The organism is Blautia hansenii DSM 20583 (assembly GCF_002222595.2).
GTDB lineage: Bacteria > Bacillota > Clostridia > Lachnospirales > Lachnospiraceae > Blautia > Blautia hansenii.
In genome coordinates, this window is sequence record NZ_CP022413.2 from 1,046,641 (window position 1) to 1,161,983 (window position 115,343).

Genomic DNA, 115,343 nt, shown 5'->3' on the forward strand with positions numbered 1-115,343 from the left:
TTTACAGGAGCTTTGGTAAAGGTTACAGGCAAAGGAAAGCTTACGGTAACGGGAGACGGCATTACAGCACAGGATGTGGACGTTTCAACGGCAGAAAGCGGAAAAGGGGCATTTGTTGCCGCAAAAATTCCTCAGGTGGTGATGCCTGCACAGATTACCCTGAACAATCTGGCAGAGTGGAATACTTGTAGTTTTCCTCTTTTGGGATTTACGGGAGAAGGTGCTTTTACATGGGGAACACAGGTACCTCCGTCTTCTTACGAAACAGAGATGAAGGTGGTGTTTACACCGAAGGATACAGAAAACTATGACTACTCACAGGTTTCCGGTTGGGATAATCAGAGTAAAACAGTAACCAGAACCATAAAAGTATTTATTGAAGCATTAAAACCTCAGGTGGAGGAGCCGGCAAAGCCAATGGCAGAGGTTCAAATTCCTTCTGAATTAAAATTTGCTACTAAGGAAGAATTTAAAAATCTGGATTTTGCAAATGCCGGATTTAAAGGAGAAGGGGTGTTTGCGTGGGAAGCACAGACAGAACCGTCTTCTTATGAAACAAAGATGAATGTAGTTTTTACTCCTTCTGATATAGAGAAGTACGACTATACACAGACTGCCGGATGGAACGGGGAAAGTAAGAAAATTGTTCGGGAAGTGAAGGTGTTTATTGAGGAATTAAAGGAAAATACGACAGAGCCTGAGACACCACAGCCGGAGGTTCCTGAAACAGAAGTACCGGAGACTGAAAAACCTGAGACCGAAACGCCGGAGACAACTCCTCCGACAGAGCCGGAAAATCCTGACACACAGGAGCCGGAAGTACCACAGACAGAAGCTCCTGAAGCAGAAGTACCGGAGACTGAAAAACCGGAAAATGGCGGTGTGGAAATTGAATACGTAAATCCTGATGAGGTTGTACAGCCGGAAGAGGAAACACAGCCGGAGGTTACTTATCAGGCAGAGGCAGGTCAAAACGGAGAGATTGCACAGGAGGCTCCGGAAGCGCTCCCTGTTGGAAGCTTGATTGACGAAACAGGCGTACAGGTGTCCGGTGACTTTATTCCTTATTATGTGGATTTGCAGGTTACTTATAATGAAGCAGTCAATGAGCTTCCGGATGCGGGAATTGGCGAAATCCTTTCTGCTTATGAATTGAAGCTCTGGGATTTAAAAGAGGATAAGGAATATCAAATCCCGGAAGGAAGAAAAGTAAAAGTGCTTATTCCTTTGCCGGAAAATGCAAATTGTTTTTCAGATTTATCCATTGCACATTATCTGGGCAATAACCGGTATGAATACTTTGTATTTTCCAAGGATGGAAAAACAGGGAATATGACAGTGGAAGAGAAGGACGGAGCAGAATATCTGGCTTTTGAGACGGCTTCTTTCAGTCCCTTCAATGTAGGCGGTCATCAGATTGTAGGTCCGGGTGTAAACAGTGACAATCATAAACCTTCAACAGGAACGTCACAGTCAACGACACAGACAAAGCCGAATACTTCCGCATCAAATTCTTCTGCGCAGAGTACCGTAAAACCGAATACACAGAAAAAACCTGCACAGAATAATACAACACCGGTTGTTCAAATTGTGAAAACAGGAGATGAGTCAAAAACCGTACTTTATGTACTGATTGGTTTCGGTGCTCTCATTATTGCAGGACTTGCTGTCTTTTTTGGAAAAAAGAAAAAATAGAAAAAAGTTATGAGTTACAAATCCCTCCCATATATTGATTATAGGAGGGATTTTTTATGGAAAAAAGAGTTTCAAAAAATGCAAAGCCAATGCTGATGATAAAAGCGCTTTTGCTTGCCTATGCAACCACCGGAATTTTACTTCTTATTCTGGCATTTTTGCTGTATAAGATGGGACTTGGCGAGAGTCAGATAAACATAGGAATTATGGTTACATACATTGTATCCTGCCTCTTTGGCGGATTTTATATGGGAAAAAAGATAAAAGTCAGACGGTTTGCATGGGGTATGGGAGTCGGTACGGGATATGCCGTTCTTCTTATGGCAGTTACCTTTCTGACAGTGCATCAGATAAGCGGAGATTTTAAGGAAATGCTCATGATGTTTTTCCTGTGCTTTTTCGGAGGTACTCTGGGAGGAATTTTAGCGTGAATTTCTACTTGCTAGGCGGTTGCAGCTATGCTATAATACCGCTAGATGTTATATCTTAAAATTATCATACATGGGAGGATTATGTTATGGAACATATCAAAACATTAAATACAAAAAGCTTACAGAATACAGTAAAAAAAGGCGGATGCGGTGAATGTCAGACATCTTGTCAGTCTGCATGTAAAACATCCTGCACAGTAGGAAACCAGAGCTGCGAACACAAATAAAATAACACAGTGCGTTTTTTTCTGGGCACATGGCTGAACAGCAGCGGTGTAAAAGCCGCTGCTTAATTATTGCATGGGAGACTTAGTCTCCCATGCAATAATTAACGCTCCGCGAGGAGCGCACTGCGGCAGAAAGGAATTATAGAAAATTGTGTTACAGAGAATTGCGCTGGGTAGATACAAACAGAAAGGAGAAATACGGTGATACATCGTTATAAAAATAATGGCTATAACATTGTGCTGGACGTAAACAGTGGTTCCGTACATGTAGTCGATGAATTGGTTTATGATGTAATCGGACTTCTGGATGAAGGGCAGGAAGAAGTTGTTGTTTATGAGAAGTTAAAGGATACATATAAAAAAGACGATATCCAGACAGCATTGAAGGAAATACAGGAATTAAAAGATGCGGAAATGCTGTTTACTGAGGATATTTATCGAAATGCCATTGAGCATTTTAAAGAAAGAGAAACAGTGGTAAAGGCATTGTGTCTGCATATTGCCCATGACTGTAATCTGGCATGCAGATATTGTTTTGCGGAAGAAGGAGAATATCACGGAAGACGAGCTTTGATGTCCTATGAAGTAGGAAAACAGGCTCTGGACTTTTTAATTGCAAATTCCGGCAACAGAAAGAATTTAGAGGTAGACTTCTTCGGCGGCGAGCCTTTGATGAACTGGCAGGTTGTTAAGGATTTAGTTGCTTACGGAAGAGAGCAGGAGAAAATTCACAATAAAAATTTCCGCTTTACGTTAACCACAAACGGTGTGCTTTTAGATGACGAAATCATGGAATTTGCCAATAAAGAAATGGCAAATGTAGTATTAAGTATTGACGGAAGAAAAGAAGTGCATGACTTTATGCGTCCGTTTAGAAAAGGAGCGGGAAGTTATGACTTGGTAGTGCCGAAGTTCCAGAAATTTGCAAAGAGCAGAGGAGAAAAGAGCTACTATGCAAGAGGTACTTTTACACGTCATAATTTAGACTTTTCCGAAGACGTACTGCATCTGGCTGATTTGGGCTTTGATCAGATTTCCGTAGAGCCGGTAGTAGCAGATGAAAAAGAGGAATACGCACTGAAATGGGAAGATGTTCCGAAAATCTGTGAAGAGTATGACAAGCTTGCAAAGGAAATGATAAAGCGTAAAAAAGAAGGAAAAGGATTTAATTTCTTCCACTTTATGATTGATTTGACAGGCGGTCCTTGCGTATATAAACGTTTGTCAGGCTGCGGTTCAGGTACGGAGTATCTGGCTGTGACTCCGTGGGGTGATTTATATCCATGTCACCAGTTTGTAGGTGAAGAAAAATATCTCATGGGAAATGTGTGGGATGGTGTAAAACGTACAGATTTATGCAAAGAATTTAAAAATTGCAATGTATATGCAAAAGAAAAATGTCAGAACTGCTTTGCGAAATTCTATTGCAGCGGTGGTTGTGCGGCAAATTCCTATAATTTCCATGGCTCTATCAACGATGTTTATGAATTGGGATGTGAGCTTCAGAGAAAACGTGTAGAATGTGCCATTATGTTAAAGGCGGCCGAGGCGGCAGAAGAACAAGAAAATTAAGCAAAGAAGGGAAAGACAATGAAGAAAAACAGAGGGATACTTGTACTGGTTTTAACAGCAATCATTACAGGGTTTCTGATTTTTACCACCGCAGTAGGATTTGGTCCTACCAGTACAGGTGCTGCAAAAAATATTAAGACAGGTCTGGATTTGTCCGGCGGTGTAAGTATTACATACGAAGCATCCAAAGAGTCACCGACAGAAGATGAAATGGCAGATACCATTTATAAGCTTCAAAAACGTGTGGAAAATTATAGTACAGAAGCACAGGTTTATAAAGAAGGGGAAAATCGTATTATCGTAGAAATCCCCGGAGCAAAAGATGCAAATAAAATCTTAGAAGAACTGGGAAAACCGGGTTCTCTGTATTTTATTAAACATAAAGACTCTGCCGGTGGAGAAAACTATACTTTGAATACAGAAACCGGCGAATATGAGCTTGCAAAAACCATTGAAGAAATCGAAGCGGACGGCGGTATTGTTCTGACAGGAACAGATATCAAGGATGCAAAAGCTGCGGTAGCGCAGGATGATTTGAAAAACAATGTAAACGTAGTAAGCTTATCCTTTACAAAAGAAGGAACAGGCAAATTTGCCGCTGCCACAAAAGAAGCAGTGGAAGCCGGTAATGATACCATCGGTATTTATTATGACGGAGCTTTTGTCAGTGTTCCAAGTGTAAGACAGGAAATCAAAGACGGACAGGCACAGATTGACGGTATGAAAGATGCAGCAGAGGCAGAAAATCTGGCATCTACCATTCGTATCGGAGGTTTGAAACTGGAATTAAGCGAACTTCGTTCCAGTGTAGTTGCGGCGCAGTTAGGTGAAAAAGCAATTTCAACCAGTTTGGTAGCAGCGGCTATCGGACTTGCGCTGATTATCTTATTTATGATTTTTGTATATCGTATTCCGGGACTGGTATCCGGTATTGCGTTGATTATTTATGTATGTCTTGATTTGATTGCGTTAAATGCCTTTGATTTGACTTTAACCTTACAGGGTATTGCCGGTATTATTCTGTCAATCGGTATGGCGGTAGATGCCAATGTTATTATTTATGCCCGTATTCAGGAAGAAATTGCTTCCGGAAAGAGTGTCAGAACGGCACTTCAGAACGGATTTAAAAAAGCATTTTCTGCAATTTTTGACGGTAACATTACAACTTTAATTGCAGCCTTTGTATTGAATTGGCTTGGTTCAGGAACAGTAAAAGGATTTGCACAGACTCTGGCGCTTGGTATTGTACTGTCTATGTTTACCGCATTAGTGGTATCAAAATATCTGATGTATGCAGTATATGCCGTTGGCGTGAGAAATGAGAAATTCTACGGAAAGAGAAAAGAAAGAAAACCAATTCCTTTCTTACAGAAGAGAAAAGTATTCTTTGCCGTGTCTCTTATTCTGATTTTATGCGCTCCTGTTTCTATGCTGATTTTCAAGGGAACAACAGGAGAGTCCCTGAAATACAGTCTGGAATTTAAAGGCGGTACTTCCACAAATGTAGAATTTGACAAGGACATGAGTATTGCGGAAATTGATGAAAAACTTACACCTTTAGTAGAAGAAGTTACAGGTGATAAGAACGTTCAGGCAACAAAAGTAGTAGGCAATAATCAGGTTATTATTAAAACCAGAACTTTGAATGTAGAGCAGAGAGAAAAGCTGGAAACAGCTTTAATAGATAATTTTGGCGTAGCACAGGAAGATATTACATCAGAAAGTATTTCTTCTACGGTCAGCAACGAAATGCGTGCAGATGCAGTAAAAGCTGTAATCGTAGCTACGGTACTGATGCTCTTATACATCTGGTTCAGATTTAAGGATATCCGTTTTGCAAGCAGTGCGGTTATTGCGCTTCTGCACGACGTACTGGTTGTTCTGGCATTCTATGCTGTTGCAAGGGTTTCTGTGGGAAATACCTTCATCGCATGTATGCTGACGATTGTAGGTTACTCTATTAATGCTACGATTGTTATTTTTGACCGTATCAGAGAAAATCTGGCAAGTGCGGGCAAGAAGACAGATTTGGAAACACTGGTAAATGCCAGCATTACACAGACACTTACAAGAAGTATTTACACTTCCTTGACAACCTTTATTATGGTATTCCTGTTATTCATTATGGGAGTTTCCTCTATTCGTGAATTTGCACTGCCTCTTATGGTAGGTATTGTATGCGGCGGATACTCTTCTGTATGTATTACAGGCGCTCTTTGGTATGTCATGAAGAAAAAATTTAAAAAACAGAATTAAACTCAGAAAAAAGGAGTTGTTACATTAAAGTGACAGCTCCTTTTGGAATTATAAGGTGATAATATGGAAAAATGGGTAGTTGCTGCCAAGAAGGCAGATTTTCAGGGGATTAGCAATCGCTTCGGAGTAGATCCTGTGATTGCAAGACTCATTCGAAATCGAGAACAGATTACCGATGAAGAAATTGATACCTATCTTCACGGAAAGCTCAGAAATTTACATCCGTGGAAAGCGTTAAAAGGAATTGATGAATTATTAAATATTTTGATTGAAAAAATACAGCAAAAGAAAAAAATCAGAATTATCGGGGATTATGATATTGACGGTGTATGCTCTACATATATTCTTTTTCAAGGCTTGAAAAAAGCCAATGCTTTGGCAGACGTAGATATACCGGACAGAATGAAAGATGGATACGGTATCAGCAAGGAGCTGATTGAGCGGGCGTATGAAAAAGAAATTGATACTATCATTACCTGTGACAACGGTATCAGCGCCATAGAGCAGATTGCTTATGCAAAAGAGAAAAATATGACAGTTTTGGTAACAGACCATCATGAAATCCCCTATGAGGAGAAGGAAGACGGAAGCATAGAGCGGTTTTTGCCAAATGCAGATGCCATTGTAAATCCAAAGCAGGAGGGCTGCGCCTATCCTTTTAAAGAAATCTGCGGAGCAATGGTTGCATTTAAGGTAGTATGGGGGCTGTTTGAAAAGCGTAACATTCCTCTTTCGGAGATTGAGGAACTTATTCCTATTGCTGCCATTGCTACCGTGGGAGATGTTATGGATTTAGTAGATGAGAACAGGATTTTGGTAAAGGAAGGGCTGAAACGCATCCAGAATACAAATAATGAAGGTTTAAAAGCGCTTATTCGTGTCAACAATCTGGAAAACAGAGAAATTACCGCATATCATATCGGATTTGTATTAGGTCCGTGTATCAATGCCAGCGGAAGATTAAGCACTGCAAAAAGAGCTCTGGAATTACTGCTTTCGAAAGATACCAAGGAAGCCTCTGTGCTGGCAGAGGATTTGAAAGAATTAAACGACAGCCGTAAGGATATGACCGTAAAAGGTGTAGAAAGAGCAGTAGAAATAATTGAAAATACAGAGCTGAAAAATGACCGGGTACTGGTAGTATATCTTCCCGAATGTCATGAAAGTCTGGCGGGAATTATTGCCGGACGTATCAGGGAAAGGTATACAAAGCCTGTCTTTGTGCTTACAAAGGGAGAAGAAGGCGTGAAGGGCTCAGGTCGTTCTATTGAGGCTTATCATATGTTTCAGGAAATGGTAAAATGCAGGGAGCTGCTGACAAAATTCGGTGGGCATCCCATGGCAGCAGGGCTTTCTATGGAAGAAGAAAATATTGAGAAATTTCGAAGAAAATTAAATGAAAACTGTACGCTGACAGAAGAAGACATGGTAGAAAAAATTGTGATTGATGTTCCTATGCCAATGTCTTATGTTACCATTCCTCTTATTCGCCAGTTAGGGCAATTAGAACCCTTTGGAAAAGGAAATACAAAACCGATTTTTGCACAAAAAGATATTCGATTTTCAAACTGCAAGGTTTTCGGAAAAAACAGAAATGTAGTAAAAATGAAAGCGCAGGATAGTTTTGGATTTGGGGCAGAATGTATTTGGTTTGGAGACGGAGACGAGTTTTTGGAACGCTTAAAAGAGAAGGATGTGTGGGATGTAATTTATTATCCTTCTGTTAATTCTTTTCAGGGAAGAGAGAGCATTGAGATGATTATTCAAAATATCCGTTGAGCAAAAATAAAATTTGCGTCTGCAAAGAAAAGATGATATACTAAACCACATAAAAAACACAAAAAAATCACAAAAGTGACATAATTTGATATAAAGGGCAGGGAAACGCAATGGAAGATTGTAAAAAGAAAAAAATTGAAGACTATGTCAGAAGCATTCCTGATTTTCCGCAGGAGGGAATTATCTTTCGGGATGTTACCAGTATTTTAGAAGATGCAGACGGATTTGCACTGGCAGTTGACTCTATGCAGAAGCTTTTGGAAGGCGTGGATGTTGACGTTATCGTAGGAACAGAGTCCAGAGGATTTATTTTCGGAGCGCCGATTGCGTATAATTTACATAAACCGCTTGTATTGGTAAGGAAAAAAGGGAAGCTGCCATGTGAAACCGTAGAGCAGAGCTATGATTTAGAATACGGAAGCGCTGTTATCGAAATGCACAAGGACTCCATTAAACCGGGACAAAAAGTTGTTATCGTTGATGATTTAATTGCAACAGGCGGAACCGTAGAGGCAGCGGCAAAGCTCATTGAAGGTCTTGGAGGAGAAGTTGTGAAATTGGTCTTCCTCATGGAGCTGGCAGGATTAAAAGGAAGAGAAAAATTAGAGAAATATGACGTTCAATCTGTAATTTGTTATGAAGGAAAATAAAATCGGTTGATGGATAAGAGGTGACGTTTTTTATGGAAGAAAAAAGAGAAGCTGCCTTAAAAGCAGAAGAAATTGAAAAAATTAAAAAGGCAGATGCCAATGTGAAGACCATGGAGGATTTCACCAGTCCGGAGGTACTTTATCAGGAGCTGATAACCAGTGTTCGGAAATACCATCCATCTACTGATATTTCCATGATTGATAAGGCATTTCAGATTGCCAATAATGCTCATAAAGGACAGGTGAGAAAGTCCGGCGAGCCTTATATCATTCATCCGCTTTGTGTGGCAATTATTTTAGCTGATTTAGAGCTTGATAAGGAAACCATTGTAGCCGGGCTTCTTCATGATGTGGTAGAAGATACGGTTATGACCTCTGAGGAAATTCGGGAAGAATTTAATGCAGAGGTAGAGCTTTTGGTAGACGGTGTAACAAAGCTGGGACAGTTGAATTATTCCGCAGATAAGGTGGAGGTGCAGGCAGAGAATTTAAGAAAAATGTTTCTGGCAATGGCAAAGGACATCCGTGTTATTTTGATTAAGCTGGCAGACCGTCTGCATAATATGCGAACCTTAAAATACATGCCGCCCCATAAGCAGAAGGAAAAAGCCAGAGAGACGATGGATATCTATGCTCCCATTGCTCAGCGTCTGGGTATTTCCAAAGTAAAAATCGAGCTGGATGATTTGTCTTTGAAATATTTGAAACCGGAAGTTTACTATGATTTAGTAGAGAAAATAAATCTGAAAAAGAGCGAGCGTCAGGCGTTTATTGACCAGATTGTAGGAGATGTACGTGCGCACATTGAAAAAGCGTCCATCAACGCTCAGATAGACGGAAGAATTAAGCATTTCTTCAGTATTTATAAGAAAATGGTAAATCAGGATAAAACCATTGACCAGATTTATGATTTGTTTGCTGTACGAATTATTGTAGATACTGTGCGTGACTGTTATGCGGCGCTTGGTATTATTCATGAAATGTATAAGCCCATTCCGGGGCGGTTTAAGGACTACATTGCTATGCCGAAGCCGAATATGTATCAGTCTTTGCATACTACGCTTATCGGGCCAAGCGGACAGCCCTTTGAAATTCAGATAAGAACCTTCGAAATGCACAGAACAGCAGAGTATGGTATTGCTGCCCATTGGAAATACAAAGAGGTTTCCAACAATGGAAAAGTCAGCGTTACACAATCAGAAGAAGAGAAGATGAGCTGGCTGCGTCAGATTTTGGAATGGCAGCGGGATATGTCTGACAATAAAGAGTTTTTAAGCCTTTTAAAAAGTGATTTGGATTTGTTTTCCGAAAGCGTGTACTGCTTTACTCCCGCAGGAGATGTAAAGACACTGCCAAACGGTTCTACACCGATTGATTTTGCTTATAATGTCCACAGTGCAGTGGGAAATAAAATGGTAGGGGCAAGAGTAAACGGAAAGCTGGTTCCCATTGAATATGTGATTAAAAACGGAGACCGTGTAGAAATTATTACTTCTCAAAATTCCAAAGGTCCCAGCCGTGACTGGTTAAAAGTAGTAAAGAGCACGCAGGCAAAAAATAAGATTAATCAGTGGTTTAAGCAGGAATTAAAAGAGGATAATATTTTAAAGGGTAAGGAAATGCTTATCCAATATGCTAAAGTAAAGGCAATTTCTCTCGGGGGAATCCAGAAGCCAAAATATCAGGAAGCAGTTATGAAAAAATACGGCTTCCGAGATTGGGACTCTGTTTTGGCTGCGCTGGGACACGGAGGCTTAAAAGAGGGACAGATTATCAATAAGCTTCTTGAAACCTATAATAAAGACCACAAGGCAGAGCTGACAGATGAGAAGGTTTTGGAGGCAACAGCGGAGCATAAGGATAAGCTTCATATCGGCAAATCCAAAGGCGGCATTGTGGTAAAAGGAATTCACGATGTGGCAGTGCGTTTCTCCAAATGCTGCAATCCAATTCCGGGAGACGAAATCGTGGGATATGTAACACGAGGCAGAGGCGTTACCATTCATCGTACAGACTGCATCAATGTGATGAACATGTCCGCAGAAGACAGAAATCGTTTGATTGATGCGGAGTGGCAGGTACCTGCCCATGAAAGCTGTGAACGCTACATGGCGGATATCAATGTGTTTGCTTATAACCGTACCGGCTTGATTGTTGATATTTCTAAGATTTTTACAGAGAGAAAAATCGATATTCTTGCTTTAAATACAAGAATAAGCAAACAGGGAACAGCAACCATTAATATTTGCTTTGAGGTAAGAAGCAAGGAAGAATTAAACAGTATGGTTGAAAAAATCAGACAGATTGAAAGCGTGAAAGACATTGAGCGTACTGCCGGTTAAGGAGAAAAGATGAAAAAATTGATGCTGAGAGGAATTGTGGTAGGTCCTGTACAGACCAACTGTTATTTTTTAAAAAATGAAGAAACACAGGAAATTTTAATCGTAGACCCGGGGGCGGAGCAGGAAAGAATTATTTATGCTTTGGATAAATTACAGGGAAAACCTGTGGGGATTTTATTGACACACGGACATTACGACCATGTGTGTGCGGTTAATGAGCTGAGAGAACATTATAAAATTCCGGTATATGCGGCAAAGGAGGAGGAACCGCTCCTTGCCGACAGTCAGCAGAACCTTTCTGCTGCATGGTCAGGAGTTCCGTATAAAGTAAAAGCAGACGCTTTACTGGAGGATGAAGAAGAAATTCAGGCAGCGGGCTTTGAGATTACGACTATTCTTACACCGGGGCATACAAGTGGCTCTTGTTGCTATTGGATTAAGGATGAGGAAGTCTGCTTTAGCGGAGACACGGTATTTTACGGAAGCTGTGGCAGATGCGACCTTCCTACCGGAAGTATGAGTGAAATGAAAAAGAGCTTAAACAAAATTTTTGCCATGCTGCCGGATAAAACGGTGATTTATCCGGGACACGGAGAAGCCACAGACGCAGAGTTTGAAAAGAAAAATAATCCTTACTTATAAGAATAATATAGAAAGAGGAAGAGCCCATGATAGGAATTTCCTTTAATAAAAAAGAATTTGAATATGATGCCTACACCTTGGTAAAGGCTTTTTATCCGAAAGAGGACATCGAAATGTATTATACAGAGGAAATACAGGAGGAAAAAAGCTATGACAGGCTGATTTCCATTCTTTACGGAGAAAAGGTACTTATCCGACTGTGCTTTGATGGGAAAGTGCGTGAGGGAGAACAGGCATTTGACGAAGCAGAAGACAGAAAAATCAGAAAAAATAAATTAAAACAAGTGCTGTATCAGCTGTTGGCGGAGGAAACCGGTCATACACTTCCTTGGGGCAATCTGACCGGTATTCGTCCTACGAAAATTGCCATGGGACTTATCGAGTCCGGTATGAGCAATGCAGAAGCAGCGGATTATATGCGAAAAACATACTATACCAGTAATGAAAAGACAGCGCTTGCCATTACCATAGCTAACAGGGAAAGAGAAATTTTAAAGAATATTGATTATGAGAATGGATACAGCTTATATGTGGGAATTCCATTTTGCCCCAGTATATGTCTGTATTGTTCTTTTAGCTCTTCACCTTTAGAAAGATGGCGTGATAAAGTTGACAGCTATTTAGATGCACTGCTAAAAGAGCTGGATTTTATTGCAGAAACCATGAAAGATAAAACCTTAGATACCATATATATAGGTGGAGGAACTCCTACAACCTTGGAGCCGCAGCAGCTTCATCGCCTGCTGGGACATATACAGAAGCGTTTTCCGATGGAACAGGTAAAGGAATATACCATAGAAGCAGGAAGACCGGACAGCATTACAAAAGAAAAATTACAGGCAATTCGGGAATATCCTGTTACCAGAATTTCTGTAAACCCTCAGACCATGAATGCAGAGACCTTAAAGATTATCGGAAGAAATCATACGGTGGAGGATACACGACACGCCTTCGCTTTGGCGAGGGAATGTGGATTTGATAATATCAATATGGATTTAATCGTAGGTCTTCCGGGGGAGCATAAGGATGATGTGGAGCATACATTAAAGGAAATTCAGGCGCTTGACCCTGACAGTCTTACCATACATTCTTTAGCAGTAAAAAGAGCTGCAAGACTTCGGATGTTTAAAGACCAATACGAAGAAATGGGATTTGAGAACAATCAGGAAATCATGGAAATGGCGATGAATTATGCCCGAAGCTGTCAGATGGGGCCGTATTATCTGTACAGACAGAAAAATATGTGCGGAAATCTGGAAAATGTAGGCTATGCAAAAGTTGACAAAGCAGGAATTTACAATATACTTATAATGGAAGAAAAACAGACCATTATTGCAGCAGGGGCAGGAGCATCCACGAAGCTTGTGTCTGACCACGGACAGAAGATTGAGCGTATTGAAAATGTAAAGGATGTTACCAATTACATTACCCGTATTGATGAAATGATTGAGAGAAAAAGAGACGGAATTGTATTGTAAAAAAGATAGGAGACGATAAGTATGAGTTTAAAGAAAAAACCGGTAACCGGTATGAAAGATATTTTACCTCAGGAAATGGAAATCCGTGATTATGTAATCGGCTTAATCAAGGATACTTATAAACAGTTTGGATTTACTTCCATGGAAGCACCTTGTGTAGAGCACATTGAGAACCTTACCAGTAAGCAGGGCGGTGACAATGAAAAGCTGATTTTCCGTATTTTAAAAAGAGGCGAGAAGCTGAAAATTGAGGAAGCAAAGGAAGAAAATGATTTGGTAGACAGTGGTCTGCGTTATGACTTAACCGTACCTCTTTGCCGTTTTTATTCCAATAATGCAAATGAGCTGCCGCAGCCGTTTAAGGCGCTTCACATTGGAAATGTATTTCGTGCAGACCGTCCTCAGAGAGGTCGTTTCCGTCAGTTTATGCAGTGTGATATCGACATTTTAGGTGACCCGACATTTTTAGCGGAAATTGACGTTATTCTGGCAACGTCTACTTTAGTGGGAAAATTGGACTTTGACAGCTTTACTATTCGTATCAACGACAGAAGAATTTTAAAGGCAATGGCAGCGTACAGCGGATTTCCGGAAGACTCCTTTACACAGGTGTTTATTATTCTGGATAAAATGGATAAAATCGGCATGGACGGCGTTGCAAAAGAATTGGAAGAGTCTGGTTTTGCAAAAGAGAGCGTAGAAAAATACATGGATTTATTCAAAGCCATGGGAAATGGTATCGACGGTGTTGCTTATTGCAAAGAAAAGCTGGAGGGCTTTTTAGATGCGAAGGTTGCAGATGATTTGACAACCATTATCGAAAGCGTTATGCAGGCAAAAACAGCAAACTTCAATCTGGAATTTGACCCGACACTGGTTCGTGGAATGTCTTATTATACAGGACCGATTTTTGAGATTTCCATTGACGGTTTTGCAGGAAGCGTAGGCGGCGGCGGTCGTTACGATGAAATGATTGGTAAATTTACAGGAACACCTACACCTGCAACAGGATTTTCCATTGGATTTGAACGTATTGTCATGCTGCTTATGGAAAGAGGATTTAAAGTTCCGGGAGCAAAAGAAAAGAAGGTATACCTTCTGGATAAGAAGCTTTCCAATGAAAAACTTCTGGAAGTAATGAAAAAAGCAGCAGAAGAACGAAAAGCAGGACAGAGCATTAACATTGCTTACGCAAAGAAAAATAAAAAATTCCAAAAAGAACAGTTGGAAAAAGAAGGATATGCTGTCATTACGGAAGTTTATAATGACACTGTTTTATAAGAAGGAGAATTTATATCATGGCAGAATCAATGAAGGGGCTTAAGAGAAGCCACAGATGTACAGAAGTGACAAAGGCAGAGATTGGAAGTACCGTAACGTTAATGGGTTGGGTACAGAAAAGCCGTAATAAAGGCGGAATTGTATTCGTGGATTTACGTGACCGTTCCGGTATTATGCAGATTATTTTTGAAAATGGGGATATTGACGAGCAGGGCTTTGAAAAAGCAGGACGTTTAAGAAGTGAATTTGTAATTGCTGTTAAAGGTCGTGTGGAGGCACGTTCCGGTGCGGTAAATCCAAATCTTCCTACCGGTGAAATCGAGGTAAGAGCAATAGAACTGCGTATTTTATCCGAGGCAGAAACACCTCCGTTCCCAATCGAAGAAAACAGCAAAACAAGAGATGAGGTTCGTCTGAAATATCGTTATCTGGATTTAAGAAGACCGGATTTACAGAAAAATATGATGCTTCGCTCACAGGTCTCTACATTGGTGCGCCAGTTCCTTGCAAAGGAAGGATTTCTTGAAATCGAAACACCGACTTTGATTAAGAGTACACCGGAAGGTGCGAGAGATTATCTTGTACCAAGCCGTGTGCATCCGGGAAGCTTTTATGCCCTTCCGCAGTCACCGCAGATTTTTAAACAGCTTTTAATGTGCTCCGGATATGACCGCTATTTCCAGATTGCAAGATGTTATCGAGATGAGGACTTACGTGCAGACCGTCAGCCGGAATTTACACAGATTGATATGGAATTATCCTTTGTAGATGTGGAAGACGTATTAGATGTAAATGAAAGAATGTTGGCATTTCTGTTTAAGGAAGTATTAGGTGTAGAGGTACAGCTTCCTATTGAGAGAATGACATGGATTGACGCTATGAACCGTTTTGGTTCTGACAAACCGGATTTACGTTTTGGAATGGAGCTTACAGACGTTTCCGAAGTGGTAAAAGACTGTGAATTTGCCGTGTTTAAAGGCGCTTTGGAAAACGGCGGCAGTGTGCGTGGTATCAATGCAAAAGGACAGGGCGCTATGCCACGTAAGAAAATCGACAAGCTGGTAGAGTTTGCAAAAGGCTATGGTGCAAAAGGTCTTGCTTACATTGCTATCGGAGAAGACGGAACAGTGAAATCTTCTTTTGCCAAATTTATGAAGGAAGAAGAAATGCAGGCTTTAATTCAGGCAATGAAAGGGGAAAACGGAGACTTATTGCTCTTGGCGGCAGATAAGACAAAGCTTGTCTGGGATGTGCTTGGAGCGCTTCGTCTGGAACTGGCAAAACAGATGGATTTACTGGATAAAAACGAATATCGTTTTGTATGGATTACAGAATTCCCTCTTTTAGAGTGGTCTGAAGAAGATGAAAGATTTACGGCTATGCACCATCCGTTTACTATGCCAATGGAAGAAGATTTACAGTACATTGACACAGAGCCGGGCAGGGTTCGTGCAAAAGCTTATGATATTGTATTAAACGGAAATGAAATCGGCGGAGGTTCTGTACGAATTTTCCAAGATGACGTGCAGGAAAAAATGTTTGAAGCTTTAGGCTTTACAAAAGAAGAAGCACAGAAACAGTTTGGTTTCCTTTTAGATGCTTTCAAATACGGTGTACCGCCTCACGCAGGTCTTGCTTACGGCTTGGACCGTCTGGTTATGCTCATGGCAAAGGTAGACTCTATCCGTGACGTAATTGCCTTTCCAAAGGTAAAAGACGCTTCCTGTCTTATGTCAGAAGCGCCTGATATCGTAGACGAAAAACAGTTGGAAGAACTGGGAATTGCCATTGTGGCACAAAAAGAAGAAACAACAGAAGAATAGATAAACTATAAAAGTTAGAGTTGTTGTAGAAAACATCATTCAGAATATTTATACACTTTTAGCGAATTTGTCGAGCACGCTTTGAGATTACAAGCTCAAAGTGAGCGCAGACTGAGTGCAAAAGGTATAAATATTCTGGAGATGTATTTAATACAACAACTCTTCTTGTACGTTTCCGAAGATAGCTTCGGAAATTTTCTCATTCATTTGTATTTTCCAGTTGACGCCGTCATTTATCAGATGAATTTCTACATCATGGGAAATGGTGTTGTGATTATTTTCAATACAGGATAAGAGCATTTCCTGTTCTTTTTGTCTTCTGCCTTCTGAGCCAACAGCCAGAGACTCGGAGGTTTCCAGCCATTTTGACAATTCTTCTTTGTATGTTTCCATAATACTGTGAAAATTTACGCTTACAATCGATGCAGTTACGGTTGCCTCGGTATCTTCTTTTTTTTCGCCTAAAATTTTAAAATCAAAGCACTCACTGATTTGTGACGCAACAGCATGAGCAACGGAGCTGTTATAAGTATCCTCTGTCTCAAAAAGAGTGTCCAGAGCAAGATAAATTTTCATCTGTTCAGCATCAAATTGCTTAATACTGCTAAAATGTGTTTTTACAATTTCTTTTGGACTTAATAAATTACAGTCCGTGACATAAGATAAAAAGTTTCCGGTCAAAGCCTCCTGAAGAGAAGGATTGTGAAGAACCTTCCAGCTTTCCTTTTCCTTTACAAGAGAAAGCTTTGCAGTAATGTTTTTGGTTTTATAATGGTTCTTTTGCAAAAGCTTTTCTAACAGCAGATAAGAGTCGTGGATGGAAAATTCTACTCCGGTAGGCGCAGCATCCTGCTCAATATGCTTTTTTAAGGAAGTCTTGCTGAAATCTTTTGCCAGCTTTTTGGCGTCAATGACAGAAAAGGTTACTTTTGCAGAAGCCTCGTTTTCTCTTTCGGAAATTTTTTCTATTTTGTAATTGAAATCCTTGTAAAATAGAGTAAAGATAGAAGCAACATCTTCTTCCAGCTCCTCTGTGTCCCCATAGTATGGGAGAAGTTCTTCGGCTGCAATGCAATTTTGAATAGTTTGCATATCATCACTTTTTATTTGATTAAATTCTTTTTCAATAGCATGCTTTACAGCCTTTTCTTCCTTGCTCAGACAGGCAGACAGAAGAAAATAAAAAAGGCATAGAGAAAGAAGCAGAAATAATTTTTTTGTCCGTTTATTCATGATTATCTCCAATTTTATTCTATATACTGAAGGTAGTTTAACAAAGTCAGAGGCAAGTTGCAACATAATCTGTAACATCTTGCAATGAAATTGCAAGAAAAATGTAAAGAAAATCGTAAAAATTAAGAAAAAACAAGGGGACAGGCAGTGGATTTTTTGATATACTGATTTCATACAATAGACTAAGAGGGTGGCAGGAAAATAAAATTTGAAGAAGGGAAAGAGTAGGGTATGCAGAAAAAACAAAAAATAATCATCGGAGCCTGTACTGTACTGTGTATAGGAGTAATTGGAGCAGGGATTTTCTTTGTACAGCATAAGGATAAAGGAAATAAAGAGGAGCTTGCTTATGTCATGAGTGTTTCGTCCATGAATGATATGGCAGGCACGCAGAAGCTGGCAGGTGTAGTCGAGTCTCAGAAAACCTTAGATATTCAAAAAGACGCAGAACGAGAAGTAAAAGAAATTTTGGTGAAAACAGGAGATGAGGTGGATGTAGGGACACCTTTATTTACTTATGACACAGAAAAACTAGAAGCAGATTTACAGCAGGCAAATCTGGATTTGGAAAGAGCAGATAATGATATGAAAAATCAGAAGGACCAGATTGCCCAGCTGGAGAAAGAGAAGAAAAAAGCACCGGAAAAGGAGCAGCTTTCTTATACCACCCAGATACAGTCTGCTCAAATGGATTTAAAGAAAAGTGAGTATGAGAAGAAGGCAAAAGAAGTAGAGATTAATCGTATAAAAAGTCAGATTGAAAATTCTACGGTTACCAGTGAAATGAAGGGCGTGGTAAAATCTGTGAATAATTCTCAAAACGGAGAAAGTATCAATCCTTATGACGGTTCTTCACAGGCATTTATGACGATTTTGGCAACAGGAGAATACCGTATTAAAGGAAAAGTAAATGAGCAGAATATTACGCAGATTGTAGAGGGAGCTCCGGCAATTATTCGTTCCAGAGTAGATGAAAATGCCGTATGGAAGGGAACTTATACGGCAGTAGATACAAAAAATCCAAACAATAATACCGAGAATATGATGTATGGTGGCAATGAGGACCGGCAGATGACCTCCACTTCCTATCCTTTTTATGTGGAACTGGAGTCTTCGGAAGGATTGCTGTTAGGGCAGCACGTATATATTGAACAGGATACGGGATTAGAAGAAAGAGAAGAGGGAATTTGGCTGGATGAGGCATTTATCGCAGATGTGGATAAAAAACCTTATGTATGGGTAGAGTCGAAAAAAGGTACGCTGGAGAAAAGGACAGTGGTACTCGGAATACATGATGAAAATATGCTTCAGTATAAAATCGAAAGCGGATTAAAATCTTCCGACTATGTGGCTTACCCTCAGGAGTTCTTTAAAGAAGGCGTAAAGACTACGCATGAAATGGTGGAGGACATAATGGGAATGCCGGAAGACGACGGAGCAATGCCGGAAGGCGAAATGATGCCGGAGGGAGAAGCCGTTCCTGAGGAAGAGATGATACCGGAGGAAGAAACCATACCAGAAGAAGGTGAAGGAGAAGCTGTGACACCGGAAGGAGCAGTGCCGGAAGGTGAAATAACTGTGGAGTAAAGGAGGCGGGACAATGCGAATAACGAAAAAAACAGCAAAAATTGCCGCAGTCAGTACAGCAGGTGTGCTTCTTCTTGGCGGAGGTATCTGGTTTGCGGCAGGAAAATTAAAAAAGCCGGAGATAAAAGTCTACTCCATGGAAGAATTGTCTCAGCAGATGTGGGGAGAAACCAACAGTCTGGAGGGCGCAGTTTCCTCCAACGTATCGCAGGAGGTACGTCTGATGGAGAAACAGTTAGTTTCTCAGGTTCACGTACAGGAGGGGCAGGAGGTAAAAGAAGGAGACCCCTTGCTGACCTATGACATGACTTTGGTAAATATTGATCTGGAAATGGAAAAACTGAACAGAGAGCAGCTAAAAGTCAAGAAAAAAGGTCTGGAGAATGAACTGAAAAACCTAAAGGATGATAAAAAGAATATGGCAGTAGGCAGGGTCTATAAGGTTGAATTTCTCAGCAATATAGAAGAAAATCCGGAGATAAAACCGGAGGAACCCAAACCGGAACAGCCGGAGACGCCGCAGGAGCAGGCAAGACCTTCCGGTGTTTACAAAAGACTGTATCGTGACATTACCATTGATAACACAGAATTTCCAAATGATGATGCCATTATAGAAAATGCCATTCCTTATTCGGGAAAGGGCACAAAAGAGGAGCCTTATGTGTATGTATGCCAGAAGGGCGTTCTGATACAGGGTGAATTTTTAAACCAGTTAGCAGGATTTGATGTTTCCGGAAACAGAGTGCGTGAGCCATATTATTGTAAATTAGAAGTGCGAAGTGACAACAGCTTTGACGGAACCTTACAGGCTGCTATGATTTTGGACGGAAGCGCAATAGAAAGCGCCGTGGAACCAAGTGCATGGTTCCGTACCAGATTAGGGAAAAATGAATGGGAAGAAATGCTGCCTGAGGAAGATGTTCCGCAGGGGGAAGTGCTTCCTGAGCTGCCGGACGGAACCGGAAATGAAATTCCGGAGGAGGAGATTGTAGGCGGATATTCTAAAGAGGAATTAGAAAAAGCCATTAAAGAAAAGGAAAAAGAAATCAAGACCACGGAACTGGATATAAAAGAAGCAGATTTGAAAATTAAAAAGGTAGAACAGGAGCTTCAAAGCGAGACAGTAACCAGTACGGTAAACGGTACTGTGAAAAAAGTGGGAGACCCTGCCAAGGGAGAGATAGACGGCGACCCTTTTATTATTGTTGAAAGCAGCGGAGGTGTTTACATTAAAGGCGTAGTAAGCGAAGCTTTACTGGAAAAAGTACAGCCGGGACAGCTTGTAACCGGTATGGCTTATGAGTCAGGCACATTTTTTGAAGCAGAGGTAAAAGAAGTTTCTCCTTATCCTGCCAGCGGTTATCAAAGCTATGACGGCAGAGAACTTACCTATTATCCTTTTACCGCATACATTGCAGACAGCACAGGATTAAAGGATAATGAAATGGTGAGTATGGATTTGCCCGCAGACGAAGGCGGAATGTCAGGCTTATTTATCGGTAAAGAATATATTCGAAGCAAAAACGGAGAAGACTTTGTTTATAAAGAAGGGAAAAACGGAAAGCTGGAAAAGCAGCCAATACGTACAGGACAGACCTTTTACGGTTCGATAGTAGAAGTGAAAGACGGCTTGACTATGGAAGACCATATTGCATTTCCTTATGGCAAAAAGGTAAAAGAAGGAGCAAAGGTAAAACGTGCTTCTTTGATGGAAGAAAATATATTTTAAGAAAGGAAAGCAGCACAATGATTGAAAATATTAGATTGTCTTTTCAGGGGATTTGGGCACATAAAATGCGTTCCTTTTTGACCATGCTGGGAATTATTATCGGTATCGCATCTTTAATATCTATTGTGTCTACAATCAAAGGAACAAATGAACAGATTAAGAAAAACCTCATTGGCGAAGGAGATAATGTGGTAGATGTTTATCTCGGTCAGGGAGGAAGTGAATATGAGATGGAATATCAGGGTGTGCCGGAGGGTGTGCCTGTGATAACAAAAGAGCAGAAAGAAAAAATAGCAGATTTGGATGAAGTCACGAATGTAACCTGTTATCAGGTGAGAAAATATGCAGACAGTGTATTTTATCAGAATAAAACCATGAATGGCGGCGCTGTGTTTGGGATTGATACAGATTATCTGGATACCTGCGGATATCAGATTATCAGAGGAAGAGGTTTTTCCAAAAGCGATTATGGAAAATTTCAGAAGGTAGTCTTGATTGATGAAACTGCTTCCAGCAACTTTTTTGAAAAGGGAGAGGAAATCGGAAAGGTTATAGAAATCAAAGGAGAACCTTTTACAGTAGTGGGTGTGATAAAAAAGACAGAGGAATTTGAGCCTGTTATTAACAGCAGAGAAGAATATTACACTTATTACAATGAAAGCAGCGGTATGGTTTTAGTACCCGACAGTACATGGCCGATTATTTATCGGTATGATGAACCGCAGCTGGTGTCCGTGAAAGCCACTTCTCCGGAAAGCATGAGTGCGGCAGGGAAAAAAACAGCAGAAATTTTAAATGAAAGCATTGTTTCTGCAACCGGCGATATTAAATATAAAGCCAGAGATATGATGGAAAAGGCAAAAGACTTGCAGCAGATTAGTGAAAGCACCAATCGCCAGCTTTTGTGGATTGCCAGTATTTCTCTCCTTGTAGGCGGCATCGGCGTTATGAATATTATGCTGGTGTCTGTGACAGAAAGAACAGGGGAAATTGGTCTGAAAAAGGCGATAGGGGCAAACAAGAGAAGAATTTTGGGGCAGTTTCTTACAGAGGCAGCCGTGCTTACCAGTATCGGTGGAATTTTAGGTGTTTTTGCAGGCGTTATTTTATCGGCTGTAATTGCCAAAATGTCAGGTGCACCGATGGTAATCAGTGTACCGGCGGCTGTATTGGCAGTTGTTTTTTCAACGGTAATTGGTTTGATTTTTGGTTTATTGCCATCTGTGAAAGCGGCAAATCTCAGTCCGATTGAAGCTTTAAGAAGAATGTAAAGGAAAAACAGAGCTGTTGTTTTATAAAACGACAGCTCTGTTTTTGAAGAAAAATGATTGTATTTGAAGGTACTGTATGGTATCATTAAAAACAATGACCTAAAATTAGGAAAGGGAGCTGAGAATGATGGGGAAAAAGAAAATCGCAATTATTACAGACAGCAATAGCGGTATCACTCAGAAAGAAGCACAGCAGTTAGGTATTACCGTACTGGCAATGCCATTTTATATTGATGAACAGTTGTTTTTAGAAGATATTACTTTGACGCAGGAAGAATTTTATAAACGGTTGGCAGAAGATGCAAATATTTCAACTTCTCAGCCTTCACCTGCGGATGTTATGGAAACATGGGAAACACTTTTGGAGGAATATGATGAGCTTGTACACATTCCCATGTCAAGCGGATTAAGTAACTCCTGTCAGACTGCCATGGTGCTGGCAAAGGAGTTTCATGACAGAGTACAGGTAGTGGATAATCAGCGCATCTCCGTTACCCAGCGTCAGTCGGTTTTAGATGCTATGGAACTGGCAAGGGCAGGTAAGGATGCAGCCGAGATAAAAGAAATTCTGGAGAAGGAAGCAGGAGAGTCCAGTATTTATATTACGTTGGAAACCTTAAAATACCTGAAGAAAGGCGGAAGAATTACACCGGCAGCAGCAGCTCTTGGTACTGTATTAAACTTAAAACCGGTTCTGCAAATTCAGGGAGATAAGTTAGATGCTTTTTCAAAAGCAAGAGGAAAGAAGCAGGCAAAACGTACCATGCTTCAGGCGATGAAAGCAGATTTGGAAGGCAGATTTAAAGAGTACGCAGACAGAGATTTAATTTGCTTACAGGCGGCTTATGCAGGCAATGAAGAAGAAGCTATGGAATGGAAAAAAGAGCTGGAAGGTCAGTTTCCGGGTATGCCGGTATATATGGCGCCGCTGTCTCTGAGTGTGGCATGCCATATCGGACAGGGAGCTTTAGCCGTAGCAGCATCAAAAAAAGTGGAAGTGGAGTAACAGGCAGATGAAGAAAATTATAGAAAAAATTGAGGAAGCAGTAAAAGAAGCATTTGCAGCTTCAGAGTATGACGAAAAATTTGCAAAAGTGACAGTGTCAAATCGTCCTGATTTATGTGAATATCAGTGTAACGGTGCTATGGCGGCAGCAAAGACTTATAAGAAAGCGCCGATTATGATTGCAAACAGCGTAGTGGAAAAATTGCAGGATAATGAAATATTTGAAAGTGCAGAGGCAGTTAATCCTGGTTTTATCAATCTTAAATTAAACAAAGAATTTCTGTCAGGATACTTAAACGATATGTTGGCAGACGAAAAGCTTTCCGTAGAGGAAGCCAAAAATCCAAAAACAATCGTCATTGACTACGGCGGACCGAACGTTGCGAAGCCTCTCCATGTAGGACATTTACGTTCTGCAATTATTGGAGAAAGCATTAAGAGAATGGGACGCTTCTTAGGGCATAAAGTGATTGGCGATGTGCACTTGGGTGACTGGGGACTTCAGATGGGCTTGATTATTACAGAACTCTCCAAAAGACAGCCGGATTTAGTGTACTTTGATGAGAATTATGAAGGCGAGTATCCAAAAGAAGCTCCGTTTACCGTAAGTGAATTGGAAGAAATTTATCCTACTGCCAGCGGTAAATCAAAAGAAGATGAAGCATATAAAAATGAAGCCTTGGAGGCAACTCTTCAGCTTCAGAAGGGAAGAAGAGGTTACCGTGCTTTATGGCAGCATATTATGGAGGTCTCTGTCACAGACTTAAAGAAAAACTATGCCAAATTAAAAGTAGATTTTGATTTATGGAAAGGTGAAGCGGATGCAGACGCCTACATTCCTGCTATGGTGGATTATTTAAAAGAGAACGGTTACGCCTATCTGGATCAGGGTGCTCTTGTAGTGGATGTAAAAGAAGAAACCGATACAAAAGAAATTCCGCCGTGTATGATTTTGAAATCAGATGGGGCTTCTCTGTATAATACAACTGATTTGGCAACCATTGTACAGCGTATGGAAGATTACAAGCCTGATGAGATTATTTATGTGGTTGACAAACGTCAGGAGTTGCACTTTGTTCAGGTGTTCCGTTGTGCAAAGAAAGCAAAACTGGTAGATGAAAATACACAGTTATCCTTTGTCGGTTTTGGTACCATGAACGGAAAAGACGGAAAACCGTTTAAGACAAGAGAAGGCGGTGTTATGCGATTAGAACGTCTGATTGCAGAAATCAATGAGGAAATGTTCAAGAAAATCACAGAAAACCGCAGTGTAAAAGACGAAAACGCAGAAAAGACAGCACAGATGGTTGGATTATCTGCAATTAAATACGGCGATTTATCCAATCAGGCATCTAAGGATTATGTATTTGATATTGAACGCTTTACTTCCTTTGAAGGGAATACAGGTCCGTATATTTTATACACCATTGTTCGTATTAAATCTATTTTAAGCCGTTATGCAGAAAGCGGAAAAAATATAGACAAAAAAGCAATGAAAGCTGCTGTAAATGACAGTGAAAAGGCGCTGATGTTAGAATTGTCTCGCTTTAATTCTATTATTGCACCTGCATTTGAGGAAAAAGCACCTCATAGAATTTGTTCTTATATTTATGACTTGGCAAATGCTTTTAACAGCTTTTATCATGAAACAAAGATTTTATCAGAAGAAGATGAAGATAAGAAAGCATCTTGGATTTGTTTGTTAACATTGACAGAAAAAGTATTAGAAACCTGTATTGATTTACTGGGATTTGATGCACCGGATAGAATGTAAAAAGACTCTCTGCAAAGGAAAAGAAGAACCTTTGCAGAGAGTCTTTTTCGTTATTTTGAATAAGCGTTATAAGGGATTTGTCCGATTGTTTTAAAAATGTGCACATAAGAGGAAAAATAGGAGAAAATAATTGCAAAATATAACAATGAATAGTATTATTAAGAAAAATGTTTGTGCAGAATGCATGAGCGTTAAAAAGAAAGGAGAACGTTATGAAAAAAAGAAACATGAAAGTATTCAGTTTGCTTTTGGCAGCAAGTATGACTGTTCCGCAGTTAGCCGACTATTCACAGCTTTCCGGACTTACCGTAGTACATGCGGCAGTCAATGAACAGTCATCAGAAAAAGCAGTAACTGAAGTATGGCGTCACTTTACATCAGGTGCGACAAATGACAATGCAAAGAAACCGGCAGTATTGAAGAACACTAATGAAAATGCCATTGATCCTGCTGGAGGAGAAATCAGTCTTGTATTAAAAACTTCACAGAATTCTGCATTAAACAGAATTCAGATTTGCCCGTACTGGGTAGATGGAGGCAACTTCATCAATGCAGCAGGATTTGATGCAAGCAGTAAATGGTTCTTCGAATATAAAGCTGATGGTTTAAGTGGTAATTGGCCGGGACTTGGTGTTTCTGAATGGAATGCAAATGAAGAAGTTCCAATTGTGATTTCTTGGAAAGAAAATGTTTATACTGTCACAATTAAAGGACAAAAATGCGCAGAACAGACAGTGCCTGCTACGTTCATAGAAGCATTAAAAGGCGGAAGCTTTGCGATTAAAGCAGGTACTTGGGGCGAGGAAATAACAGATATCTACTTTAAAGATGTTCAGATTAAGAACAGCAAGGGCGAAGTTGTTGTAGAAAAAGGCGCTGATACATGGGAAGTTTCCACTGGAAATGGTGAAGCTTTTGAAGCCGGTAAAGAAGTTACAACAGTATCTTTAACAGGTAAGGTCGTTGATAAAGAGAAAAATCCAGTTGCAGGAGCTACGGTAACTGTTGGTGATAAGAGCGCAACAACAGGAGAAGATGGTAGTTGGGCACTGGAGGGTGTTGAACCAGGTGAAGTTGAAATTGTAGTAACAAAAGAAGGTTATAAGAGCACAACAACAAGAGCAACCATTGAAAAAGAAGACAAAGTCATTGATGATATTACTTTATCCACAGGTGATGCAGTAGATTTCGAAGATGCAGCAGACGAAAGTATTTCTTCTGATGAAATGAAGGTGGCGATTGACAGTAAGTTCCCACGAGTAGCAGGCTACGAAATCTTAAAGGGCAATGGTGCAGGCAAGAAAATGTATGGTCAGACAGAAAAATTGGACACAATCGTGCTCAATCAGACAAAGGCTGACGATAAAACCGGTATTGCAGTAAAACCGGAAGTTACCTCTGAAAAAAATAAAGAAGGCAATAAAATGGTTTACACCATGAAGGTTGACGATAAAGAAAACAACATTCATGCAACCATCAAGGCAGAACTGGTAGCAGAGAAAAATACACTTGCTTTCAACATTACATCTGTAGAAAGAGAAAAAGGTTCTGAATTAGTAAAAACTATTAATATTCCAAACCATAATCTGGTATCTGTAAGAACTTCTCAGGCAGGTGCAAGATTTGACGGTGCGAATATGTCAAACAATACAAAGCAAAGTGGAGATACACATCAGGATGTTGCTTCCATGGCAGCAGGCAAAACAGGTTATATGTATGCATTTGTATCTGATGCTGATTTAAGTGCAGGTCTTTGGAGTAATTCTGAAAATAATGTAAATCGTGACTGGCAGCGTGTTGTAGCTAATGCAGCTGAAAAAGACGGATATCGTGAAACTGGTTTAAGCAGTAACTACTGGACATGGCAGAAAGGCGAAGATTATAGAGAAGAAAGTAAAGATTACGAACTTCCTTCCACAAAGATTGCCATTACAGCAGATGAAAATAACGATGCAAAAGTAGATTGGCAGGACGGTGCGATTGCATATCGTGATATTATGAACAATCCAAAGGGAAGTGAATTAGTTCCTGACAGAACTGCAATTCGTATTGCAATGAACTTCTCCAGTCAGGCACAGAACCCATTCCTGATGACATTGGATAATGTTAAAAAAGTATACTTAAATACAGACGGTCTTGGACAGAGCGTTCTGTTAAAGGGTTACGGAAGTGAAGGACATGACTCCGGACACTTGAATTACGCTGACATTGGTACTCGAATTGGTGGCGCAGAAGATATGACCACTCTTATGAAAGAGGGTGCAAAATACGGAGCTACCTTTGGTATTCATGTAAATGCCAGTGAAACATATCCAGAATCTATTTACTTCGAAGAAGATAGATTGATGAAAGGTTCCAATGGAAAATATTCCTATGGTTGGAACTGGCTGGATCAGGGTATTAACATCAATGCAGATTACGATTTAAAACATGGTCGTGAACAGCGTTTCTTAGATTTAAAAGAAAAACTGGATAAAGCAGATCCGGACGGAAAGAATGACCTTGACTTCATTTATGTAGACGTATGGGGCAATGGTCAGTCCGGTGATAATGGTACATGGGCAAGCCGTCAGCTGGCAAAAGAAATCACAGAAACATGTGATTGGCGATTAGCAGGTGAATGGGGACATGCAAATGAGTATGACTCTACATTCCAGCACTGGGCAGCAGACCTTACTTATGGTGGAGCAGCAAATAAAGGTATCAACAGTGCTATTACAAGATTTATTCGTAACCACCAGAAAGACTCATGGGTTGGTGATTACCCAAGCTACGGAGGAGCAGCTGTAAATCCACTTCTTGGTGGATATGATATGAAAGACTTCGAAGGCTGGCAGGGAAGAAATGATTATAAAGGATATATTGAAAATCTCTTTGATGATGATGTATCTACTAAATTCCTTCAGCATTACGAAGTGATGCAGTGGGTAGATGGAAATCCTACTACTGTTGCAGATTCTACATGGACTCCTGAAATGAAGGTTGTACTTCAGGATAAGGAAAGAAAACAGACGATTACAGTAGAAAGACAGTCTAACAACGGAAGTGATGCAGGTTATAGCTTGAGAACCATGAAGTTTGATGACGGAAATGGTGAAAGAGTTATCATGGATGGTGAAAAATACTTAATTCCATGGTACTGGGATGCAAACGGTGAATCTTTAGGAGATAACTATAAACTCTATCACTGGAATCAGGCTGGCGGAACTTCTACATGGACACTTCCGGCAGGATGGGAAAATGCAAAAGTTTACGAGCTTACAGAAAACGGTAAGAAAGAAGTAACAAATGCAACAGTATCCGGTGGTCAGATTACAATTGATGCAACAGCAAAAACACCTTATGTTCTTTATAAAACAGAAGCTAAGAACCCAACAAATGAAGAGTTGAAATGGAGTGAAGGAACTCACCTTGTTGATACAGGATTTAACAGTGCTTCTTTAGAACAGTGGAAGATTTCAGGTGAAGCAGAAGCTGCTCAGATTATCCACAGTGCAGGATTTAACCCAATGTTGCGTTTGAACAACCAGACAGATGAAGTAGTACTGGAGCAGAAAGCCAAAGGTCTTGAAAAAGGAAAACAGTATGTGGCTATGGTTGCAGTAGATAACAGAAGTGATGCAAAAGCTTATCTGGAAGTTACATCCGGTGATAAAACAACATCTAACTACACAACAAAATCTATTGCGAAAAACTACAGTCAGGCAGATGCTCATAATACAAATGCAAGTAATGCGACAATTCAAGGTCAGGGAAGTTACTTCCAGAATATGTATGTATTCTTTACAGCAGGTGAAGACGGAACAGCAACTATCAAACTGAAACGTGACAAAGGTGAAGGCGAAGTTTACTTTGATGATTTAAGAATTGTTCAGAATAATTCTAAAAACTTCGTATCTGACAATAAATTTGTACAGAACTTTGAAACAGTTCCACAGGGCTTATGGCCATTCGTAGTTGGTGGAGCAGAAGGCGTTACAGATAACCGTACTCATTTATCTGAAAAGAATAAAAAAGATTCAAAATATACATCAGCAGGCTGGTTTACAAAGAAGTTGGACGATGTATTGGAAGGTGACTGGTCCTTAAAGACAAATGGTCTGACACAGAGAGGAAACTTGATTTATCAGACAATTCCACAGAACTTCCGTTTTGAAGAAGGTGTTACATATAATGTAAGCTTTGATTATCAGTGTGGTTCTGAAGGAACTTATGCATTAGCAGTTGGTAACGGAGAGGTAGAAGACGGAAATGTAGAATATACACCGTTAGAGTCTTCTATTCCAAAGGGACAGAAAGCAGAAACAAAACACTACAAATTCCGTATTACAGGTTCAGAAGGCGGACAGAGCTGGTTTGGTATTCAGTCTACAACAAAAGGTCCGGATCTTCAGAATACAAGTGGCGGAGATGCTGACTTTGGTGGATACAAGGATTTTGTTTTAGATAATCTTGTAATTGAAAAATCCAAAGCACAGAAAGTAAAGCTGGAAACTTTAGTAGCTGAAAATCAAGGTCGTTACGAAGTAAATTACAGTGCTAAAACATGGAAAACATTTACAGAAGCTATGAAAAATGCAAATGAAGCATTAGATAACTTTGATGCAGATCAGGCAACTGTAGATAAAGCATATGAAAAATTAGATAAGGCAATCAAAGGTCTGGAAGTAATCGGTGCAACAATGTCCGGTACAGTTACAGATACAGAAGGAAATCCAATCGAAAATATCACAGTAAGCGTGAAAATGAAGGATAAAACAATCAAGACTGTTACAGACAGTAACGGACAGTATGTCCTTCCGGGTGTTTTATTCGGCGATTGGAAAGTAACAGCAGACAGTCCTATTTGGGCAAAAGCAACAGCTGATATTAAGTCCACAAAAGATAATCTTGAATTTACACAGGACTTCCAGTTGAAGGATACACAGTCTTCATTAGAAGGACATGTAACAGCCGTTGGTAAAAATGTAGAAGATGCAACAGTATCTCTTACAGGTAAGAGTGAAGTAGAAGCAATTAAGACAGATGCAAAGGGTGCATATAAGTTTGATAAGCTTTTAGCAGGAAATTATACCTTAAAAGTAGAAAAAGAAGGATATGATACCTTTACACAGGAAATCACTGTAACAAAAGAAAAAGGCTTTGTTCAGAATGTTATGTTACAGCCGGCTTCTACCGTAGATTATGAAAATGATTACAGCAACGGCAAAAAGACATGGGATAATCTTGCGGGAAATGGAAGCAGTACTACTATCAGTGTAGAAAATGAGGCAACTAAGATTAAATTCCCAGGTGGCGGACATGCTAATGTTTATGAAACAGCAGCACCAACATTTAAAAATGGTGTAGTTGAAATGGATGTTACACCTGAAAAGAGCGGTATTCGTTTAGGTGTTCTTCTTCGTGCAAACAATATGAACGATCGTGTATACATTGGTGTAGGCGATGCAGATAATCAATGGTTTGCAGAATACTGGGGCAGTGACGGATCAAACTCATGGTCCAGCATGCACTCCGGTCCAAAAGCAACAGCAGGCAAAAAATTACACTTAAAAGCTGAGATTATTGAGACAACTGTTTCCTTATGGGTAGACGGTGAATTAGTAATTAATAAGCTGAATATGGGTGGAATGCCAACAAAAGCAGGTGCAGTTGGTATGAACACTAGAAATTCCAATACCGTTACAGTGGATAATGTAAAAGTAACTTCTTATGATTTACCGGTAGGTGAAGTCGAAACTGTTGCTGGTCATGTGTCTGATAAAGACGGAAATGTATTAGAGGGTGTTTCCGTAAACATTAAGAGTGCAGAAGGTGCAGCAGAAGTAGTTGATAAAACAGCTAAGACAGATGCTCTTGGAAACTACAAGTTTAAAAACATTCCTTTAGGAAAATATAAAGTAACAGCAACAAATGATAAAGAAACAAAAACTGTAGATGTTACTGTAAAAGCAACAGATGACTATATTGTAGCTCCGGAAATTTGCTTTGGAGTAACAACAGACGGCTGGAAGGAAACAACAGACGGATGGGAATACTATGAAGATGGTAAAAAAGTAACCGGTTGGAAAGAAATTTCTAAACATTGGTATTACTTTGAGTCAAACGGAATTATGACAACCGGTTGGACAGAAGTAGGCGAACACTGGTACTACATGGATCAGTGGGGAGCAATGATGACTGGTTGGGTATCCGTAGATGGACATTGGTATTACATGGATCAGTGGGGAGCAATGACAACCGGCTGGGTATATGTAAACGGACATTATTACTACATGGATCGGTGGGGAGCAATGCAGACCGGCTGGGTATCCGTAGACGGACATTGGTACTATCTGAATGCAGACGGAGCAATGGCAACCGGCTGGGTATATGTAAACGGACATTACTACTACATGGATCAGTGGGGAGCAATGCAGACCGGCTGGGTATCCGTAGGCGGACATTGGTATTATCTGAATGCAGACGGAGCAATGGCAACCGGCTGGGTATATGTAGGTGGCTATTGGTATTATCTGGATCAGTGGGGAGCAATGACGACCGGCTGGGTGCAGGTAGGTAACGATTGGTACTACATGAACTCTGATGGAACAATGGCAACTAATCAGTGGATTGGGGGCTACTATGTAGGTGCATCTGGCAAGATGGAATAAAGCATAGTGTAGAAAATTTAATAAGTATTAAATTTTAGCTAAAAAGGAGCTGTTGCTTCTACGATGAAAAATCGTGGAGCAATAGCTTCCTTTTTTTTTGTTTTATGTTAGAATAAAGGTATCGGAAACAAGATTGGGGATTAAAAGGAAAGTGTATGAGGGAAAAAGTAATGGAGAAGATGAAATTAAAGTATCTGGAAAAAATGGCAGAGCTGTACCCCACAATGGCAGAGGCATCTACGGAGATTATTAATTTACAATCAATTTTAAATTTACCCAAGGGAACGGAGCATTTTATTACAGATATACATGGAGAATATGAAGCGTTTTCTCATGTGTTAAAAAATGGTTCAGGTTCCATTCGAAGAAAAATTGATACTGTTTTTGGGCATACCATGAATAAACAGGAAAAGAAAAGTCTTGCTACTTTAATTTATTATCCAAAAGAAAAGATAGGGCTGATTAAGAAGCAGGAAACAGATATGGAAGAATGGTACAAAATTACCTTGTATCGTTTAATTGAAGTATGTAAAAAAGCTGCATCAAAATATACGCGTTCAAAAGTGAGAAAAGCTCTTCCAAAAGATTTTGCTTATGTTATTGAAGAATTGATAACGGAAAGATGGGATATTACAGATAAAGAGTCTTATTATGAACAAATTATATGTACTATTATTGATATTGGTCGTGCAGAAGAATTTATTATTGCCTTATCAGAACTGATACAGAGACTGGTGGTAGACCATCTTCATATTCTGGGTGATATTTATGACAGAGGGCCTGCACCTCATCGAATTATGGACAAACTGGAAACCTATCATTCTTTGGATGTTCAGTGGGGAAATCATGATATTTTATGGATGGGAGCGGCTGCGGGACAGGAATGTTGTATAGCAACAGTTATCCGAATTTGTGCCCGCTATGGAAATCTGGATATTTTGGAGGATGGGTATGGCATCAATTTATTGCCGTTGGCAACCTTTGCTCTCACATATTATAAAGACGATGCCTGCCAGTGCTTTAAAATTAAAGGAAATCATCAGCTAAATCCAGTTGAACAGGATTTGAACATGAAAATGCACAAAGCAATTTCCATTATTCAATTTAAGCTGGAAGGACAGCTTCTTATGAGAAGACGAGAATTTGGTATGGCAGACAGGGCGCTTTTAGACGATATTGATTATTCAGAAGGAACAATTCGTTTAAAAGGAAAAGAATATAAACTGTTGGACAGTTATTTCCCGACGATTGATGCAGAAAATCCTTATGAATTGTCAAGAGAAGAAAAAGAAGTTGTGGAGAGGCTGGTATCTGCATTTGTAAGCTGTGAAAAATTACAAAACCATATACAGTTTCTGCTGAAGAAGGGAAGTATGTATAAGATTTTTAATGGAAATCTGCTTTACCATGGCTGTATTCCCATGAATGAAGACGGCAGCCTGAAAGAAGTACAGATTTATGAAAAATCTTACAGGGGAAAAGCCCTGTACGATGTGTTGGAATGTTATGTTCGTAAAGCATTTATGGCACGAGACGGAAAAGAAAAGGAGAGAGGGAAGGACATGCTATGGTATATCTGGACCAGCCCGAACTCGCCTTTATTCGGCAAAAACAAAATGGCAACGTTTGAACGCTATTTTTTGGCAGAGAAGGAAACACATCAGGAAATAAAAAATCCATATTATAATTTTCTGGAAAGTGAAGAAATAGCAGAGCGGATTTTTGAAGAATTTCAGGTAAAAGGAGAAGGAAGACATATTGTAAACGGTCATGTTCCGGTGCACCATACCTCAGGAGAAAGTCCGATTAAATGTAAAGGGAAAATTCTTGTTATTGATGGAGGTTTTTCAAGAGCATATCAAAAAGAGACCGGTATTGCAGGATATACTTTAATTTATAATTCATGGGGGATGATTTTAGCTGCTCATGAACCATTTACATCTACACAGGATGCTATTACAAAAGAAAGTGATATTCTTTCCGACAGTATTTTAGTAAAAAGGGTGACAGAAAGAAAAAATGTAGGGGCAACAGATACAGGTGCAAAATTAAAAGAAAGGATAGCAGAACTGAAAGAGCTTTTAGATGCTTATAGAAACGGACTGCTGGTAGAAAAGCTATGAGAAATGAACAGATAAAAATCCAAGTAGAAGGTTCCGGAAAAGACGTATGTTTGGAAACTTATATTTTGGGAGATGTAATGGATGGTGCAAGGAATAGAAAGACACCGTTAGTATTGATATGTCCGGGAGGAGGTTATGCCATGACTTCCAATCGAGAAGCGGAGCCTATTGCTCTGCAGTTTAACAGCATGGGATATCAGGCAGCAGTTTTACGGTATTCCTGTGCTCCGGCAGTTTATCCTACAGCACTTTGTGAAGTGGCACAAAGCGTGAAGCTTATCAGAGAACATGCAGAAGACTGGAATGTAGATGCAGAGAAAATTATTGTTATGGGATTTTCAGCAGGAGGGCATTTGGCAGCCAGTTATGGTGTGTTTTGGAATGAATCATGGTTAACAGAGAAAATGCAGTGTGATAAGCAACTTTTAAAGCCAAACGGACTTGTTTTGTGTTATCCGGTTATCAGCTCTAAGGAGGAAATTGCACATCAGGACAGTATAAAAAATCTATTGGGAGAATCTTATCCGGAAATGAAAGAGCAGGTGTCATTAGAGGATAAGGTGGGAAAACATACACCGAAAACTTTCCTGTGGCATACTTTTACAGATCCTGTCGTTCCTTTTTGGAATTCTTTCCGATTTGCAGAAGCATTGGGAAAAGCAGGGGTTCCAATGGAATATCATTTATATCCGCAAGGAGGGCATGGACTTTCTCTTGCCAATGAACAGACAGCAAATGAAGAAGGAAAAGGTGTGGAAAAAGTATGTCAGAGCTGGGTTCCCCTTCTTCGTTCATGGATGCTGGAAAATTTCGGACTTTATTCGTAAAAAAGCCTTGCAATTATAGAAAAAATTGTGATATAATGCTTGCGTTGCTAAGTGCAATGTAGAAAATAACCACGCCTGTGAATTTCAACGGGGGGTGCTTAGAAAGTCCCGAAGGAGCAGAAGCAGGTGGAAGAGAAAACCAAAGGAGAGAAAAAAATGAGCGTTATTTCAATGAAACAGTTACTTGAAGCAGGTGTTCATTTCGGACATCAGACAAGAAGATGGAACCCTAAAATGGCACCATACATCTACACAGAAAGAAATGGTATCTACATCATCGACTTACAGAAATCTGTAGGAATGGTTGACGATGCATACAAAGCAATCGCTGACATCGCTGCAGAAGGTGGCACAATCCTGTTCGTAGGAACAAAGAAACAGGCTCAGGATGCTATCAAAACAGAAGCTGAAAGATGTGGAATGTTCTATGTAAATGAAAGATGGTTAGGCGGTATGCTGACTAACTTCAAGACAATCCAGAGCAGAATTGCAAGATTAAAAGAAATCGAAGCTATGGAAGCTGATGGAACATTTGATGTTCTGCCTAAGAAAGAAGTAATCAACCTGAAAAAAGAACTGGAAAAATTACAGAAAAACCTTGGCGGAATTAAAGAAATGAAAAAACTTCCAGATGCTATCTTTATCGTAGACCCGAAAAAAGAAAGAATCTGTGTACAGGAAGCTCATACATTAGGTATTCCGTTAATTGGTATCGCTGATACAAACTGCGATCCAGAAGAATTAGATTACGTAATCCCAGGAAACGATGATGCTATCAGAGCTGTAAAATTAATCGTTTCTAAAATGGCTGATGCTGTTATCGAAGCAAACCAGGGCGAAGCTGCTGATGCTGAAGAAATCTTCGTAGAAGAAACAGAAGAAGTTGTAGAAGAATAATCTTATTCAAAATGGAATAACTGAAGCTGTCATATAAAATTAAATTTTATGTGACAGCCTTATTCCGTATAAACGGTATTATACAGGAGGAATTTAAAATGGCTATTACAGCAGGAATGGTAAAAGAATTAAGAGAAATGACAGGCGCTGGTATGATGGACTGTAAGAAAGCTCTTACAGCAACAGAAGGCGATATGGATAAAGCAGTAGAATTTTTAAGAGAAAAAGGTCTTGCAACAGCTCAGAAAAAAGCTGGACGTATTGCAGCAGAAGGTCTTTGCCAGACTTTAGTTTCTTCAGATGAAAAACACGCAGTTGTTGTTGAAGTAAATGCAGAAACAGACTTCGTTGCGAAAAACGATGTATTCCAGGGATATGTAGCTCAGGTTGCAGAAGCTGCTATGGAAACAGAAACAACTACAACAGAAGATTTCCTTGCTTCTCCATGGAAATTTGATACAACAAAAACTGTAAACGAAGCTTTAGCAGCACAGATCGCTGTTATCGGTGAAAACATGAACATCAGAAGATTTGCGAAAGCATCTGAAGAAAATGGATTTATTGCTTCTTATACACATATGGGCGGAAAAATCGGCGTTTTAGTTGATGTTGAAACAGACGTTGTAAACGATGCAGTAAGAGAAATGGCTAGAAACGTAGCAATGCAGATTGCTGCTTTAAAACCACAGTACACAAACAGTTCTGAAGTAAGTGAAGAATATATCGCACATGAAAAAGAAATTCTTCTTGCTCAGATCATGAACGATCCAAAAGAATCCCAGAAACCGGAAAAAGTTATTCAGGGAATGATTAGCGGACGTATCAACAAAGAATTAAAAGAAATCTGTCTGTTAGATCAGGTTTATGTAAAAGCTGAAGACGGAAAACAGAACGTAGCTAAATATGTAGAAGAAGTTGCAAAAGCTAACGGCGCTAAAATCACTGTAAAAGGATTTGTTCGTTTTGAAACAGGCGAAGGAATCGAAAAGAAACAGGAAGATTTCGCTGCAGAAGTTGCTGCACAGATGGGAAACTAATTTATCAATCGTAAGACTGATAAAAAGCGAATTAAATAGCGTATTTAAACAGTTTCTGATTATTTTGAGTACAAACTGGGTAGGGAGTTGGGTAAAGAAGTTTACCCAACCTCTTAACGAGGAATTTGCTTGTTGTTTAAAAATAGAAAGGGAACGCTGTGAGTGTTAAGGGTATATTGCGAAAGTGATATACCCTTTATTCGTTTTAAAAATTGAATATGAAATATGGAGATTTGAGGATATGAAAAAAGTAAAAATTACAGTTCTTCACAAAGAATTTTACCCAGATTATGCAGATACATACCTGACGGATGGAAAAGCAGTTGGCAGATGTCCGTTACTGGAGGTTGGTGATGAATTTATTTATGAAGGAAGTGCAAAAATGCCGGAAGGATTTTGCCCATGGGCATGGATTGATATTTATCGCAGCGTGAGCGCGATGTCTTCTGGTTCCAGCTGTAAACCGTGGAATAATACAGATGGTCAAACCATTGTTTGTTGTACAGATGGTATAAGACCTGTGGTGTTTAATGTGGAGGCTATTGGAGAAAATGATGTAGATATTGAATAGCGTATATGCTTTAGTCAGTATCCAGAAATATTTATACATTTTATTAAAGTTGTCGAGTGTAATTTGCGATTATAAATTCAAAGTAAAGGCAAACAGGTATTATGTATAAATGTTCTGGATATCTTTGCTAAAGTATGAGTTTTTAAACATATTTCTTGTATAAAGTTGAAAGTGCTTGTAGAAGATTTAACGGTTACTTAAATACACATCCAACGCATCCATTTTTTTCAACGCATCTTCTTGCCCCAAATCATACATTTCCTGAATTTTCTCCAAATCCCTTTCAATACGTTTGATATCTACAAATCTGGAGGGCCTCAGCACAAAAATTTTTCCCGCAGCCTCCAAATCCTTTACCATATCCAACTGCTGATTATATATACGATATCGATTATTTATTGCTTCTGTCAGATACGGATATTTCCGATAATAAATTTTTGGAAGGAGTGTATTACTTTTCTTTTTTCGGTAGTCCTCCGGTCTTGTAAGAACCACAATATTTTTATCGCATCCCATATCCATAAGCTTCTCAATAGGAATACTGTCAGATATGCCGCCGTCTAAGTAACTTTTACCGTGTACAATCACAGGATTTGACAAAAACGGCATAGAACCGGATGCACGCAGATATTCCATCTGGTCTTCTTTTTTCAAATCATCGATTTTTATATATTCTGCTTTGCCGGTTGTCATATTCGTTACTACTGCGTAAAAATCTTCTTTTCCGTTTTTATAGGTTTCAAAATCAACAGGGTCTAAGTCATTGACAATTTTATTAAAACAGAAATCCTTATTCATAATATTTCCTGTGGTAATCAGTGAGTGAAAACCCATGTAATTTTTGCAGGAGGCAAATCTTTTATTATATCTCAAAACCCGTCCCATTTGTTTTGATTTGTAATTCATTCCAAATAAAGCTCCGGCGGAAACGCCGATTATAGTGTCTATGGAAATGTGATTTTGCATAAATACATCCAGTACACCGGCGGTGTATAATCCTCTCATAGCCCCGCCTTCCAGCAGTAATCCGGTTGTCATAGTTGTTCAGCTCCTTCTTGCTTCTTTTGATTTCTAATTTTATACTTTTAAGAATTGTAAAGCAATAGTTTTAAAACCTTAAATGGAAAAAATTAGGATTTTATACGAAAAATCCTCTAAAATTAAGTGAAAAAAACGAAAAAGAATATGTGTTTCCCCTTGCATAATTTATGGGATTAGTATAAAATGTACGTATAAGTGGTAGAAAGTGGTGGAAAGTGGTGCTAAATGGGTGGCTGATGGCAGAAGTACCTGTGAAGCGTCATAGAGAATTATAAAGGGGAGATTTATAGTTCTCACGAAAGAAGGTGACGTTCGTATGTTCATGGGAGAGTATAGTCATACAATAGATGTAAAAGGAAGAATGATTATTCCGGCTAAGTTCAGAGAAGAGCTGGGAGAAGAATTCGTACTTACCAAAGGATTGGATGGCTGTTTATCCATTTATCCCAACAACGAATGGAAAGCCTTTGAGGAAAAGCTGAAAGCTTTACCACTTAATGATAAAAATGCAAGAGCCTTCTTACGTTTCTTTGTAGCCAGTGCTACCATGTGTGAACTGGACAAGCAGGGGAGAATACTCGTACCGGGAACGTTGCGGGAATTTGCTGGTCTCAATAAAGACGTGGTATTAACTGGAAATCTTACGAGAATCGAAGTCTGGAGTAAGGAGAAGTGGTTGGAAAACAGCAATTACGAAGACATGGATGCCATTGCAGAAGGTATGCAGAGTATGGGTATTGTTATCTAAGTATGCTAGGAGAGAAAAATGGAATTTAAACACCAATCCGTATTACTGGAAGAAACCGTAGGGAACTTAAGGGTAAAGCCTGACGGAATTTATGTTGATGGAACACTGGGAGGCGGCGGACATTCTTATGCAATATGTCAGCAGTTATCTGCCAAGGGGAGCTTGATAGGTATAGATCAAGATGAAGCGGCAATAAATGCTGCGGGAAATCGGTTGCAGGAGTTCAAAGAACAGGTGACGATTATCCGCAGCAATTATTGCAACATGAAAAGAGAGTTACAAAAGATAGGAATTACATCTGTTGATGGAATTGTTTTAGATTTAGGGGTATCTTCTTATCAGCTGGACAACAGTGAGCGAGGCTTTACTTACAGAGAAGATGTCCCTCTTGACATGCGTATGGATCAGAGAAATCCCCGCACAGCCAAGAATATTGTAAATGAGTATAGTGAAAATGAGCTCTACCGCATTATTCGTGATTACGGCGAGGACAAGTTTGCGAAAAACATTGCAAAACATATCTGTATGGCAAGGCAGGAAAAAGAAATAGAAACAACGGGGGAATTGATTGAGATTATCAAACGTGCAATTCCCATGAAAATGAGAGCAGTAGGCGGTCATCCGGCAAAGAAAACGTTTCAGGCAATTCGAATTGAATTAAATCAGGAATTGGATGTACTGAGAAATTCGCTGGATGATATGATTGAACTGTTAAATGACCAAGGAAGAATTTGTATTATTACCTTCCATTCTTTAGAAGACCGTATTGTAAAAACGATTTTTAAAAGAAACGAAAATCCTTGTACATGCCCTCCGGGATTTCCGGTATGTGTATGCGGAAATCAATCAAAGGGGAAAGTGATTACAAGGAAACCAATTCTTCCAAGCGAAGAAGAACTGGAAATGAATAAACGCTCAAAAAGCGCTAAGCTAAGAGTGTTTGAAAGAGTGAAGCAGTAGGGAAAATGACCTGATAAGGGGAGAGTTTCATGGCAAGTACAAGGAACCGAAACAAATATAACAACAGAAGAGCGCAAAGGCGTGGAGCTTATTTTGAAGATGGAAATGCAGCCCGCCGTTTAGATGAGGTACCTAGTCAGCCAAAGAAGAAACTAAGCAGGACTGCACGAAAGAACCGAGTAAAAAGTACAAATATGGGACGGGGATATATGGTATTTCTTTCTCTGATTTGTGCTTTGGCAACAGGTGCGTGTGTGCATTATATTAAACTGACTGCAGAATTAACTGCAAAACGCAGCGCAGTAGCAGAAAAAGAGCTTCAGTTAAATGAGCTGAAAGCCGAGAATGATGCGTATTACAGTGATGTAATGACAAATGTGGACTTAAATGAAATTAAGGACAGAGCCATTAATGAGCTGGGTATGCAGTATGCAACAGAAGAACAGATTAAATATTACACACCGGGAAATAACAACTATGTGCGGCAATATCAGGATGTACCGGAAAATTAAGTAGGTGGAAGATTGAATAAACAAGAATCTCAAAAGAGGAAACTTACAAAAAAGATGAAATTAAAGCTGGCGGGGGTATTTGGAATAGCTCTGCTGGCTTTAGTCAGTTTATTGGTGGGAATTACGATTATCAATGCAAAATTCGGGAATAAGTATACGCAGCAGGTGCTTTCTCAGTCTCAGCAGCAGTATACCAATAAGACATTGCCCTTTAAAAGAGGCAGTATTACAGACCGAAATGGAACCATGCTGGCAAATAGTGTAAAAGTCTATAACCTTATTTTGGACTGCAAAGAGGTAAACGGACACGAAACCTATAAAGAGCCGGTAAAGGAAGCGCTGGAAACAGTTTTTGGAATTGAAGACAGTGAAATTGAAAATCTTTTGGAAAATGAAGAGACAAAGGACAGCCAGTATCAGATTTTGAAAAAAGAAGTCACCATGGAAGAAAAAAAGAGCTTTGAAGAAGCCAATAAAGTACCAACTGATGAAGAAGCCAAAAAAGCGCTGGGAGAAGAGGAATTAAAGAGACGTCAGAATGTCAAGGGAATTTACTTTGAAGATACATATAAGCGAGTGTATCCCCTAGACAGTCTTGCCTGTGATGTTATTGGCTTTACCGATGCGGGAAATACAGCTACATGGGGCTTGGAAGGGTATTATAACAGTACCTTAAACGGAAGCAACGGAAGAAAATTCGGATACTTAGATGAAAATGCTTCCTTAGAGCAGACCATTGTAGAGGCAGTAAACGGGAAAAATCTTACGACTACTTTGGATGCCACTATTCAAACTATTGTAGAAAAGTATATTACAGCTTTTGACCGTGCCTTGTCGGCAGGACCGAACAATAAAAAAGATGCAAAGAAAAAGGGCGCTGAAAATATTGCCGTGATTGTAGAAAATCCCAATAACGGAGAAATTCTTGCAATGGCAAGCTCCGGAACGTATGATTTGAATAATCCCAGAGATTTATCAGGAAGCTATACAGAAAAAGAAATCGAAGCAATGGATGACGAGCAGACAAAAGATGCGTTATTTAATATGTGGAAAAATTACTGCGTCAGCCAGAACTTTGAACCAGGTTCTACGGTAAAACCCATTGTAGTGGCAGGAGCTTTAGAGTCAGGCGCAATTACAGAAAACAGCCGTTTTCTCTGTGACGGCGGTGAGGAAATCGGTGAGGATTATGTCCGCTGTGCGGTTTATCCGGATAATCACGGCGCAGAAAGCTTAGGGGAGGTTATTCAGAATTCCTGCAATGACGGAATGATGGCAATCGGCAGAAAAATGGGTGCAGCCAAATTTTTGGAGTATCAGCAGAGATTTAATTTCGGTACCAGAACAGGTATTGATTTGCCCAATGAAGAAACAGGTCTTTTGTTTACAGAAGATAATATGTATGAAATGGAGCTGTCCACCTCTGCTTTCGGTCAGGGCTTCAACTGCACCATGATACAGGAAATTTCAGCTATGGCAGCGGCCATTAACGGCGGTATCTATTATCAGCCGCATTTGGTAAAAGAAATTACAGATGAAGACGGAAAAGTTGTGAAAAGCATTCAGCCTAATATTTTAAAGCAGCCCATATCCGAAGAGGTTTCAGCGGATATTCGAGAATATATGGGTATGAGTGTGACGGACGGTACCAGTAAAAAGTCTAAGGTAAAGGGCTATTCCATGGGAGGTAAAACAGGAACAGCGGAAAAACTGAATGAAAAGGAAAAAGGAAATTACCTTGTTTCCTTTATCGGATTTGCGCCTCTTGATAATCCGGAGCTTTTGATTTATGTAGTTGTGGACACCCCAAATGTAGAGGAGCAGGCATCCAGCTCTTATCCTCAGTTTCTGGCACAGGCAATTTTATCAGAGGTGCTGCCTTATATGAATATTTATATGGATGAGCCTACAACAGAAGAGACTGTTTTATGGGAGGGCTTTTACGGAGTGCCGAAGCTTACAGATATTGAAAAAGACGGTGTTTCCAATCCTTACGGCACGATTTTGGACCAGGGCTTTGGAGACGGAGAGTCTCAGGATGTAGAGGAAAATGACGAACATTCAGACGGAATTACCAATGAAGATGCGGGAATAGAAGAAGACGACCCTGAATATGAGGATGACCCTTACGGAATGGAAGAACTGGAGGATGACATCCGAAGATAAACGTATTTTGGGATATTGATACATTTTTCAGCATATAGCCGGGAGGTGTATCAATATTTCCGAAATACGTTTTTCATTTCATATAGAAAAAAGAGAATACATATAGTATAGAGATAACGGGAAAAGGCAGAATTATGAGAAAAAACAGAACGTATCATAAAAAGAAAACCGTGTTGGTTTTTGCTGTATGTATTTTTCTTTTGGCAGGACTTATGGGACGTATGGTATATTTAATGATTATTCAGTCGGATTATTATGCAAAGAAAGCAGAACAGCTTCATGAAAGAGAACGAGATATTAAAGCGGCAAGAGGGCGGATTTTAGATTGCAAAGGGGAAATTTTGGCAGATAATAAAGCAGTTTGTACGATTTCCGTTATTCACAGTCAGATAAAAGAGCCAGAAAAGGTTGTGGAAATGCTTCACAAAGAATTGGGCATATCTGTGGAGGAAGCTCAAAAAAGAGTGAGGACCGTTTCTGCCATAGAAAGAGTAAAGACAAATGTAGATAAAAAAACAGGAGACAAAATACGAAGCTATGGACTAGACGGTGTAAAAGTAGATGAGGATTTTAAACGAAGTTATCCTTTTGATGAATTGGCATCAAAGGTTTTAGGTTTTACAGGAGGTGACAATCAGGGAATTATTGGCTTAGAGGTTATGTACGAGGATGTGTTGAGGGGAATTAACGGAAAAATTCTTACCACTACGGACGCCAGAGGGATTGAGTTGTCAGAACTGGGAGAAAGCCGTGTGGAGCCTGTTCCGGGTTATGACCTGCATTTGAGCCTTGATAAGAATATTCAGATGTATGCACAGCAGGCAGCGGAAAAAGTTATGGAACAGAAACAGGCAGATGCTGTTTCTATTTTGCTGTTAAATCCTCAAAACGGAGAAATTTATGCCAATGCAAATGTGCCGGAATTTAATTTAAATGAGCCTTTCCGGCTAAATACAGACACTACCGGAATGACAGAAAAGGAAAAGCAGGACGCCTGTAATCAGATGTGGAGAAATCTGACGATTAATGATACTTATGAGCCCGGTTCTACTTTCAAAATCATCACCATGGCAGCAGGGCTTTCTCAGGGAGTTGTGCATCCGGATGACCAATTTTCCTGCCCAGGCTTTAAGGTGGTGGAGGACAGACGTATTCATTGCCATAAAAGAACAGGACACGGTGCGGAAAATTTTGTGCAGGGTGCGATGAATTCCTGCAACCCTGTGTTTATTGAGGTGGGACTGCGTCTTGGTGTGGATAATTATTACCGCTACTTTCAGCAGTTTGGCTTGATGAAAAAAACGGGGATAGACCTTCCCGGAGAAGCGGCAACCATTATGCACAAAAAAGAAAATATAGGGGAAGTGGAGCTTGCCACGATTTCCTTTGGACAGTCTTTTCAGATTACGCCCATTCAGCTTGCCACGACAGTAAGCTCTATTATTAACGGCGGCAGGAGGATTACCCCTCATTTTGGCGTGAAGGTCACAGATGAAGAGGGAAATCTTGTAAAAGAGTTGAAATATAAGGAAGAACCGGGAATTGTATCAAAAGAAGTATCAAAAGAAGTGTGTCAGATTTTAGAAAAGGTCGTGTCCGAAGGCTCCGGAAAAAACGCTGCTATTGAGGGCAGAAGTATTGGAGGGAAAACAGCAACGTCCCAGACACTTCCGAGAAGCGCCAACCGCTATATTTCCTCTTTTCTGGGATTTACACCTGCGGAAAATCCAAAGGTTCTGGGAATTTGCGTTATTCACAACCCTCAGGGGATTTATTACGGAGGCACGATTGCAGCTCCCGTAATCAAAGAAATTTTCGAGAATATTCTGCCTTACATGGGGATTGAAGGTTGATAAATAAGCGAAAAAGCATTATACTAGAAAGAGCAAAAATACATATTTAAAGAGGTGTACTATGACAGATTTTAAAATGGCTTTACCGGTACTTTTGGCTTTTGCCATCAGTGTAATATTAGGTCCTATTGTAATCCCATATTTGAGAAAGCTGAAAATGGGACAGACAGAGCGTGTGGAAGGTGTGCAGTCTCACTTAAAGAAGGCAGGGACACCGACCATGGGAGGAATTATTTTCCTGCTTTCCACTACAATAACAGCTTTGTTTTATGTAAAAGATTATCCAAAGATTATTCCTGTTTTGTTCTTAACACTGGGATTTGGAATTATCGGTTTTCTGGATGATTATTTAAAAGTAGTGCTGAAGCGCTCTGACGGGCTGATGCCGGCACAGAAAATGGCATGCCAGATTGTGGTAACTGCAATTTTTGCATTTTATTTGGTGAAATTTACAGACGTAAGCTTAGCAATGAAAATTCCGTTTTTCCCGGGACATGAAATAGATTTTGGAATTTTGACAATTCCGATTTTATTTGTAGCCGTGATTGGTGCGGTAAACGGTGTAAACTTTACAGACGGTCTGGATGGACTGGCTTCTTCTGTAACCATTATGGTAGCGACCTTTTTCTCTGTGGTTGCGATTGGGACAAAGAGCGGCATTGAGCCAATCACCTGTGCGGTTGTGGGCGCTTTAATGGGATTTTTACTGTTCAATGTCTATCCGGCAAAGATTTTCATGGGAGATACCGGTTCTCTGGCGCTGGGAGGCTTTGTGGCAGGTACGGCTTATATGCTTCAGATGCCGTTATTCCTCTTAATCGTAGGTTTGATTTATGTGGTGGAAGTGCTTTCCGTAATGATACAGGTAACCTATTTTAAAGCAACACACGGAAAACGTTTCTTTAAAATGGCGCCTATTCATCATCACTTTGAGTTATGCGGATGGTCTGAGACAAGAGTTGTAGCAGTATTTTCAATTATTACAGCAATTTTGTGTCTGATTGCATTGATGGGGGTATAAAAATTGCAGAAAAAGGATTTGACAGAAAAGAAAGTATTAGTATTTGGAACAGGCATCAGCGGAATAGGCGCTGCAAAGCTTTTGGAAAAGGTACAGGCAGAGGTTATTCTCTATGACGGTAATGAAAAGCTCTGTAAAGAAGAAATCAGAAAAAAACTTCCAAAGGACAGTAAATGTGAGATTGTTCTTGGGGCGCTTTCAAAAGAGCTTTTAGAAAGTCTGGATTTAGTAGTTATGAGTCCCGGTGTTCCACTGGATATTCCAACTGTGGAGCAGATAAAAGCAGCAGGTATTCCCGTCTGGGGAGAAATAGAGCTGGCATACCAGATGAGTGCAGGAACAGTACTGGCAATCACAGGAACCAACGGAAAAACAACTACAACAGCTCTTTTGGGAGAAATTATGAAAGCCTATGCAGACTCTGTGTTTGTGGTTGGAAATATCGGAAATCCTTATACGGATGCAGCGCTTTCCATGACAGAGGACAGTTACACGGTGGCAGAAATCAGCAGCTTCCAGCTGGAAACCATTGATACCTTTGCTCCGAAGGTTTCTGCTATTTTGAACATTACAGAAGACCATTTAAACCGTCATCATACCATGGAAGAATATATTCGTGTGAAAGAGCTGATTACAGCAAATCAGACAAAGGAAGATTACTGTATCTTAAATTATGAAGATGAAGTTCTTCGTGCATTTGGTGAAAGATGTCCTGCAAAAACTGTTTTCTTTTCCAGTGAGAGAAAGCTGGAAAAGGGCGCATTTTTAGATGGGGATGCGATTTGTCTGAAAACAGATACAGAGACTCTTGAAATCGTAAAAACAGGGGAATTGAAAATCTTAGGAAAACATAACTATGAAAATGTAATGGCAGCTTCTGCAATGGCTTATTACACAGGAGTTCCCGTGGAAGTTATCCATAAAGCGATAACAGAGTTTCGTGCCGTAGCTCACAGAATAGAGTTTGTAGACGAGATTAACGGTATTGCATATTACAATGACTCTAAAGGAACCAATCCGGATGCCGCAATCAAAGGTATTCAGGCAATGAACCGTCCGACTCTTTTAATCGGAGGCGGTTATGACAAAGAGTCCTCTTATGAAGAATGGATACAGTCCTTTGACGGAAAAGTAAAATATCTGGTATTAATCGGGCAGACAAGAGAAAAAATTCAGGAAGTAGCCCATAAATGCGGATTTGTAAACACGATTTTAGCAGATAATTTGGAAGAGGCAGTTTCTATGTGCACACAGAAAGCAGAAAAAGGAGATGCTGTTTTATTATCACCTGCCTGTGCAAGCTGGGGACAGTTTGATAATTATGAGCAGAGAGGCGATAAATTTAAAGAATATGTATATGCTTTAAAGAAAGCATAAGAATATGGGAGTTGTCGTATGGAAAGCGGCAGCTCCTTTTTCAGTTCTGTATGCTGTAAAGATATCATACATTGAAAGAAAGGGGAAAAGAAAAAGGAATGAATGACAGTGGAAGAAAAGGGCAGAGAAAAAAGCTTTGACAAAATTCTTTTATGTCTGATTATCATTTTAGTTATTGCAGGTCTGGTATTTCTTTACAGCACCAGCGCCTATAACGGCAGAGTGAAATTTCACGACTCTGCGTATTACTTTAAGAAACAGCTGTTTGCCACATCTTTAGGTCTTATGGGAATGTATCTGGTTTCCTGTATGGACTATCATTTGCTGGTGAGATTTGCCCCCTTCTTTTATCTGATTTCCCTGTTATTATCTCTGGCAGTTCTGCTGTTCGGAGACGAATATAACGGTTCAAAACGCTGGCTGTCTATGGGACCATTGTCTTTTCAGCCTTCGGAGTTCGCAAAAGTGGCGGTCATTTTACTTTTAACCTTTGTTTTAATTAAGACAGATGAGAAGAAACAGGGCATTGGATATATGATAAGAACCATGGCGATTTTGCTTCCGATTGTCGGACTTGTGGGAACAAATAACTTAAGTACAGCAATTATTATCTTGGGAATTGGTGTAATCTTGATTTTTGTTTCCAATCCCAGATATCTTCCTTTTATTGGAATTGGAGCAGCGGGAATTGTATTTATCGGCATCTTTTTAAGTATGGCAAGTTATCGTCTGGAACGTCTGGCAATCTGGAGAAATCCAGAAGCTTATGAAAAAGGGTTTCAGACTATCCAGGGGCTGTATGCCATTGGAAGCGGCGGAATTTTCGGAAAAGGATTGGGAAGCAGTCTGCAAAAGCTGGGATTTGTTCCCGAAGCGCAGAATGACATGATTTTTTCTATTATTTGCGAGGAAACAGGGCTTGCAGGTTCCTGGTTTTTAATTTTTTTATTTGCTCTTTTAATCTGGAGGCTTATGGTCATTGCCACCCATGCCCGTGATTTGTGCGGAGAATTGCTGGCAGTGGGAATTATGGGGCACATTGCCATGCAGGTTATTTTAAACATTGCCGTTGTGACAAATACCATACCAAATACAGGAATTACCCTGCCGTTTGTAAGCTACGGAGGTACTTCGGTACTGTTTTTACTGGGAGAAATGGGGCTTGCATTGGCTGTCAGCAGGGATAGCTTGGGAGGGTAGAGAACAGAAATAAAAAAGCTGCATAGCATATAGTATCAGAGAATTTCGAAAAGAAAAAAGAGGAGTGTATGGCTTGAAGGGAATAAGGGTTGTGGGCGGAATTCCTTTAAACGGTGAAGTGAGAATACAGGGTTCTAAGAATGCGGCATTGCCACTGATGGCTGCCGCACTTTTAAATAAAGGGACTACGATTTTATATGGCTGTCCCAAAATCGCAGATGTTTTTGCCATGGAAGAAATTTTGCGGCTTTTAGGGGCAAAAACCGCCTGGCAAAAGCATACTTTGGAAATTAATACAGAATTTGTTACCAAAACACAGGTAGATGAGGAACAAGGGCGGAAAATGCGTTCGTCTATTATTTTGTTGGGAAGCCTGCTAGGCAGATTTGGAGAGGGAGCTGTACCGCAGCCCGGTGGCTGTATCATAGGAAAGCGCCCTATTGATTTGCATTTGGAAGCCTTAAAGAAGATGGGGGCAGAAATTTTAGAAAATCAGGGACAGATTTTTGCAAAGACCACAGGATTAAAAGGCTGTCGGCTAAAATTTCCTTTTGTCAGCGTGGGGGCTACGCAAAATGCCGTTTTGGCAGCGGTTCTGGCAAAAGGGACTACGGTTTTAGAAGGCTGCTCCAGAGAACCGGAGGTATATGCTTTATGTGACTTTTTAAAAAAAGCGGGAGCCAAAATAGAAGGAGCAGGAACCTCCAGACTGCTGATTACCGGAGTAGAAAAGCTGCATGATGTGGAATTTCACGTGCCGAAAGACAGAATTGCCGCAGGAACGTATCTTTGTGCCAGTGCGATTACAAGAGGAGCATGCACTCTTTTAGACGCACCCGTAGAAGAGATGGGGGCAGTGCTTGAGGCATATAAGAAAATGGGTGGACAATATACCTGTAACAGTGGTAAACTGACTTTATGTAGCTTTTATGCAGACAGACCGTTGGAGCATTTGCAGACACAGGTATATCCGGGTTTTCCAACAGATTTGCAGTCTGTTTTCATGGCTGTTTTATCCGTTGCAAAAGGAGAGAGCAAAATTACGGAAAATATTTTTGAAGACCGTTTTAAGACGGTTTCTCAATTACAGGCAATGGGAGCAAGGATTGAGCTGGAGGGAAACACAGCCAGAATTTTACCGGGATATTTGAAGGGAACAGACGTGACGGCATCAGAGCTTCGCGGCGGAGCGGCGCTTTTAGTTGCAGGACTTGCGGCACAGGGAGAAACTTATGTAAAAAATTGCAGCTATATAGAGCGGGGATATGAAGATATATGCAGAGATTTATCCATGCTTGGCGCACAGATTTTTAAAGACTAAAGGGGAAACGTATGAGTAAGAAAAAATTATACAGAATTCTCATTGAAGGAATTGTATGTGCAGTATTGATTTTTATACTGGTATTCTTTGTGGGATTTCGTGTCACAAAGGTGGAAGTAAAAGGAAATGAATTCTATTCAGATAAAGAAATCAAAAGGATGGTTTTAGATGCACCTATTGCTAAAAATACCATATTGGCAATGATGATTAAAACAGGAGAAAAAACAAAAGATGCCCAACTGATTGAGAAGGTCACACTAAAGAGAAAAGGCATGAACACATTGGTGGTTCAGGTAAAAGAAAAAAAGCTGATTGGCTATTTTGATTATGAAGGGAAATATGCCAATTTTGACAGGCAGGGAATTGTTCAGATTTTTACAGAAGCGCCTATTGAAAATGTTCCATACATTGAAGGGCTCGGTGTAAAGGAAGCAAAACAAGGCGAAAAATTACAGGGAATTAATACAAAAAAGCTGAACAGTATTTTAAGTGTCGGAAAAATGCTGGAAAAAACAGAGCAGAAACCGGACAGGCTGGTGTTTAATGATATGAAGCAGTTGGTTTTGTATTACGGCGACATTGAGGTTCGTTTGGGAAATGATGAGAATATGGATGAAAAAATGAACCGTCTGTCAGGAATTCTTCCTCAGCTTGAAGGAATGGCAGGAATACTTCATTTGGAAAATATTACAGAAGATACGCAGGCAGTGGTATTTGACGACACACAAAAGAGCGATGAAGATACCTCCGAAGAAGAGCAGGAAGGCGATACAGGGGAAGAGCCTGAGGAAGATACAAAGAAAGACGATGAGGAAGAGCCAAAAGAGGATACAAAAGAAAATGCAGATGAGAATGCTGAGGAGGATGAAAAGACTGTAACAGAAAAAGACAGCAAAAAGGAGAATAAGGAGGAAAACCAGCTGGAATATACGGATGGCGCAGATGCGGCAGATACCCGTTCAAAGAAGGAAGAATAAGAAAAAAATTCTAAAAAATACAGAAAAAATTAGGGAAATATGAATTTAGCAGTTGATAAATTTTAGAAAAGCATTTATTATATATCTATATGTATTACTGATACATACCGGTTTTCCGGATATTGATGAAGTGAACAAATGTAATATACATTTCAATCCATACAAGTGAGCTAAAGGAGGAAATACAGTGTTAGAAATCATGACAAACGAGGCTGAGTCATCTGCAAAGATTATCGTTGTAGGTGTAGGCGGAGCTGGAAATAACGCAGTAAACAGAATGGTAGAGGAAGCAATCGGTGGAGTTGAATTCATCGGCGTAAATACAGATAAACAGGCTTTAACCTTATGTAAAGCACCAACAGTTATTCAGATTGGTGAAAAGCTTACAAAAGGACTTGGTGCAGGTGCAAAACCTGAAATCGGCGAAAAAGCAGCAGAGGAAAGCATTGAAGAAATCCGTCAGGCAATTCAGGGGGCAGATATGGTATTTGTAACCTGTGGTATGGGTGGCGGAACAGGAACAGGCGCTGCTCCGGTTGTAGCAGGTGTTGCAAAGGAAATGGGTATCCTGACTGTCGGTGTTGTTACAAAACCTTTCCGTTTTGAAGCAAAAACACGTATGAGCAATGCTCTGGCCGGTATTGAAAAATTAAAAGAAAGCGTAGATACGCTGATTATTATTCCGAACGACCGTCTCTTAGAAATCGTAGACCGCCGTACTACTATGCCGGAAGCTTTAAAGAAAGCAGATGAAGTGCTTCAGCAGGCTGTTCAGGGTATTACAGACTTAATTAACTTGCCGGCACTTATCAACCTTGACTTTGCAGATGTTCAGACTGTTATGATTGACAAAGGTGTTGCTCATATCGGTATCGGTGAAGGCAAAGGCGATGACAAAGCGATGGAAGCTGTTCAGCAGGCAGTATCCAGTCCGCTGCTTGAGACAACCATTGAAGGTGCATCTCATGTTATTATCAATGTATCCGGTGATATTTCTCTTATGGATGCAAACGATGCGGCAACTTATGTACAGAACATGACCGGTGAAGATACAAATATTATCTTCGGTGCGCTGTATGATGATAAAGAAGCGGATTATGTAAGAATTACCGTTATTGCAACAGGTCTTGACGATGAAACAACACGCAAGGCAAGCGTAACAAGAGATAAAAATGCTGCAAAATCAGGCAAAACAGCGAGAACACAGCAGGAGCAGCCACAGGTACAGGCTCAGCCGACATACCAGATGCCGACTTTTAAACAGCCAACCTTCCAGCAGCCACAGACGAATTTTACAAGCAATGTTCCAAAGAAAGATATTCAAATTCCTGATTTCCTGAAAAACAGAAGATAGAAACTGATTTAGAGCTACCCTCAGGTAGCTCTTTTTTTTATAGAAAATTTCCTCCTATGAAAGAAAAATGTTCCGGAGGTTGGCACTGCTTTTTCGCTTTTACTATTTTAAGCGTTAAGAAAATAAAACATCAATTTTGAAAAGTGTATATACAATATATATACAATAGACTATTTAAAATATGAAATAAAAAATATTCATACAATATTTCGAAAAAATATTGAAAAATATTGGGAAATGTGATAGTATCAAAACATGAAAAAAGTTAGAAGCAGTGAAAAAGACGTCAAGCTGTGGAAAAGATTTTAGAGAGGAGGATTACTCCATTGGAGAAGAAATTGAGAACGGGTAAAGCAGAAACAGAATTTTATACATATTAGTAAAAGTGCACGAATAGAATACAGATATAAGAACAACATATCATTTCCGGACAATGATAACACAATAAGAAAAGTAGCTGTATGAAAATATTTTATTGGGAGGTCTTTTCAGTTATGAAAATTGGATGTGTAAAAGAGATTAAAAACAATGAATTCCGTGTAGGTATCACACCTGATAATGTTAAAAGCTATACAAATGCAGGACATGTTGTTTATATTGAAAAGGGTGCAGGAGAAGGCTCTTGTTTTACAGATGAAGAGTATAAGGAAGCAGGAGCAGTATTGATTGATACAGCGAAGGAAGTATGGGATACCTGTGAAATGATGATTAAAGTAAAAGAACCTTTGGAAGAAGAGTATAAATATTTCCATAAGGATTTAATTCTTTACACATATCTTCATCTTGCAGCGGATCGTCCTTTGACAGATGCAATGTTGAAGGCAGGGGTAAAAGGTGTAGCTTATGAAACATTAATTGAAAGAAACAGAAGTATTCCTCTTTTAGCTCCTATGAGTCAGATTGCAGGACGTTTAAGTGTTCAGGAAGGCGCAAAATATTTGGAAAAACCGTTTGGTGGAAAAGGTATGTTGCTTTCAGGAGTTCCGGGAACACCAAAAGCAAAAGTTGTTATTCTGGGTGCCGGTAATGTAGGAACAAATGCCTGCAAGATTGCCGTTGGTATGGGTGCAGATGTTACAATTTTTGATATCAGTTTGGAAAGACTGGCATATCTGGATGATATTTTCGGAGCTAGAATTCAGACAATGTATAGTACAGACGCAGCTATTGAAAAAGCGGTGAAAGATGCAGATTTAGTTATTGGTTGTGTTCTTATTCCGGGTAAAGCAGCACCGAAGGTTATGAAGAAAGCATATCTGAAAGAAATGCAGCCGGGAAGTGTAATCGTAGATGTAGCAGTAGATCAGGGCGGATGCTGTGAAACAACAAAGGTAACTTATCATGATAATCCAACCTTTGTAGTTGACGGTGTTGTTCATTATTGTGTAGGAAATATGCCGGGAGCTGTTCCGAGAACTTCTACGATAGCACTGACCAATGCAACCTTAAAATATGGACTTCAAATTGCGGGAAAAGGTCTGGAACAGGCCTGCAAGGAGAATGATGTAATTTATTCTGGCATTAATACTTATGATGGCAAGCTTACCTGCAAAAATGTAGCAGACAGCTTCAATGTAGAACATACAGAAATTAAAGAATTGTTCTAAACAGGACATTCTGTTTCAGAAACAGGGACAAGTAAAAAAGGACTGTTGCATGAAGTGCATATCGAGAAAATTTGTACATTTTCGCTCAGTCTGCCTTCGCTTAGAATAGCGTATTGGCTGATCATGTATTTGTATTTCCGATAGCAGATGAAACAGTTCTTTTTTGCTTTTTTTATGAGAATGTGACGGGAGGATTTATATGGACGGCTTTATAGACATATTAAAAGGTATCCAGTCTGTTGTATGGGGACCGATTACCCTGATTTTATTGGTGGGAACGGGATTATATTTTACAATACGTTTGGGGTTTTTGCAGATTACAAAATTGCCTAGAGCTATCCGGTATATTTTCGAGAAAGAAAAGGGCGTAGAAGGGGACGACGGTGATGTATCAGCATTTGCTTCCCTGTGTACTACTCTGGCAGCAACAATAGGAACCGGAAGTATTGTAGGTGTTGCGACTGCCCTTAGAACCGGAGGACCGGGTGCACTTTTTTGGATGTGGGTGTCTGCCTTTGTGGGAATGACGACCAAGTATGCGGAAGGTGTGCTTGCAGTAAAATATAGAACTGTGGATGAGAACGGAGAAATAGCAGGCGGTCCAATGTACTATATACAAAATGGTATGGGTAAGAAATGGATTTGGCTGGCAAAAATATTTGCTATTTTTGGTGTAATGACAGCGCTTATGGGATGCGGGACCTTCCCACAGGTAAACGCAATTACAGAGTCAGCACATTCTGCTTTTGGTTTACCTATCTGGCTAGTAGGTATTATAGTTACAATTGCGGTAGCAGCAGTAGTATTGGGAGGGATTAAATCCATTTCAAAAGCAGCAGAGCTTATTGTTCCGGTTATGGCAATCTTTTATGTATTAGGCTCTATCGCCATTATGATTATCAATGCGGATGCCATTCCGGGAGTATTTAAGTCCATTTTTGACGCTGCTTTTCATCCAAGAGCAATGATTGGTGGCGCTTCAGGAACAATTATTATTTCTGTTATGACAGCTTTACAAACTGGTGTTGCTCGTGGTGTTTACACCAATGAGGCAGGTCTTGGAAGTTCTCCGATTGTAGTAGCAGCGGCAAAGACGAACTCCTGTGTACGTCAGGGACTTTTATCTATGACAAGCGTATTCTTTACAACATTGATTATTTGTACAATGACAGGAATTGTAGTAATTTCGTCAGGACTTTTAGATACAACAGCCTTAGACGGAAGTTTACTTTCCAATGCGGCATACAATCAGGGACTTCCCGGAAATATCGGTATGTATATCGTATCCATTGGATTGGTATTCTTCTCCTTTACGACTATTATCGGCTGGTGCTATTATGGTGAAAGATGCCTTTCCTATTTGGTGAAAAGTGTACATTGCTCCAAAATTTTTAAAATCGTGTATATTCTCTGTATCGCAGTAGCGCCATATCTTACATTAGAAACCGTATGGATATTGGCTGACATTACCAATGCGTTGATGGCATTTCCGAACTTAATAGCACTTCTTGCGTTAAGTCCGGTGGTTATAGCAGAAACGAAGAAATTCTTCGATGAAGAAAAGAAAATGAAGAGAATAAAGAAATGAAAAATAAGAGCTGTTCAATTAAGTGCGTATCCCAAAATATTCGGATATAGCTTAATACAACAGCTCTTTTTGATGAAAATATATTTGTTTGTTTTCAGAATGATTAGTCTGTTTCTGTAAAACAGATGTATAGAAAAAGAACTATTGTTTTAAGTGTTCTTTTACAAGAGTTATTGGCATTTCTTTTCCCGTCCAGATGCGGAAAGCTTCAGCTCCCTGATATAGGAGCATGGAGTAACCGTTAAAGGCTTTGCACCCTTCGGCTTTTGCTTTCGCCAGCAACGTAGTTTCCCATGGATTGTAAATAATATCTGCCACAGCAAGATGCGTATGGAAAATAGAAGTATCTTCAATGAGACAGTCATCGGTATGGGGAAACATTCCCACAGAGGTTGCATTTACCAAGAGGCGGCTGTCTTTTACGGCTGATTTTAAGTCTTGTGTATCAAATAGGCTGTGAATATAAATTTTACAGGAGGTTTCTTTTTCTAAATTTTCCTGTAAGGCTTTTATGCGAGGAAGATGTGAGCTGTTGGGGCGGGAAAAAATATGTATGGTATTTACGCCGTCAAGAGCTGCCTGTGCGCAGATTGCCGTTGCAGCGCCTCCAATTCCCAGAAGTGTCATAGTCTGGTTTTTCATGTCAATATTTTGTTCCTTTACAGACTGCATGAAGCCAATGCCGTCTGTATTATGTCCCACAAAAACTCCATTTTTATTTTCTACGGTATTTACGGCTCCGATGAGGCGGGCTGCGGGAGAAAGTGCGTCTAAATAAGAAAGTATCTTATTTTTGTTTGGCATGGTAAGGTTAAAGCCCTTTACATCCAAAACACGCAGACCTTTTACTGCTTCTTCTAAGGTCTGCTCATTGATTTGAAAGCATAAATATACATAGTCTAAGCCCAGCTTTTGAAAGCTGAAGTTGTGCATAAGAGGTGAAATACTATGGCTTACCGGGTCTCCTAAAAGTCCGGTTAATTTTGTCTTCCCTGTAATCGCTGGCATGAATAAGCCTCCTTTAAAAATATATTATTATTTAGAAGTTTAAAGTGAAACAGTAGTGGTGTCAAGGAGAAAAATGTGATAAAATCCTAATACAAGGAAAAAGCAAGGAAGTGGCAGGATGAATATAATAAAAATTAAAAACGTAGAAATCGGAAAGGGTATTCCGAAGATTTGTATTCCTTTAACAGGGAAAAACAGAGAAGAAATTATAGAAGAAATGGAAATTGTAAAAAAATCTAATCCGGATTTGATTGAATGGAGAGTGGATTTCTTTGAAGAAAGTGATAATCCGGAAAGAGTCTGTGAAATGCTGGGAACAATAAACGACAGTTTCAAACAAATTCCGGTATTATTTACTTTCCGTACAAAAGAAGAAGGCGGAGAAAAATCCATTATGTCGGAAGATTATGTAAAGCTTTTAAAAGAGGTTTCCGAAAGAAGGCTGGCAGATATCGTAGATGTGCAGGTGTTCTGGTATGGAGAAAAGTCAGAAGACTTTATAAAGGAGCTGAAGGAGACGGGGGCAGTGGTGCTTGCATCCAGCCACCATTTTGAAGGAACGCCTTCTGTAAGGGAAATGTCAGATGCTCTGTATACCATGGAAAACCGAGGAGCAGACATTGTAAAGCTTGCGGTAATGCCTCAGTCAGGAAAAGATGTGTGTGCTCTTTTAGAAGCTACCATGGAACGAAAAGAGCACAGTAATAAGCCTAGGATTACCATGTCTATGGGACAGAGCGGTATGCTGAGCAGGATTTGCGGAGAGCTTACCGGTTCCTGCGTCACCTTTGCATCAGGAAAACAGGCATCCGCTCCCGGACAGATAAAGGCAGATGAGTTGAAAAAAGTTCTTGGGGATATTCATGATATCCTCAAATGATTAACATAAAGCAGGTAACATAAAGCGAAAAATAAACAATGATATTGTCGAAAAGATTTTCTGTATCACTACATGTTTTTGACAAAATCAGCGCCCCCTACCCTCTATAATAAAATTACTTATTCCAGATAAGTAAGAGAGTCATGCAGAGGTTTAGGGGGTGTTTTGTGTACTGCGAAGTTTACGTAGACGTTTTTTTCGTGGTCAACCTGATTTCCGGCTTCTTTGTGCTGTGCCTGACCAACCAGCTGCTTACAGGAGCTGCCAATTCTGTAAGAGCGCTTTTAGGTGCGGCAGTGGGAGCGGTGGGAAGCTGTTTTATTCTTGCATTTTCAAAAGAATTGCTAAGTCTGAAAAACGGGATTTTTTATGCGGTGACAGCAGTGGCTATGGTGAGCTTTGGATGCAGTGTAAAAGGACTGAAAAATCTGATTTTGAAAATGCTTGTATTTCTTGGATGCAACTTCCTGCTGGGAGGCTTTCTTTTTGTGTTTTCACAAAGAGCAAGGAGAGGCATTTTTACATTTGGAGCAATAACGACATGCTGTTATTGGACTTTATACATAGGCATAAGACTCTGTAAATACTTAAAACGGAAAAGAGAACTTTGCTGCGAGGTGGGCATAGCCCTGAGCGGAAAGGAAATAAATGTAAAAGGACTGTATGATACAGGAAACTGTCTGTATGACAGAGCAACGGGAAAATCTGTTTGCGTCATGGAAAAGGACAGTTTTTTTCAATTATTGACGGAGAAACAACAGCGCTTTCTGGAAAATTTCTGCGCCATGAACATGGTAGAAGAGAAGCTAGCAGAGGAAGAGGCTGCTTTTTTTCGGGGTTTAAATCCCAGATTTCTGCCTTATACTAGCGTAGGCTGTCAAAAGGGACTGCTTCCTGTTGTAACGGTGGATAAGCTTATTGTCAGAGAGCAGGAGGAGGAACGCAAAATTCTGCATGCCGCTGTTGGGATTTCATACACGAAATTGTCTGAGAAAGGGAGATTTCAGGCAATCATAAGTCCGGGGATATGGGAAAAATAAAGAGGAGGAGTTTTGTGAATATGGATATCTGTGTTGGAGGGAATGTAAAATTTTCAGGGTTTAAAGGGGTTTTTCTTCCAAAGAAAAACGAACTGCATTATATCGGAGGAGCAGAGGTGCTGCCTGCGCCTCTTACAGCGCAGGAGGAAGGAGAAATGCTGGACGCTTTGGCAGGAGAAGGAAAAGAGGAAGCGAGAGCCTGTCTGATTGAGCATAATTTAAGATTAGTTGTCTATATTGCGAAAAAGTTTGACAATACAGGGGTAGGAGTTGAAGATTTAATTTCCATTGGGACAATCGGACTGATTAAGGCGATTAACACCTTTGACCCTGTAAAGAAAATTAAACTTGCAACGTATGCTTCCCGCTGTATTGAAAATGAAATCTTAATGTATTTGAGAAGGAACAGTAAAACAAAGCTGGAGGTTTCCATAGACGAGCCGTTAAATGTGGATTGGGACGGCAACGAACTGCTGCTTTCGGACATTTTGGGAACAGATGAGGATGTGATTTATAAGGATATTGAAAACGAAGTGGAGCGAAAGCTTTTGGGAAAAGCCATCGGTAAATTGACAAAAAGAGAGCAGACCATTGTGCGATTGCGGTTTGGAATTAATATGCCTGACGGAGGCGAAAAGACGCAAAAAGAGGTGGCGGATTTGCTGGGGATTTCGCAATCTTATATTTCCAGACTGGAGAAGAAGATTATGAAGCGATTGAAAAAAGAAATTGTCCGATATGAGTAAACTTTATCTTGACAAAGTAAGAAAACAGTGATGCTTTTATGATATCAAAATGATATCAAATAATAACAAAAGAAAAGCATAAGGAGGGTACAATATGAACAGCGAAAGTAAAATTCAGGAAGAAAAGGTATTGCAGGCAAAGTCAGGATTTGTTATGCTAATCTGCGGAATGCTTTTGACATTGGTAGGAATAGCAGGATTTGGATATGGAATTTATCTCATAGACCAGTCAGCAGGAGGAGCAGCGGCAGGGATTTCAGTTGTTTTGGGAACGATACTCTTTGTGGCAGGTGTGCTGGTACTGTGCGGATTAAAGGTAATCAATCCCAAGGAAGCGCTGGTTCTGGCATTGTTTGGTAATTATTACGGAACCTTGAGAAAAGAAGGCTTTTTCTGGGTAAAGCCTTTTGTTACAGCTATTAATCCTACTGTTAGAATAGCTGCAAACGGAAAAGGTGTGAGCAGAAAAGTATCTTTGAAAACCATGACTTTGAACAATGAGAAACAGAAAGTCAATGATGAGCTTGGAAATCCGGTAGAAATCGGCGCTGTTGTAATCTGGAAAGTGGAAAATCCCACAAAGGCAGTCATCAATGTAGAAAATTATAAGAGCTACCTTTCTATTCAGTGTGACTCCATTATTCGTAACACGGCGAGAAAATATCCTTATGACGGCGCAGAAGGCGGAGATGAAAAATCTTTAAGAAGCAGCAGTCAGGAGATTGCAAACATTATGTGCGAGGAATTGCAGGAAAAGGTAGAAAATGCAGGAATTAAAATTCAGGAGGTCAGAATTACACATTTGGCTTATGCTCCTGAAATCGCATCTGCCATGCTTCAGAGACAGCAGGCTGCGGCAATTATCGACGCCCGTCAGAAAATCGTAGAAGGCGCAGTGGGTATGGTTGAAATGGCTCTTGAAAAATTAAATGAAAATGAAATTGTAGAATTAGACGAAGAGAGAAAAGCTGCAATGGTAAGCAATCTGTTGGTTGTTCTGTGCGGAAATAAAGATGCACAGCCGATTGTAAACAGCGGCAGCATTTACTAAAAACAAGGTGGTGACACATTCTGGAGAAGGAAAATAAGAAAAAACAAGTACCTTTAAGGCTGTCAGCAACATTATGGAACGAAATTGCCCAATGGGCAGAAGACGATTTTCGTTCTATGAATGGTCAAATCGAATATTTACTGACAGAATGTGTAAAGTACAGAAAAAAACATCAGAAAAAGGAAGAGGAGTAAGAAGCAGGGGGACAGCCATAAAATTTGTATAAGAATTGTAAAAAATTCATAAAAAGCAAAGTAAAAATTGGTTAAAAAATACAGCTTGACGATAAGCGCACCATAGTATATAGTTTATATATGTTCATTATACACAATGAAACGGAGTAGTGTGTTACTGGTTAAGCAGGCATAAACGAAACTGTTTTATTCACGGGAAGTGATTGGAAACAGGGGAGTTTATGCCTTTTTGTTTTATTAGAAAAGGGGAAACCGAAAAATGTACTGTATTTTAAAAATTTTGAACAATAATGCACTGCTTGCAAAGGTGAAGGAAGATGACAGCGAAAGAATTTTATTGGGAAAAGGCATAGGATTTGGGAGAAAGGCAGGAGATGAATTTACGGAAATTCCGGGAGCATCGGTTTATACGCCGGTAGTTCGGGAGGAGCGAAATTCTACTATGAATGTGGTAAATACCATTGACCCTGTCTACATCGAAGCAGCAGGTAAAATTATTGAGGCAGCAGAGCAGGTTTTTGATACCATTAAAAGAGATATTTTATTGCCTTTAGCAGACCACATTGCGTTTGCGGCAAAAAGAGAGCAGGAAAAAATATTTTTATCAAATCCCTTTGTGCCCGATATTAAAATTCTGTTTGGGAAGGAATATGCCGTTGCTTTAAAGAGCAGAGAAATCATAGAGAAAATGACAGGCTATCGCATATCTGATGATGAAGCAGGGTTTATTGCCCTTCATATTCATTCGGGTCTTTCGGATGAACAGGTATCAGATACGTTAAAGACAACGCAGATTATTGATGACTGTATTTTAATGATTGAGGAGTGTCTGGGAGATAAAATACGTCAGGACTCCTGTGCTTATATTCGTCTGATGAGCCATTTGTATTATATGGTGGTGAGAGCAAAGACAGGAGAAGCGGTGAATATAGAGCTGAATGATTTTATTCGGTGCAAATATCCAAAAGCAGGACAGATTTCTGAAGTCATTTGCCATTATATAGAAAAGAAGCTGGAGAAAAAACTGGATAAAGAGGAAGTGGGATTTCTTGCTATTCATATTCAGCGTATTATGTAAGAGAAAAACTCTTTTTGAGTTTTCATAAAGAATGTTTTGATTGAAAGGAGATATTAAAAATGAAAAGTTTTGAGTACACAGTAAAAGATGAGTTGGGAATTCACGCAAGACCGGCGGGAATGTTGGTAAAAGAGGCAAAGAAATACGAAAGTAAAATCACAATTACAAAAGAAGGAAAAACCGTAGATGTTACGAAGCTGATGATGCTTATGTCTTTAGCGGTAAAATGCGGACAGACCGTAGAAATTCAGGTAGAAGGAAGCGATGAGGACATTGCTTTTGAAGGAATGAAAGCGTTTTTTGAAGCAAATTTATAAGAAATGGCAGGGATAGATATGAAACATCTGAATGGCAAATCTGTATATAAAGGTGTGGCGCTGGGAAAAGTTCTGGTGCTGAAAAAAGAAGCTTATATTGTAAAACGTGTAAAAGTAGAAAATCCGGATGAGGAAGTAAAACGTGTAGAGGCTGCAAGACAAAAATCTCAGAAACAGCTTCAGAAGCTTTATGAAAAAGCCGTAAAAGAAGTGGGAGAAGCCAGCGCAGCAATTTTTGAAGTACATCAGATGATGTTGGAGGATGATGATTATAACGAGTCCATTGAAAATATTATCCGTACTCAGGAAGTAAATGCAGAATATGCAGTGGCATCTACCGGCGATAATTTTTCAGAGATGTTCGCCAGTATGGATGATGATTATATGAGAGCAAGAGCGGCAGATATTAAAGATATTTCAGAACGTCTGGTGCGAAATCTTTCAGGACAAAGCGGCATGGATACAGAGTTTGAAGAGCCGGTTATCGTTATGGCAGATGATTTGACACCAAGCGAGACCGTTCAGATGGATAAGGAAAAAATCCTTGCTTTTGTTACGGTACATGGTTCAACAAATTCTCATACAGCTATTCTTGCCCGTATGATGAATATTCCTGCTTTGATTGGTGTGGATATGAATTTAGAGGAAATTCAGTCAGGTACTTGTGCAGTGGTAGACGGCTTTACAGGAGAATTTATCTTAGATCCGGATGAAAACGTGCAGGAGGCAGCGAAAGCCAAAATTGCAGCAGAAGAAGAAAAGAAAAATCTTCTGCTGAAGCTGAAGGGAAAAGAAAACGTTACAAAAAGCGGTAAAAAAATCAATATCTATGCCAATATCGGAAGCGTTGGAGATATGGGCTATGTGCTGGAAAACGATGCGGGAGGAATTGGACTTTTCAGAAGTGAGTTCCTTTATATCGGCAGAAATGAGCTTCCTACGGAGGAAGAACAGTTTCAGGCATATAAGCAGGCAGTGCAGAATATGGCAGGAAAGAAGGTCATTATCCGTACGTTGGATATCGGCGCAGATAAGCAGGCTGACTATCTTAATTTAGAAAAAGAAGAAAATCCGGCATTGGGATATCGTGCCATTCGTATTTGTCTGTCACAGCCGGAAATTTTCAAGGTACAGCTAAGAGCGCTTTTCAGAGCTTCCGTATACGGAACACTTTCGATTATGTATCCTATGATTACTTCTGTGGAAGAGGTCATGCGAATTAAAGAAATCGTAAAAGAAGTGAAGGCAGAACTGAAAGCTTCCGATACACCATATAAAGATGTGGAAGAAGGAATTATGATTGAAACACCGGCAGCAGCAATGATTAGTGATGAGCTGGCAGAGCTGGTAGATTTCTTCAGCATCGGAACAAATGATTTGACACAGTATACTCTTGCTATTGACCGTCAGAATGAGAAATTAGAGGAGTTTTATAATCCGCACCATAAAGCGATTTTAAAAATGATTAAAATGGTAGTGGACAATGCTCATGCAGCAGGAAAATGGGCAGGAATTTGCGGAGAGCTGGGAGCAGATACAGAACTGACAGAAACCTTTGTAAATATGGGAGTGGACGAGCTTTCCGTAGCACCATCCATGATTTTAAAGCTTAGAAAGATTGTTCGGGAAATGGAATAGAGAAATGAATTACATAAAAAAACATAAAAGAGCAGCATTGCTTATCGGAATTATGATAATTTTTCTTGCGGCATTTTTTGCATGGCAGAGGAAGATTACCTTATCCAATACCCTTTCCGGAAAACTGGAGGACAGTCCCAGAAAGGAAGCTGCGGTAGAAAGTGACTTTTATTCCAATCAGCTTACCAAGAAGGAGTATGAGGTCTACCTCTTTTTAAAAGAAAATATAGAGAGTTTAAAAGGCGGTGTACTGACGCTTCCTCAGCCGGTAAACGGAAAAGAATACCAGAGAATTGTCACTGCGCTGGAATGTGAAGGGAAAAATTATTTTTATGGTTTCGTAGAAATTCCCATGACAGAAGATGAAGTGTATGTACAGTATGAGGATAAGGACTTAAATCGGATTACGGAGAATGAAATTTCCAAAGTGATTTTATTCCTATCCTGTGCAGAAGGAATTGAAATTCAGGCAGCCTTTGCCCAGGATGGAACGATATCAAATCTCAATGAAATCAGAGACGGACTGGCAGTGAACAATGAAAGCAAGGTTGACGAGATTAACAGAAGACTTGAAAATACAGAGCAGATTTTAGATGAGGTTATTGCAGGAATACCAAAAGACAGCGGTGAGAAAAGTACCGTAGATTACTTTTTAGACTGGATGAAGGACAGTTTAAAGCCCACAGACAGCATGGAAACCGCAGGAGAAAAAGTATCTCATATCGGAGAGCTGTTGGACAAATATTACATTACAAATCATACGGCAGCAGTTCTTGAGGGAAAGGCAACTGCCTTGGGATATGCGAAAATTCTGGCAGAGCTTTGTAACAGAGCAGGAATGGAAGCTCACATTGTAGCAGGAACCTGGCAAGGCGGCTGGGTACAGGAGGAAAGCTATGTATTTTGTGCAGTTTCTATGAATGGACAGACTGTTTATGTAGATGCCAGCGGTATGAAGTCTGGTTCTCTTGCAGGAGAACGCTATCTCACAGAGGAAGAAGCCTTTAATCATTTAAAGACAGCAGATTATTTTTCATATAAGTAGGAGGAAAACATGTTTAATTTTTTTAAGAAAAAACAGGACAACACGTTCTTTTTAGGAGCGCCGGTAAAGGGAAAAGCCGTAGATTTAAAAGAAGTAAATGACCCGACCTTCAGCACAGGTATGTTGGGACAGGGTGTGGCAATTATCCCTTCCGAAGGTAAAATTTACGCTCCGGCTGACGGAGAAATCGCAATGGTATTTGATACACTTCATGCAGTCAGCATGACAGCAGATAACGGCGTGGAAATTTTAGTTCATGTAGGGCTTGATACCGTAGAATTAAAAGGCGAAGGCTTTGAAGGTCATGTAAAGGCAGGGGACAAGGTGAAAAAAGGCGATTTGCTTTTGACTGTGGATTTAGATGCAGTAAAAGAAGCCGGCTATGACACCATTACACCAATGCTGGTATGCAACACAGATGATTACGCCGCAGTAGAAGGAATTTTCGGTAAAGACGTAATGCCAAAGGATGATGTGGTAAGCATCAAAATGAAATAATAAGGTATTTTACACCGGCTTTTCCGGTCTAAAATAAAATGATGGCGGCACGTTTTATGCGGGTTTCCATTGTAGGATAAAAGGGATTAAAACAGGAAAAAGAAGGAGGATTTTTTATTATGATGAGATATCTTCAAAGATTAGGAAAATCCCTGATGCTTCCGGTTGCATGTCTTCCGGTTGCGGCTATTTTGCAGGGTATTGGATATTGGATTGACCCTACCGGCTGGGGCGCTAACAATGTAATTGCTGCTTTCTTATTAAAGGGCGGCGGATGTTTAATTGACCAGATGCCAATTCTGTTTGCGATTGGTGTTGCTGTTGGTATGTCTGATGACAACGACGGTACTGCAGGTCTTGCAGGTCTTGTTTCATGGATTATGACAACAACTCTGCTTTCTACTGATGTTGTAGCTATGCTTACACAGACAGCAGTAGAAAAAGTAGACCCTGCTTTTGCAAAAACACAGACACAGTTTATCGGTATTTTATGTGGTCTTATTGCAGCAGCATGCTATAATAAGTTTAAAAACACAAAATTACCGGATGCGTTCTCATTCTTTAGTGGTAAAAGATGTGTTGCCATTGTTACAGCAGGCGCATCCCTGATTTCCAGCTTGGTACTGTTCTTTGTATGGCCAATCGTTTACAATGTATTGATTACACTTGGTAAATTCATTATGGGCTTAGGTCCAATCGGTGCAGGTATTTACGGTTTCTTCAACCGTCTGTTAATCCCATTCGGTCTGCACCACGCATTGAACTCTGTATTCTGGTTTGACGTTGCAGGTATTGACGATATTGCAAAATTCTGGGGTAATGCAACCGGTGGTGTGTTAGGTGAAACAGGTATGTACATGTCCGGTTTCTTCCCGGTAATGATGTTCGGTCTTCCGGCAGCAGCTCTGGCTATGTACCATACAGCGAAATCTACAAAGAAAAAAGTTGCAGCAGGTCTTTTAATGTCCGCAGCAGTTGCTTCTTTCTTAAACGGTGTTACAGAACCTCTGGAATTCTCATTTATGATCCTTGCACCGGCATTATATGCAGTACATGCTTTATTAACAGGTATTTCTATGGCAGTTGTAGCAGCCCTTCCTGTGCGTGCGGGATTTAACTTCAGTGCAGGTTTGATTGACTGGATACTTAGCTTTAAGGCTCCATTTGCACAGAACCCACTGTTGTTAATTCCAATCGGTCTGGTTGTTGGCGCTATCTACTATGTAGTATTCAGATTTGTAATTGTAAAATTCAATATGAAGACACCTGGTAGAGAAGACGATGATATTGATGAAACAAAAGTAGAGCTTGCAAACGATGACTTCACAGGCATTGCAAAAATCGTTCTGGAAGGTGTTGGCGGAGCTGCTAACGTTACATCTATCGACAACTGTATCACAAGACTTCGTCTTGAAATCAAAGATTACACATTAGTAGATGAAAAGAAAATCAAATCTGCAGGTGTAGCAGGTATTATCAGACCAAGCAAAACTGCTGTTCAGGTTATTGTCGGAACAAAAGTACAGTTTGTAGCTGATGAATTCAAAAAACTTTGTAAATAAACAAAGGAAGTTCTAATCCCTTTTAAGATATTGGGTTACTGTTTTGGGCGTGCGCTTTGGAACAGTAGCCCATTTTCTTTCTTTTCTGCGCCGCATAGTGATGTTTTTCCAGCCAAACTCGTGCAAATGCACTCAAACACGGCTTTCAAAACATCGCTATGCTCAAAAAACTGTGAAAATGTTCCAAATTATTTTCCAATAGAATAACTTTGTATATATTTTGTAGAATGAAAAGAGTAAGATAAAAAGGAAAAATGAGAGGAGGAATGTAAAATGTTAGAGGTTTGTGTAGATAGTGTGGAGTCTGCCATTGCTGCTTTTGAGGGCGGTGCGGACAGGATTGAGTTATGCGGTGATTTGCCGGTAGGAGGGGTAACGCCTTCGGAAGTGTTATTTCGTATGATTAGAAAGTATACGGATTTGAAAATACGTGTGCTTTTGCGTCCTCGTTTCGGAGATTTTTGTTACAGCGGTTATGAGCTGGAAATGATGAGGGAAGAAGTGCAGAAATTTGCAGAACTGGGAGCAGAGGGAATTGTCACAGGTGTTTTAACACCAGAGGGAAATCTGGACACAGAGCAGATGGAAGGGTTAATAAGCTGTGCGGGAAAGGCAGACGTAGCCCTTCACAGAGCCTTTGACGTGTGTAAAAATCCCTTCAAAACCATGGAGGATGCCATTTCATTGGGAATAAAAACCATTCTTACCAGTGGACAGAAAAATTCCGCATGGGAGGGCAGAGCGCTTTTAAAGGAGTTGCAGGCGAAGAGCAAAGACAGAATTGAAATTCTGGCAGGGGCAGGAGTTGACGCAGATATTATTGAAAAATTATATAAAGAAACGGGTATTACTTCTTATCATTTGTCAGGAAAAATTAAAAAGGAAAGTAAAATGGAGTTTCGCAATCCGCAGGTTTCCATGGGACTTCCGGGATTTAGCGAGTACGAAATCTGGCAGACATCCAAAGAAAACGTAGAAAATGCCAGAATGGTTTTAGATAAGTTTTTTTAAGTACCACTTACCATGAGCAGAAAGCCACTTACCTGATAAATATAGATTTTTTTAAAGAGCTCTTATATAATGAAACCATAGAAAAGAGGTGAACAAATGAAGGTATCCTTGAAGCTGATTTCTGACACTGAGCAGGAGGAAGCAAAGCTTTATGTACACGAAGAAACGGACAATATCAAGCGACTGGAAAGATATATTTCAGAGGACGGATTTTATCCCGGTTATTTATTGTGTCAGAAGGAAAAGGCGCAAATTCCTGTAAAGCTGGATGTGATTTACTATATTGAAACGATACAGGAAATTCAGTATGTGCATACGGAAAAAGAAGTTTATAAGGTAAAGCAAAGATTGTATGAGTTAGAGAGAATGTTGCCTTATTATTTTATGCGGGTTTCCAAATCAGCAATTTTAAATCTGAACGGAGTAAAAACGTATAAACCTTTTTCCGGAGGAATTATGCTGGCGGAGTTTGAGAACGGAGACGGTACCTACATTTCCAGAAAATATGTAAAAGAGCTTAGAAATAAAGTTAGGGAGGGATTATTATGAAGCGATTGTCGGAGAATGGGCAGGATATCATAAAACACGGTGCGTTTATGGGATGCGTCATGTTTATTTTAACAACGGTGTATTTGGGAATACAGAAGGATAAGGAATTTGCTTTATCGGTACTGCCATATTTGGGACTGTTTCTTGTGGGCTATGTACTGATAGGAATGTTCTTTTTCTTTATCTATTACAGAAGAGAACGGGAACAAAAAGACGGATTTTTGAAATATTGTATGAAAGGGATTTCCGGTATTTATTGGCTGGACCACGTTTTTATTCTGTTGCTTGGAATTGGAGCGTTGTTGTCGGACCAGACACCTATCCGTATGATTTTACTTCTTGATGCAGGGGTGATGATAGGATTTCTTATTTTGGATTATGTCTATATTTCCAAATGTGCAGATGAATTCAATCACACCTTTAAACCTAAAAGAGTGATGTTGGTGGATTTAGATGAGTGTCCTAAAAGCGTAGAGGCATTTTGCATTGAAATTGAGCGATACTGTATTAAAAATGGAAGAAGCCTGAAATTTGTTAAAAGAGAGAAACCGGCAGAAATCTATATGGATAATGAACATTATATGGTAGAGCTGGACTCTTTTTATCAAAGATTTGGACCGATGTATGCACTGAAATTTATTCAGATAAAGGACAGATAAGAAAATAAATCGGAGTTTTCATATAAAGCAGATTTGTTTTGTATGAAAACTCTTTTTTCTTTTTGAGGAAATTGCGCCATAAGCAAAAACAAATTATAATAAAGGAAACAAAGTTCAGATTGAAAAGAGAGGAAGCAGCATGAAACAAGTTTTAATTATAGATGATGACAAAGAATTATGTGCTTTAATGAAAAAATGTATAGAGCAGGAAAATCTATCTGCTGTAACAGCATACAGCGGCATAGAAGGATTGCAAATCATAAAAGAAAACCAGAATAACAACGGTTTTTCGCTTATTATTTTAGATGTAATGATGCCTTATATGAATGGCTTTCAGGTGTTAAAGAAAATCAGAGAAGTCAGTAACATTCCTGTACTGATGCTGACGGCAAAAAGCAATGAGGAGGATAAGGTTTTGGGATTGCGGCTGGGCGCAGATGATTATCTGACGAAGCCTTTTAGCATCAACGAGTTGACTGCAAGGGTACATTCGCTTATTCGCCGTTATACTACATTAAATCCGGCTTTTTCAGAAGAAACCGATTGTATTTGCCTAAAGGATATGACCATTGACAGGGGAAATCGCAGTGTGACGGTTCGGGGTGCTTTGGTGGAGCTTACAGGTAAAGAATTTGATTTACTTGTGTTTTTGGCGTCTAATAAAGGACGTATTTTTACGAAAAAGCAGATTTATACACAGGTGTGGGAAGATGAATATGCCTTTGATGACAGCAATATTATGTCTTTTATCAGCAAATTAAGGAAAAAAATCGAGCCAAATCCGGAGCAGCCCTTTTATGTTTTGACAGTGCGAGGAGTGGGATATCGTTTCAATAAGGAGGCTTAGTATAGAATGAAAAGTTATCTTTTTCTCGGTCTTATCCTTACCGGAGGCATTAGCCTCTGTCTTTTGCTGAAGCTGTATCGTATCCGTCAACAGATTTCTCTTATCAAGGAGGTTCTGGAGGATATCAAAGCAGGAAATCTAAACAGGCGTGTTCTGGCTCAAGATAAGGACGAAACACAGCAGATTTGTTACGATATCAATGAGATAGCCGAAAACAGTCAGGCACAGCTTATCCGTCAGAAACAGGCGGAACAGGCGTATAAAAGCTTGATGACCGGACTTTCTCATGACGTGAAAACGCCCCTTGCTTCGCTGGTGGGATACTTAGAAGCGGTGGAAAACGGAATAGTCAGCGGAGAAGAAAAAGAGGAGTATATCCATGTGGCATTTGAAAAAGCACAGCATTTGAAGTGTTTTGTGGAGCATTTATTTGAATGGGTAAAATTAGATGCAGGAGAGCAGCTCTTTTATTTTGAAGTCCTAGATATAAACGAAGTATCACGAAATATTGTAGCAGACTGGATACCTGTTTTGGAAAGCAGAGCTTTTCAGTATGAGATTGTGATACCGGAACAGGAATATTTAATTTCTGTTGATGTAAATGCCTATAATCGTATTATCAATAATCTTCTGCAAAACATCATTACTCATAGTCAGGGGAATAAAATAAAATTTCAGATTTTGGAAAATGAGCAGGAAATGAAAATCATTTTGGAAGATAATGGAAAAGGGATTTCAGGAGAGCAGCTTCCTCATATTTTTGAAAAATTATATCAATGCGACAATGCCCGCTCCGGCAAGGGGAACGGTTTGGGACTTGCCATTACAAAGGAACTGGTAAGCGCACATAAAGGAATAATTACAGCGGAAAGTATCCTTGATAAAGGAACGAAATTTATCATATCACTTCCTAAAAATAAGATTACAAGGTAAAAACAAGATTACCGCAAGGTTTTGGCAAGGTTTATGGTTTATGATGGGAAGTGTAAGGAGGATATTTGATATGAGAGATTGGATAATTGAAACAAAACACTTGACGAAAAAATACGGAAATCAAACAGCAGTACGTGACGTCAATCTTCATGTGGAAAAAGGACATATCTATGGTTTGCTGGGACGTAACGGTGCAGGAAAGACAACGATTATGAAAATGATTTTAGGATTAACGTCTATGACCTCCGGCAGTGCAGAGGTATTTGGCAAAAACATAAAAGGCAATGAAAAAAGGATATATCCTCGTATTGGTGCGATGATAGAAGCTCCCGGTTTTTATCCAAATCTGACAGGAACAGAAAACCTTGAAATTTTTGCAAAGCTTCGTGGTACGTCTGCCCCTGATGCCGTAAAGAAAGCGTTGGAAGTAGTAGGACTTCTGTATAGAGATAAAAAAATTTTTTCGAAGTATTCTCTGGGTATGAAGCAGCGTTTAGGAATTGCCAATGCAATTTTGCATGATCCGGAGGTATTGATATTAGATGAGCCCACTAATGGCTTAGACCCTATTGGTATTGCAAAAATGCGGGAATTTATAAAAAAGCTAAGTACAGAGAAAGGAAAAACAATTTTAATTTCCAGCCATATTCTTTCAGAAATCGCACTTCTTGCAGATGACATCGGAATTATTGACAAAGGCGTTCTTTTAGAAGAAAGCAGCATGGAGGAGCTGGAAAAGAAAAACAGGAAATATATTTTATTACAGGTTTCCGACATTCCAAAAACCATTTTGGTTTTAGAACGCAGATTTCAGGTAAAGGATTATTCTGTTCAGGATGAGCAGACCATACGTATTTATGATACGGAATTAAATATGGGAGAGCTAAATAAGGCTCTTGTTATGGAAGCTATTGCAGTGCTTTCCTCCGGAATTTGCAATGATACCTTGGAAGATTATTTCAAGAAGCTTACAGGAGGTGAGGGGATTGCTTAGATTGGTGGAAGTTGAATTTTATAAGCTGCGCCGCAAAAAAGTAATGTGGATGATGCTTCTGGCTGCTCTTGTTATGCCGTTTTTTGCTTTTTTATATTTTGGTTATTTGGGAAAGAAAAATATAGAGCCTGTACTTTTTTATAAATGGTCTGCTTTCGGTTTTACATTGTTTCTTATACTGCCGTTTATTTTAGGGCTTTTGAGCATTATGCTGCTGCATGATGAAAACCGGTATGATATGTTAAAACAGCTTTGGATTGTACCGGTGAGTAAAGCGGGATATTTTTTCGGCAAATTTTTTATGGTATTTCTTTATTCTCTCTGTTTTATGATGATTAATGCAGCGGCTTCCGTATTATTCAGTGTAATTCCCAATTATGTGGCTTTCGATTGGAGGAGTATTGCTTTTTTGGTGGAAAGATGTTTGGAGATTGCAGGATTGACTGCTTTTGCGATTTTGCCTGTTTTCGCAGTGACGGTTTCTCAAAAAGGATATATTTTTCCTATGTGCATAACGCTCATTTATATTTTTGCCGGATTTTTTATAACGCCTGTAAATTCTTATTTGCATCCGCTTTCCTGTATTTCCGTAATTATCTCCAGAGGAGGAGTAATTCCGGGGGTTGCACTTTTAGAACCAAATCTTCCTCTTGCATTTTTCAGTATGTGTGTATGGGGAATTGCTTCTGTGGTATTGGCTGTCGCTACATTGGGTAAAAGAAAGTAGGGAAAAGAAATGAAAATCTTATTATGGGCAGAATTTCAGAAACTCCGCCGTTCCAACATTATTTTATTTACAGTTTTTGCAATCGTTTTTACAGCTGTTTTTGTCTTTTTGGCAGGAACGACAACAGCATCTCCGGAACAAATGACAGTCAGCAGTGTAGGCTGGTATATGACAATGACGCAGGTATGGGAGACCGTTCTTGTGCTTCCTGCGGTAATTGCACTTTTGGGAAGCTACATGATTTGCCGTGAGGAGCAGGATGATACCATAAAAAATCTGAGTCTCATTCCTGTAAATGAAAGAAAATTAACAGCAGCGAAAATGATAATTCTCTTTCTTTTTAGCATTTTGGCTTATGTCTTGCTTTTTTTACTTACTTTTTCAATAGAAATGGTTTTGCATGCTTCGGAATTATCTATAAAAATATTCTTTGATTTTCTGAAAATGTACCTGCTGGAAGGAATAGGCGTCTTTTTCGCTGTTTCACCGATAATTGCCCTTGTGCCTTATTTGAAAAAGAACTATTGGCTGGCTTTGGCGGTAGCGGAAATCTATTCCTTTGCAGGCTTGTTTATGAGTATGTCGAATACTTTAAGAACTTTTTATCCGATAACGGCAATCTTTGGTGTTTCTGGTTATTATGAAACCACTGCGCAGGAGAAGCTATGCAGCCTTTTGGTTTTACTGTTGTGCGGTATAGTTGCACTTATCTTTCTGAAAAAATTAAACCGCAGGCGTTAAGTTTATTTCATGGTACTGCAAATTTCACTTTTAATTTCCAGAGCAATTTTGGATAATTCTTGAATACGGGAGTCTGACATCCGTACCACAGGGGCGGAAATGGAAAAAGCATATTTGGGCTTATTTCGATAGTCCGGTATGCTTACGGCAATACAGCGGACTCCCAGTTCGTTTTCTTCATCATCAAGAGCATATCCTTTTTTTCTTACTTCTTCAATTTTTTTCAAAAACTGGGCATAATCAGTAATAGTGTGAGGCGTCAGCTTTTGAATGGAGCTGTTTTCCCACAGAGCCTTGATTTGCGCTTCGTCTAAATCTGCCGCGATGGCTTTTCCTACACCGGAGCAGTAAAGGGGGATACGACTGCCAACCTTAGAAACCATGCGAATGGAATTTTGATACGACTCTTCTTTATAAATATAGACTGCATCGGTGTGTTCTCGCTGAACAAAATGAACTGTTTCCCCTGTAAGCCTGGAAAGCTTTTTTAAATAAGGTCTGACGGTATCCAGAATATCCATACGTGCCAGCAGCTTATTGGAAAGCGCCAGCAGCTTAAAGGAAAGAGAATATTTACCGGTTTCCCCTTCCTGCTTCACATAACCCATGTAGATGAGTGAGCATAGAAGTCTGTGAACCGTACTTTTATTTAAGTCAAGATGGCTGCAAAGCTCTGCAAGTGTAACAGGACCGGTTTCTGCCAAGGTTTCCAGAATAAGAAAAAGGCGGTCAGCCACCTGAATTGGATTTTTCGTTTCCATATAAAACAAATCTCCTTTTTATGTGTTGGCGCTATTGTAACACTTTCTGCTACTTGTGGCAATGAAAAACACTTGACTTTTTTTGGAAGTGTAGTATAATTCAAATTACAAAATACCACATAACGAAACGATATTCCGTAATATGGAACGATAAAAACAGGAGGAGAATATGAGCACAGTTACAGAAAAGATTTCAACACTTGGCGTTGTACCCGTTGTTGTATTAGAAGATGCAAAGGACGCAGCGCCTTTGGCAAAAGCATTAGTAGAAGGCGGACTTCCATGTGCAGAGGTAACTTTCCGCACAGATGCAGCAGAGGAGTCTATTAAAATTATGACTTCTGAATATCCTGATATGTTTGTGGGAGCCGGTACAGTTCTTACCATTGAACAGGTAGACCGTGCAGTAGCAGCAGGAGCAAAATTTATTGTAAGCCCGGGATTTGATCCGGAAATTGTAGATTATTGTTTAAGTAAAGAAATTCCTGTATTTCCGGGATGTATTACACCGTCTGAAGTAGCACAGGCAGTGAAAAGAGGATTAAAGGTTGTAAAATTCTTCCCGGCAGAGCAGTTCGGCGGTGTTGCAACAATCAAAGCAATGGCAGCTCCTTATGTGGGATTGAAGTTCATGCCCACAGGCGGTGTCAGCGCAAAAAATCTGGAAAGCTATTTAAGCTGTGATAAAATTGTTGCATGTGGCGGAAGCTGGATGGTAAAAGGCGATTTAGTAAAAGCAGGTAAATTTGACGAAATTAAAGCAATGACAGAAGAAGCTGTGAAGCTGGTAGCAGAAATCAGAAATAAATAAGTACAAAAAGGAGAAAAAACTCATGGCAAAAAAAGTAATTACTTTTGGTGAAATTATGTTGAGACTGGCACCGGAAGGATATTATCGCTTTGTACAGGCAGATACCTTCGGAGCAACTTACGGCGGCGGAGAAGCAAACGTAGCAGTTTCTCTTGCAAATTATGGATTTGATGCAAAATTTGTTACAAAACTTCCAAAACATGAAATCGGACAGGCTGCTATCAATTCTTTAAGAAAATACGGTGTGGATACTACTGAGATTGTACGTGGCGGCGACAGAGTAGGCATTTATTTCTTGGAAAAAGGAGCTTCTCAGAGACCTTCCAAAGTTATTTACGACCGTGCAGGTTCTTCTATTGCCACTGCACAGGCTTCTGATTTTGACTGGAAGAAAATTTTTGACGGAGCAGACTGGTTCCACTTTACAGGAATTACACCTGCATTAAACGATGAAGTTGCAAATATTTGTCTGGAAGCTTGTAAAGCTGCAAAAGAAGCAGGTCTTACCATTTCCTGTGACTTAAATTACAGAAATAAATTATGGTCTAAAGAAAAAGCCGGTCAGGTAATGGGTGAAATCTGCAAATACGTAGATGTTTGTATTGCAAATGAAGAAGATGCAGCAGACGTATTCGGCATTAAAGCCGCAAACACAGATGTTACAACCGGTACAGTAAATCATGAAGGCTATAAAGATGTTGCAAAACAGCTGGCAGACCGTTTTGGTTTCCAGAAGGTTGCCATTACATTGAGAGAGTCCTTATCTGCCAACGACAACAACTGGTCTGCAATGTTATATGACGGACAGGATTACTATTTCAGCAAAAAATACAAAATGCACATTGTTGACCGTGTAGGCGGTGGCGACTCCTTTGGCGGCGGATTGATTTGTGCTTGCTTAAACGGATATGATGCACAGTCTACCATCGAATTTGCAGTAGCGGCATCTTGTCTGAAACATTCTATTGAAGGTGACTTTAACATGGTTTCCATGGATGAAGTGACAAAGCTTGCAGGAGGAGACGGTTCAGGCCGTGTGCAGAGATAATCGAATTTTATAATGAAATGAAACCCTTATTGCCATTGGGGAACATTTAGATAGAAGGGGGCTGCTTGATTGCAGTCCCTGATTTATATAAAGAAAAAAGGAGACAGTTTATGAGAAGGGATTTTGATTTATTGTCACTTGGGGAAATTTTACTGCGTCTGTCACCTCCTGATAATGAGAGGATTGTAAGAGGCGATACCTTTCAAAAACAGGTGGGCGGTGCAGAATTAAATGTGGTTTCCGGCGTATCTTTGCTGGGACTTCGCACAGGTATGATTTCCATGCTGCCGGATAATGCCTTGGGAACTTATGCAAAAAACCGTGTGCGTTTTTGCGGTGTCAGCGATGATTACCTGATTTATGACAAGGATACAGATGCAAGACTTGGAATTTATTACTACGAAAACGGTGCATATCCCAGAAAACCCAGCGTGGTTTATGACAGAAAGCATGCGTCCTTTTGCAAGTTTTCCGCAGATGATTTTCCGGAGGAAATGTACGGCTCAACAAGATGCTTCCATACCACAGGAATTACACTGGCATTGTCAGAAAATACCCGTAAAAATGCCATAGAAATGATAAAGCGGTTTAAAGAAAATGGGACAATTATTTCCTTTGATGTGAATTTTCGGGGAAATCTCTGGACAGGAGATGAGGCAAGGGAATGTATCGAAACAATTTTGCCGTATGTGGATATTTTCTTCTGCTCGGAAGAAACAGCAAAACTGACTTTCTTAAAACAGGGAAACGTCTATGAAATTATGAAAAGCTTTACAGAGGAATATCCGATTTCCTTTGTTGCTTCTACACAGAGGGTAGTACATAGCCCGAAGGTACATTCTTTCGGCTCTGTATTTTATAATGCCAAAGAAGATAAGTTTTACGAAGAAGAACCTTATAAAAATATTGAGGTGGTGGACCGAATTGGAAGTGGGGATGCCTACATTTCAGGGGCTTTGTACGGGCTGTTAAAGCATAATTTTAACTGCCGAAAAGCTTTGGAGTACGGCAATGCTACCAGTGCGGTGAAAAATACCATTCCGGGGGACTTGCCTTCCAGCGGATTAGATGAAATTGAGCGTATTATAAAAAATCATCAAAGTACAGGACTTCAGCTAGAAATGGACAGATAGGAGTGTTGGATTGACTCTCAAACTCATAGGATAGATTAAAACCATGGGTTTGGGAGTTTTTTATGCGTGTATGTGAGCTGAAGCAAAAAGAAGTCATCAATATCTGTACCTGTAAAACTTTGGGCTGTCCTTTAGATGTGGAGTTTAATTGTAAAACAGGGAAAATAGAAGCGCTGATTGTGCCTGTTCCGGGGAAAATGTGTGGATTATTTGGCTCTGTCAGTGAATATGTTATTCCTTTCTCCTGTATTCGCCAGATTGGGGAGGATATTATTCTGGTGGAAATACAGGAGGAGAAATTCCTCAGAAAGGAATAGAGAAAAGGTTAAGAGACATCCTTTGGTGACGGGGGTGTCTTTTTACATCTTAGGCAAAAGTAGAGAATAGAAGTAAACAGGAAAATAATCACTCCGATAATGATAACCGGATTTAAGTCTTTTTGCGAAGCAGACCGATAATTTATGTAAAAATAAAGAAGCATAATAAGGAAATTCATGGTAGAGAGAAGACTTTTTATATTTCTATATACCCAGTCCTTATTTTCAGCAGTAATTTTAACAGGAACGTTCCAGATATCGGGAAAATGACCGACAAAAAGCAGCAGTCCGTAGAGAAGCGCTCCGATAAGGGAAGGTATCAGTATAGAAGATTTGCTCCCAAAAGCATCTGCCTCTCCGGCGAAGTTATAGTGAGTAGGGATTTCATCCGGTATCTTAGACCAAATCAGGACAGGATAAAGGAATAATCCCAGAAAAAGAAGGAAAGATAACAGATTTAAAACTTTTTGATAGGGTGTTGTTGTAAGTTTTTCTTTATGGAACATAGAAAGTCCCTCCTTTTAAAATTCTGCAAAAATAATTAAATTACTTTATTTTCTAAATAACATTCCGGCAAATACGATGGATTTTCATAATACATACTGCTGTTGTAGTCATCTATTTTATTGCTGATAAATGAGTTGTAAACTTTGAATAAGGCATCAATAATACCTATCTTTTCATATTCTGCCACGGACTTAATCAATCTTTTATATACTTTGCCGATATCCCAATGGGATGGAATAGCGTATTGACATGCGGACACATTGTTAAAATTTCCTGTGCTGATTTTTGCTTCTTTGGTAAAATCGTCACTGACACGGTCTATATTGTCGCTGTGATAGATATCTGCCAAGTCATAGATTTTTTCAAGATTTTTCTTACCTAATGAGTTTACGACTTCTGCTCTTGTATTTGTTATTTTTATCTAGCCATATTATAGCAGTTCTATATATTCACTACAATAAAAATTAGCAGATGTGTGTTGTTTTAAATAAACATTCCTTCTTGCAATGCTTAAAATGTTATGTTATATTTATCTTATCAAATACACCCCCACGGGGTATAGGAGGTAAAAGAGATGAGAGCAGATAAAGCACAGATAAACCGATTATTAAAGACAGCCAGAGGCCAGATTGACGGTATTTTGAAAATGGTGGAGGAAGACCGTTACTGTATGGATATAGCGCATCAGCTTATGGCAACAGAAGCTGTTTTAAACAGGGCAAATAAAGAAATCCTCACAGCACATTTAAAAAGTTGTGTGACAGGAGCAAAGACAGATGAAGAAAGAGAAGAAAAAGTAGATGAAATGGTAGCTTTATTGGGTAAAATCTTATAACAGGAGGTGAAATATTTGAATAAAAAATATAAAGTAACAGGAATGACCTGCTCTGCATGCTCTTCCAGAGTTGAGAAGTGCGTGGGAAAGCTGGATGGAGTCAATACCGTCAGCGTCAATTTACTGACAAACAGCATGCAGATAGATTTTGATGAGAGTAAACTGACAGAAGAAAAAATAGCAGACAGCGTGACACAAGCTGGGTACGGGATGGAAATTCCCACAGTGAAATCTGAGAAAAAAGAGGAAAAAGAAGATATTGTAGAAAAAAATATTGAGAACATGAAAAAGCGTACCATCTGGTCCTTTATCTTCTTAATTCCCTTGATGTATGTGGCAATGGGACACATGGCAGGACTTCCACAGCCTTCCTTTTTAAGAGGAGACGCCAACGCAGTGTCCTTTGCATTGACACAGCTTCTTTTGTGTATACCTGTGTTGTATATCAACAGAGCTTATTTTGAAAGGGGATTTCGCTCTCTTATCCACGGAGCGCCCAATATGGATACATTGATATCCGTAGGCTCCGGGGCTTCTTTAATATATGGAATATTTGCCATTTATCGCATGGGATATGGTTTGGGTACTCAGAATATGGAGCTGGTACACCGTTATTTACATGATTTGTACTTTGAGTCAGCAGTGATGATACTTGCCTTAATCAATATCGGAAAATATTTGGAGGCACGTTCCAAAGGAAAAACAAGTGAAGCCATTCAAAAGCTCATGGACTTAGCGCCTAAGACAGCGCTGGTGGAAAGAAACGGACAGGTGGTGGAAATTGCAGCAGAAGATATGTTGACCGGAGATATTTTACAGGTAAAGCCGGGAAGCAGTATTCCGGCAGACGGTGTTGTAATTGAGGGAAGAACCAGCGTGGATGAGGCAGCCATTACAGGAGAGAGTATGCCTGTTGAAAAGAAAGAAGGAGATACGGTAACTGCAGCTACTTTAAATAAAACAGGATTTATCAGAATGAGAGCTGCCAGAGTGGGACAGGACACCACTTTTTCTCAGATTATCCGTCTGGTAGAGGAAGCCAGCTCCAGCAAAGCGCCGATTGCCAGAATGGCAGATAAAATTGCGGGAATTTTCGTTCCTACGGTTATGGGAATTGCGCTGCTTACGGGAATTGTCTGGCTGCTTATGGGAGCAGAATTTGAATTTGCATTGTCCTGTGCCATTGCAGTTTTAGTGATTTCCTGCCCCTGCGCTTTAGGTCTTGCCACACCGGTTGCCATTATGGTAGGAACAGGAAAAGGTGCGGAAAACGGAATTTTAATTAAATCCGGCGAAGCATTGGAAATCACTCATAATGTACAAAGCGTTGTATTAGACAAAACAGGAACTATTACAGAGGGTAAGCCGGTGGTTACCGATATTATCAGCTTCGGAATGTCCGAAAACAAAATTTTAGAAATCAGCGCAGCTCTGGAAAAGAAAAGTGAACATCCTCTGGCAGAAGCCGTGCTTTTAAAGGCAAAGGGCATGGAGCTTCCAAATGCGGAAAATTTCGCAGCAATTCCCGGAAAAGGAATTACTGCAAAAATTCAGGGGAACATTTATTATGCAGGAAACCAAAAATTGATGCAGGAACAGGGAATTTCCTGTGAAAAGGCGTTAAGCAGTATGGAAAAGCTTTCCAAAGAAGGAAAGACACCTCTTATTTTGGCAGATGAGAAACAGGTGTTTGGTATAATCGGTGTTGCCGATGTGGTAAAACCAACCAGCGCAAAGGCAATTCAGGAGTTGAAAAAACTGGGTATTCAGGTTATTATGCTTACAGGCGATAATGCCAGAACAGCAAAAGCAATTCAAAAGCAGCTGGATATTGATACAGTGATTGCCGAGGTTCTTCCACAGGATAAAGAAAGAGAGATTTCCAGACTTCAGGAGGAAGGAAAGACCGTAGCCATGGTAGGGGACGGATTAAATGATGCGCCGGCTCTTGCAAGATCAGATGTAGGAATTGCCATTGGAGCAGGAACAGATGTTGCCATTGAAAGCGCAGACATTGTCCTGATGAAAAACGATTTACAGGATGTGGCAACTGCCATAGAACTGAGTAAAGCAGTTATCCGAAATATTAAGGAAAATTTATTCTGGGCATTCTTTTATAATGTATGTGGAATTCCCCTTGCGGCAGGAGTGCTTTATCCGGTATTCGGATTGAAATTAAGCCCTATGTTCGGAGCGGCGGCTATGAGTCTCAGTAGTCTTTTTGTTGTAAGTAACGCATTGCGATTACGATTTTTTCATTCTCTGAAAAAGGGAAAAACACAGCCTGAAAGTATTCAGGAGAAAAAGGAGGAAAAAAATATGTATACAATGAAAATCGAAGGAATGATGTGCCCGCACTGTCAGGCAGCAGTTACAAAAGCGTTAGAAGCTTTGGAAGGAACAAAAGCAGAAGTGAATTTAGAGAAAAAAGAAGCTTATGTAGAAACAGGACTTGAAAAAGAAGCTTTAAAGAAAGCAGTAGAAGATGCAGGCTATCAGGTGCTTTCAGTAGAATAGGCGGAAAGGAAGAAAACCATGATGCGAGTAGGAATGGGATATGATGTCCATAAGCTTACAGAAGGAAGAGATTTGATTTTAGGCGGTGTAAATATTCCATGGGAAAAAGGTCTGTTGGGACATTCGGATGCCGATGTAGTGGTTCATGCCATTATGGACGCACTTTTAGGGGCAGCAGCTCTTCGGGATATCGGAAGACATTTTCCGGATACAGACCCCCAGTATAAAGGAATTTCCAGTATCAAGCTCTTGCAGCATGTAGGAAAGCTTTTAGAAGAAAATATGTACGTGATTAATAACATTGATGCAACGATTATTGCGCAGAAACCAAAGCTTTTACCATATATTGACACCATGATTGAAAATGTGGCAAATGCCTTACATTTGGAAGCCAATCAGGTAAATATAAAAGCGACCACAGAGGAAGGTCTGGGATTTACAGGAAGTATGGAAGGTATATCCGCACAGGCAATTTGTGCGCTGACACACGTGCAGGATTTTATGACAGATGACAGAAGCGGCGGTTGTGGAGGCTGCTGTAAGGAGAACAGAAGATGAGTATATTAAATGTGCAGAATTTGTCCCACGGGTTTGGTGACAGGGCTATTTTTCAGGACGTTTCTTTTCGACTGTTGAAAGGAGAACATATTGGATTGGTAGGCGCCAACGGTGAGGGTAAATCTACCTTTATGAATATTATTACAGGAAAGCTGATGCCGGATGAAGGAAAAATCGAATGGGCAAAAAATGTCCGTGTGGGATATCTGGACCAGCATACCGTGTTGGAAAAGGGAATGACCATTCGAGACGTACTGAAATCAGCGTTTTCATGGCTGTTTGAAATGGAAGCGCAGATGAACGGAATTTGTGACAAAATGGGCGAGGCATCTCCGGAAGAATTGGAAACCATGATGGAAGAGCTGGGAACCATACAGGATATGCTGACTATGCACGATTTCTACATTATTGACTCCAAGGTGGAGGAAGTGGCAAGAGCGTTGGGACTTACGGCAATTGGCTTAGACAAGGATGTTACAGATTTAAGCGGCGGACAGAGAACAAAAATCCTGTTGGGAAAACTGCTTTTGGAAAAGCCGGACATTCTGCTTTTAGACGAGCCGACCAACTATTTAGACGCAGAGCATATTGAATGGTTGAAACGATATTTGCAGGAATATGAAAATGCCTTTATTTTGATTTCTCATGATATTCCGTTCTTAAACAGCGTTGTAAATCTCATCTATCATATGGATAATCAGGAATTAAACCGTTATGTGGGAGATTATGACCATTTTCAGGAGGTTTACGCAGTAAAGAAAGCACAGCTTGAAGCGGCTTACAATCGTCAGCAGCAGGAAATCAACGAGCTGAAAGACTTTGTGGCTAGAAACAAGGCGAGAGTGGCAACCAGAAATATGGCAATGTCCAGACAGAAAAAGCTGGATAAAATGGATGTGATTGAGCTGGCAAAGGAAAAACCAAAGCCGGAGTTTAACTTTAAAACAGCCAGAACACCAAGCCGTTTTGTGGTAGAAACCGATGATTTGATTATCGGCTATGACGAACCTCTTTCCAAGCCATTGAATTTAAAAGTAGAAAGAGGAGAAAAGATTGCTCTTACCGGAGCAAACGGGATTGGAAAATCCACATTATTAAAAAGTATACTGGGCATTATTCCACCGATTTCAGGAAAGGTGCACTTAGGCGACTATCTGGAAATCGGATATTTTGAGCAGGAGATGCCACAGGGAAATAAAAATACCTGTATCGAAGAAATCTGGGAGGTCTTTCCTTCCTATACACAGTATGAGGTTCGTGCAGCATTAGCGAAATGTGGTTTGACAACAAAGCATATCGAAAGTCTTGTGCGTGTGTTAAGCGGTGGTGAGCAGGCAAAGGTGCGTCTGTGCAAGATTATCAACAGAGAAACCAATGTATTGATTTTGGACGAGCCTACCAACCATTTAGACGTAGATGCAAAAGAAGAATTAAAGAGGGCTTTAAAGGAGTACAAAGGCACAATTTTAATGGTTTGTCATGAGCCGGAGTTTTATGAAGGTCTTGCAACGGATGTATGGGATTGCTCTCAATGGACAACACGTATTTAGAAATGAAACACCTGAATAAAGAAAATGCAAATACAGTATTGTATATAAAGGAATAGCAGGTATAAATAAAAAATATGCAGGAAATAAAAAATAAACTTGCAAAAATACCGACTTGGATTTATAATACAAGAAAAAATCAGATACAGGAGGAAAGTCATGTCATACGTAGATGAGGTTATTGAATTAGTAGAAAAGAAAAATCCAGGAGAACCGGAATTTCATCAGGCAGTAAAAGAAGTTTTAGAGTCTTTAAAACCGGTAGTAGAGGCAAATGAAGAAAAGTATCGCAAAGAAGCACTTTTAGAGCGTTTAGTTGAGCCTGAAAGAGTGATTATGTTCCGTGTTCCGTGGGTAGATGACAACGGAAATGTACAGGTGAACAAAGGCTTCCGTGTACAGTTCAACAGTGCAATCGGACCATACAAAGGCGGTCTGCGTTTCCACCCATCCGTATATCTGGGAATTATTAAATTTTTAGGATTTGAACAGATTTTCAAAAATTCCCTGACAGGGCTTCCTATTGGTGGCGGTAAAGGTGGAGCTGATTTTGACCCGAAAGGAAAATCAGACAGAGAAGTTATGGCATTCTGCCAGAGCTATATGACCGAGTTATACCGTCATATCGGTGCAGATACAGATGTTCCCGCAGGTGATATCGGAGTAGGTGCAAGAGAAATCGGTTATCTGTTTGGACAGTATAAGAGAATTCGTGATGCTTACGAAGGTGTGCTTACAGGTAAGGGACTGACCTACGGCGGTTCTTTAGTAAGAAAACAGGCGACAGGATATGGTCTTCTTTATCTTACAGAAGAATTATTAAAGCTTAACGGCAAAGAATTAAAGGGCAAAACAGTTGCTGTTTCCGGAGCGGGAAATGTAGCGATTTATGCTATTGAGAAAGCTTATCAGTTAGGTGCAAAGCCTGTGACATGCTCTGACTCCACTGGCTGGGTATACGATCCGGAAGGCATTGATTTAGAAGCATTAAAAGAAATCAAAGAAGTAAAACGTGCACGTTTAACAGAATATACAAATTACAGACCAAATGCAGAATACCATGAAGGAAAAGGTGTATGGACTGCAAAATGTGACATTGCTCTTCCATGTGCAACACAGAACGAGTTGGATTTAGAGGACGCAAAAGTATTAGTTGCCAATGGCTGCTTTGCAGTAGCAGAGGGTGCAAATATGCCGACAACTCTGGAAGCTACAAAATATTTACAGGAAAACGGAATTATCTTTGCGCCGGGTAAGGCTGCAAACGCAGGCGGTGTTGCTACTTCCGGACTTGAGATGTCACAGAACAGCGAGAGATTAAGCTGGAGTTTTGAGAAAGTAGATGAAAAGCTTCAGGGAATTATGGTAAATATCTGCCATAATATGGTAGATGCAGCGAAAAAATACGGATTTGAAGGCAACTATGTGGTAGGTGCCAATGCAGCCGGATTTGAAAAAGTTGCAGATGCTATGATTGCACAGGGCGTTTGCTAAGAAAATCCTGTTGACAAATCCCGTATTTATGAATAAACTAAGAGAAGATAGGAAAAGGCATGGAACGAAAAGAGTACAGAGTAAATCCTTTTCAGAGAGAGACAGTCATCGGCTGGAAGCTGTCTTAGAGGAAGCTTTGGAAAGTGCATTCGGGAGTTGATTTGGTGAGGGGTAAGCCTAAGCCGGATACGCAGTCCTGCGTTATGGGAAATAAGTGGGAGATACTATCTTCAAATAGAGTGGAACCGCGGATTTTTCGCCTCTATGTCGTTTTGACATAGAGGCGTTTTCGTTATATTCGTTTATGGAAAATTGATAGAAAGGACGTGAAATATGGGATTTATTAGTCATATAAAAGAAGAATTTCAGGTTATCAGGGAACGGGACCCTGCAATTAAAACACCTTTAGAGGTTTTGTTGTATCCCAGCTTTCGTGTTATGATACAGTACAGGCGGGCTCATAAATTATACGAAAAAGGACATTTCTTTCTGGCACGGTGGGTATCTCAGCGGGCAGCCAGAAAAACAGGAATTGAAATTCATCCGGGAGCGCAGATTGGAAAAGGGCTGTTTATTGACCACGGCTCAGGAGTGATTATCGGAGAAACGGCTATTATCGGTGATAATGTAACACTGTATCAGGGAGTTACTTTAGGCGGCACAGGAAAAGAAACGGGAAAACGACATCCTACTTTGAAAAACAACGTTATGGTAAGCGCCGGAGCAAAGATTTTAGGCTCATTTACCATTGGAGAAAACTCCAAAATCGGTGCCGGAAGCGTGGTTTTAGAGGAGGTTCCGCCTAATTGTACAGTTGTAGGCGTACCGGGGCGTGTGGTAAGAAAAGGAAACCAGAAGGTTCCTAGAAGTGATATGGACCAAATTCATCTTCCGGATCCAACCTTAGATGATATCCATAAGCTTCAGCAGGAAAATGACAGACTGCGTTCCGAATTACAGCGTATGGGTTATGAATTAAATGATATAAAAGAAAGAGAAGCGCAATGCCGCAGGGCAAGAGCCTTGGAGGCAAAAGAAAGAAGACAGGAGGAAGAAAGAGAAATATGAGAATTTATAACACACTGACAAAGAAAAAAGAAGAATTTATTCCTTTAGAAGAAGGAAAAGTAAAGATGTATGTCTGTGGACCTACGGTTTATAATTTTATTCATATCGGAAATGCAAGACCGATGATCGTATTTGATACAGTACGCCGCTATATGGAATACAAAGGATATGAAGTAAATTATGTATCCAATTTTACAGATGTAGATGACAAGATTATTGCGAAGGCAGTAGAAGAAGGTGTAAGTGCAGAGGAGATTTCCAGCCGTTATATTAAAGAATGTAAAAAAGATATGGCAGATATGAATGTAAAACCGGCGACTACTCATCCGCTGGCAACACAGGAAATTGACGGAATGATTGATATGATACAGACTTTAATGGACAAAGGCTTTGCCTATGAGGTAAACGGTACTGTATATTTCCGCGTAAAGAATTTCAAAGAATACGGAAAGCTGTCTCATAAAAATCTGGAGGATTTGCAGTCAGGATTTCGTTCTTTACAGGTTTCGGGAGAAAATCAGAAGGAAGACCCATTGGATTTCGTACTTTGGAAACCGAAAAAAGAAGGAGAACCTTTCTGGGTATCCCCATGGAGTGAAGGTCGTCCGGGCTGGCATATTGAGTGTTCTGTGATGTCTAAAAAATATCTAGGTGAAGAAATTGACATCCATGCAGGCGGTGAAGACCTTGTTTTCCCACATCATGAAAACGAAATTGCTCAGTCTGAATGCTGCAACGGAAAGCAGTTTGCAAGATACTGGATGCACAACGCTTTCTTGAATATTGACAATCGCAAAATGTCAAAATCTCTTGGAAACTTCTTTACCGTAAGAGAAATCGGAGAAAAATATGATTTACAGGTGCTTCGCTTCTTTATGTTAAATGCACATTACAGAAGTCCGCTGAATTTCAGCGCTGAGCTGATGGAAGCTTCTAAAAATTCTCTGGAAAGAATTATTACTTGTGTGGAGCAGTTAAAACACCTGTTGGAAACAGCAGAAAAAACAGAAATGACAGCAGAAGAAAAAGCCTTGGAAGCGGAAGTTCTGGAATATGTAAAGAAATATGAAAATTCCATGGAAGATGATTTTAATACCGCAGATGCCATTGCCGCTATTTTTGAGTTGGTTAAATTTGCCAATACAAAAGCAAATGAAAACAGCACAGCAGCTTTTGTACAGTATCTTTTTGATACCATTGTGCATTTAAGCGATGTGTTAGGTCTGATTGTGAACAAGGAAGCTGAAATTTTAGATGAAGAAATTGAAAAACTGATTGAAGAACGTCAGATGGCAAGAAAAGAGAAAAACTTTAAAAGAGCAGATGAAATCAGAGATGAATTGGCTACTATGGGTATCATCTTAAAAGATACAAGAGAGGGTGTACAATGGAAGCGAGCTTAAAGAAATTCAAGGAGCTGTTTGAACTGGAGGATACGGATATCAGAACCTATTCTCCTTTAACCCTTGCCTACATCGGAGATGCCATTTATGAGCTGGTTATCCGTACTATTTTAGTGGAAAAAGGAAATACTCAAGTAAATAAGCTGCATCAAAGAGCCAGCAAATTAGTAAAAGCATCTGCCCAGTCAGAGATTATCGAAAAGCTGAAACCATATCTTACAGAAGAAGAAATGGGAATTTTCAAAAGAGGAAGAAATGCAAAATCCTTTACCATGGCAAAAAATGCCAGTATGTCCGATTACAGAAGAGCTACGGGATTTGAGGCGTTAATGGGACATTTGTATCTGACAGAGCAGTGGGACAGAATGTTAGAATTGATAAAAATAGGAATTACAGAAGGAGAAAAGGATGGAGAATAAATTCCAGGAAACAAAGGTAGAAGGCAGAAATGCGGTTTTAGAAGCGTTTCGTTCCGGAAAATCTGTGGATAAGTTATTTGTTCTGGAAAAATGCGAGGACGGTCCGGTACGCACCATTTTGCGTGAAGCAAAGAAGCATGATACCATGATTAAATATGTAAAAAAAGAAAGACTGGATCAGTTATCGGAAACAGGAAAACATCAGGGTGTGATTGCCATGACTGCGGCGTATAATTACGCAGAAGTAGAAGATATTCTGGCAGCAGCCAGAGAAAAAGGAGAACCGCCGTTTCTGGTATTGCTGGATAATATCGAAGACCCTCATAATCTGGGAGCAATTATCCGTACAGCAAATCTGGCAGGTGCTCATGGCGTGATTATTCCAAAGAACAGAGCCGTGGGGCTGACTGCGACGGTTGCAAGAACTTCTGCCGGAGCATTGAATTATACACCGGTTGCAAAGGTTACCAATCTTGCAAGAACCATTGAAAATCTGAAAAAAGAAGGAATTTGGTTTGTATGTGCGGATATGGGCGGAACACAGATGTACGACCTTGATTTAAAAGGCGCAATCGGACTGGTTATCGGAAACGAGGGCGACGGCGTATCAAAGCTGGTACGTGAAAAATGCGATTTTATTGCATCCATACCAATGCAGGGAAATATCGACTCTTTGAATGCCTCTGTGGCAGCAGGGGTATTGGCATACGAAATTGTAAGACAGAGAATGGGGAAATAGTACAGGAATTCATTTATGATGAAGGAATATGAAAATTTAAAAGATGAGGAGCTTTTTGAGCTTTTATGGCAGGGACAGGAAGGCTTGGAGGATTACCTCATTAACAAATATAAGGGAATGGTGCTGAAGAAGGCACATGCCATGTTTCTAATCGGAGGAGAGCAGGAGGATTTAATTCAGGAGGGTATGATTGGGCTGTTTAAGGCAGTCCGAGGATACCATCCTGACAAAAATGCTTCATTTTCCACTTTTGCTAATTTATGTATAGAAAGGCAGATGTATAAGGCCATTGAAATTTCAGGAAGGCAGAAGCACAAGCCATTAAATTCTTACATTTCTTTAAGTGAGATGGAAGGACCGCTGTATAATGCGGAAGATATTACACAGCAAAATCCGGAGGAAATTGTTATTGGAAAAGAAAATGTAAGCAGAATGATGGAGGAGATTAAGGAACGGTTAAGTCCTTTTGAAAATCAGGTGCTGGATGCTTATCTGGATGGAGCAGATTATCTTCAGATTGCAGAAATGACAGGAAAGCAGCCCAAGTCCATTGACAATGCACTGCAAAGAATAAAAAATAAAATTCATGGAATGGAATGGGTAAAATAAAAAGACTGTTGTATGAAAGACATACGGAGAGGTATGTGTTTTATACGTCAGTCTTTTTTGTATGAAATGATTTATACAAAACAAAAAAACGGTGCATTTAGACGAAAAAATATGTAAAATATGAAAAAAATTAAATGAAATGTATGTATTTTAAGGGGTTAAATGGTTAAAATGCACAAAAATAGAACAATAATATAAAAAAACTGATTAAAAATGTAAATCATTCAAGGATGCACAGATATATACTTAAAAAAGCATTTATTATTTCATAGGAAATTGTTTTCTGTGAAATAAAATACCAGAAAGGAGAAAGGTATGAAAAGTAAAAAATTAAAGAAAGCTTTTGCAGGGTTGTGTACAGTAGCGTTAACAGTATCTTCTGTTCCGGTATCCGCACAAACAGAACAGACAAAAGCGCCGCAAAAGGAAAGCGGTTTGCGCCTTTGGTATGATGAGCCTGCTTCAAAAGGGAAAAATATTTTAAACGGAGGAAGCTTTGGAACGACAGAAGAAGACAATACATGGCAGCAGCAGACGCTTCCTATCGGCAACAGCTTTATGGGTGCAAATGTGTATGGAGAGATTGGAGAAGAAAGGCTGACATTCAATCAGAAAACCCTCTGGAACGGTGGCCCCAGTGAAAGCCGCCCGAATTATGATGGGGGAAATAAGGAAACAGCTGACAATGGTCAGAAAATGTCCGAAGTATATAAGGAAATCATTAAATTATATAAAGAGGGCAATGATACACAGGCAAATGAGCTTGCAAAAAAACTTACCGGAGAAGTAGAAGGATATGGAGCATACCAGTCATGGGGGGATATTTATGTAGATTTCGGTTTGAAAGAAGAACAGGCAGAAAACTATGTTCGTGACTTAAATCTGGAAAATGCAGTAGCTTCGGTAGATTTTGACTATCAGGATACAAAAATGCACCGAGAATATTTTATCAGTTATCCGGATAATGTATTGGCAATGAAATTTACTGCTGATGGTAATGAGAAATTGGATTTTGATATTTCTTTTCCAATAGATAATGCAGAGGGAGTAGCAGATAAAAAATTGGGTAAGTCTGTGAAAACCACTGTTGAAGACGATATGATTACCGTGTCAGGTGAAATGCAGGACAACCAGTTAAAACTGAATGGAAAATTAAAAGTAGAGACAGAAGGTGGAAAAGTGCAGGAAAAGGATGGGGACAAGCTTCATGTATCCGGCGCATCGGAAGCGGTTGTTTATGTTTCTGCAGATACTGATTATTTGAATAAATATCCTGATTATCGTACAGGGGAAACTGCACAGGAATTGGACGCAAGTGTAGAAAAAGCTGTGGATAAGGCTAGTAAAAAAGGATATGAGAAAGTAAAAAAAGAACATATTAAAGATTATTCTGAAATTTTTTCAAGAGTACAGTTGGATTTGGGACAGAATGTTCCGGAAAAGACAACAGATATTTTGCTGAATGATTATAATGCAGGGAAAAATACAGAGGCAGAAAATCGTGCATTAGAGGTAATATTGTTCCAGTATGGAAGATATTTAACCATTGCTTCCTCCAGAGCAGGAGATTTGCCCTCTAATTTACAGGGAGTATGGCAAAATCGTGTAGGAGATCACAACAGAATTCCATGGGCATCCGATTATCACATGAATGTCAACTTGCAGATGAATTATTGGCCTACTTATTCTACTAATATGGCAGAATGTGCTACGCCTTTGATTGATTATATCAATTCTCTTGTAGAACCGGGAAAAGTAACGGCAAAAACTTATTTTGGGGTTGAAAATGGAGGCTTTACAGCTCATACTCAGAATACGCCATTTGGATGGACCTGTCCGGGTTGGGATTTTAGCTGGGGTTGGTCACCGGCAGCGCTTCCTTGGATTTTACAGAATTGCTGGGAATATTATGAATATACCGGTGATGTGAAATATATGGAAGAGCATATTTATCCAATGTTAAAGGAAGCAGCTCTTTTATATGACCAGATTTTGATTGAAGATGAAAAGACAGGAAGGCTTGTTTCTGCGCCTGCGTATTCACCGGAGCATGGACCTGTCACAGCAGGAAATACTTATGAACAGTCCTTAATCTGGCAGTTGTATGAAGATGCAGCTACGGCAGCAGAGATATTGGGTAAAGACGAAGATAAGGCAAAAGAATGGCGTCAACGACAGGAAAAATTAAAACCGATTGAAATCGGTGAAAGCGGTCAGATTAAAGAATGGTATACGGAAACTACTTTGGGAAGTATGGGAGAAAAAGGTCACAGACACATGTCACATTTACTGGGACTGTTTCCGGGAGATTTGATTTCCGTAGATAACGCAGAATACATGGATGCTGCCATTGTTTCTCTGAAAGAAAGAGGAGAGAAGAGTACCGGATGGGGAATGGGACAGAGAATTAACGCATGGGCAAGAACCGGAGACGGAAATCAGGCACACAAACTTATTCAAAATCTCTTCCATGACGGTATTTATCCAAACCTTTGGGATACACATACGCCATTCCAGATTGACGGAAACTTCGGTATGACATCCGGTGTGTCAGAGATGCTGATGCAGAGTAATATGGGATATATCAATATGCTGCCTTCTCTGCCGGATGTGTGGGCAAACGGAAGTGTCAAAGGACTTGTTGCAAGAGGAAATTTTGAAGTCAGCATGAAATGGGCTGACAAAAATCTGACAGAGGCATCTGTTTTATCAAGAAACGGAGGAACTGCAACGGTTCAGACAAAGAATGCTTCTTTGGCAACGGTTTTTGATGAAAAAGGAAATCCGGTAGAGATGAAGGCTTTGACAGCAGATCGTATTTCTTTTGAAACAGAAAAGGGAAAAACTTATATTATAAAAAATATTCCGCAGAGTGTGAAAGTTCCTACCGGTCTTACAGCAGAACGTTTGGATGAGCAAAGTGTAGAACTTACATGGGATGAAGCAGAAGCGGATGGAATTTGTTTCAATGTATATCGCAAAGTAGGAAACGGAGATGTACAGTTAATCGCAAGTAATGTAAAAACCAACTCTTACAAGGATGTAACAGCATACGAAAAACTGGGTACTATGAAATATCAGATTACAGCAGTGACTTCTGAGCTGGAGTCTGAGAAAACAGAGTTTGTTACGATAAAAGACAAAGGCGTAACTGCGGGAATGATTGATGATACCGACAGCCATATTATCTATGAAGGTGCATGGGGCGATTGGAAAGAAGAGGTAAATTATAACGGTACAATTAAGTATCTGAATACTCCACAGGGGAATGAAAGTGTTTCTTTGAACTTTGTAGGAACAGGAATTGAGGTAATTACCTGTACCAACCATGACAGAGGAATAATGGAAGTTTTGATTGATGATAAGTCTTATGGAGAAATAGATACTTATAGCGCACAAACAAAGCGTCAGCAGAAAATTTTCGAAAAGGACGATTTGCCTTACGGAAACCATACAATTACTTTGAAGGTATTAAATAAGAGCAGTCAGGGAGCAGGAAAGTCTACAAAGGTAGAACTGGATGCTTTCCGTGTTCTGGATAATACGATGTCAATGCCTGCTTCTGTTCAGGTATCTGCGGTATCAGGAATTACAATTATTGGAAAAGCAAACAGTACAGTCCAAATGAAAGCAGAAATATTGCCGGAGGATGTACAAGATAAGAGTGTAACATGGTCTTCTTCTGATACTTCTATTGCAGAGGTGAATGAAAATGGTCTTGTAACGGTAAAAGAAAAAAATGGAGAAGTAAAGATTACCGCAGTATCAAAAGCAGATACTACAAAGAGTGGAGAAGTAACCTTAAAGGTAGCCTTGAAACAGGGAAATGCAAATACAGTAACAGAAATTGAAGATGCTGTACAGGAAAATGGAAAGTGGAAACCAAATCCTTCCATTACATGGAGTGAAGGCTGGTCAACATGGGACGGAGAAGCTGACAGACACCATGGTGGAACGAAGACAGAAGCAACAGGAGCAGGCAAATACTTTGAATATACCTTTACAGGAAACCAGATTGAAGTATATGTACAGAAGCATCAAAACTGTGGAAACTTCGAAATCTATCTGGATGATGAAAAAGTAGATACTTATTCCTTTGACACAGAAATTGGAACAGGAGAAGATCAGGCGCTGTTGTTTAAATCAGAAGAACTTTCCAATGAAGAACATAAGATTAAGTGTGTGATTACTGACAGAGGCGGAAAACAGCAGGCAAATTTGGATTATTTGAAAGTATATGCCCCGGCAGACTCTTCCGTTTTGGATAAATCAAATCTTCAGGACGTTATCACAGAAGCATCTGTGTTGTCAGAAGAAGCTTATCCACAGGATAAATGGGCAGAATTACAAAAGGTATATAAAGAAGCTGTTGCTGTTATGAATAAAGATGATGCAAAACAGGATGAAATAGACAAGGCAGCAGAAGCGTTAGAAGCAGCCATTTCAGCTTTAGGAAAAGCACAGCCGCCTGTTGTGAAACAGGAAAAAGGAAAAGCTATTTTAGTAGAGTCAAAGCAGATTGTATTAGAATGGGATAAGGTACAAGGTGCAAAATCTTATGAAATTATAGATAACGAACATCAAGTAAAGGCAGAAACAACAGATACCTTTGCAAGAGTAACGGGATTAGAGCCGGGAACGACGTATAACTTCAAGATTTATGCAGTAAATGAAGGCGGGAAATCAGAAAAAGCGATTGAAATCAATGAGGTAACAACAACAAATCCAAATGGAGAGAATACAATTCCGCCTGTTACGGATATAGCAAAAAAGGTTACAGGAAAAGATAGTGTAAAATTGACATGGAAAGCTCCGACAGATACTAAGACAGCAGGGTACATAGTTTATGTAGACGGTGCCAAGAAAGGAGTTACAGAAAAAGAAGCATTTACATTACAAGGACTTGTAAAAAATCAGATTTATGTAGTAAAAATTATAGCTTTTGATGAAGAAGGTCATAAATCTGTTCCTGCACAGTTTGCATTTTCTTTTGAAGAAGAAAAAGAAGGCTGGGTTCAGACAGGAAATGGTTGGGAGTATTATGAAAACGGAAAGAAAGCAGTTGGCTGGAAAGATATTTCAGGAACATGGTATTATTTTAATGACAATGGTATTATGGAAACCGGCTGGGCAGAAGTAAATGGTCATTGGTATTTCTTGAATGACAGCGGTGCGATGGAAACGGGCTGGGTATCCGTAAAGGGCCACTGGTACTATATGGATCAGTGGGGAGCAATGTGTACCGGCTGGGTATCCGTAAACGGCCACTGGTATTACATGGACCAGTGGGGAGCAATGTGCACCGGCTGGGTATCCGTAAAGGGCCACTGGTATTACATGGACCAGTGGGGAGCAATGCAGACCGGCTGGGTATTTGTAGGAGGATATTGGTATTATCTAAATGCAGATGGAGCAATGGCATCTAATCAGTGGATTGATGGATATTACGTAGGAGCATCCGGACAGATGATATAAAGGGCATAAGAAAAGACTATTTAAAAGATATGAAATTTTAATTGAAAGAAGTTGCTGCTTTAATGATTAAAAAACTGAGAAGTGGCAGCTTCTTTATATTTAAAGAAAAATAAAAGGTTGCGCAACAGCGTAATTTCTTATAAAATAATAAAAACCCTTGAAATATCAAGGGTTTTTAAAAGCTGCCAAGCGGACTTGAACCGCCGACCTCCGCCTTACCAAGGCGACGCTCTACCGACTGAGCCATGGCAGCAACTTATTTTGTCGTTTCACAATTATGAATTTTATCAAAAAAAAGGATGGGTGTCAACCCTTTTTTCTATTTTTCAGGAGGGAACAGATGGGAAAAAGAATACATGGGATTTTGCTGGCGGCAGGATTTTCACATAGGTTTCGGGGAAATAAATTATTGTATCCTTTGAAAGGAAAAGCGCTGTATCTTCATTTGACAGAACGTTTGGAAAAGCTTTTAAAAAAAGGGACATTGGACAGTTTGGTAATGGTTACACAGTATGATGAAATTCTTCAGGAAATGAAGAAAAGAAAGATAGAAGCAATAAAAAATGAGAACAGCCGACAGGGGATTTCATCTTCTTTAAAATTGGGGCTTTGTAAGGCACAGGAGTTTGAAGAAAAAGAGGACGAGAATTATTATATATTCTTTGTGACAGACCAACCGTATTTGCAAGAGAAAACAATAGAAGATTTTTTGTGGGCTTTTGTTCAAACGGGTAAAACCATTGGCTGTGTAAAATGTGGAAAAGAAATGGGAAATCCCGTTATTTTTCATGAAAAATATAAAGAAGAGCTGGAATGTTTGCAAGGGGATAAAGGGGGAAAATGCGTACTGCGAAAGTATGAAAAAGAAGTGTTTTATTTTGAAGTAGAAGATAAAAAAGAATTACAGGATATTGATGAAAGAGGAGAATTGCCTTAAATGGGAACGCTCCTCTTTTTAGTAGAAAAAAATTATTTCGGATAAACCAGTCTTTCTTCAGAAATATTGAAAAGAACATGGTTTAAATATCTATCTGCCAGCCAGTTTGCCATATTCAAATTCATATCCAGATAGTTTCCGCAGTCTTTTGCGGAAGCTCCCGGCACTTCATCGTGGAAATCACGGATAAAGATAAACATTTCTGTAATAAGAGGAACAATATCCTTAGACTCATAATCTCCTGCCAGAAGAAGGTAGAAGCCTGTACGACATCCCATAGGTCCAAAATAGATTACTTTATCAGAAAAAGTTTTATGGTTTCTTAAAAAAGTAGCCCCCAGATGTTCGATAGTATGTACTTCGGCAGTATTCATAACTGGTTCTTCGTTGGGAGAAGTCATGCGTAAATCAAAAGTAGTAATAACTTCTCTTCCCACAAAATCCTTGCGAGATACATAAATTCCCGGCTGAAGCTTTATATGATCAATAGTGAAGCTTGCGATTTTTTCCATATTTTTAATCCTCTCTTTTTGTAATAGTGACTTTATTATAAACATTTTCGAGGTTGGAAGCAAGCAATAGTTGCTGACAAAGATAAAACGTGCTAGAATAATTAAATAAGGGAAATTGTAGTAGTTGGAGGACAGAAAGATGATAAATGATAAGAAAGTTTTATTCAGTGGTATGCAGGCAACCGGAAACCTGACATTGGGAAATTATCTGGGAGCGCTGAAAAACTGGGTAACCTTAAATGACGAATATGAATGTTTTTACAGCGTGGTAGATATGCACTCTATTACTGTACGACAGGACCCGGCTACTCTTAGAAAAAGAGCAAGGGCTTTATTGACTTTATACATTGCAGCAGGACTTGATCCAAAGAAAAACTGCATTTATTATCAGTCTCATGTAAGCGGACATGCAGAGCTGGCATGGATTTTAAATTGCTTTACTTATATGGGCGAATTAAACCGTATGACACAGTTTAAGGACAAGGCTGCAAAACACGCAGATAATATCAATGCGGGGCTGTTTACTTATCCGGTGCTTATGGCTGCCGATATTTTACTGTATCAGGCAGATGTAGTTCCGGTGGGGATTGACCAGATGCAGCATTTGGAGCTGACAAGAGATATTGCCACTCGTTTTAACAATATTTACGGAGACGTATTTACGATACCGGAGGCGTATATCGGTAAGGTAGGAGCGAAAATCATGAGTCTTCAGGAACCGTCCAAGAAAATGTCAAAATCAGATGAAAATCCAAACGGGAGCATTTATCTCATGGACGATCCGGATACTATTATGAGAAAATGCAAACGTGCTGTGACGGACTCTGAAGCATGTATTGCTTATCGTGATGAACAGCCGGGAATTAAAAATCTGATTGATATTTATTGTGCATGTTTGAATAAAACATCACAGGAAGCAGTAAAGGAATTTGAAGGAAAAGGCTACGGTGAGCTGAAAATGGCAGTGGGAGAAGCAGTTGTCAGCGTATTAAAACCATTGCAGGATGAAGTAGCCAGACTGGAGAAAGAGAAAGCATATCTTGACTCTATTATTAAAGAAAATGGTGAAAAAGCGCAGTATTTTGCAAACAAAACATTGAGAAAGGTACAGCGCAAGGTGGGATTTCCTGATAGAATTCGTTAAGAACGGGAGGTGTCTTTATGACTGTTGAAGAAGTAATTACAGTATTGGCAATGCAGGAAGAAATTTTACAATTTAATCATTTTACCAACGAGGACGCATGGGAATTAGGTAATTTGTTGGTAGCAGAGGCAAAAAAACGTGGCTTGGACACAGCAGTGGAAATCCGTCTGAACAATGGTTATACGGTATTTAAGTATGCAGGAAACGGAACGACCTTAAATAACGAGGAATGGATGAATAAAATGTTTGCCACTGTAAAGAGGATGGAGAAAAGTACCATGCTTTTGTACAGTGAGTTAAAACGCAGCGAAGAAGCTTTAGCGGAAATCGGACTCGACGAAAGGGAATACTCTTGTTTGGGAGGAGGATTTCCTATACGTGTGGAAGAGGTGGGAGTAATCGGAGTGATTATGGTCTCCAATCAAAGTCACTTTATCAACCACGATATTATTGTAAAAGCAGTAAGCAGATATCTTCATATTGATGAAGTGCCGAGAATTCGGGCATTGTAAATTTGACAGAAGAATGTTGCATGAAATAATATGAGTTTTGTGCAGCATTCTTTTTTTATGAAAAGTGGAGAAAAATTTTCAGAATAAAATTGACATTCTTCATCAATGATTATAAAATGAAAACAAATTTATCTTAGGAGGAAAAGAGTATGACAAAAAAAGCGCCGGGAAGAACCTTTTTAATGGTCGTAGGTATCTTTTTAATTATTGGTAGTATATCCAGTATTATTACCAGCGCCATGAATTTTGTAATGATGGGGCAGGAAGAATTTATGCCGATTTTGGAGCAGACCTTGCAGCAGGCAGGAATTACCAAAACAACCTTTCAGGTTACGATTGTTTTAACTGCAATACAGGGCGTTATCAATATGGTGGCAGGTATTATCGGAGTTGCAAACAGCAAGAAAATCGAAAAGGCATCTCTTTGCTATATTTGCGGGATTGTTTTGATTGTGTATGCTTTAATTTGCAATGCGTACAGCGCTTTTAGCGGTGCATTTAGCATCTTTTCAGTGATTTTCTCATTAATTCTTCCATTATTGTATTTCTGGGGTGCATTAAAGAACCGTCAGGCATTGCAGGAAGAACAGGGAATTGTTGTAAAATAGGCAGAATGAGGTAGCAGGTGCGGGACAAAACGGGAGGGGTTCTGTTTTGTCCTGTTCTTATATTTAAGAAAGATAAGAGGAGAGAGTATGGAACATTTAATTAAAGTAATGGATTTATGTAAAATTTATAATCCGGGGGAAAATGAAGTACGGGCATTGGACCATGTGAATTTGGAAATTGACAGAGGAGAATTTGTTGCTATTATCGGGCAGTCCGGTTCAGGAAAATCAACATTTATGAATATGCTCGGCTGTCTGGATATTCCTACATCAGGAAAATATTATTTAAACGGCACAGATGTCTCAACCATGTCCGATAATGAATTATCCTTAGTCAGAAACAAAGAAATCGGATTTATCTTTCAGGGATTTAACTTAATTCCTAACCTTACAGCAGTGGAAAACGTAGAGCTGCCGTTGATTTACAGAGGAATTGACAAGAAAGAGAGAAGAAAACTGGCAACAGAGGCATTGGAAATGGTAGGGTTAAGTCACAGAATACACCATAAACCATCTGAGATGTCAGGAGGACAGCAGCAGCGTGTAGCGATTGCCAGAGCCATAGCGGCAAAACCGCCGGTTATTTTGGCAGACGAGCCTACGGGAAATCTGGACTCTGCTTCCAGTAAGGAAATTTTAAATATTTTGAAAAATCTTCACAAGGACGGCAGAACCGTCATTTTGATTACACATGATGACGGAATTGCAGCCAGAGCAAAACGTGTGGTAAGAATTATGGATGGAAAAATAGAATCAGACAGAATAAATCCGGAATATGAAAAAGTGGAGGAAGTACATGAAGACAAAGACTCTGAAGAATAAAAATACGGTTATGTTGATTACTCTTGGAATTGTGGCAGTTGTATTGGTTCTTCTGGCAATTATCGGGAATATGCGAAAGGGAGGAAAAGGCACAGAACCTGTTGTAGAAGTTATTTCAGTAGAAAAGGGAGACGTTCGTCAGGAAATCGAAGCATCCGGCAATGTGGAGAGTGAATGGAAAAAAACATTTTATTCTCCGGTAAATGCGACCATTGAAAACATGACAGTGGAGGCTGGTGACAGCGTAGAAGCGGGACAGAAGCTGATTGCATTTAATGTGGATAATTTAGAGGCAGACAATCAGAAGGCAGAGCTTACAGCTAGAACAGGCAAATTAGAGCTGGAGGATGCACAGGAACAGGCAAATCAGGCGGCTTCTAAGGTTGCAGAAGCAAAAGCAGATATTCCGAAATTAGAAAAACAAATTGAAAATAAGAAGAATAAACTTTCTGATTTAAGACAGCAGATTGCAGAAACACAGAAAAATGCACAGGCACAGGTGCAGGAAGAGGTAGAAAGTGCATATCAGGCAGCCGTGCTGGCAGCAGAAACAAAGTATCAGGAAGAAATGGATACTTATAATAACGTTACAAAACCGGAATATGATAAGGAACTGGAAGCTTTAAAGCAGAAAATCAATGAGGGAAAAGGAACGGAAACAGATAAAGAAGACTATCGTCATTTGTTAGATAATCCTCCGAAGGTTCCGGAATTAGAAGAAGTAAATCCTGCTGATTTTCAAATGACAGGTACGGGAATGGCAGATACTTCTGCATTGGAAGCGGAAATGGAGAATGTATCCTCAGAATTAGCTGCCCTTCAGTCTGAGTTGGCATCGAAAGAAGCTTTAGCGCAATCTGAAACAACAGGTCTTACAGATGCAGCAAAGGAAAAAATCAGAATTTCCAATAACTTGACAGAGCTTGAAACGAAAAATCTTCAGGAGCTTTTAGAAGAAGGAAGAAAAGGAATTGAAGCAGAATTTTCCGGTGTTATTTCTGACACTAAGGTAAGTCAGGGAGCTACCGTAACACAGGGAATGGAGCTTTTTACGCTTCAGAGTATGGATGATGTGTGCGTGGATGCCAGCATTTCAAAATATGATTTTGATAAAGTAAAAGAAGGACAGAAGGCTACGGTAAAATTAGGAGATAAAAAATACAACGGAACCATAGAGAAGGTAAACCGCATCGCAGTTCCAAATGAAAAGGGAGCTCCAACCATCGGAGTTGTGGTACATATTGATAATCCAGATGACGGCATTTTCATTGGTGTAGAAGCGAAGGTAAGTATTCAGGCGGCAGAGGTAAAGAACGTTCCGATTTTGCCGGTGGAGGCAGTCAACATTGGAAAAGACGGTTCTTTCTGCTATGTAGTGGAAGACGGAGTGATTAAGAAAAAAGAGATTGAAACAGGCGTGACTTCAGACGCTTTTGTGGAGATTAAAAGTGGGTTAAAGGACGGAGAACAGGTTCTTACCGATATCGGAAACCACAGCGAAGGTGATAAGGTAAAGGCACAGGAAACCAAGACTGACAAGTAAGAGAAAGGACAGAGCTATGGGAAATATAATTGAATATGTCAAAATGGCAATTCAGAATATCATTGCCAATAAAGGGCGCTCCTTTCTTACTATGCTGGGAATTATTATAGGAATTGCCTCTGTCATTGCTATTGTGTCCATTGGTGAAGGAACGAAAAACCAGATGAACAGCGAAATTGATGCAGCAGGCGGAGGGCAGATATTTATCTATTGCAGTGATGATGCTATAAAAGAAGACGCATATATGACAGCAGAAGATATGGAAGCCATCCGCAAAATTGATGGTGTGGAAGGAGTTTCCAGCAGCTTTACAATTATGGGGGAAACCGTGACAGGAAAAGGAGATTTTTCTGCTACGGTAACCTTGGAAACACAAGATGCTCCTATTGTCAATAATCTTGCTTTGAAAAGAGGAACTTATTTTACAGAGGCAGATGTGGCAGAAGGACGAAACGTATGTGTGATTTCCGACACCGATGCAAAGCGTTTGTTTGGTTCAGACGATGTCATTGGCATGGATATTGACGTGCAGTGTTATGATTTGACAAAAAGCTTTCGCATTGTAGGTATTACCACACAGAAAGAAAACGGAACTTTTGTAAGCTATACCTATGAGGGAATGCCGGTGACGCTTTCTGTTCCTTATACTGCGGCAGTAGATTTTGTGGGAGATACAGCAGATGAGTTTACCAGTATGGTCGTACAGGCAGATAAGAAAATGGACTCTCAGGCGATTTCGAAAGAGGTGATTAAAACCTTGGAAAAGAGACATCAGTCAGCAGGAGAGGACTATTATCAGCTTCAGAGCTTTCAGGATGTTATGAAAATGATGAATGATATGCTCGGTATGGTAACGGCATTTATTTCCTTTGTAGCGGGAATTTCTCTGCTGGTAGGCGGTATCGGGGTTATGAATATTATGCTGGTATCTGTAACAGAGAGGACAAGGGAAATCGGTATTCGAAAAGCGCTGGGAGCAAAGACGTCTTCCATTATGATGCAGTTTCTGGCGGAGTCCGCAATCCTTACCGTCATTGGCGGAATAATCGGAATTGTTTTAGGAATAGCAGGGGGATATGGAATTTGTTCTGTGATGAGCTCAGTGCAGGGCATGACCATTACTCCGGGAATTAACGCTGCTACCATTATTGCGGCAACCTTGTTTTCCTGTGCGGTAGGTATTTTCTTTGGTATTTATCCGGCAAAGAAAGCAGCAGCATTAAGTCCTATCGAAGCCTTACGAAGAAACTAAAAAAGACTTGCCATATCCTCTGGAAGGGGAGCTGAGAATTTCATAGGCTGCCCTGTAAGGGGATGTATAAAGCTTAAAGAATAAGAATGGAGAGCAACACGCTGTATTCTGGAAAAATCAGGATTGTAGAGATAATCTCCTAAAAGGGGATTTCCCATATATTTTGCGTGAACACGAATTTGATGTGTTCGGCCTGTTTCCAGAGAGAGCTTTAAAAGGGAATAATCTTCTTTTGAAGCCACTACCTGATAATTGGTAACGGCACGCTCTCCGTTTATAAAATCTACACAGCGCTCAATAGCAGAATTTTCTTTTCGTGCTATGGGCGCTGTAATGGTATCTGCTTCTTTTTTTGGAATACCGAATACCACAGCCAGATAAGTGCGGTGGATTTCTCTGGCTTTCATTTGGTTGGAAAGAATGGAGGCGCTCAGGGCATTTTTTGCAATAATGAGAAGTCCGGTAGTATCCCTGTCAAGGCGGTTAATACAGCGGAACACAAAGGTTTCCCCCTGTACCTGATAATAATGGGCAATTCCGTTTGCAAGAGTATTGTCATAATTGTTGATAGAAGGATGAACAGGCATATCGGCAGGCTTGTTTACCAGCAGAATATCTTCATCTTCGTATACAATATCAAGGGGAAGGGCAACAGGGACAATGTGTTCGGAAGGGGCTTCTTCTAAAAGTCGGATGGTAACAATGTCATTGACTTTTAAAGGCGTGCGGACATAAGCCCATTCATTGTTTACCAGAATACCTTTTTGTGTTTTCTTTAGCTGTATGATAATCTGTCGGGAAAATTCCTTGGATTTCAGAAATTCGCCTACGGTGCAGGGGAGATTTTCTTTTGTTATGGTATATTGAAAAATACGGTTCATTGATACTCCTTAAAAAAGGGGCGTGCAAACGGCTGCATTCCCCTTTTTTTTTATTTTGATTTTACTTTGTTCCACAATTCATTGTAATAGCTGTCTACATCATCTCCCAAGAATTGGAAGGTTTCGCAGTTGCTTAAATCTTCCGGCTCAGGGAACAGAATTTTGCTGTTTCTGATTTCTTCATCTTCAATCATTTCTCTGGCTTTCAGGTTTGGTGTAGAGTAGGTAAGATATTCAAAGTTCATAAGTGCAATTTCCGGACGGCACATAAAATTGATGAATTTTTCGGCATTTTCTTTGTTCTGGGCATTTTTCGGAATAACCCATGAGTCAATCCATACGTTAGAGCCTTCTTTTGGGATGACGTATTCCAAATCGGGATTTTCCCGTTTGGTATATCCTGCTTCGCCAGAATAGATAACGCCAAGAGCAGCTTCATTTCCAATCATTTTATCTCTTACCTGATCCACTACATAAGCCTGTACCAGAGGCTTTTGCTCCATTAAATCTTCCGCAGCGGCAGCAAGCTGGTCTACCTCTGTGGAATTGATGGAATGGCCAAGACGTTTTAACGCAACGGCAAAGGCATCTCTCACAGAGTCCTGCATCAGAATACTGTCTTTGTATTTGGGATTCCATAAAATATCCCAACTGTCTACGGGCTCTTTTACCATGGATTTATTATACAAAATACCCACAGTTCCTACACAATAAGGCACAGAGTATTTATTTTTGGGATCAAAGCTCTTTGATTGTTCCATATAAGTAGGGTCCATGTTTTTTATATTAGGGATATTATCCAAGTTGATTTCTGCCAGCAAATCATTTTCAATCATACGCTGTATCATGTAGTCAGAAGGGCATACCACATCATAAGCGATTGCCTGAGAAACAATTTTCGGATACATAATTTCATTTGTTTCGTATTCCTCGTAAGTCACGGAAATGCCGGTTTCTTCTTCAAAAAGCTCAATAGTTTTCGGGTCCAAATATTCACCCCAGTTATAGACAATAACCTTTTCTCCGGAATGATTTTTCATTGTGTTTAGATTATAGAAAATTCCGCCTATAATTAAAGCCGCAATTAAAACAGCAGGTACGGCAAAGCAGAAAGTCCGGCGAAAAGCCATTTTTTTGGAGGATTTTTTCACATCCTTTGTCTCCTTTGGACTGGCATTTACACAAATCATAAGAACTAAAACACTAACAAAAAGTAAGGTGGAAAGGGCATACATTTCCGGCCGGATACCCTTTCGTACCTCTGCGTAAATTTTTGTTGAGAGGGTATCCACACCGGGACCTTTTGTAAAGTGCGTGATAATAAAATCATCTAAGGACATAGTAAATGCCATGAGAAAACCGGACACTACGCCGGGCCAGATGTCAGGAAAAACGACTTTAAAAAAAGCGTAAACCGGTCCGGCTCCCAAGTCCTGTGCCGCCTCATAAGTGCTTTTGCTTGTCTGCTTTAATTTAGGCAGAACGCTTAAAATAACATAAGGAATACAAAAGGTAATATGAGCCAGCAAGATTGTGGAAAATCCAAGAGTGACTCTGCATGCAATAAATAAAAGCATCAGAGAAATACCGGTTACAATCTCAGAATTTAAAATAGGAATGTTGGTAATTCCCAGCATGACAGTTTTGCCTTTGGACTTCATGGCATTGATACCGATGGAGGCAGCAGTGCCGATAATAGTTGCAAGAACGGCAGAAACAAGAGCAATCAAAAGCGTATTGTAAAGGGCTGCCATAATTGCCTTATCCTGAAACAGGGAGGAATACCAATGAAGGGTAAAACCACCCCATTTTGCACGGGATTTCGAGGCATTAAAAGAAAGTACAATCAAAGTTACAATGGGGGCATACATAAAGAAAAGAATGAGCCCAAGATAAATATTTCGTGCAGTCTTTTTCATTAAAAGAAACCTCCCTGTCCGTTTTTATCGTATTTTCCGGTTAAAATCATGCTGATTAAAATAAAAATCATCAGTACCAGAGAAAGTCCGCTTCCTACATGCCAATTGCTTCCCTGCTGGAACTGTCTGTCAATGACATTTCCGATAAGGAGAATTTTACTTCCCCCTAAAAGGTCAGAGATGACAAAGGTAGTGAGCGCCGGTACAAAAACCATAGTAATTCCGCTGATAACTCCGGGCAGACTTAAAGGAAAGATAATTTTCCGAAAAGTATAAAAGGAGGTAGCGCCTAAATCTCTGGCAGCGAAAATAACATCCTTATCAATTTTGCAAAGCGCATTGTAAAGAGGCAGTACCATAAACGGCAGGAAGTTATAAACCATACCTAACACAATGGCTGCCGGTGTGTTGATTAACTGCAAAGGCGGGATATGAAAAAATCCCAAAATCTGATTGATAACTCCGTTTTTTTCCAGTAAAGTCTGCCACGCAATGGTGCGAAGCAAAAAATTCATCCACATCGGAAGGATGAAAAGCAACACAATAAGACCGGTCTGATTGACTTTCATATTAGAGAGCATCATTGCCAATGGGTATGCCAAAACAAGACAGATAATCGTGCTGATTATAGACAAAATCAAGGAAAGGCAGAGCGCCTTGAAATTTTCCGCAGTTCCGATTGCCAGAACATTTTCAAAGGTAAATTGTCCTTCACTGTTAGTGAAGCCATAAAATAAAATCATGGCAAGGGGAATTAAAATAAAAGCGACAGACCACAAAAGATAAGGACCGGATAATAATTTCTTTTTATTCATTGACTCCAATCGCCTCCTCATCCTCGGACTCCGGCTTGTGCATAATCTGAATATCAAAAGGATTTACATGAATGCCTACTTTTTGTCCCACAGGGAACATATCTGTACTGTGTACCAGCCATTCAAAGCCGTTTGCCTGTACTTCCATTTCGTAATGCACACCCTTGAAAATAAGGTGGGTTACAATGCCTTGTATCGTGCCTTCTTCCGGAGCAAGCAAATCCACATCTTCCGGACGGATTACAACGTCAACAGGTTTGTTTTTTCCAAATCCCACGTCAACACAGGGGAATTTTGCGCCCAGAATTTCCACCAGCTTATCCTCCAGCATAATACCGGAAATAATATTGCTCTCGCCTATAAAATCTGCAACAAAAGCATTCTGAGGTTCGTTGTAAATATCTTCTGGTGAACCCATTTGCTGAATGTAGCCTTGGTTCATAACTACAATGGTATCAGACATGGTAAGGGCTTCTTCCTGATCATGAGTGACATAGATAAAGGTAATACCCAGCTCATTTTTTAAACGGATAAGCTCATACTGCATATCCTGACGAAGTTTTAGATCCAGTGCACCTAAAGGCTCATCAAGAAGCAGGAGACGAGGCTCATTTACAATGGCTCTTGCAATGGCAACACGCTGTTGCTGACCGCCGCTTAAAGAGTCAGGCAGACGATTTTCGTATCCCTCAAGATTTACCAGCTTTAAAGCGTATTTTACTTTATCCTTAATGTAAGTGGCGCTTTTGCCGGAAATTTTCAGCCCAAAGGCAATATTTTCTTCAATGTTCATGTGGGAGAAAAGCGCATATTTTTGAAAAACCGTATTGAGATTTCTCTTGTTGGGAGGAAGATTGGTAATATCCTTCCCGTCAAAAATAACCTGACCGCTGTCAGGAGCTTCAAATCCTCCTAAAATACGAAGAGTTGTTGTTTTTCCGCAGCCGCTTGGACCTAAAAGTGTGAGAAACTCATTTTCTTTTATAGAGAGATTTAAGTTATCTAAAATTAACTGGTCGCCAAAGCTTTTGGTTATATCGGTTAAAGTGACTAAATTGTGACTCATTCTGCTCCTCCTTTGTAAAAACCATATTTTAAGTCATAAAAATCCATTTTAAAAATTATTATACTAGAGGAAAAATACATGTCAATATGTAAAAACTTCAAAGTTACATTGTATAAAAAAAAACTTTGTGGTAGAATATTTTTGATATCTTTAAAAGATATGATTCGTTATGTGGTGAAACTAATAAAAACAGGAGGGTATTGCATAGATGAAAGAAAAGTATGTAGCATATGTCGGAACCTATACCCATGGAAGCAGTATTGGAATTCATTTGTATGATGTAAATGTGGAGGAAGGAACACTTTCAGAAAGAAAAGTAGTGCCTGTCAATAATTCTTCCCATTTGGCGAAGTCTTTAAACGGTAAATATCTTTATTCTATCGCAGATGAAGGAGTAGCTGTATTTGCCATTGAAGCAGACGGAGATTTAACGTTTATTAACAAAGTAGATATTGACGGAATGAGAGGCTGTCATCTGTCAACAGACGAAGAAGGTAAATATCTTTTTGTGGCAGGTTATCATGATGGAAAGGTAACCGTGGTACATACACATCGTGACGGAAGGTTGGGAAGTGTAGTGACCGGTGTATTCCATAAGGGATTGGGAAGCGTAGGAGAGAGAAATTTCCGCCCTCATGTAAGCTGTGTGCGCCCGACACCGGATAATAAATATCTGTGTGCTGTGGACAACGGCATTGACCAGATTAAAATTTACAGAGTAAACAGAAGAACAAAACGTCTGGAATTAGTGGATATTTTAAGATGCCACAGAGAGTCCGGACCGAAAAAAATGAAATTCAGCAAAGACGGAAAATTTGCATATTTGATTTACGAGCTGAATAATACCATTCAGGTATATCGCTACGACGGCAGCGGTAAAAATCCTGTTTTTGAACTGTTGCAGACAGAAAGCACCTTGGCGTCTCATGACGATGAGACTCATGATGCGACTTCCGGTCTTTGTATGTCACCGGATGACAAATATGTTTTCTGTTCAACAGCAGGAGAGGATACGGTTGCTATGTATAAAAGAGATGAGCAGACCGGTCTTTTGGAAAAACAGTGTATTTTGCCAATCAGTGGAAATTATCCAAAGGATCTGGCAGTTTTTCCGGATGGAAAACATCTGGCAGTAGTAAACCATGAGTCCAATTCGATTACTACGTTTGCCATTGATTATGAGAAGAAACTGCTGACAATGAAAGGAAAACCTATGAAGGTAGAAACACCAAACAGTATTATTTTCTCAAAATGTCAGGAATAAATAAATTTTAAGAAAAAAGGAAGTGCAAAGCTATGGAAAGCGGGCCTTATCCCGGGAATATTAAAAACAGAATAAAAAAAGAAATCCATATTCCTGCGGGCAGGCCGCCTTTCGTGTTCTGCCATGCAGGATATGAAGGGAGAAACCATGATTAGAATATTTAAAACAATTGATGGGAAAATTCATCAGGTAGAGGAAGCCAGCGAAGGCTGCTGGCTTGCGCTTACCGATCCTACTGCAACGGAGATTTTTGAGGTTGCAAGGAAGTATCATATTGAAGTAGACGACTTGAGAGCGCCTTTGGATGAGGAAGAACGTTCACGTATTGAGGTGGAGGATGACTATACCTTGATTATCGTGGATACGCCGATTTTGGAGGAAAGAGGAGAGAAAGACTGGTATGGTACTATCCCTTTATCAATTATTGTAACAGATGAGATTATTATTACGGTATGTCTGGAGGATACCTCAGTTCTGGGGCGATTTATGGATGGACGTGTCCGTAATTTTTATACGTATATGAAAACCAGATTTATTCTTCAGATTTTGTATAAAAATGCAAGCATGTTCCTGCATTATCTGCGTATTATAGATAAGAAAAGTGAAGAAGTGGAAGAAAAGCTTCAGGAGTCTACGAAAAATAAAGAACTCATTGAGCTTCTGGAACTGGAAAAATCACTGGTTTATTTTACTACCTCGTTAAGGTCCAATGAAATCGTGTTGGAAAAACTTTTGAAGGTAGAGCGTATTAAGCAGTATCCGGATGATACAGATCTTCTGGAAGATGTTATTATAGAGAATAAGCAGGCCATTGAGATGGCGAATGTATACAGTGGAATTTTAAGTGGAATGACAGATGCGTTTGCTTCTATTGTATCCAATAATCTCAATATCGTTATGAAATTTTTGGCGACAGTTACCATTGTTATGTCTATTCCTACTATGATTTTCAGCGCCTATGGAATGAATGTAAATCTCAAAGGAATGCCTTTTGCATCTCATCCTGAGGGATTTGCCATTGTAATTGTACTTTCACTGCTTTTAAGTCTGATAGTGGCATTTATCTTTTCAAAAAAGAATTTATTTTAAGCAGCAGTTGTTAAAGGAGAAATTATGAATTTTTTAAACAAGATGGAAAGACAGTATGGAAGATATGCCATACACAATTTGACAAAGTATATGATAGGGTGCTATGCCATAGGGTATATTTTACTGTATATCGGACAGGCATTCGGCGCTAACTTTTTTCAGTACCTGCTTTTAAGTCCTTATCATATTATGCACGGACAGATATGGAGAATTGTTTCATGGATTTTGATACCGCCTTCCAGCTCTAATATTATTTTTGTGTTAATTATGCTGTCCTTTTATTACTATCTGGGTACGGCACTGGAACGGACATGGGGCGCATTTCGTTATAATGTTTATATTTTAGGCGGGATGCTTTGTACGGTTATCGGAGCGTTTATCCTGTATTTTATTTCAGGACCAAATGAAATGTTTTCTCTGATTAACGGAATGAGTTTCTCAACTTATTACATTAATTTATCTATTTTCCTTGCCTTTGCCATGAATTATCCGGATATGGAAGTGTTGTTTATGATGATTATTCCCATTAAAATAAAGTATCTGGCGCTTTTAGATGTGGCATATCTGCTTTACGATTTAATAAGAGGCGGATGGGGCACACGTACGGTAATCATTGCATCACTTTTGAACTTTATTATTTATTTTTTAATGACAAGAAATTACAGGAGAATATCTCCGCAGGAAATTCATAGAAAACAACAGTTTAAGAAAGCTGTTCATCCGCAGATGACACCGGGAGGAACAAGACATAAATGTGCGGTATGCGGAAGGACAGAAAAAGATGGGGAGCACTTAGAATTCCGTTATTGCTCAAAATGTAATGGAAATTATGAATATTGTCAGGATCATTTGTTTACCCATCAGCATATAAAATAGGAGGATTACTTACATGCGTAAAACAAAAATCGTTTGCACCATGGGACCAAATACAGATAATAAGGACATTATGGAGGCTTTGGTTAAAAATGGGATGAATGTAGCCCGTTTTAACTTTTCGCATGGTGATTACGAAGAACAGCGCAATCGTATGGATTTATTAAAACGTGTAAGAGAAGAACAGGGAAAACCTGTTGCTATTCTTCTTGACACAAAAGGACCGGAAATTCGCACCGGTGTTTTGGAAAACGGAAAAAAAGTAACGTTGTCGGAAGGGGCAGACTTTACTTTATATACAAAAGAGACAGTGGGAAATGCTTCCGGCTGTTCTATTACTTATGCGGGGCTTACAGAAGATGTAAAACAGGGAAACCGAATTTTAATTGATGACGGTTTGATTGAGCTGGAAGTAAAAGAAGTAGAAAAAGATGCTATCCATTGCCGTGTGGTAAACGGAGGAGAGCTTGGAGAAAAGAAGGGAATTAACGTTCCAAATGTAAAAGTACAGCTTCCTGTTGTTACAGAAAAAGATAAGGCAGATATTATTTTTGGAATTGAGCAAAAAATAGATTTTATTGCGGCTTCTTTTATCAGAAATGCAGAGGGTGTAAAAGAAATTCGCAAAATTCTCGAGGAGCATCATGCAGAGGATATTGCTATTATTGCAAAAATCGAAAATGCAGAAGGTTTGGAAAATATTGATGAGATTATTGAAGTGGCAGATGGCATTATGGTAGCCAGAGGCGATTTGGGAGTGGAAATTCCTGCTCCTCAGGTTCCTCATATTCAGAAGATGATTATTCATAAATGCAATGCCAATTATATTCCGGTTATCACAGCAACACAGATGCTGGACTCTATGATACGTAATCCACGTCCTACCCGTGCAGAGGTAACCGACGTTGCAAATGCAATTTATGACGGTACAGATGCCATTATGCTGTCAGGCGAGACAGCAGCAGGAAAATATCCTGTGGAAGCTCTGAAAATGATGAGCGAAATTGCAGAAAACACAGAACAGTACGTAAATTATGACCAATATATTATGCACAGAACCATGTATAAGAAAACAAAGGTGTCCTGTGCCATCGGAATTGCATCTGTTCGTACAGCCAGAAATATTGAAGCTGACTGTATTGCAACACCAACCATGTCGGGAAAGACAGCCCGCTTAATTTCCAGTTTCCGTCCGGTGATGCCGATTTATGCCATTACTCCAAATGAGAGAGTAGAGCGTAAAATGCAGCTTTATTGGGGCGTTACACCGTTAAAGGGATATACAAGAGATACGGCGGAAAATGTTATTTTAAATGCAATGGAAACTTTGAAAGAGAAGAAGCTGGTGAAGAAAGGCCAGATGGTGGTTGTCACGGCAGGCGATCCGGCTACAAACAGCAGCAAGGCTGAAGCAAATGTTACAAATATGCTTCATGTTATGGAAGTGATTTAAAAATTGGAAGCTATTGTATGAAACGCATTGAGGAGATGTGTTTTATGCAATAGCTTTTTTGTTTCATAGGAGACTGTGCTGTTGCACAATCTTTTTATGTTAGATTGACAATATGTTTATTTAGGAAAATATTTAGGAAGCTATCCTGCAAAACTGCTATGGTTTCCAGATATTCATGTCTGCCAAAATGGACAGAGTTATTTCTGCTGCAATAATTCCGCTTGCGTGACTTGCTGCATGGATATTAGTGGCGAAAAAGTATGTGTTGTTTGGATTTTCTACGAAACCGATAAACCAGCCGTTTATATCCTGCCCGTTTACACGTCCTGTTCCGGTTTTTCCATAAAAATCCCCAAGGTCAGAGGAAGATATGTGAATAGCGTCTTTTACTGCTTTCATATTTTCCTCTGTAAAATTCAAGCTGTTCTGCTGCAATTTCGTTAAAAGCTCGACCTGCTCGATTGGGGAAATTTTCAGGGAAGCTTCCATCCAATAAGAAGAAAAATCACTGTTTAAATCCTCATTGCCATATCCGATTTTGTGAAGATAAGCTTGAACAGAAACAGCGCCAAGCTGTTCGTCAAGAGATTGGAAGTACCAGTTTACAGAAGAATTCATAGCGGACTGCAAGGTTTGATTTTTATTCCATGCTTCAAAAGGATAGGAGGTTCCGTTCCATTCGATTAAGGAGCTTTCGGGTTTGATAATACCGGTTTCTAGTGCAAACAAAGCATTATATATTTTGTAAGTAGAGTTTGGGGCAATACGTAGAACTGCCTGTTTTTTATTGTGTATTTTCCAAGTCTCATTTTTTAAATCATATAATACAAAGCTGCCTTCATATCCCTCAAAATAATTGCTAAGGTGCAGCTTGGAGCAGTTCTTTGCAGAAGTGTCCCACAGATAGAGGTCTTTATCCGCTGCGTAGGTAGAGACAAATGGTGCAAATCCCAAAATAAGAAAAGATACCAACAGAAAAGAAAACATACTTTTTCGCTTTTTCTTTGCGGTTGGTTTTTCATAAGAAGCAATACTTAGAATTCTTCGCTTCATTTGTTTCATATTTCCGCTGATACCGGATACAAAGGGATGCGGGGTAAGAGAAAGTTTGCCGGCGAGGTTAAGCAGTGTATTTCCGTACGCCACATAATCGTCTGCTTTCAACATTTTTAAAACAGAAGTATCACAGGCAATTTCTCGGTCATTTCGCATTTCTTTCAGTGCATATCGGACAAGAGGGTGGAACCAGTAAACAATTCCGGCAAGGCTCATCAGATAGTTTACTATCCCATCTTTATGTTTGTAGTGCTGCAATTCATGTAAGAGCATGTATCGAATATCTTCTTCTTTACTGTCGGATATGAGATGAATGGGAAGATAGATACAGGGTTTAAAAACCCCCACAATAACAGGAGATTTCAGAAAAACAGTGCTGTATACAGAAATATTTTTGGTAATGCCTGTGTCTTTTAGACAGCGCTGATATACTTGATGAACCTTGGGATTTTGAAGAGGTAAAGCAGATTTTTTCAAGGTGCGCAGGCGGAAGGCCGATTTGATGAAGAACAATAACATTGTGATAATACCCAATATCCAAAGAGCAAATAAAAAATAGCCGATTATAGGGGGAAAATACTTATTTACAGAAAGTGTAAAATCCTCCATCCAGTTTTTACCGTGTGCAATATTTGTACTTGCGGACGGGTTTAGTGCTGTGTTTGTTTGGAAAGAAGAAATAAGATTTTGATTTTTAAACCATACGAACAATTCTGATAATTTGATAAAACGAAATGGCATAAAGGGAACCGCTAAAAGTCCCAATAGCAGAAACCATAAGTTATACTGCATTCGGCTGGACAAGCTGTTTTTTAAAATTCGTTTCATAAGTAAAAGAACACCAATGATGCCACAGAGCAATAAGTTAGAAATAAGAAAACGGAACATAAAATCGTCCATATTATTTGCCTCCTTTTTCCTGTTTCTGTGAAAGGAGAGCACGAAGCGTATCCAATTCAGAGTCAGATAATTTATCACTTTCGATATAGGCAGATACCATGGCGGTAATATCTCCGTCATAATAGCGGTTTAGAAAAGAAGAGCTTTCCTGTCCGATGTATTCACTCTCTTTCACTGTGGGAGTATAGATAAACATACGGCTTTCTTTTTTATAAGTAAGGACACCTTTGGTTACAAGGCGCTTGATTAGAGTCTGAATGGTTTTGGGACTCCAGCTTGTAATGGGCAGTAATTTTTCTGTGATTTCCTTTGTGCTGATAGGTGCGTATTTCCATACGATTTTCATGATCTCAAATTCAGCTTCGGAAATTTGTGGAAGAGTTTTCATGATTAATCTCCTTTAAATCTTCTAATTGTAATATTTATATTACAGTTAGAAGGAGTAGGATTGCCAATTTTTCGCATAAAAGATAAAAAATGCTGAAACTTTTTGTTTGTTAAAGTTTCAGCATTAAACTAAGACTGCCGGCAGCGGGACTTGAACCCGCACGTGGTTGCCCACAACAGATTTTGAGTCTGCCTCGTCTGCCATTCCGACACGCCGGCATTTCCTTACGGAACATAAAATATATTATCATAGAAAAAAGAGAATTGCAAGCTTTTTTTGAAAATAATGTAAAAAACCTACAATTCCCCAATTTTTAGTTATTTGTTTTGTTTTTCTACTAATTTTTCATAAAAATCAAAACAATCAAAAGTTGCAAAATAATCTGACGGTTTTTCTGCACGGCGTATTAATTGAACACTTCCGTCTTCCTTTAAAAGTAATTCCGCTGATTTTAATTTTCCATTATAGTTATATCCCATGGCAAAACCGTGAGCGCCTGTATCGTGAATAACCAGAATATCGCCCTTTTGAATTTCCGGAAGCATTCTGTCAACAGCAAATTTATCATTGTTTTCACACAGTGAACCTGTAACATCATATTTGTGGTCTAAGGGCAGGTTTTCCTTTCCCATTACCGTAATATGGTGATAAGCTCCGTACATGGCAGGGCGCATAAGATTTACCGCACAGGCATCTAAGCCGATATAATCTTTATGGGTATGTTTTTCGTGGATTGCGGTTGTTACAAGACAGCCATAGGGTCCCATCATAAAACGTCCCAATTCGGAATAAATAGCAACATCACCCATACCCGCAGGAACAAGGACTTCATCGTAAACACGGTGAACACCTTCTCCGATGGCACGGATATCATTTGGCTCTTGGTCAGGGGTATATGGAATACCCACGCCGCCTGAAAGGTTAATAAAGCATATTTTGGCGCCTGTTTCTTTTTCAAGTCTCACTGCAAGCTCAAAAAGTTTTTTTGCCAGCATAGGGTAATATTCATTGGTGACGGTATTGCTTGCCAAAAAGGCATGTATTCCAAATTCTTTAGAGCCTTTTTCTTTTAAAATGCGGAAAGCATCAAAAATCTGTTCCTCTGTCATGCCGTATTTTGCGTCTCCCGGATTATCCATAATTCCGTTGCATACTTCAAAAATGCCGCCGGGATTAAAACGACAGCTAATTCTTTCAGGAATTTTTCCGATAGCTTTTTCTAAAAAATCAATGTGGGTAATATCGTCTAAATTAATGGTAGCTCCTAATTGAGCTGCGTATTGGAAGTCCTCTGTCGGTGTATCATTGGAGGAAAACATAATATCTTCTCCGACACAGCCAATGGCTTCTGACAGCATCAGTTCTGTATAAGATGAACAGTCACAGCCAAAACCATATTCTCTTAAAAGGTTGATTAAAAATGGATTGGCATTTGCTTTTACTGCAAAATATTCTTTAAATCCCTTGTTCCATGAAAAGGCTTCTTTCATAGCTTTTGCATTTTCCCGAATTCCTTTTTCGTCATAAAGATGAAATGGGGTGGGATATGTTTTTATGATTTCTTCAAGCTGCTCTTTTGTAACAAATGTCTTTTTCTCCATCCTTTTAACTCCTTTGTGCGTTTATAATTTTCGTTTGTGTAAACGAACATTTTTATTATACGAAAATCCTATAAGCTTTTCAAGTGGGATGTCAGAGGATTTTGTTTGACAAACAAAATATTAAAAAGTATTATTGATAATATCAAGTGAAACAATATAAACGGAGGTGATTTATATAAATTGTAAAGCAAGGAAAATAAAAAAAATAGTTGCAGCAGGAATTGCAACAGCATCTATATGGATGTTACCTTCCTCCACAGAAGCAGCGCCCCAAGAAACAAAAATTCATTTTATATCTTTGAACAGTGCAACAGATGCCATTTTGCTGGAGAGTAATGGGCATTATGGATTGGTGGACTTTGGTGAGGACTGGGATTATCCGGACGGAACAGACAGCAGATACCCTCTTAGAAGCGGAATTACCAAGGGAGTTGGATATGAACAGCAGGTTATTCATTATCTGAAAAGTCAAGGAGTAGAAAAACTGGATTTTTGTGTGGCAACACATTCTCATAGCGACCATATTGGAGGAGGGGATGAGATTCTAGATGCTTTTCCCACAGACAGGTTATATATTAATCGATATGATGACTCTTATATTGTAAAAGAAAATGAGTTTCATTTATGGGATAATCAGTATATATATGATGATATTATAGATGCGGCGAACAGAAACAATACGGAAATTATTACAGATTTGGATTTGGAGGAAAATACAGAATATCGTTCTTTTACTTTAGGGGATATGTCAATCGATTTGATGAACCTTCAACGCAGAAGGGATAAAAACAGGCAGATACTGCCTGTTGTAGATGAAAATGAGAATTGTATTGTTACAAAGATTACGGCATATGGAAGAACAGCGCTTCTGACAGCAGACATAGATCCAACAGAGGGAGATACGGGAAGACTTGCAAATCAGTTAATTGAAGAGTTGGGAGATTTGCCGCAATATCAGCCGGAAAACAGAGCAGAACCTGAATTGAAAGAAGAATATCCGAAGGAAAATTACAAGGCGGTAAGCGCAACAGTTTTTGACCTTCCTGAAAATCGTGTGGTGAAAGATACAGGAGTTTTCGAGAAAATTGATGAAACACAGATAAATACTGGAAAAAGAATTAGCATTGATTTAATGAAAATGGCGCATCATTCTAATGACTGGAATAATACGACCTATTTTTTGACATCTTTAAATCCCAAAGCTGTGGTAATAACAGGATATGAAACCTCTTTTACCGAAAGAGAACGGGATTGTCTTCCAAATTCAAAGGTGTATGCTACGGCTACGGACTCGGCAGCAGTAATATCAGAATTCCATGACTCAGGTATCAAAACCCGAT

Annotated in this window: 96 protein-coding genes, 2 tRNA genes and 1 other annotated feature (2 of these 99 only partly in view); of the genes, 82 read left to right on the forward strand and 16 right to left on the reverse strand. The window is 39.7% G+C overall.

Annotation, left to right across the window (positions count from 1 at the left end):
• The 12 genes from CGC63_RS05200 to aspS form a co-directional block, all read left to right on the forward strand.
• Window positions 1-1,695 carry the 3' portion of an LPXTG cell wall anchor domain-containing protein gene (locus tag CGC63_RS05200; protein ID WP_004223001.1) on the forward strand. Its footprint begins 348 nt before the window's first position, so 1,695 of the gene's 2,043 nt are visible here — the last part of the coding sequence; its start codon lies off the left edge, out of view; its stop codon occupies window positions 1,693-1,695.
• Between the two features lie 56 nt (window positions 1,696-1,751).
• Window positions 1,752-2,126 carry a TIGR04086 family membrane protein gene (locus tag CGC63_RS05205; RefSeq protein WP_009246764.1) on the forward strand — a complete coding sequence of 125 codons (375 nt, stop codon included), beginning with the start codon at window positions 1,752-1,754 and terminating at the stop codon, window positions 2,124-2,126.
• 86 nt (window positions 2,127-2,212) lie between these two features.
• Window positions 2,213-2,353 carry a six-cysteine ranthipeptide SCIFF gene (gene scfA, locus CGC63_RS05210; RefSeq protein WP_004222992.1) on the forward strand — a complete coding sequence of 47 codons (141 nt, stop codon included), beginning with the start codon at window positions 2,213-2,215 and terminating at the stop codon, window positions 2,351-2,353.
• A 201-nt stretch (window positions 2,354-2,554) separates the two neighbouring features.
• A complete protein-coding gene (scfB, locus tag CGC63_RS05215; protein WP_004222990.1) occupies window positions 2,555-3,925 on the forward strand; it encodes a thioether cross-link-forming SCIFF peptide maturase in 1,371 nt (456 codons plus the stop codon).
• Between the two features lie 18 nt (window positions 3,926-3,943).
• Window positions 3,944-6,181: a protein translocase subunit SecDF gene (locus tag CGC63_RS05220; RefSeq protein ID WP_004222989.1), complete on the forward strand. Its 2,238-nt coding sequence runs from the start codon at window positions 3,944-3,946 to the stop codon at window positions 6,179-6,181.
• Window positions 6,182-6,244: 63 nt separating this feature from the next.
• Window positions 6,245-7,960, forward strand: a complete 1,716-nt coding sequence (gene recJ, locus CGC63_RS05225; protein WP_004222988.1) for a single-stranded-DNA-specific exonuclease RecJ — start codon at window positions 6,245-6,247, stop codon at window positions 7,958-7,960.
• A 110-nt stretch (window positions 7,961-8,070) separates the two neighbouring features.
• Entirely contained in the window at window positions 8,071-8,610 is a 540-nt protein-coding gene (locus tag CGC63_RS05230) for an adenine phosphoribosyltransferase (protein ID WP_004222987.1), read from the forward strand.
• A 32-nt stretch (window positions 8,611-8,642) separates the two neighbouring features.
• Window positions 8,643-10,952, forward strand: coding sequence for a RelA/SpoT family protein (locus tag CGC63_RS05235; protein WP_004222985.1), 2,310 nt, complete (start codon window positions 8,643-8,645; stop codon window positions 10,950-10,952).
• Between the two features lie 9 nt (window positions 10,953-10,961).
• Window positions 10,962-11,594: an MBL fold metallo-hydrolase gene (locus CGC63_RS05240; protein WP_004222982.1), complete on the forward strand. Its 633-nt coding sequence runs from the start codon at window positions 10,962-10,964 to the stop codon at window positions 11,592-11,594.
• Window positions 11,595-11,620: 26 nt separating this feature from the next.
• The gene (gene hemZ / locus CGC63_RS05245) at window positions 11,621-13,072 is read left to right on the forward strand and encodes a coproporphyrinogen dehydrogenase HemZ (protein ID WP_004222979.1); all 1,452 of its coding nucleotides are present in this window, start codon (window positions 11,621-11,623) and stop codon (window positions 13,070-13,072) included.
• 21 nt (window positions 13,073-13,093) lie between these two features.
• On the forward strand, window positions 13,094-14,353 hold the full coding sequence (gene hisS / locus CGC63_RS05250; RefSeq protein ID WP_004222976.1) for a histidine--tRNA ligase: 1,260 nt from the start codon (window positions 13,094-13,096) through the stop codon (window positions 14,351-14,353).
• 17 nt (window positions 14,354-14,370) lie between these two features.
• The gene (gene aspS, locus CGC63_RS05255) at window positions 14,371-16,176 is read left to right on the forward strand and encodes an aspartate--tRNA ligase (protein ID WP_004222973.1); all 1,806 of its coding nucleotides are present in this window, start codon (window positions 14,371-14,373) and stop codon (window positions 16,174-16,176) included.
• 147 nt (window positions 16,177-16,323) lie between these two features.
• Here the strand turns inward: aspS and CGC63_RS05260 are convergent, their stop codons facing one another.
• On the reverse strand, window positions 16,324-17,409 hold the full coding sequence (locus CGC63_RS05260; RefSeq protein ID WP_009246760.1) for a hypothetical protein: 1,086 nt from the start codon (window positions 17,407-17,409) through the stop codon (window positions 16,324-16,326).
• Window positions 17,410-17,640: 231 nt separating this feature from the next.
• On the opposite strand from CGC63_RS05260, the gene CGC63_RS05265 reads away from it, so the two are divergent.
• The 11 genes from CGC63_RS05265 (at window position 17,641) to CGC63_RS05315 (ending at window position 36,884) form a co-directional block, all read left to right on the forward strand.
• Window positions 17,641-18,996: an efflux RND transporter periplasmic adaptor subunit gene (locus CGC63_RS05265; protein ID WP_004222966.1), complete on the forward strand. Its 1,356-nt coding sequence runs from the start codon at window positions 17,641-17,643 to the stop codon at window positions 18,994-18,996.
• A gap of 13 nt (window positions 18,997-19,009) precedes the next feature.
• Complete coding sequence (locus CGC63_RS05270; protein ID WP_004222962.1) at window positions 19,010-20,725, forward strand: biotin/lipoyl-binding protein; 1,716 nt, start codon at window positions 19,010-19,012, stop codon at window positions 20,723-20,725.
• Between the two features lie 17 nt (window positions 20,726-20,742).
• Window positions 20,743-21,996, forward strand: coding sequence for an ABC transporter permease (locus CGC63_RS05275; RefSeq protein ID WP_004222958.1), 1,254 nt, complete (start codon window positions 20,743-20,745; stop codon window positions 21,994-21,996).
• Between the two features lie 124 nt (window positions 21,997-22,120).
• The gene (locus tag CGC63_RS05280) at window positions 22,121-23,002 is read left to right on the forward strand and encodes a DegV family protein (protein WP_004222956.1); all 882 of its coding nucleotides are present in this window, start codon (window positions 22,121-22,123) and stop codon (window positions 23,000-23,002) included.
• Window positions 23,003-23,009: 7 nt separating this feature from the next.
• Window positions 23,010-24,776: an arginine--tRNA ligase gene (gene argS, locus CGC63_RS05285; RefSeq protein ID WP_004222952.1), complete on the forward strand. Its 1,767-nt coding sequence runs from the start codon at window positions 23,010-23,012 to the stop codon at window positions 24,774-24,776.
• Window positions 24,777-24,988: 212 nt separating this feature from the next.
• Window positions 24,989-31,429, forward strand: a complete 6,441-nt coding sequence (locus CGC63_RS15515) for an endo-alpha-N-acetylgalactosaminidase family protein (protein ID WP_004222950.1) — start codon at window positions 24,989-24,991, stop codon at window positions 31,427-31,429.
• Window positions 31,430-31,599: 170 nt separating this feature from the next.
• Window positions 31,600-33,552 carry a fructose-bisphosphatase class III gene (locus CGC63_RS05295; RefSeq protein ID WP_040351295.1) on the forward strand — a complete coding sequence of 651 codons (1,953 nt, stop codon included), beginning with the start codon at window positions 31,600-31,602 and terminating at the stop codon, window positions 33,550-33,552.
• Window positions 33,549-34,379: an alpha/beta hydrolase gene (locus CGC63_RS05300; protein WP_004222944.1), complete on the forward strand. Its 831-nt coding sequence runs from the start codon at window positions 33,549-33,551 to the stop codon at window positions 34,377-34,379. Before CGC63_RS05295 ends, CGC63_RS05300 begins: the two co-directional genes overlap by 4 nt.
• 156 nt (window positions 34,380-34,535) lie before the next feature.
• Window positions 34,536-35,276, forward strand: coding sequence for a 30S ribosomal protein S2 (gene rpsB, locus CGC63_RS05305; protein ID WP_009246752.1), 741 nt, complete (start codon window positions 34,536-34,538; stop codon window positions 35,274-35,276).
• A gap of 98 nt (window positions 35,277-35,374) precedes the next feature.
• Window positions 35,375-36,313: a translation elongation factor Ts gene (tsf, locus tag CGC63_RS05310; RefSeq protein WP_040351272.1), complete on the forward strand. Its 939-nt coding sequence runs from the start codon at window positions 35,375-35,377 to the stop codon at window positions 36,311-36,313.
• 241 nt (window positions 36,314-36,554) lie between these two features.
• Window positions 36,555-36,884 carry a TIGR04076 family protein gene (locus tag CGC63_RS05315; protein WP_040351271.1) on the forward strand — a complete coding sequence of 110 codons (330 nt, stop codon included), beginning with the start codon at window positions 36,555-36,557 and terminating at the stop codon, window positions 36,882-36,884.
• A gap of 186 nt (window positions 36,885-37,070) precedes the next feature.
• Here the strand turns inward: CGC63_RS05315 and CGC63_RS05320 are convergent, their stop codons facing one another.
• Complete coding sequence (locus CGC63_RS05320; protein ID WP_004222933.1) at window positions 37,071-37,922, reverse strand: patatin-like phospholipase family protein; 852 nt, start codon at window positions 37,920-37,922, stop codon at window positions 37,071-37,073.
• Between the two features lie 319 nt (window positions 37,923-38,241).
• On the opposite strand from CGC63_RS05320, the gene mraZ reads away from it, so the two are divergent.
• The 13 genes from mraZ to CGC63_RS05385 all read left to right on the forward strand — a co-directional run bounded on the left by mraZ (window position 38,242) and on the right by CGC63_RS05385 (window position 54,609).
• Window positions 38,242-38,673 carry a division/cell wall cluster transcriptional repressor MraZ gene (mraZ, locus tag CGC63_RS05325; RefSeq protein WP_004222923.1) on the forward strand — a complete coding sequence of 144 codons (432 nt, stop codon included), beginning with the start codon at window positions 38,242-38,244 and terminating at the stop codon, window positions 38,671-38,673.
• Window positions 38,674-38,691: 18 nt separating this feature from the next.
• Entirely contained in the window at window positions 38,692-39,633 is a 942-nt protein-coding gene (gene rsmH, locus CGC63_RS05330; protein ID WP_004222921.1) for a 16S rRNA (cytosine(1402)-N(4))-methyltransferase RsmH, read from the forward strand.
• Window positions 39,634-39,662: 29 nt separating this feature from the next.
• Entirely contained in the window at window positions 39,663-40,145 is a 483-nt protein-coding gene (locus CGC63_RS05335; RefSeq protein ID WP_004222918.1) for a hypothetical protein, read from the forward strand.
• 12 nt (window positions 40,146-40,157) lie between these two features.
• Window positions 40,158-42,311, forward strand: a complete 2,154-nt coding sequence (locus tag CGC63_RS05340; RefSeq protein ID WP_242970507.1) for a peptidoglycan D,D-transpeptidase FtsI family protein — start codon at window positions 40,158-40,160, stop codon at window positions 42,309-42,311.
• 134 nt (window positions 42,312-42,445) lie between these two features.
• Window positions 42,446-44,164 carry a peptidoglycan D,D-transpeptidase FtsI family protein gene (locus CGC63_RS05345; RefSeq protein ID WP_004222913.1) on the forward strand — a complete coding sequence of 573 codons (1,719 nt, stop codon included), beginning with the start codon at window positions 42,446-42,448 and terminating at the stop codon, window positions 44,162-44,164.
• A 61-nt stretch (window positions 44,165-44,225) separates the two neighbouring features.
• A complete protein-coding gene (gene mraY / locus CGC63_RS05350; RefSeq protein ID WP_004222910.1) occupies window positions 44,226-45,185 on the forward strand; it encodes a phospho-N-acetylmuramoyl-pentapeptide-transferase in 960 nt (319 codons plus the stop codon).
• A gap of 3 nt (window positions 45,186-45,188) precedes the next feature.
• A complete protein-coding gene (murD, locus tag CGC63_RS05355) occupies window positions 45,189-46,562 on the forward strand; it encodes a UDP-N-acetylmuramoyl-L-alanine--D-glutamate ligase (RefSeq protein WP_004222907.1) in 1,374 nt (457 codons plus the stop codon).
• A 102-nt stretch (window positions 46,563-46,664) separates the two neighbouring features.
• Complete coding sequence (locus CGC63_RS05360; RefSeq protein ID WP_004222904.1) at window positions 46,665-47,762, forward strand: FtsW/RodA/SpoVE family cell cycle protein; 1,098 nt, start codon at window positions 46,665-46,667, stop codon at window positions 47,760-47,762.
• A gap of 73 nt (window positions 47,763-47,835) precedes the next feature.
• Window positions 47,836-49,083: a UDP-N-acetylglucosamine 1-carboxyvinyltransferase gene (murA, locus tag CGC63_RS05365; RefSeq protein WP_009246737.1), complete on the forward strand. Its 1,248-nt coding sequence runs from the start codon at window positions 47,836-47,838 to the stop codon at window positions 49,081-49,083.
• 11 nt (window positions 49,084-49,094) lie between these two features.
• A complete protein-coding gene (locus CGC63_RS05370; RefSeq protein WP_004222898.1) occupies window positions 49,095-50,060 on the forward strand; it encodes a cell division protein FtsQ/DivIB in 966 nt (321 codons plus the stop codon).
• 199 nt (window positions 50,061-50,259) lie between these two features.
• Window positions 50,260-51,414, forward strand: coding sequence for a cell division protein FtsZ (ftsZ, locus tag CGC63_RS05375; RefSeq protein ID WP_004222896.1), 1,155 nt, complete (start codon window positions 50,260-50,262; stop codon window positions 51,412-51,414).
• 494 nt (window positions 51,415-51,908) lie between these two features.
• Window positions 51,909-53,021, forward strand: a complete 1,113-nt coding sequence (ald, locus tag CGC63_RS05380; RefSeq protein WP_009246734.1) for an alanine dehydrogenase — start codon at window positions 51,909-51,911, stop codon at window positions 53,019-53,021.
• A 199-nt stretch (window positions 53,022-53,220) separates the two neighbouring features.
• Window positions 53,221-54,609 carry an alanine/glycine:cation symporter family protein gene (locus tag CGC63_RS05385; RefSeq protein WP_004222888.1) on the forward strand — a complete coding sequence of 463 codons (1,389 nt, stop codon included), beginning with the start codon at window positions 53,221-53,223 and terminating at the stop codon, window positions 54,607-54,609.
• A gap of 141 nt (window positions 54,610-54,750) precedes the next feature.
• On the opposite strand, the gene CGC63_RS05390 is transcribed toward CGC63_RS05385, so the two are convergent.
• Window positions 54,751-55,617, reverse strand: coding sequence for a shikimate dehydrogenase (locus CGC63_RS05390; protein WP_004222886.1), 867 nt, complete (start codon window positions 55,615-55,617; stop codon window positions 54,751-54,753).
• Between the two features lie 118 nt (window positions 55,618-55,735).
• On the opposite strand from CGC63_RS05390, the gene aroD reads away from it, so the two are divergent.
• The 19 genes from aroD to CGC63_RS05480 all read left to right on the forward strand — a co-directional run bounded on the left by aroD (window position 55,736) and on the right by CGC63_RS05480 (window position 72,127).
• Window positions 55,736-56,497, forward strand: a complete 762-nt coding sequence (gene aroD, locus CGC63_RS05395; protein WP_004222884.1) for a type I 3-dehydroquinate dehydratase — start codon at window positions 55,736-55,738, stop codon at window positions 56,495-56,497.
• 167 nt (window positions 56,498-56,664) lie between these two features.
• Entirely contained in the window at window positions 56,665-57,537 is an 873-nt protein-coding gene (locus tag CGC63_RS05400) for a sigma-E processing peptidase SpoIIGA (RefSeq protein WP_022239819.1), read from the forward strand.
• 20 nt (window positions 57,538-57,557) lie between these two features.
• Window positions 57,558-58,283, forward strand: coding sequence for an RNA polymerase sporulation sigma factor SigE (gene sigE, locus CGC63_RS05405; protein ID WP_009246731.1), 726 nt, complete (start codon window positions 57,558-57,560; stop codon window positions 58,281-58,283).
• A gap of 94 nt (window positions 58,284-58,377) precedes the next feature.
• The gene (locus CGC63_RS05410) at window positions 58,378-59,334 is read left to right on the forward strand and encodes an SPFH domain-containing protein (RefSeq protein ID WP_004222876.1); all 957 of its coding nucleotides are present in this window, start codon (window positions 58,378-58,380) and stop codon (window positions 59,332-59,334) included.
• A gap of 17 nt (window positions 59,335-59,351) precedes the next feature.
• The gene (locus tag CGC63_RS15955; protein ID WP_117467028.1) at window positions 59,352-59,528 is read left to right on the forward strand and encodes a type II toxin-antitoxin system antitoxin; all 177 of its coding nucleotides are present in this window, start codon (window positions 59,352-59,354) and stop codon (window positions 59,526-59,528) included.
• Between the two features lie 259 nt (window positions 59,529-59,787).
• Window positions 59,788-60,606 (forward strand): PRD domain-containing protein, encoded by an 819-nt coding sequence (locus tag CGC63_RS05415; RefSeq protein WP_004222872.1) that lies wholly within the window; start codon window positions 59,788-59,790, stop codon window positions 60,604-60,606.
• A 59-nt stretch (window positions 60,607-60,665) separates the two neighbouring features.
• Window positions 60,666-60,923, forward strand: a complete 258-nt coding sequence (locus CGC63_RS05420; protein ID WP_004222870.1) for an HPr family phosphocarrier protein — start codon at window positions 60,666-60,668, stop codon at window positions 60,921-60,923.
• An 18-nt stretch (window positions 60,924-60,941) separates the two neighbouring features.
• Window positions 60,942-62,561, forward strand: a complete 1,620-nt coding sequence (gene ptsP, locus CGC63_RS05425) for a phosphoenolpyruvate--protein phosphotransferase (protein ID WP_040351269.1) — start codon at window positions 60,942-60,944, stop codon at window positions 62,559-62,561.
• A 4-nt stretch (window positions 62,562-62,565) separates the two neighbouring features.
• The gene (locus tag CGC63_RS05430; protein WP_004222866.1) at window positions 62,566-63,606 is read left to right on the forward strand and encodes a hypothetical protein; all 1,041 of its coding nucleotides are present in this window, start codon (window positions 62,566-62,568) and stop codon (window positions 63,604-63,606) included.
• Window positions 63,607-63,615: 9 nt separating this feature from the next.
• A complete protein-coding gene (locus CGC63_RS05435; protein WP_004222864.1) occupies window positions 63,616-64,104 on the forward strand; it encodes a PTS sugar transporter subunit IIA in 489 nt (162 codons plus the stop codon).
• A 119-nt stretch (window positions 64,105-64,223) separates the two neighbouring features.
• Entirely contained in the window at window positions 64,224-65,666 is a 1,443-nt protein-coding gene (gene nagE, locus CGC63_RS05440) for an N-acetylglucosamine-specific PTS transporter subunit IIBC (protein ID WP_089438669.1), read from the forward strand.
• A 273-nt stretch (window positions 65,667-65,939) separates the two neighbouring features.
• Entirely contained in the window at window positions 65,940-66,677 is a 738-nt protein-coding gene (locus CGC63_RS05445; protein WP_004222835.1) for a copper homeostasis protein CutC, read from the forward strand.
• A 96-nt stretch (window positions 66,678-66,773) separates the two neighbouring features.
• Complete coding sequence (locus tag CGC63_RS05450; RefSeq protein WP_004222832.1) at window positions 66,774-67,226, forward strand: LytTR family DNA-binding domain-containing protein; 453 nt, start codon at window positions 66,774-66,776, stop codon at window positions 67,224-67,226.
• Window positions 67,223-67,885, forward strand: a complete 663-nt coding sequence (locus CGC63_RS05455; protein ID WP_004222828.1) for a DUF4318 domain-containing protein — start codon at window positions 67,223-67,225, stop codon at window positions 67,883-67,885. Before CGC63_RS05450 ends, CGC63_RS05455 begins: the two co-directional genes overlap by 4 nt.
• A gap of 139 nt (window positions 67,886-68,024) precedes the next feature.
• Window positions 68,025-68,732: a response regulator transcription factor gene (locus CGC63_RS05460; protein WP_004222826.1), complete on the forward strand. Its 708-nt coding sequence runs from the start codon at window positions 68,025-68,027 to the stop codon at window positions 68,730-68,732.
• 6 nt (window positions 68,733-68,738) lie between these two features.
• Window positions 68,739-69,665, forward strand: coding sequence for a sensor histidine kinase (locus CGC63_RS05465; RefSeq protein WP_004222824.1), 927 nt, complete (start codon window positions 68,739-68,741; stop codon window positions 69,663-69,665).
• Between the two features lie 70 nt (window positions 69,666-69,735).
• A complete protein-coding gene (locus CGC63_RS05470) occupies window positions 69,736-70,659 on the forward strand; it encodes an ABC transporter ATP-binding protein (protein ID WP_040351268.1) in 924 nt (307 codons plus the stop codon).
• On the forward strand, window positions 70,643-71,386 hold the full coding sequence (locus tag CGC63_RS05475; protein WP_330399129.1) for an ABC transporter permease: 744 nt from the start codon (window positions 70,643-70,645) through the stop codon (window positions 71,384-71,386). Before CGC63_RS05470 ends, CGC63_RS05475 begins: the two co-directional genes overlap by 17 nt.
• Window positions 71,387-71,395: 9 nt before the next feature.
• Window positions 71,396-72,127 (forward strand): ABC transporter permease, encoded by a 732-nt coding sequence (locus tag CGC63_RS05480; RefSeq protein WP_004222819.1) that lies wholly within the window; start codon window positions 71,396-71,398, stop codon window positions 72,125-72,127.
• Between the two features lie 2 nt (window positions 72,128-72,129).
• Here the strand turns inward: CGC63_RS05480 and CGC63_RS05485 are convergent, their stop codons facing one another.
• On the reverse strand, window positions 72,130-72,888 hold the full coding sequence (locus CGC63_RS05485; RefSeq protein ID WP_004222815.1) for an IclR family transcriptional regulator: 759 nt from the start codon (window positions 72,886-72,888) through the stop codon (window positions 72,130-72,132).
• A 169-nt stretch (window positions 72,889-73,057) separates the two neighbouring features.
• Between CGC63_RS05485 and CGC63_RS05490 the strand changes: the two genes are divergently transcribed.
• From CGC63_RS05490 to CGC63_RS05505, 4 genes are all read left to right on the forward strand, one after another.
• Complete coding sequence (locus tag CGC63_RS05490; RefSeq protein WP_004222811.1) at window positions 73,058-73,699, forward strand: bifunctional 4-hydroxy-2-oxoglutarate aldolase/2-dehydro-3-deoxy-phosphogluconate aldolase; 642 nt, start codon at window positions 73,058-73,060, stop codon at window positions 73,697-73,699.
• Window positions 73,700-73,721: 22 nt separating this feature from the next.
• The gene (locus CGC63_RS05495; RefSeq protein WP_004222808.1) at window positions 73,722-74,747 is read left to right on the forward strand and encodes a sugar kinase; all 1,026 of its coding nucleotides are present in this window, start codon (window positions 73,722-73,724) and stop codon (window positions 74,745-74,747) included.
• Window positions 74,748-74,857: 110 nt separating this feature from the next.
• Window positions 74,858-75,880: a sugar kinase gene (locus CGC63_RS05500; protein ID WP_009246721.1), complete on the forward strand. Its 1,023-nt coding sequence runs from the start codon at window positions 74,858-74,860 to the stop codon at window positions 75,878-75,880.
• A 62-nt stretch (window positions 75,881-75,942) separates the two neighbouring features.
• On the forward strand, window positions 75,943-76,197 hold the full coding sequence (locus CGC63_RS05505; RefSeq protein ID WP_004222801.1) for a YlmC/YmxH family sporulation protein: 255 nt from the start codon (window positions 75,943-75,945) through the stop codon (window positions 76,195-76,197).
• Window positions 76,198-76,205: 8 nt separating this feature from the next.
• On the opposite strand, the gene CGC63_RS05510 is transcribed toward CGC63_RS05505, so the two are convergent.
• The gene (locus tag CGC63_RS05510; protein WP_004222800.1) at window positions 76,206-76,703 is read right to left on the reverse strand and encodes a DUF1648 domain-containing protein; all 498 of its coding nucleotides are present in this window, start codon (window positions 76,701-76,703) and stop codon (window positions 76,206-76,208) included.
• Window positions 76,704-76,738: 35 nt separating this feature from the next.
• On the reverse strand, window positions 76,739-77,125 hold the full coding sequence (locus CGC63_RS05515; RefSeq protein WP_089438670.1) for a hypothetical protein: 387 nt from the start codon (window positions 77,123-77,125) through the stop codon (window positions 76,739-76,741).
• 153 nt (window positions 77,126-77,278) lie between these two features.
• Between CGC63_RS05515 and CGC63_RS05520 the strand changes: the two genes are divergently transcribed.
• From CGC63_RS05520 to CGC63_RS05570, 11 genes are all read left to right on the forward strand, one after another.
• Window positions 77,279-77,539, forward strand: a complete 261-nt coding sequence (locus CGC63_RS05520; RefSeq protein WP_004222797.1) for a metal-sensing transcriptional repressor — start codon at window positions 77,279-77,281, stop codon at window positions 77,537-77,539.
• Between the two features lie 15 nt (window positions 77,540-77,554).
• Complete coding sequence (locus tag CGC63_RS05525; RefSeq protein ID WP_040351267.1) at window positions 77,555-80,056, forward strand: heavy metal translocating P-type ATPase; 2,502 nt, start codon at window positions 77,555-77,557, stop codon at window positions 80,054-80,056.
• Between the two features lie 21 nt (window positions 80,057-80,077).
• Window positions 80,078-80,614: a 2-C-methyl-D-erythritol 2,4-cyclodiphosphate synthase gene (gene ispF / locus CGC63_RS05530; protein ID WP_039925095.1), complete on the forward strand. Its 537-nt coding sequence runs from the start codon at window positions 80,078-80,080 to the stop codon at window positions 80,612-80,614.
• Window positions 80,611-82,164 carry an ABC-F family ATP-binding cassette domain-containing protein gene (locus tag CGC63_RS05535; protein ID WP_004222789.1) on the forward strand — a complete coding sequence of 518 codons (1,554 nt, stop codon included), beginning with the start codon at window positions 80,611-80,613 and terminating at the stop codon, window positions 82,162-82,164. The genes ispF and CGC63_RS05535 overlap by 4 nt, the downstream gene beginning before the upstream one ends.
• Window positions 82,165-82,320: 156 nt before the next feature.
• Window positions 82,321-83,655 carry an NADP-specific glutamate dehydrogenase gene (gene gdhA / locus CGC63_RS05540; RefSeq protein ID WP_004222785.1) on the forward strand — a complete coding sequence of 445 codons (1,335 nt, stop codon included), beginning with the start codon at window positions 82,321-82,323 and terminating at the stop codon, window positions 83,653-83,655.
• Window positions 83,656-83,706: 51 nt separating this feature from the next.
• Window positions 83,707-83,922: a binding site (T-box leader), on the forward strand.
• Between the two features lie 66 nt (window positions 83,923-83,988).
• Window positions 83,989-84,723 (forward strand): serine O-acetyltransferase EpsC, encoded by a 735-nt coding sequence (gene epsC / locus CGC63_RS05545; RefSeq protein WP_004222779.1) that lies wholly within the window; start codon window positions 83,989-83,991, stop codon window positions 84,721-84,723.
• A complete protein-coding gene (cysS, locus tag CGC63_RS05550; protein ID WP_004222777.1) occupies window positions 84,720-86,126 on the forward strand; it encodes a cysteine--tRNA ligase in 1,407 nt (468 codons plus the stop codon). Before epsC ends, cysS begins: the two co-directional genes overlap by 4 nt.
• Window positions 86,111-86,545 carry a Mini-ribonuclease 3 gene (locus tag CGC63_RS05555; protein ID WP_004222775.1) on the forward strand — a complete coding sequence of 145 codons (435 nt, stop codon included), beginning with the start codon at window positions 86,111-86,113 and terminating at the stop codon, window positions 86,543-86,545. The genes cysS and CGC63_RS05555 overlap by 16 nt, the downstream gene beginning before the upstream one ends.
• Window positions 86,535-87,284, forward strand: a complete 750-nt coding sequence (rlmB, locus tag CGC63_RS05560) for a 23S rRNA (guanosine(2251)-2'-O)-methyltransferase RlmB (protein WP_004222772.1) — start codon at window positions 86,535-86,537, stop codon at window positions 87,282-87,284. Before CGC63_RS05555 ends, rlmB begins: the two co-directional genes overlap by 11 nt.
• A gap of 15 nt (window positions 87,285-87,299) precedes the next feature.
• Window positions 87,300-87,893, forward strand: coding sequence for a sigma-70 family RNA polymerase sigma factor (locus CGC63_RS05565; protein ID WP_004222770.1), 594 nt, complete (start codon window positions 87,300-87,302; stop codon window positions 87,891-87,893).
• 315 nt (window positions 87,894-88,208) lie between these two features.
• Window positions 88,209-93,368: a glycosyl hydrolase family 95 catalytic domain-containing protein gene (locus tag CGC63_RS05570; RefSeq protein WP_004222766.1), complete on the forward strand. Its 5,160-nt coding sequence runs from the start codon at window positions 88,209-88,211 to the stop codon at window positions 93,366-93,368.
• Between the two features lie 180 nt (window positions 93,369-93,548).
• Here the strand turns inward: CGC63_RS05570 and CGC63_RS05575 are convergent.
• Window positions 93,549-93,621: transfer RNA gene (locus CGC63_RS05575), tRNA-Thr, on the reverse strand.
• Window positions 93,622-93,708: 87 nt separating this feature from the next.
• Here CGC63_RS05575 and CGC63_RS05580 point away from each other — a divergent pair.
• Window positions 93,709-94,305 carry a nucleotidyltransferase family protein gene (locus tag CGC63_RS05580; RefSeq protein ID WP_040351266.1) on the forward strand — a complete coding sequence of 199 codons (597 nt, stop codon included), beginning with the start codon at window positions 93,709-93,711 and terminating at the stop codon, window positions 94,303-94,305.
• A gap of 32 nt (window positions 94,306-94,337) precedes the next feature.
• Here the strand turns inward: CGC63_RS05580 and CGC63_RS05585 are convergent, their stop codons facing one another.
• On the reverse strand, window positions 94,338-94,817 hold the full coding sequence (locus tag CGC63_RS05585) for an S-ribosylhomocysteine lyase (RefSeq protein WP_040351265.1): 480 nt from the start codon (window positions 94,815-94,817) through the stop codon (window positions 94,338-94,340).
• Window positions 94,818-94,956: 139 nt separating this feature from the next.
• On the opposite strand from CGC63_RS05585, the gene trpS reads away from it, so the two are divergent.
• From trpS to CGC63_RS05615, 6 genes are all read left to right on the forward strand, one after another.
• Window positions 94,957-95,961, forward strand: a complete 1,005-nt coding sequence (gene trpS, locus CGC63_RS05590) for a tryptophan--tRNA ligase (RefSeq protein ID WP_004222757.1) — start codon at window positions 94,957-94,959, stop codon at window positions 95,959-95,961.
• Window positions 95,962-95,978: 17 nt separating this feature from the next.
• Window positions 95,979-96,473 (forward strand): heme-degrading domain-containing protein, encoded by a 495-nt coding sequence (locus CGC63_RS05595; protein ID WP_004222756.1) that lies wholly within the window; start codon window positions 95,979-95,981, stop codon window positions 96,471-96,473.
• A 149-nt stretch (window positions 96,474-96,622) separates the two neighbouring features.
• Window positions 96,623-97,081 carry a hypothetical protein gene (locus CGC63_RS05600; protein ID WP_004222755.1) on the forward strand — a complete coding sequence of 153 codons (459 nt, stop codon included), beginning with the start codon at window positions 96,623-96,625 and terminating at the stop codon, window positions 97,079-97,081.
• Between the two features lie 87 nt (window positions 97,082-97,168).
• Window positions 97,169-97,903 (forward strand): ABC transporter ATP-binding protein, encoded by a 735-nt coding sequence (locus CGC63_RS05605; protein ID WP_004222754.1) that lies wholly within the window; start codon window positions 97,169-97,171, stop codon window positions 97,901-97,903.
• Complete coding sequence (locus CGC63_RS05610; protein ID WP_004222753.1) at window positions 97,878-99,446, forward strand: efflux RND transporter periplasmic adaptor subunit; 1,569 nt, start codon at window positions 97,878-97,880, stop codon at window positions 99,444-99,446. Before CGC63_RS05605 ends, CGC63_RS05610 begins: the two co-directional genes overlap by 26 nt.
• Before the next feature lie 16 nt (window positions 99,447-99,462).
• Window positions 99,463-100,698: an ABC transporter permease gene (locus CGC63_RS05615; protein WP_004222751.1), complete on the forward strand. Its 1,236-nt coding sequence runs from the start codon at window positions 99,463-99,465 to the stop codon at window positions 100,696-100,698.
• Here the strand turns inward: CGC63_RS05615 and CGC63_RS05620 are convergent.
• From CGC63_RS05620 to CGC63_RS05635, 4 genes are read right to left on the reverse strand one after another with little or no spacing between them, the layout of a single operon-like run.
• Window positions 100,695-101,579 (reverse strand): RluA family pseudouridine synthase, encoded by an 885-nt coding sequence (locus tag CGC63_RS05620; RefSeq protein WP_004222748.1) that lies wholly within the window; start codon window positions 101,577-101,579, stop codon window positions 100,695-100,697. The genes CGC63_RS05615 and CGC63_RS05620 overlap by 4 nt on opposite strands.
• 50 nt (window positions 101,580-101,629) lie before the next feature.
• Window positions 101,630-103,498 (reverse strand): extracellular solute-binding protein, encoded by a 1,869-nt coding sequence (locus tag CGC63_RS05625; RefSeq protein ID WP_004222746.1) that lies wholly within the window; start codon window positions 103,496-103,498, stop codon window positions 101,630-101,632.
• Window positions 103,498-104,313 carry an ABC transporter permease gene (locus CGC63_RS05630; RefSeq protein ID WP_004222744.1) on the reverse strand — a complete coding sequence of 272 codons (816 nt, stop codon included), beginning with the start codon at window positions 104,311-104,313 and terminating at the stop codon, window positions 103,498-103,500. Before CGC63_RS05630 ends, CGC63_RS05625 begins: the two co-directional genes overlap by 1 nt.
• Window positions 104,306-105,379 (reverse strand): ABC transporter ATP-binding protein, encoded by a 1,074-nt coding sequence (locus tag CGC63_RS05635; protein ID WP_004222742.1) that lies wholly within the window; start codon window positions 105,377-105,379, stop codon window positions 104,306-104,308. Before CGC63_RS05635 ends, CGC63_RS05630 begins: the two co-directional genes overlap by 8 nt.
• Window positions 105,380-105,587: 208 nt before the next feature.
• Here CGC63_RS05635 and CGC63_RS05640 point away from each other — a divergent pair, with 208 nt between their 5' ends.
• From CGC63_RS05640 to pyk, 4 genes are all read left to right on the forward strand, one after another.
• Entirely contained in the window at window positions 105,588-106,643 is a 1,056-nt protein-coding gene (locus CGC63_RS05640) for a lactonase family protein (protein WP_004222740.1), read from the forward strand.
• Window positions 106,644-106,790: 147 nt separating this feature from the next.
• Window positions 106,791-107,732, forward strand: a complete 942-nt coding sequence (locus CGC63_RS05645; RefSeq protein ID WP_009246704.1) for a magnesium transporter CorA family protein — start codon at window positions 106,791-106,793, stop codon at window positions 107,730-107,732.
• Window positions 107,733-107,756: 24 nt separating this feature from the next.
• Window positions 107,757-108,608 carry a DUF1751 domain-containing protein gene (locus tag CGC63_RS05650; protein WP_004222726.1) on the forward strand — a complete coding sequence of 284 codons (852 nt, stop codon included), beginning with the start codon at window positions 107,757-107,759 and terminating at the stop codon, window positions 108,606-108,608.
• Between the two features lie 13 nt (window positions 108,609-108,621).
• The gene (gene pyk / locus CGC63_RS05655) at window positions 108,622-110,058 is read left to right on the forward strand and encodes a pyruvate kinase (protein ID WP_009246703.1); all 1,437 of its coding nucleotides are present in this window, start codon (window positions 108,622-108,624) and stop codon (window positions 110,056-110,058) included.
• Between the two features lie 156 nt (window positions 110,059-110,214).
• Here the strand turns inward: pyk and CGC63_RS05660 are convergent, their stop codons facing one another.
• From CGC63_RS05660 to CGC63_RS05675, 4 genes are all read right to left on the reverse strand, one after another.
• Window positions 110,215-112,014 (reverse strand): BlaR1 family beta-lactam sensor/signal transducer, encoded by a 1,800-nt coding sequence (locus tag CGC63_RS05660; protein ID WP_004222717.1) that lies wholly within the window; start codon window positions 112,012-112,014, stop codon window positions 110,215-110,217.
• Window position 112,015: 1 nt separating this feature from the next.
• Window positions 112,016-112,402 (reverse strand): BlaI/MecI/CopY family transcriptional regulator, encoded by a 387-nt coding sequence (locus tag CGC63_RS05665; protein WP_004222714.1) that lies wholly within the window; start codon window positions 112,400-112,402, stop codon window positions 112,016-112,018.
• Between the two features lie 135 nt (window positions 112,403-112,537).
• Window positions 112,538-112,620, reverse strand: a tRNA-Leu gene (locus CGC63_RS05670).
• 99 nt (window positions 112,621-112,719) lie between these two features.
• Entirely contained in the window at window positions 112,720-114,003 is a 1,284-nt protein-coding gene (locus CGC63_RS05675; protein WP_004222713.1) for a diaminopimelate decarboxylase, read from the reverse strand.
• Window positions 114,004-114,169: 166 nt separating this feature from the next.
• On the opposite strand from CGC63_RS05675, the gene CGC63_RS05680 reads away from it, so the two are divergent.
• Window positions 114,170-115,343, forward strand: the 5' portion of a protein-coding gene (locus CGC63_RS05680) for an MBL fold metallo-hydrolase (RefSeq protein WP_004222711.1). It continues 941 nt past the right edge of the window; 1,174 of the gene's 2,115 nt are visible here — the first part of the coding sequence; it begins with the start codon at window positions 114,170-114,172; its stop codon lies off the right edge, out of view.

Excerpts from the sequence above, each read along its gene's own strand:
- CGC63_RS05500 (WP_009246721.1), top strand. The coding sequence starts at position 74,858 with ATGAGAAGGGATTTTGATTTATTGTCACTTGGGGAAATTTTACTGCGT.
- CGC63_RS05370 (WP_004222898.1), top strand. The coding sequence starts at position 49,095 with ATGAGTAAGAAAAAATTATACAGAATTCTCATTGAAGGAATTGTATGT.
- ispF (WP_039925095.1), top strand. The coding sequence starts at position 80,078 with ATGCGAGTAGGAATGGGATATGATGTCCATAAGCTTACAGAAGGAAGA.
- rlmB (WP_004222772.1), top strand. The coding sequence starts at position 86,535 with ATGGAGAATAAATTCCAGGAAACAAAGGTAGAAGGCAGAAATGCGGTT.
- pyk (WP_009246703.1), top strand. The coding sequence starts at position 108,622 with ATGCGTAAAACAAAAATCGTTTGCACCATGGGACCAAATACAGATAAT.
- CGC63_RS05465 (WP_004222824.1), top strand. The coding sequence starts at position 68,739 with ATGAAAAGTTATCTTTTTCTCGGTCTTATCCTTACCGGAGGCATTAGC.
- trpS (WP_004222757.1), top strand. The coding sequence starts at position 94,957 with ATGATAAATGATAAGAAAGTTTTATTCAGTGGTATGCAGGCAACCGGA.
- CGC63_RS05345 (WP_004222913.1), top strand. The coding sequence starts at position 42,446 with ATGAGAAAAAACAGAACGTATCATAAAAAGAAAACCGTGTTGGTTTTT.
- CGC63_RS05585 (WP_040351265.1), bottom strand. The coding sequence starts at position 94,817 with ATGGAAAAAATCGCAAGCTTCACTATTGATCATATAAAGCTTCAGCCG.
- argS (WP_004222952.1), top strand. The coding sequence starts at position 23,010 with ATGAAGAAAATTATAGAAAAAATTGAGGAAGCAGTAAAAGAAGCATTT.
- CGC63_RS05220 (WP_004222989.1), top strand. The coding sequence starts at position 3,944 with ATGAAGAAAAACAGAGGGATACTTGTACTGGTTTTAACAGCAATCATT.
- hemZ (WP_004222979.1), top strand. The coding sequence starts at position 11,621 with ATGATAGGAATTTCCTTTAATAAAAAAGAATTTGAATATGATGCCTAC.
- CGC63_RS05625 (WP_004222746.1), bottom strand. The coding sequence starts at position 103,498 with ATGAAAAAGACTGCACGAAATATTTATCTTGGGCTCATTCTTTTCTTT.
- nagE (WP_089438669.1), top strand. The coding sequence starts at position 64,224 with ATGATGAGATATCTTCAAAGATTAGGAAAATCCCTGATGCTTCCGGTT.
- CGC63_RS05360 (WP_004222904.1), top strand. The coding sequence starts at position 46,665 with ATGACAGTGGAAGAAAAGGGCAGAGAAAAAAGCTTTGACAAAATTCTT.
- CGC63_RS05460 (WP_004222826.1), top strand. The coding sequence starts at position 68,025 with ATGAAACAAGTTTTAATTATAGATGATGACAAAGAATTATGTGCTTTA.
- CGC63_RS05610 (WP_004222753.1), top strand. The coding sequence starts at position 97,878 with ATGAAGACAAAGACTCTGAAGAATAAAAATACGGTTATGTTGATTACT.
- ftsZ (WP_004222896.1), top strand. The coding sequence starts at position 50,260 with ATGACAAACGAGGCTGAGTCATCTGCAAAGATTATCGTTGTAGGTGTA.
- CGC63_RS05385 (WP_004222888.1), top strand. The coding sequence starts at position 53,221 with ATGGACGGCTTTATAGACATATTAAAAGGTATCCAGTCTGTTGTATGG.
- CGC63_RS05505 (WP_004222801.1), top strand. The coding sequence starts at position 75,943 with ATGCGTGTATGTGAGCTGAAGCAAAAAGAAGTCATCAATATCTGTACC.
- CGC63_RS05230 (WP_004222987.1), top strand. The coding sequence starts at position 8,071 with ATGGAAGATTGTAAAAAGAAAAAAATTGAAGACTATGTCAGAAGCATT.
- CGC63_RS05300 (WP_004222944.1), top strand. The coding sequence starts at position 33,549 with ATGAGAAATGAACAGATAAAAATCCAAGTAGAAGGTTCCGGAAAAGAC.
- CGC63_RS05335 (WP_004222918.1), top strand. The coding sequence starts at position 39,663 with ATGGCAAGTACAAGGAACCGAAACAAATATAACAACAGAAGAGCGCAA.
- CGC63_RS05430 (WP_004222866.1), top strand. The coding sequence starts at position 62,566 with ATGAATTACATAAAAAAACATAAAAGAGCAGCATTGCTTATCGGAATT.
- CGC63_RS05275 (WP_004222958.1), top strand. The coding sequence starts at position 20,743 with ATGATTGAAAATATTAGATTGTCTTTTCAGGGGATTTGGGCACATAAA.
- CGC63_RS05265 (WP_004222966.1), top strand. The coding sequence starts at position 17,641 with ATGCAGAAAAAACAAAAAATAATCATCGGAGCCTGTACTGTACTGTGT.
- CGC63_RS05445 (WP_004222835.1), top strand. The coding sequence starts at position 65,940 with ATGTTAGAGGTTTGTGTAGATAGTGTGGAGTCTGCCATTGCTGCTTTT.
- CGC63_RS05535 (WP_004222789.1), top strand. The coding sequence starts at position 80,611 with ATGAGTATATTAAATGTGCAGAATTTGTCCCACGGGTTTGGTGACAGG.
- CGC63_RS05645 (WP_009246704.1), top strand. The coding sequence starts at position 106,791 with ATGATTAGAATATTTAAAACAATTGATGGGAAAATTCATCAGGTAGAG.
- ald (WP_009246734.1), top strand. The coding sequence starts at position 51,909 with ATGAAAATTGGATGTGTAAAAGAGATTAAAAACAATGAATTCCGTGTA.
- CGC63_RS05615 (WP_004222751.1), top strand. The coding sequence starts at position 99,463 with ATGGGAAATATAATTGAATATGTCAAAATGGCAATTCAGAATATCATT.
- CGC63_RS05580 (WP_040351266.1), top strand. The coding sequence starts at position 93,709 with ATGGGAAAAAGAATACATGGGATTTTGCTGGCGGCAGGATTTTCACAT.
- recJ (WP_004222988.1), top strand. The coding sequence starts at position 6,245 with ATGGAAAAATGGGTAGTTGCTGCCAAGAAGGCAGATTTTCAGGGGATT.
- CGC63_RS05635 (WP_004222742.1), bottom strand. The coding sequence starts at position 105,379 with ATGAGTCACAATTTAGTCACTTTAACCGATATAACCAAAAGCTTTGGC.
- aspS (WP_004222973.1), top strand. The coding sequence starts at position 14,371 with ATGGCAGAATCAATGAAGGGGCTTAAGAGAAGCCACAGATGTACAGAA.
- CGC63_RS05490 (WP_004222811.1), top strand. The coding sequence starts at position 73,058 with ATGAGCACAGTTACAGAAAAGATTTCAACACTTGGCGTTGTACCCGTT.
- CGC63_RS05510 (WP_004222800.1), bottom strand. The coding sequence starts at position 76,703 with ATGTTCCATAAAGAAAAACTTACAACAACACCCTATCAAAAAGTTTTA.
- CGC63_RS05390 (WP_004222886.1), bottom strand. The coding sequence starts at position 55,617 with ATGCCAGCGATTACAGGGAAGACAAAATTAACCGGACTTTTAGGAGAC.
- CGC63_RS05280 (WP_004222956.1), top strand. The coding sequence starts at position 22,121 with ATGATGGGGAAAAAGAAAATCGCAATTATTACAGACAGCAATAGCGGT.
- CGC63_RS05640 (WP_004222740.1), top strand. The coding sequence starts at position 105,588 with ATGAAAGAAAAGTATGTAGCATATGTCGGAACCTATACCCATGGAAGC.
- CGC63_RS05320 (WP_004222933.1), bottom strand. The coding sequence starts at position 37,922 with ATGACAACCGGATTACTGCTGGAAGGCGGGGCTATGAGAGGATTATAC.
- CGC63_RS05410 (WP_004222876.1), top strand. The coding sequence starts at position 58,378 with ATGAACAGCGAAAGTAAAATTCAGGAAGAAAAGGTATTGCAGGCAAAG.
- CGC63_RS05270 (WP_004222962.1), top strand. The coding sequence starts at position 19,010 with ATGCGAATAACGAAAAAAACAGCAAAAATTGCCGCAGTCAGTACAGCA.
- CGC63_RS05470 (WP_040351268.1), top strand. The coding sequence starts at position 69,736 with ATGAGAGATTGGATAATTGAAACAAAACACTTGACGAAAAAATACGGA.
- tsf (WP_040351272.1), top strand. The coding sequence starts at position 35,375 with ATGGCTATTACAGCAGGAATGGTAAAAGAATTAAGAGAAATGACAGGC.
- CGC63_RS05495 (WP_004222808.1), top strand. The coding sequence starts at position 73,722 with ATGGCAAAAAAAGTAATTACTTTTGGTGAAATTATGTTGAGACTGGCA.
- epsC (WP_004222779.1), top strand. The coding sequence starts at position 83,989 with ATGGGATTTATTAGTCATATAAAAGAAGAATTTCAGGTTATCAGGGAA.
- cysS (WP_004222777.1), top strand. The coding sequence starts at position 84,720 with ATGAGAATTTATAACACACTGACAAAGAAAAAAGAAGAATTTATTCCT.
- CGC63_RS05630 (WP_004222744.1), bottom strand. The coding sequence starts at position 104,313 with ATGAATAAAAAGAAATTATTATCCGGTCCTTATCTTTTGTGGTCTGTC.
- CGC63_RS05620 (WP_004222748.1), bottom strand. The coding sequence starts at position 101,579 with ATGAACCGTATTTTTCAATATACCATAACAAAAGAAAATCTCCCCTGC.
- ptsP (WP_040351269.1), top strand. The coding sequence starts at position 60,942 with ATGAAACATCTGAATGGCAAATCTGTATATAAAGGTGTGGCGCTGGGA.
- CGC63_RS05455 (WP_004222828.1), top strand. The coding sequence starts at position 67,223 with ATGAAGCGATTGTCGGAGAATGGGCAGGATATCATAAAACACGGTGCG.
- CGC63_RS05650 (WP_004222726.1), top strand. The coding sequence starts at position 107,757 with ATGAATTTTTTAAACAAGATGGAAAGACAGTATGGAAGATATGCCATA.
- CGC63_RS05295 (WP_040351295.1), top strand. The coding sequence starts at position 31,600 with ATGGAGAAGATGAAATTAAAGTATCTGGAAAAAATGGCAGAGCTGTAC.
- CGC63_RS05435 (WP_004222864.1), top strand. The coding sequence starts at position 63,616 with ATGTTTAATTTTTTTAAGAAAAAACAGGACAACACGTTCTTTTTAGGA.
- CGC63_RS05605 (WP_004222754.1), top strand. The coding sequence starts at position 97,169 with ATGGAACATTTAATTAAAGTAATGGATTTATGTAAAATTTATAATCCG.
- gdhA (WP_004222785.1), top strand. The coding sequence starts at position 82,321 with ATGTCATACGTAGATGAGGTTATTGAATTAGTAGAAAAGAAAAATCCA.
- CGC63_RS05660 (WP_004222717.1), bottom strand. The coding sequence starts at position 112,014 with ATGGACGATTTTATGTTCCGTTTTCTTATTTCTAACTTATTGCTCTGT.
- CGC63_RS05565 (WP_004222770.1), top strand. The coding sequence starts at position 87,300 with ATGATGAAGGAATATGAAAATTTAAAAGATGAGGAGCTTTTTGAGCTT.
- sigE (WP_009246731.1), top strand. The coding sequence starts at position 57,558 with ATGGATATCTGTGTTGGAGGGAATGTAAAATTTTCAGGGTTTAAAGGG.
- hisS (WP_004222976.1), top strand. The coding sequence starts at position 13,094 with ATGAGTTTAAAGAAAAAACCGGTAACCGGTATGAAAGATATTTTACCT.
- CGC63_RS05485 (WP_004222815.1), bottom strand. The coding sequence starts at position 72,888 with ATGGAAACGAAAAATCCAATTCAGGTGGCTGACCGCCTTTTTCTTATT.
- CGC63_RS05555 (WP_004222775.1), top strand. The coding sequence starts at position 86,111 with ATGGAAGCGAGCTTAAAGAAATTCAAGGAGCTGTTTGAACTGGAGGAT.
- mraZ (WP_004222923.1), top strand. The coding sequence starts at position 38,242 with ATGTTCATGGGAGAGTATAGTCATACAATAGATGTAAAAGGAAGAATG.
- rpsB (WP_009246752.1), top strand. The coding sequence starts at position 34,536 with ATGAGCGTTATTTCAATGAAACAGTTACTTGAAGCAGGTGTTCATTTC.
- aroD (WP_004222884.1), top strand. The coding sequence starts at position 55,736 with ATGAATATAATAAAAATTAAAAACGTAGAAATCGGAAAGGGTATTCCG.
- CGC63_RS15515 (WP_004222950.1), top strand. The coding sequence starts at position 24,989 with ATGAAAAAAAGAAACATGAAAGTATTCAGTTTGCTTTTGGCAGCAAGT.
- CGC63_RS05600 (WP_004222755.1), top strand. The coding sequence starts at position 96,623 with ATGACAAAAAAAGCGCCGGGAAGAACCTTTTTAATGGTCGTAGGTATC.
- CGC63_RS05675 (WP_004222713.1), bottom strand. The coding sequence starts at position 114,003 with ATGGAGAAAAAGACATTTGTTACAAAAGAGCAGCTTGAAGAAATCATA.
- CGC63_RS05450 (WP_004222832.1), top strand. The coding sequence starts at position 66,774 with ATGAAGGTATCCTTGAAGCTGATTTCTGACACTGAGCAGGAGGAAGCA.
- CGC63_RS05480 (WP_004222819.1), top strand. The coding sequence starts at position 71,396 with ATGAAAATCTTATTATGGGCAGAATTTCAGAAACTCCGCCGTTCCAAC.
- mraY (WP_004222910.1), top strand. The coding sequence starts at position 44,226 with ATGACAGATTTTAAAATGGCTTTACCGGTACTTTTGGCTTTTGCCATC.
- CGC63_RS05520 (WP_004222797.1), top strand. The coding sequence starts at position 77,279 with ATGAGAGCAGATAAAGCACAGATAAACCGATTATTAAAGACAGCCAGA.
- rsmH (WP_004222921.1), top strand. The coding sequence starts at position 38,692 with ATGGAATTTAAACACCAATCCGTATTACTGGAAGAAACCGTAGGGAAC.
- scfA (WP_004222992.1), top strand. The coding sequence starts at position 2,213 with ATGGAACATATCAAAACATTAAATACAAAAAGCTTACAGAATACAGTA.
- CGC63_RS05415 (WP_004222872.1), top strand. The coding sequence starts at position 59,788 with ATGTACTGTATTTTAAAAATTTTGAACAATAATGCACTGCTTGCAAAG.
- CGC63_RS05570 (WP_004222766.1), top strand. The coding sequence starts at position 88,209 with ATGAAAAGTAAAAAATTAAAGAAAGCTTTTGCAGGGTTGTGTACAGTA.
- CGC63_RS05235 (WP_004222985.1), top strand. The coding sequence starts at position 8,643 with ATGGAAGAAAAAAGAGAAGCTGCCTTAAAAGCAGAAGAAATTGAAAAA.
- CGC63_RS05420 (WP_004222870.1), top strand. The coding sequence starts at position 60,666 with ATGAAAAGTTTTGAGTACACAGTAAAAGATGAGTTGGGAATTCACGCA.
- CGC63_RS05315 (WP_040351271.1), top strand. The coding sequence starts at position 36,555 with ATGAAAAAAGTAAAAATTACAGTTCTTCACAAAGAATTTTACCCAGAT.
- CGC63_RS05595 (WP_004222756.1), top strand. The coding sequence starts at position 95,979 with ATGACTGTTGAAGAAGTAATTACAGTATTGGCAATGCAGGAAGAAATT.
- CGC63_RS05260 (WP_009246760.1), bottom strand. The coding sequence starts at position 17,409 with ATGAATAAACGGACAAAAAAATTATTTCTGCTTCTTTCTCTATGCCTT.
- CGC63_RS05205 (WP_009246764.1), top strand. The coding sequence starts at position 1,752 with ATGGAAAAAAGAGTTTCAAAAAATGCAAAGCCAATGCTGATGATAAAA.
- CGC63_RS05665 (WP_004222714.1), bottom strand. The coding sequence starts at position 112,402 with ATGAAAACTCTTCCACAAATTTCCGAAGCTGAATTTGAGATCATGAAA.
- CGC63_RS05240 (WP_004222982.1), top strand. The coding sequence starts at position 10,962 with ATGAAAAAATTGATGCTGAGAGGAATTGTGGTAGGTCCTGTACAGACC.